This window comes from Rahnella laticis (genome assembly GCF_015644585.1).
Lineage (GTDB): Bacteria > Pseudomonadota > Gammaproteobacteria > Enterobacterales > Enterobacteriaceae > Rahnella > Rahnella laticis.
Genome location: NZ_JADOBI010000001.1, coordinates 230686 through 346028, shown reverse-complemented (window position 1 = coordinate 346028; position 115343 = coordinate 230686). Strand labels below are relative to the sequence as shown.

Sequence of the window (115343 nt, the reverse complement as noted above, 5' to 3'; positions counted from 1 at the left end):
TATTACTGAGCGGCCTGAGGATCTTTATCGTAGTCTGAACAAGACTGATAACCTTTATTCATGACATGACCGGTGTCGTTAAAGCTGACGAAGTAAGTCTGCGCTTTGCCGTCACGCGGGGCGACAGCGTAAGTCTGACAAGTCCCTTTCGCGTGTACCAGCGTCGCTTCCGTTGACGGTGGCCCTGCAATAGCACGAACCTGAGATTTGGTCATACCGACTTTAACGTCGCTGACGACAGGTTCTTTCACGTAACTCGCTGCACGATCGTAAGTCTGACACCCTGCCAGTACAGAAACTGCTGTAGCAACCATAATTAACATTTTCTTATTCATAACATCTCCTCCTGAGGTCTTTTTTGTATTGTTAAGACTAGAAGAGATAGCCGATATAGCCAGCCAATATGACTTATATTTGTTGATTGCTACAGTTTTTAAGTTTTTTCTGATAACTGTTGTTGCGAATTTAACCGGTTTCCGGCGGGCAAAAAAATGCCCGTTAAAAAGAGGCCAGCCCGCCATTTATGATCTATACATGAATGATGTAAGCCTTTGATTGCGCGACAAGGAGCTATTCCTGATGCATTTGGACCGACGCCGGTTTGTGACTTTGCTGGGTGTGATGGCCCTGTTGCCGATCCCCCGTTTGGGCTTTGCGGATCCCAGAGAGGTCGCGATGGACACTTTGCTGATTGATAAACCCGATGGCGGCGTACCCAATAACCTTTTACCGGTGCTGATTTACCACCGCGTGATCCCGCCCGATGCCGTCGATAACGCCGATTATCTCGAACACCTTTTCCGCTCCAACGGCTGGCCGCCGCAGTGGCGTTATCCGGTTTATACATTCACGCATTTCCACTCAAATACGCATGAAGCGCTGGGCGTTTTTTCCGGCACGGCCAAGCTGCAACTCGGCGGCGAACACGGCAAGATTATTGACGTGAAAGTCGGCGACGTCCTGTTACTGCCCGCCGGTATCGGCCATAAACAGATTTCCGCCGACGAGGATTTTATGCTGGTCGGCGCTTACCCGCCGGACATCAAAGCCGATTTGTGTCATGACGAACTGCCGCTGCTGGCCGCGCGCACTAAAGCGGTCAAAGCCGTGCCGCTGCCGGCGACCGATCCGGTCACCGGGCACAGCGAAGGCAGCATGCTGGTCTGGCATAAAAGCTAATCCTTAATCTTTACTTACGCCGCTGCCAGCCCGAAACGCGCCACCGCCCTTTCCAGCCGCTGTGACTGGTCGAGCAATTGCTGGGAAGATGCCGCCGCGTGATCGGCCAGTTTGCCGTTTTGCAGCGTCACATGGTTGAGCGCGGTGATCCGTTCGGAGACATCGTGAACACTTTGCCCCTGATACAACGTCGCTTCTGAAATTTCATTCACCAGCGCGCTCAGGCCGTTGAAGATGTTGATGATTTCCTCCAGGCTCTGGCTCAGCACGCTGACAGACGCCGATCCGCGTCCGATCTGCTCTACGGAATCGTCAATCAGCTGATGAATGCCGCGTGTGGAATGGCTGCTTTTTTGCGCCAGCAGGCCGATTTCTTTTGCCACCACCGCAAAGCCGCGCCCGTGCTGCCCGGCATGCGCCGCTTCGATGGCCGCATTCAGCGCCAGAATATTGGTCTGAAACGCCACGCTGTCGATCATCGACACGATGCTGCTCATTTCCGTCGACTGACTGACAATCTCTTTCATCGCCGTATCCACCTGCCCCATCACTTCGCCGCCGCGCGTCGCCACGCCTTTGGCCTGTTCGGCTCGTTTGCTGGCCTGCTGCGCGTGCAGGGCATTTTCTTTGACCCGCTCATTCAGATGGGTGATGTGTTCGGTCGCCGCTTTCAGTTCTTCGCTCTGAATGGCCGCCTGCGCGGAAAGCTCTTCGTTGCCTTTCGCCATCTGGTTGATGTTGAGCATGATATGCGAGGACGCATCGCGCACTTCGCTGACCAGCTTTTGCAGGCCGCGCTGCATGTTGCGCAGACTCACGCCCAGTTCACGCATTTCAATCACACGTGAATGATCGTCTTCGACGTCGCGGGATAAATCTCCTGCGGCCAGCACACTGATATGCCCGATCATCCGTTGCAGCGGGCGGATTATCCACGCCGTGACCCCGCGCCAGACCAGAACGGCGATCACCGCCAGAATCACCAGCGCGCCCATAAATAACGTTTTCGCCTGCGTCAGCGAGCTGAGCAAACGGTCGCTGAGCGACACCGCCGTGTGTTCGTTGACGTCCAGATAGGCGTAATACTTCTGGCTGAAATCATCCTGAAATGCCTGAACCGGTACTTCAAAGAAGGAATCAATGGTGTTGTTTTTTTGCAGTCCATCCGACTGTTCGCGCAGCCCGTCAAAGAACATCTGGTAGCTGGCTTTAAGCTCGGCGGTGGCTTTGTCGGCGTTCTTCGTCATGCCGTCGAAACGGGCAAACGCTTTTTGCGAGGCGGTCAGGGAATCCAGCGATTCCTGCATCAGGCTATGCCAGCTGCCGTCGGAACCGGTTTCTTTATCCTGCATGTAATAAATGCCTGCGCGGTTGAGTTTGTCGCTGGCCATCAGCAGTTCCATGCGGGCTTTATCCATCACCGCCTGTTGCTGACGCAGGTTTTCCGTCGCAATGACGTTGTTGCGCGCGTCCTGAAGAATATTAGTGAGCACAACGGTGGAGAAAATCTGTAAAGCAGAAAACAGGGCGATAACGCAAATTACCCCGAAAAGTATTCCCCGTGGACGCTTTGTGAAAACATATCGAAATAATCTGTTGAAAGGTATTTTACCAATACGTGAATGAGAAGTTAAAATCATGATTATTCTGCATTATTTGGATAAGAAGCAGAATTTTACGCGCAGGAAATGACAGAAATATTTCAGGAAACCGCAGGACGCGGTTCCCCTGAATGGAAGAGCATGAATAGCTTCAGCGGAGCGAACGCTGCATCACGGTGACCTGTTCATTATCGACTTCGCGGTTTTCCACTTCCTGCCAGCCAAGACGTCCGTACAGCCCCTGCTGATCCGGCGTGTACAGCCAGAGCGTTTCCAGCCCGGCATCGCGCGAGCGGCTGATACAGGCTTTGACCAGCGCCGTACCAATCCCTTTTCCGCGCAGATGACGCGGCGTAAAAACTTCGCCCAGCCAGTATTTGCGTTCCGCAAAATCGCTGAGTTCGTAACGCATCACACCCGCCGTGCCCACAACCTGCTCATCTTCATCAAGCGCAATCAGCACACACTGGCGTCCGCGGCTGTTCATCCGCTGTATAAGCCGCTGGCGGATATACTCTTTCTGGGCCCAGTGAGGAAAGTCAGACCATTCGCCGTGAAGGTATTCGGTCACGACGTCCAGATACTGAGGAACGTCGGCCAGGCTGACAATTTTTAAGGTGCTGTTAGCGGTGGAAGATGAAATCTGAGTCATGGAAAAACCGTTTTAAACAAACAAGGGGAACCAATCTGTCGATTCCCCTTGTTTGTGTCAAGCGCCCTGAGTGCTTCCCTGTTGTTTAGGGAAGATCCACACATGTTGCTCCGGCAAAGACAGATGACAATGCTGCGGATCGCGCACATCAGAGCCGTACGCACGGATCACAAAATCATCGCCGGACGTGCGGAACAGATATTCCCAGCGGTCGCCGAGATACATGCTGGTGAGCAGCGGTAATTCCAGCTGATTATCGCCCGGCCCGTCTGCCAGCACCACGCGCTCAACGCGGATCACCGCAGTGCCTTCCTGCCCGGCTTGCACGCCGTCGCCCGCCTGCCCCCACAGCGTCCAGCCGTTGCCTTCGATCCGCGCTTTGCCGTCGCGGACTTCGGTGATTTTCCCGTGCAGGCGGTTATTGCTGCCCATAAATTCCGCGGTAAACAAGGTTTTTGGCGAACCGTACATTTCCTGCGGCGTGCCCTGTTGCTCAATTTTGCCGTTATTGAGCAGCAGAATGCGGTCGGAAATCGCCATCGCTTCGTTCTGATCGTGCGTGACCATCAGCGCCGACAGCCCCAGTTTGATGATCAGCTCACGCAGGAACACGCGGGCTTCCTCACGCAGTTTGGCATCCAGGTTGGAGAGCGGCTCATCGAGCAAAATCACCGGCGGGTTGTAGACCAGCGCCCGGCCAATCGCCACGCGTTGCTGCTGTCCGCCGGAAAGCTGATGCGGATGGCGTTTACCCAGATGTCCCAGCCCGAGCTGATTCAGCACATCCTGCACGCGCTGAGTGATTTCACCCGCTGCGATTTTGCGCAGTTTCAGCGGATACGCCACGTTCTCGAACACGGTTTTATGCGGCCACAGCGCATAAGACTGGAACACCAGCCCGAGGTTGCGCTCTTCTGCCGGAATTTCGCTGCGCGGCGTGCCGTCGTAGACTTTGTTTTTGCCGATGATAATGGTGCCCTGCGTCGGTTTTTCCAGCCCGGCGACGGCGCGCAATAACGTGGTTTTGCCACTGCCGGAAGGCCCGAGCAACGACACCACTTCCCCGCGTTTGAGATCCATCGACACGCCTTTGAGCACCGGGTTGTCGCCGTAGGTTAAGTGCAGATTCTCGACCGATAATTCAATCATGTAATTTGACTCCAAAACGAAGGGCAATACCCAGACCTAACACCACCAGCAGGATGTTAATAAAGGAGAGCGCGGCAACGATGTCGATCGCACCCGCCGCCCACAGGGAAACCAGCATTGAGCCGATGGTTTCCGTCCCCGGCGATAACAGGTACACACCGGTGGAATATTCGCGCTCGAAAATCAGGAACATCAGCAACCACGAGCCAATCAGGCCGTAGCGCGATAACGGAATGGTGACGTGGCGGGTAATCTGCCCGCGCGTTGCGCCGGTGCTGCGCGCCGCTTCTTCCAGCTCAGGGCCGACCTGCAACAGCGTGGAGGAAATCAGCCGCAGACCGTACGCCATCCACACCACGGTGTACGCCAGCCAGACGCTGAAAATGGTACTGCGCAGGGAACGCAGCCAGACCACCAGGTTGTCACGTAACCATTGCGACCACGGCATCCCGGAAAGCCAGCCGGATTTGAGCGCGTTATCCAGCCACATCGGCAGGAACAGAAATACCCACAAAAATGCCAGACCGGCCAGCAAGCCCGGCACCGCACGCGGTACCAGTACGCTGTAATCGAGGAAACGCGTGACACCGTCCGGTTTGCGGTGCATCGCAATGCCGATAAACAGATAACAGGCCACCGCCAGCGCGCCACCGATGACACCAATTGCCATCGAGTTGACGATCGCGCGCAGCAGGTTCGGCTGTTCCCAGATCGTGCGGAAGGTGTTGAACGACAGCTCATCCCACAGGGAAACACCGACGCCCCAGTTAGAAATAAACGCGCGCAGCATTACGCCGAGCAGCGGCACGCCAATCGTGACGGTCAGCCAGAACGCCACCACCGCACCGGCCACCCAGCGCCATTTCCCGAGCGGCAACGCCCGTGCCTGCGAGGCTTTGCCTTTTACGGTCACGAAGCGGTTCGCCGTGCGCATCAGGCGGCGCTGCAACATCACCAGCGGAATGGTGATGCAAATCAGCACCACCGCAACGGCGGCCATCAGATGATAAGACGGCGTTCCGAGTTTGTTGGTCAGTTGATACAGGTAAGTTGCCAGCACCATGTTGCCTTCCGGGTCGCCGAGAACCAGCATCAGCCCGAAGACTTCCAGCCCGAGGAAAAACAGCAACACGGTGGCGTATAAAATGGAAGGACGCACCATCGGCAAACTGACGGCGGTCATGACCTGAAGCGGCGAGGCACCGGCGGTTCGCGCGGCTTCTTCCACATCCGAACCCACGCTGCGCAGCGCCGAGGAGATGTACAGATAAGCGTGCGGAACGTGCGTCAGCCCGGCAATCACCACGATGCTCGACATGTCGTAGATGTTCCACGGCACAAACCCGATCAGCGACTGCGCCCACAGCGAGAAGAACCCGACCGGCCCGGCGGCGACGACGTAACCGAAACCCAACACCATCGGCGAGACGAAAATCGGCACCAGGATCAGCGGTTCAATCACGCGGCGGCCCGGCAAATCGGTGCGCACCATCAGGAACGCCAGAATACCGCCCAGCGGAATGGCGATCACCACCAGCCCGAAGGCCAGAATGAAGCCGCTTCTCAGCGCCTTATAAAAATCCGGATCGGTGAAAATAAATCCGAAAGACTCGAGGCTCCACTCTTTTGACGGGGAGAAGAACGGAGCGGAGAGAAAACTTTGTATCACGATGAACGACAACGGAATGTAGATAACCAGCGCGGTTATCAGCACCACAATGCCACGCGGCAAGCTTTGCCACTTTCTGCGCAATGCATTCATGTTACTTCCCTTCGGTTAGGAACCCTGAACAACGAAATCAGGCAAGAGAACAGGAGGCGCGGACGCCTCCGTGAGTCTTATTTTTGTGCTGCGGCGCGCCACTCTTTGATGTAATCCAGACGCTTTTTCTGTTGCAGGTATTCGAGCAGGGTTTCATCGACCGGGATTGGCTTGAGCGCATTGCCTAGCAGTTTGGTCAGACCGTCAATGTCGTTTTTACCTTCGATATCGTTGCGGATTGACGGAATGTCGGCCTGATTTGCCAGAATGGTTTGCCCTTTTTCAGACAGCACGTAATCCAGCCACAGTTTGGCGGCGTTCCCGTGTTGGGCTTGCTGGCTGATGAAGGAAACGCGCGAAAGCACCAGGGTGTAATCCTTCGGATAGGAAATGCCGAGCGACGGATCGGTTTTTGCGCGGGCTTCGGCGTAGGAACCGAGAATGTTAAAACCAATCAGGTTTTCACCGGAAGACACCCTTTCCATCATGGTGCCGGTGGAAGACTGCACGGCTAAACCGCCTTTGGCGACGTCAGCCAGCGTTTTGAAATAGTTCGGATCGGCTTTGAAATCCTGCACGGAAAGCATGAAGCCGAGGCCGGATTTCTCGATATCGTAAGTGGTAACTTTTTTGTTGAATTTATCGGTCTGGCTGGCGATGAGTTTTGCCAGCGCGGCGTGGGAATCCGGTACATCACCGGCCGGGATCAGGCGTTTGTTATAAATAAACACCACCGGTTCGTAGGTCGTGCCGTAGGCTTTGTCTTTCCACACCGCCCATTTCGGCAACTGGCCTTGTTCAGGCGATTTGTATTCCTGCGCGTAATCGGTCGCCAGCTTCAGCGCGGTATCCATGGAAGAGCTCCAGACCACGTCGCCGCTGGTGCCGCCCGCCGCCTGTTCGCTGATATAACGGTTGTACAGCTCGGTGCTGTTCATGTCGTTATATTCCACTTTAATGCCCGGATAAGTGGCCTCAAACCCCTGGATCAGCGGGCCGGCGGCTTTGGTGTCGGTGGTGGAATACACGACCACTTTGCCTTCTTTGGTCGCGGCATCAACAACTTTTTGGTAATCCGCAGGATAGCCCTGCGGCAGGGCAGACATTGCGGAGGAAGAGATCAGTACAGAAGCAGCAATCAGAGACAGACGTAATTTTTTAGACATTATTGTTAACCTCTAGTTACATTTGGGAAACTAAAAATCAACATAACGCATAACGTCAGACTGGCAATGAGGGATTGTTTTTATCTTCCCGATTTGTGAGTCGGGGCGTTTTTTAGGCAATTAACACCATTAAAACCACGGCGAGAAGTTAAAATCAGGCCACAAACGCAGCCTGATTTTCGTGAGGAATTAATCAAAGTATCCGGCGGTATCGATATCCTTCAGTAAGCCCTGATGCCCGGGTTTCCAGCCCAAAACCTTGCGGGTCAGCTCGCTGGACGTCGGATTATTCAGCCCCGCGAAGTGGGTAAACCAGCCAAAATGCGTCGCGGCGGCTTCTGCCGTTTTGCTTTCAACCGGGATATTCAGGTGTCTGCCGATCATCTGCGCAATCTCGCGGAACGGCACGCCTTCCTCGGCATTCGCGTGATAAACCGCGTTATGCGCGCCCTTTTCCAGCGCCAGCCGGAACACTTTCGCCGCATCCAGCCGGTGAACCGCAGGCCAGAGATTTTCGCCTTCGCCAATGTACGCCGACACGCCTTTCTCCCGCGCCATCGCAATGATCATCGGCACGAAACCGTGGTCACCCGCGCCATGCACGGACGGCGGCAGGCGCACCAGCGAAACCCGCACGCCCTGTTCTGCCAGCGCGGCGACGGCCAGATCGGACGCCACGCGCGGATTTCCGCCCTGCGGATCCGGCAAATCCTTTTCCGTCACCCGCTGGCCGTTATTCACCAGCGCTGTGCCGGACGTCACGATCAGCGGTTTTTCCGTTCCCGCCAGCGCCTCGCCCAACGCGCCTATCGCCAGCCGGTCTTTTTCGCAGTTCTCCATAAATTTAGAAAAATCATGAATGAACGCGGTGTGGATCACGCCATCGGCCTGCGCCGCGCCTGCTTTCAGGCTATGCAGATCTTCAATACTGCCACGAAGCACACCGGCTCCGGCTGCTTTCAGCGCCTGCGCTGACGCATCGGAACGGGCCAGCCCGAGCACCTGATGGCCCGCGCGCAGCAATTCCTCCACGACCACAGAACCGACAAAACCTGTTGCTCCTGTTACAAATACACGCATGGCAATTTCCTCTGTGTTCTCTGAAAAAATGAAAGACTACGCCATGAAATATAGGGGCTGGAGAAAAGACGATCTATGCGCTAATGTCCGTAATATCTTTGCAATCGTCCGGAGTCGCTGATGGATCCTCTTTCTGATGTGTTGTCGCTGCTCAAACCGCGCAGCTATATGTCCAAAGGCTTTGAAGCTGGCGGAGACTGGTCCGTGCAATTTCCCTCTCATTATCAGTCGATTAAATGCAATGCGATTATTACCGGCGAATGCTGGCTGGCCGTCGAATCGGTGCCTGAACCGGTTCATCTCAAAGCCGGAGACTGTTTCGTGTTGCCCAGCGGCCGCCCTTTCCGGCTCGCCAGCGATCTGAGTATTTCACCGGTCGATGCCGGGCCGATTTTTGAACAGGCGCGCGGCGGTGGCACGGTGTCGTGTAATGGCGGCAAAGATTTCTTCCTGACCGGCAGCCGTTTTGCCGTCAGCGGAACCAACGCCCCTACCCTGCTGGCGATGCTGCCGCCAGTTGTGCATATCTCAAAAGAATCCGACAAAGACAGTTTGCGCTGGGCGGTGGAACAGATGATGCAGGAACTGCGCGACGAACGCCCCGGCGGTTTGCTTATCGCGCAGCATATGGCGCACATGATGCTGGTGCAGGCGCTGCGGATGCACGTCGATAACGCGCCGGATCGCGGGGCCAGCGGATGGTTTGCCGCACTGGCGGATAAGCAATTAGCGAAAGCGCTGAACGCGATGCATGAAAATCCCGCACACCGGTGGACGGTTCAGACGCTGGCGGAACGCGCAGGCATGTCGCGCTCGGTCTTCTCACTGAAATTCAAGCAGGCCGTCGGCAGCGCACCGCTGGAATATCTGACGCGCTGGCGTATGTTGCTGGCCGGAGACCGGCTGGCAAACGGTAACGAACCGGTTTCCAGCGTGGCATTGTCATTGGGTTATGAGTCTGAAAGTGCATTCAGCACGGCGTTTAAACGCACGCTCGGCTGTTCGCCACGGCAATACGGGCAGAAAGTAGAAACGGTTTTTGAAGAGGAATCACGTCCCTAAGGTTTTCTTAATCTTGGATGTGTCATAAAGCGGGGCTGAAAGATGATGAGATGTTTTTACATAATTAAATACGAATCAATTTCAGAATGGTTTGCAGTGTAACTTTTTGCATTTTCACGCTTTGCACATGTAGTGACGTCGTTATCTTCTTCTTTTTTCTTTCTAAAGGATTTTCTTATGAAGTTACGTTTTTCCTCACTCGGGCCAGTCGCTTTACTCGCTTCCTCACTGATGCTGGCTTTCACTGCCCGCGCCGCCGATGAAGGCATCGTCATTTACAACGCTCAGCACGAAAATCTGGTGCAATCCTGGGTCGACGGATTCACCAAAGACACCGGTATCAAAGTCACGCTGCGTAACGGCGGCGACAGCGAACTCGGCAACCAGTTGGTGCAGGAAGGCAGCGCCTCTCCGGCCGACGTGTTTCTGACCGAGAACTCACCGGCAATGGTACTGGTGGATAACGCCAAATTGTTCGCCCCGCTCGATTCCGCCACTCAGCAACAGGTGGACTCCGCTTACCGCCCGGCGCACGGCCGCTGGATTGGTATCGCCGCCCGCACTACCGTTTTTGTCTATAACCCGGAAAAAATCAGCGAAGCACAGTTACCAAAATCACTGATGGATCTGGCAAAACCGGAATGGAAAGGCCGCTGGGCGGCTTCACCTTCCGGCGCGGATTTCCAGGCTATCGTGAGCGCATTGCTGGAGCTGAAAGGCGAAAAAGCCACGCTGGAATGGCTGAAAGCGATGAAAACCAATTTCACCGCCTATAAAGGCAACAGCACCGTAATGAAAGCCGTGAACGCCGGGCAGATCGACGGCGGGATTATCTATCACTACTACCGCTTTGTGGATCAGGCCAAAACCGGTGAAAACAGCAAAAATACCCAACTGTATTACTTCAAACATAAAGATCCGGGCGCGTTTGTGAGCATCTCCGGCGGCGGCGTTCTGGCTTCCAGCAAGCATCAGAAAGAAGCGCAGGAATTTGTTAAGTGGATCACCGGCAAGCAAGGGCAGGAAATTCTGCGCACTAACGATGCGTTTGAATATGCCGTTGGCGTGAACGCCGCGTCTAACCCGAAACTGGTTCAGCTCAAAGATCTGGATGCGCCGAAAGTCGATGCGTCTAAGCTGAACAGCAAGAAAGTGGTCGATTTAATGACTGAAGCCGGTCTGCTGTAACAGCAGTAATTTTCACGAGCAGCGTGCCTTAATCATCATGTCGAATATGAGTCTCGAAGGTGTCCGCGCCAGATGGCGTATCCGCCGCAACGGTTCCTCCCGCCGGGCAGGAACCGGTATTGTGCTGGCGGCGGTGCTGCTGTCCCTGCTGTCTTTGCTGCCGCTGGGATTCGTGGTTGGTATTACCTTCGATACCGGCTGGCAAACGGTTAAGGCACTGGTTTTTCGCCCGCGGGTGGGCGAATTACTGACCAATACCGTGCTGCTCGTGGTCATCACGCTGCCGCTTTGCGCCGTCACCGGCATTGGGCTGGCGTGGCTGACTGAAAGAACCCGTCTGCCCGGCCGCCGGATCTGGTCTTTACTGGCTACCGCGCCGCTGGCCGTTCCGGCTTTTGTACAAAGCTACGCGTGGATTAGCCTGGTTCCGTCAATGCACGGCCTGGGCGCAGGCGTATTTATCTCCCTGATTGCTTATTTCCCCTTTATTTATTTACCCGCAGCGGCGGTTTTACGACGGCTCGATCCCGGGTTGGAAGATGCCGCAGCGTCATCCGGTTCACCACCCGTCGCGGTCTTTTTTCGTGTGTTCCTCCCGCAGCTGAAACTGGCCGTCTGGGGCGGTTCGCTGCTGATTGCCCTGCACCTGCTGGCGGAATACGGCCTTTACGCGATGATCCGCTTTGATACGTTTACAACCGCGATTTTCGATCAGTTTCAGTCCACCTTTAACGGCCCCGCCGCCAATATGCTGGCCGGTGTGCTGGCGCTGTGCTGCCTTGCCGTTTTGCTGGTGGAAACCGCCAGCCGCGGGAAAGCGCGCTACGCCCGCGTCGGCTCCGGCAGCGCCAGACGCCAGACTTTGCGCCCGATGAGCGCCGGTATGACTGCACTGAGTTTATGCCTGCCTGCCCTGCTGACCGGCCTTTCGCTCGGTGTTCCCTTTGTTACGCTGGCGCGCTGGCTTTATCTTGGCGGCACCGATGTCTGGCTTAACCCGCAACTGTGGCCCGCGCTAAAACAAACGCTGCTGTACGCGCTGGCCGGTGCGGCAATCACCACGGTCTGCGCGGTACCGATGGCCTGGATTTCGGTGCGTTATCCGGGGCGGTTATACCGCTTTCTGGAAAGCTGTAATTACATCACCAGTTCCCTGCCCGGTATTGTCGTTGCGCTGGCGCTGGTCACCATTACCATCCGCATCGCACGCCCGCTTTATCAGACGGAAATTACGATTTTGTTCGCCTATCTGCTGATGTTTATGCCGCGAGCATTAATCAATCTGCGGGCAGGGATCGCCCAGGCACCGGTTGAACTGGAAAACGCCGCCCGAAGTCTGGGGCGTTCCCCTTTTCAGGCATTGTGGAGCACGACGATGCGCCTTGCCGCGCCGGGTGCCGCCGCCGGTGCGGCGCTGGTTTTCCTTGCGGTCACCAATGAGCTGACCGCGACATTATTGCTGGCACCCAACGGCACGCGCACGCTGGCGACGGCGTTCTGGGCGCTGACCAGTGAAATTGATTATGTTGCGGCCTCACCTTATGCGCTGCTGATCGTTTTGCTGTCGCTGCCGCTGACCTGGATCCTTTATTCACAATCTCAACGTAAGGCCGGACTATGAGTACGCTCGAACTGCGTGGAATCAGCAAATCTTACACGGGCGTCAAAGTCCTGGAGAATATCGACCTGCGCGTCAGCCCGGGCAGCCGGACGGCGATTGTCGGCCCTTCTGGCTCAGGAAAAACCACATTACTGCGCATTATCGCCGGGTTTGAAAATCCCGATCACGGCAAAGTCTTTTTGCAGGGAAATCTGCTGCACGGCACCGGATTACACGTGCCGGCGCATAAAAGAGGTATCGGATTTGTTCCGCAGGATGGCGCGCTGTTTCCGCATTTCACGGTGGCCGGGAACATTGCGTACGGACTGACGGGGGGAAAACGTGAGAAACAAACCCGCATCGACGAGCTGATGGACATGGTGGCGCTGGACCGGCGTCTGGCTACACTCTGGCCGCACGAACTTTCCGGCGGTCAGCAACAACGCGTTGCGCTGGCACGAGCTCTGGCGCAAAAACCGGTGCTGATGTTACTCGATGAACCGTTCTCGGCACTCGACACCGCCCTGCGCGCATCAACGCGAAAAGTAGTGGCGGAATTGCTGGCGGAAACGCGGATCGCATCCGTTTTGGTGACGCACGATCAGACCGAAGCGCTGTCATTTGCCGATCAGGTTGCGGTCATGCGAAATGGCAAACTGGCGCATGTCGGTGCGCCGCAGGAAATATATCTGCGTCCGGCAGACGAGCTGACTGCCACATTTTTAGGGGAAACGTTACTGCTGGACGCACGCCTTGAACGCGGCCGGGCGCACTGCGCGCTGGGAAATATCGCGGTGGATAATGCTTTTCGTACAGGCAACACCCGCATCATGCTGCGCCCTGAGCAAATCCACGTTACGCCCGCAGAAAAACTGACCGGCGCGGCGCACTGTCTGGCAAAAGTGGTCAGCATTGATTTTGCCGGATTCATCTCGACGCTCAGCCTTGAGCTTACTGACAGCAAGCAGATACTCGATATCAGGATGGTCAGCCAGAGGGATATTTCAGTGGGATCCGCAGTAGATATCTGCGTGGAAGGTCATGCGCACGTTTTCTTACCGTAGTTTTTAGCCGTTTTATTCACCCACTGCGGGCGTTTCGTGCCCGCACAACAGCACGTCTTCGCGCAAACTCCCGAATTTGAGACACAAAAAAAGCCGCTAATTGCTTAGCAGCTTTAATGTGTTGTTTATGGCGGAGGAGGAGAGATTCGAACTCTCGAATGGTTTCCCATCGCCGGTTTTCAAGACCGGTGCCTTCAGCCGCTCGGCCACCCCTCCGTAAACAACAAGCACTTTGCGACATCAGTCGTTCAGTACGGGGCGTAGTATACAAGACCGGAAAAAAGATGCAAACATTATTTTCAGTCTATTTTGTTGATTTAATGAGCATTTAAATCAGCTTCACAAATTTCAGACACAAAAAAAGCCGCTAATTTCTTAGCAGCTTTCTTGTGTTGTATATGGCGGAGGAGAAGAGATTCGAACTCTTGAATGGTTTCCCATCGCCGGTTTTCAAGACCGGTGCCTTCAGCCGCTCGGCCACCCCTCCGCAACGAAGCGAACTATAAACATAGCCGATCGGGTTGTAAAGCCTGATTGCATTCAATTGCCTGAAAAACAGGCATTCGGTTCTCAAGCGGCGATTTAAGCATCATTACGGCGATTTTGGCATCAGGAAACCCCGTCTGGCGGCGCTTAGGGAGGTAAAGAAGGGTAAAACGTCTTTAATGACGTCACGCAACTACTTACACTCCAGTCTGACTGTATTTTCACCGACTCCAACGTTTTGTTAAAAGTGAGAATTTTATTATGGATCGTTACGCTGCCTCTACGTCATCACGCGCAGGCTCGTTGTTAAGCACACACCGGGTGTTGCGTAATACTTATTTCCTGTTAGCACTGACGCTCGGCGTTTCGGCGATCACTGCGACGGCGAGTACAGTTCTCCGCTTACCTGCACCAGGCTTCCTGCTGACTATCGTCGGTTTCTATGGCCTGATGTTCCTGACTTACCGCACGGCGAACAGCCCGGCGGGTATTTTGTCAGCCTTCGCGCTGACCGGTTTCATGGGCTATACGCTCGGACCGTTGCTGAGTTCCCTGCTTTCCGTGGGTGCCGGTGACATTATTATGCTGGCGCTTGGCGGTACGGCTCTGGTCTTCTTCTGTTGTTCTGCTTACGTGCTGACCACGCGAAAAGACATGTCGTTCCTGTCGGGCATGATGATGGCGGGCTTTGTCGTGCTGCTGGTCGCGGTTATCGCGAACCTGTTCCTGCAAATTCCGGCGCTGTCGCTGGCGATCAGTTGCCTGTTTATTCTATTCTCAGCGGGCGCGATCCTGTGGGAGACCAGTAATATTATTCACGGCGGCGAAACCAACTATATTCGCGCCACGGTCAGCCTGTATGTGTCGCTCTACAACGTGTTTGTCAGCCTGCTGAGCATTCTCGGGATGTCATCACGTAACTGATTACACAAGTAATTCGTTCCAGCCCCGCCACCGTGCGGGGCTTTTTATTTTGTCAGACGGGGCTTTTTGATAAACTGTCGGCTGCATTTTTACAGGTCAGAGGTTGTATGCTGGAGTTTGACGGTCAGGTAATAGAAACAGACGCTCAGGGTTACCTGAAAAACAGTAATGACTGGCAGGAAGGCATGGCGCCGCTGCTGGCAGAAGAAGAAGGCATTCTGCTTACCGATGCGCACTGGGAAGTGGTGCGTTTCGTGCGCGAGTTTTATCTCGAATTCAATACATCACCGGCCGTGCGCATGCTGGTGAAAGCGATGGCCCAGAAATACGGTGAAGAGAAAGGCAACAGCCGCTATCTGTTCAGGCTGTTCCCGAAAGGCCCGGCCAAACAGGCGACCAAAATCGCAGGCCTGCCAAAACCGGTAAAATGCCTGTAATGCTCAGTATTTGATTTTGAAATCGGTGTAATGACCGGGAGCGGCGGGCTCACTCAGCACACGATCAACCCGCGCATGTTTCGGGCCGCCCTGTTTCAGCCAGGCTAGCAGCTGATCCACTTTCTCCTGTTCGCCGCACGCCACCACTTCGACGCTGCCGTCATCAAGATTTTTTGCATAACCGGTCAGCCCTAATCCGGTAGCCTGATGTTGTGTCGCAAAACGAAAACCGACACCCTGCACCATGCCGTAGACATAGGCGGCTATACTGACTTTTGCCATAATTTTTCTCTCCGTTAGCGGTATGGTTCGTTGCAATTTCACCTGCATGACCGGACAATGTCGCTCTTTTTTGTCTCCGAACCGACAGAACCTAATTTTATGACTGCACGTTTAATTCTGGCCAAAGGCCGCGAAAAATCACTTTTACGCCGCCACCCGTGGGTGTTTTCCGGCGCTGTTCAGCGCGTCGAGGGTAAAGCCAATTCCGGCGATACTATTGATATTGTAGACAGTCAGGGGAAATGGCTGGCGCGCGGTGCTTATTCACCGTCATCCCAGATCCGTGCCCGTGTCTGGACTTTCAAGCAAGATGAAGATATCGATATTGATTTTTTCATCCGCCGTTTACAGCAGGCGCAAAGCTGGCGTGATTATATCGCCAAACGCGACGGGCTGGACGGTTACCGCCTGATTGCCGGTGAATCCGACTGTCTGCCGGGCATCACCATTGACCGTTTCCAGAATTTCCTTGTGCTGCAATTGCTGTCTGCCGGTGCTGAATACCAGCGCGCGCCGCTGATTGCCGCCTTACAACACTGCTATCCGGAATGCGCAATCTGGGATCGTTCCGACGTTGCGGTGCGTAAAAAAGAAGGCCTGGAACTGGTTCAGGGCCATGTTGTCGGTGAAGAACCGCCTGCCCTGCTGCCGATTCAGGAACACGGCATGAGCCTTCTGGTTGATATCAAAGAAGGCCATAAAACCGGTTTCTATCTTGATCAGCGTGACAGCCGCTTTGCCGCACGCAGCTATGCCGCAGACCGCAATGTGCTGAACTGTTTCTCCTACACCGGCGCGTTCGCCGTGTCTGCGCTGATGGGCGGCTGCACCAAAGTCACCAACGTGGATACTTCTCAGGCCGCGCTGGACGTTGCGCGTCAGAACGTTGAGCTGAACAAACTGGATCTGTCGAAAGCCGAATTCGTTCGCGAAGACGTTTTCCAGCTGCTGCGTAAATACCGCGCGGAAGGCCAGCAGTTCGACATGATTGTGATGGATCCGCCGAAATTTGTTGAGAACAAAAACCAGCTGGCGAGCGCCTGTCGTGGCTACAAAGATATCAATATGCTGGCGATTCAGCTGCTGCGTCCGGGCGGAATTCTGCTGAGCTTCTCCTGCTCCGGTCTGCTGCCAACCGATTTGTTCCAGAAAATCCTCGCTGACGCCGCACTGGATGCCGGTCGCGAAATTCAGTTCGTGGAACAATTCCGTCAGGCTGCCGATCACCCGGTGACCGGCGCGTATCCGGAAGGTTTATACCTGAAGGGCTTCGCCTGCCTGGTGATGAATTAATCCGATGATCTCGACGTGCTGTTCCGGCAGCGCGTCGCAGAATTTTTAGCAGATTAAGCGGTCAAAACTTGAAATAGCACATTTTATCTCCATATAGAGATTAATGATGATTTTGGGAGATGACTATGATTGCCAGCAAATACGGTATCGGCCAGCAAGTTCGCCACAGACTGTTAGGCTATTTAGGCGTGGTAATTGACGTCGACGCGGAATATTCACTCGAAAAACCCGGCGTCGATGACGTTGCCGCTGACGATTCAATGCGTGCCGCGCCCTGGTATCACGTGGTAATGGAAGATGAAGAAGGCCAGCCGGTTCACACGTATCTGGCAGAAATTCAGATTGACCATGAAGCTGCCCGCTCGCACCCGGAACAAACGTCTCTGGATGACCTGGCCGCTTCTATCCGCAGTCAGTTACAGGCACCGCGTCTGCGCAACTGATCGTGCCGCGCACGTATAATGAAAAACCGGCTATTTGGGCCGGTTTTTTTTCGTCTTACCACTACTTGAGACGGTTACTTTTCCATGCCCAGACGTGGGATTTCAATTTTCGGACAGCGATCCATCACCACTTTCAGCCCGCCATCTTTTGCTAGCACAGCGGCCTGTTCGTTGATCACGCCCAGTTGCAGCCACAGCACTTTTGCTTTAATTGCGATGGCTTCCTGCGCTACACCGTAAGCGGCTTCCGCATTACGGAAAACATCGACCATATCCACCGGTTCTGCGATTTCAGCCAGCGATCCCACCGCTTTTTGCCCCAGCAGTTCCTGCCCTGCCAGTTTTGGACTGACCGGAATGACCTTATATCCCTGAGAAAGCAGATAGGCCATGACGCCATAACTCGGGCGGCCAGGATTATCGCTGGCACCCACCAGAGCGATCGTTTTTACGTCCTCAAGAATTTTGCGAATATCATTGTCTTGCACGGGGTTATCTCCTTTTGACCAGTCTCCGCTAAGTGTAACGCAGCCTGACCGTTTCGACAGGGCCTGGCGCAAAAAGGATCGGTGTGCGGAATTGCCTTATGTGAAATTAAAACATTTTGTAAAACTTTGACACACAATCGCCGTTACTGAATAATGGAGGATGAGCAATGATGTGTCTGAGGAGAGAAGAATGAAAGTCTGTCGTGCGCTGGTCGCATTAGCGAGCTTCAGCCTGATGGCGTCAGCTTCTGCGACCTCACTCAAACTGTCTGCGGATGTGGATGTGCTGGTTATCGACGGCAAACAGATGTCTGGCGCGATCCTGAAAGGAGCAGACAGCCTTGAGCTGGATGGCGGGCAGCATCAGATTTTGTTTCAGGTCAGCAAAAATCTGCACCCTGCTGCCGCGCAAAACGCGCTGATTTATCACTCTCCGGCGCTGATTGTCACATTCAATGCCAAAGGAAGCCGCTCAGTTTCCTTCGTCCTGCCTTCACTGAGCAATGAAAAAGACACCGCCCAGTTCAGTCAGCAAATGAATTATCAGCTGGTGGATGATCAGGGAAAAACTCTGGTAACCCAACGCGATGTCCTGAGCCTCTTTAATCCGGGCAATACGGCTGCCGCTGAAAAGCTCATGATGACGTATAACTTATCCGGCGCACGGGCTGCTGTACCTTCTTTTGCCAGAGGGAATACCGACAGAAAATCGGCGCTGGCGAGTGATGTTCCTTCGCAAATTTCCATCGCTTATCTTCATCCGCTCTGGACGCGTCTGGCCGCCAATGCGGGTATCGAACAATTGTTGCTCTGGTTTAAACTGCCGGAAAAACAAGAACGCGCCTCGTAACTTAATCTGCATCACGCATTCTCTTTCTTAATGCCGAATTGTTCCCCCCGCGCTATGCAGTAAAACAGAGTTTCAGTATTCTGTGTTCCACTCTTACTTTCGCGTTGAAGGGAATTAGATGGAATACACGACCCGTACGATCGCCAAACAAAAACACATTGCCCTGGTCGCGCATGACCACTGCAAAAATACCCTGATGAAATGGGTGGATAAAAACGTTGCTGAACTGTCGCAACACGTTCTCTATGCCACCGGCACCACCGGGAATATGGTTCAGCGCAGCACCGGAATTACGGTAAAAAGTATGCTGAGTGGCCCGATGGGCGGTGACCAGCAGGTTGGTGCCCTGATTGCGGAAGGAAAAATTGATCTGCTGATTTTCCTGTGGGATCCGCTCAATGCCGTTCCTCACGACCCGGATGTGAAGGCCCTGCTGCGTCTGGCAACCGTGTGGAATATTCCGGTCGCCACCAATGTGGCGACGGCGGATTTCCTGATTGCCTCTCCACTGTTCCAGTCAGAAGTGGATATTACTATCCCTGATTATCAGCGTTATTTATGGGCACGCCTGAAAGAGTGATACGCGCAACTGCGTATTTGTCATGCTTTCATTAACAAAACGCCCGGCATTGACCGGGCGTTTTGTTATCAGGGTTTTCTTTGCACCGGAACGCCGATATCTTCCAGCTGCTCCACAAAAATGGAAGGACATGCTTTATCCTGCATTAACCAGACCTGATGCTTCGCGCGGGTCATCGCCACATACAGCAACCGCCGTTCCTCGGCACCCATGAAGTTTTCAGGTTCCGGTAATAAGACCTGCTCCAGCACCGATTCACGCGCCGGAGCCGGGAAGCCGTCGTTGCCTTCATGCAGCCCGACAATAATGACGTATTCCGCCTGCTGACCTTTACTGGCGTGGATCGTCATAAATTCAAGATTCAGCTTAGGCCAGCGGGTAACGGCCTTTTCCAGAATCTGTGGCCGTAAATGATGATAACGCGCCAGCACCAGAATTTTTTCATCGGCAGTGACATAACCACTGAGCTTATCCAGCAGCTTTTCCAGCTGTTCATCCGGCAAGATCACCACGTTTTTCTTGTTGCCCTTCGTCAGGCTGTTCAGCGGTTTTTTCAGCTGATAAGGATTCTGCTGAACAAATTTATTGGCGATTTCACCGATGCGGTCGTTGAAGCGGTAAGTGGTATCGAGCGCGCACTGGGCCCCTTCGCCAAAGTGTGTTGCAAAAGCGGTGGTCAGGGAAAGCTCTGCACCGCTGAAACGGTAAATCGCCTGCCAGTCATCGCCCACCGCAAACAGGCTGGTGCGCTTATTCAGCTTGCGCAATGCCGACAACAACAGCGCGCGCTGCGGGGAGATGTCCTGAAATTCATCGACGAGAATGTGTTTCCACGGGCTGACAAAGCGGCCTTTCTCCAGAATGTTCACGGCCTGATGAATAAGCCCGGAAAAATCCACCGCGCCCTCTTCTTTCAGCGCCGTTTTCCAGGCTTTCAGAAACGGAGCCATAAGGCGGATGCGCTTAGAAAACAGGTCTTTCACGTCTTCGTGTGCGCTCTCAATCATTTCGGCCTGGCTTCCGCCGTGCGTGCGCATCAGACTCAGCCAGCGTTCAAGACGGCTGCCCAGACGTTCGGCCAGCGATTTATTTTTCCAGTAATCCCCTTCCGGCACATCCCATTCAAGCTCATCGGTCATCCACTGCCGCCAGCCGCTGGCCTGCACTTTCTTGCCAGCGCATTGTTCCTGCCAGGTTTTGATAAGCAGGCTGCGGCGCGCTTTAGCATCAGTTTCCAGTTTGCTAATTTTTGGCGCTTTCTTGCTGCCTTCCTGAATAATCTGCAAAGCCAGCGCGTGGAACGTTTTGGCTTTGATCCCGTCGGTATGCAGACGTTCTTTTATACGCGTGTTCATTTCTTCCGCAGCCTGACGTCCAAACGCCAGCAACAGAATTTGCTCCGGTACCGCTTCCTGACGGCGCAGCAACCAGCCTGCGCGCGCCACCAGCACCGAGGTTTTGCCGCTGCCAGCACCGGCCAGCACCAGGACCGCGTCTTCGCCATTCACCACCGCGCGACACTGACTTTCGTTTAGCGGAGAAACTTCGACGGTATCAAAGAAGTCCTGATTTTGCGCAATCACCCGGTCAGTCCAGGCCAGATTGCGTTTATCGACGCTGCGTTTTCCCTGCTCAAGCCAGCGTAAGCAGGTGTGATAATCTTCGCGGCAATTATCGAAATCATTGAGACGCCCGACGGGGACAGGAATGGCGGAAAATGCCCCGGTGATGTCTTTCTGGACGTCAGCCAAATCGGCGCTTTTAAACCACTTATCCTGCTCTTCAATGTGCGTGATTTTTTCAATTTGCCCGTGCAGAACGCCTGCGCTGACGCCACTCATCTCCTCACTCCAGGCCTGCCAGATTTTGAGAAGGTGCTGATAAAAACGCTGCGTTTCCTGCCACTCAGTGCCGTGAAGGCGGACAACTTTTGCCTCGGGCAATTCAAATTCAAGCTCGCCCCAGACAATGCCGCGTTTACAGCGGATCTGGATAAGCTGATTAAAAGGGATCAGGTAGTGATGTTTGTCGCCGCTGACTTCTACGCCTGCATTAAGCAGACGCACCCGGTTATAGGGATGCTGCGCCAGATGTTTCCCGAAAGAGGTCGATTTCAATTCCATATCATCACACCGTTTTTTCTCTTTAATTCCTGACGGAAAAGTAATATTTCTTATTTTACATGCAAGTCGTTTTAAGAGTTTACCTTTGATTTGCAGAGGCGATCCACATTCCAAAACAGGGTAGAATAAGACGGTGTTTCTTTTTAGTTAACCTGAAATTTTTCAACTTATTAATATCTTCGGGAAGAGTCGATATGCGCACTGTACTCAATATTCTTAACTTCGTTTTAGGCGGTTTCTTCACCACTCTCGCCTGGTTATTCGCTACGCTGGTGAGCATTGTGCTGATATTCACCTTGCCGCTGACCCGCTCTTGCTGGGAAATCACCCGTCTTTCACTGATGCCTTTTGGCAACGAAGCGGTGCATGTTGACGAATTGTACCCGGAAAAACGCAGCGCGCTGATGTCCGGTGGCGGAACCCTGTTGAATATCTTCTGGTTTATTTTTTTCGGCTGGTGGTTATGCTTGTCACACATTTTGGCTGGCATCGCTCAATGTATCAGCATTATCGGTATTCCGGTGGGGATCGCGAACTTTAAAATCGCCGCCATCGCACTCTGGCCGGTAGGACGAAGAGTGGTCTCCGTCGAACTGGCAAAACAAGTTCGTGAAGCCAATGCCAGCCGTCAGCTAAAAAACGGACGCATTCGCTGATTTTTCATTTTTGAAGTTAACCGTGGGGTTTTTCCGTGCTTTCTATTGCACCGGGTTTGAGGCGTTATGCCTATAACAGCAATGTGCTTTACCACATCAGGATTTTCATTGCGCTGGCGGGTGCCGCCGCAATGCCCTGGTGGCTGGGTCAGATAACGCTGACCATTCCTCTGACGCTCGGCGTGGTGGCGGCTGCGCTGGCAGATCTGGACGATCGTCTGGCAGGGCGCTTACGCAATTTGCTCATCACTCTGGTCTGCTTTTTTATCGCTTCGGCGTCTATCGAACTGCTGTTTCCCTACCCCTGGTTATTCGCGCCCGGGCTGATGATTTCAACCTGCGGTTTTATCCTGCTGGGCGCGCTTGGACAACGTTACGCCACGATTGCGTTCGGTGCGTTGCTCATCGCAATCTATACGATGCTCGGCACCAGTATGTATCACATCTGGTATCAGCAGCCTCTGATCCTGCTCGCCGGCGCCATCTGGTATAACCTGCTGACGCTGGCCGGGCATATTATTTTCCCCATCCGGCCGCTTCAGGATCAGATTTCCCGCTGTTTCACGCAGCTCGCGGCTTATCTGGAAGCTAAAGCGACGCTTTTTGACCCTGATCAGGAAGACAATAATCAGCAACTGGTGGAACTGGCCATGGCTAACGGCCAGCTGGTTTCTACGCTGAATCAGACCAAAAACACATTGCAAACCCGCCTGAAAGGCGACCGCGGACAGAAAGGTACGCGCCGGACCCTGCACTATTATTTTGTGGTGCAGGATATTCATGAGCGCGCCAGTTCGTCACATGTGAAATACCTCAAACTCAGCGAGCAGTTTCATCACAGCGATATCCTTTTCCGTTTCCAGCGTCTGATGAGTATGCAGGCCCGCGCCTGTTTGCAGCTTTCCCAGTGCATCCTGTATCGCCAGCAATATACGCATAACAGCCAGTTCGAGCGGGCGTTTTCCCGCCTTGAAGAAGCGCTGAAACGACTGGAGTCTCAGGGCGAACATAGGGAAATGCTCCAGGCACTGCGCCACCTTCTGAGAAATTTGCACGCGATTGACGCGCAACTGGCAAATATCGAATCAGAGCAATCATTACCGGAAAATCAGACAGGAAAAAGTCCGTTCGTCGACGATAAGCTCACCGGGCTGGATGATATCTGGCTGCGCATTTCCCGGCATTTCACGCCACAGTCCGTCCTGTTTCGTCATGCGGTGCGCATGTCGGTGGTGCTGTTTATCGGCTACGTATTCATACAGGTCAGCGGCCTGAGCCACGGTTACTGGATTTTGCTGACCAGCCTGTTTGTCTGTCAGCCGAACTACAGCGCGACCCGCCGCAGGCTGGCGTTGAGGATCATCGGGACACTGGCCGGGATCGCGATCGGCATTCCGATTTTGTACTTCGTACCGTCGGTTGAAGGGCAAATGATCCTGATTGTGATCAGCGGATTATTGTTCTTTGCCTTCCGCACCGTGCAATACGCGCAGGCAACGATGTTCATCACCCTGCTGGTGTTGCTGTGCTTCAACTTGCTGGGCGAAGGTTTTGAGATTGCGATACCCCGAATCATCGATACGCTGATTGGCTGTGCTATTGCGTGGGCCGCCGTGACGTTCATCTGGCCGGACTGGAAATTCAGGCAGATTGATAAAGTCGTCAGCAAAACGTTCGACGCAAACTGCCGGTATCTAGATGCGATATTAGTGCAATACCATCAGGGCAAAGATAACAGTCTGGATTACCGTCTGGCTCGCCGTGACGCACACAACTGCGATGCTGAACTGGCGTCGGTGGTTTCGAACATGAGTTCGGAGAAGAATAACGATCCTGCCACGCTGGAAGCGGCGTTTCGCTTGTTGTGCCTGAATCACACCATGCTGAGCTATATTTCAGCGCTGGGGGCGCATCGCGAAAAACTCAGTGATACCGAAACACTGAGGCTGCTTGATGACGCGGTCTGCTGTGTTGACGGTGCATTGCACCATTTGCCTTCTGAAGCCGGGCGGATACAAAAAGCCCTGGATCAACTGACGGCAAAGATCCAGATGCGGACGACAGATTCAGACAGCAAGGAACAGCTTGTCTTGCAGCAAATCGGATTGCTGGTGGCCCATCTTCCAGAGCTCACCAGTCTTAACAGTAGAATTCTGCCCGTTCAGAGCCATGACTGACAGCCTGTCCGGATCCGGTGAAACTTAGTGCATTGTGTCGGATGGTTGTTCTTGCTGGTGGTTAAACCATTGAGTCAGTATTTCTCTGGAAGCCACCGGCAAAGCGGCCTCGTGATATCCCAAAATGGCGCCCTCCAGCGCCATTAACAAGTTAATACCCAGACTCTTCTTTTTCACCGCGCAGAGTTTCAGGTAGGTCTTACACGCGCCTTGTGTACGCAGATCGCCCGAATTTGCTATCCCCACCTGCCAGAGCAACCGCTCCAGAGCCAGAGAAAGATTCGGTAAATCTTTAAGCCGCCCGGCTTCATTATTTTTGCGTAATTCGATTTCACGAAGCATTCCTTTAAGTGAATATTTGCCCAGCTTTCGCACAACGTCTGAATCTTCCCACTGCGAAGGATTCACCTTAAAATAACGTAACCTCACATCCATCCCGCGCTTACGATAAATCAATCTCTCCATCTTCTTCCGGCAAAAATGTGCCTCAGTTTCAGCACTGGCTCGCAGATATAAATCGCCGTCTGAAACCAGTGCAAACATGGCTCCATTAGCAGATAAACTGAAGCCGCCAAACTGGGTTCGGGCACGCACATCCCCCAGAGAAGCAAAAATTTCCAGACACTCCAGCACTCTTTTTTTTGATTGATTTATCATTGCGTTATCCTTTTCATGTTCATTCCATATATCCCATGTAAGTTACCTGTACTGCTAAAAGCAAAATACGCAATGTAGAGATGGGCAACAAACATAAAATGCAGCCAGAGGATATTCCCTTCAAAATTTGCGAGATGTCTTGGAAAAATTGGGTTGATCTTTGCTCATCGCCAGAGTACTGTACATTCATACAGTAACCTACTGGGGTATATCACTATGCGCACTCAACATCTTACAAATCATCATTTTAGTCAGTCTGCTTTGCCCGTCAGTCACACACAGGTAAATTCGTCTGCGTCCTTGAATAATGGTCTGATCACGGAGTTCGTTTATAGTGCGAGCCAGCCAGCATTTGCGCAGTTGCTTCTGCCATTGCTTCAGCATTTGGGTATGCAATCCCGCTGGCTGTTGTGGCTCACGCCCCAGCAGAAACTGAGCCGTCACTGGTTATCCCAATCGGGTTTGCCGGTCGATAAAATGGTGCAGGTAAATCAGATCACCGCGATGTCGACAGTTGATGCAATGGAAAAAGCGTTGCTCACGGGGAATTACAGTGTTGTGCTTGGGTGGTTACCCGATTTGAATGATTCAGAAAGAGAAAGACTGCAAATTGCAGCACGTCAGGGAGGGTCCTACGGGTTCATTATGAAGCCAACAAATGAACAGAATTCAGCTAGTAGACATCACTCCACCGTAAAAATTCACTCTTCTGTATACCATTAGTTCAAAATAGGAATGTTCCTACGAAAATAGTACGGAACTTAGTGATTTGTGCTGAAACCGGCTTCAAACCCAGTAAAAATGGGTATTCCGGCCTCAGATTATCTCCAGTTTTTGTCAACAATTAGTCAAAGCCGTTAAGAAATGTGTACGTTTTTCCCTTTTTTTCCACGGTGTTAACACTTCAAGCTTGTAAGTTTCGCGCCACGTTGTAGACTTTACAACGCCAAGGTTGCTCTATAATGCCAACGTAAAGTGGCAAGTTCTTAATTGAAGCAAGAATCTTGGCGTAAGGATTTTAACCAAGGGCTTAAAGCTTAAAGCTCAATTGCCTATTTGGATGATAACGAGGCGCAAAATGAAAAAGACAGCTATCGCATTAGCAGTGGCACTGGCAGGTTTCGCTACCGTAGCGCAAGCCGCCCCTAAAGATAACACCTGGTATACCGGTGGTAAATTGGGCTGGTCCCAATACCATGACACTGGTTTCGCAAATGCTTACGAAGGTATCGGCAACGGCCCTACCCACGAAAGCCAACTGGGTGCAGGTGCGTTCTTGGGTTACCAAGCGAACCAATACCTGGGCTTTGAAATGGGATATGACTGGCTTGGCCGTATGCCTTCTAAAGGCAGCGTAAACAACGGCGCGTTCAAAGCACAAGGCGTTCAGCTGGCTGCTAAACTGAGCTACCCGCTGACTGACGATCTGGACCTGTACACCCGTCTGGGTGGTATGGTTTGGCGTGCAGATTCTAAAGGTGCATTCGACAACGGTGCTGCTGGCCGCGTAAGCGATCACGACACTGGTGTTTCTCCACTGGCAGCAGTTGGTGTTGAATACGCAGTGACCAAAAACTGGGCTACCCGTCTGGATTACCAGTGGGTTAACAACATCGGCGACGCGCAGACTGTTGGCGCACGTCCAGACAACGGCATGCTGTCTGTAGGTGTTTCTTACCGTTTCGGTCAGGATGATGTTGCAGCACCAGTTGTTGCACCAGCTCCAGCACCAGCTCCAGTTGTGGAAACTAAGAAATTCACTCTGAAGTCTGACGTTCTGTTCAACTTCAACAAAGCAACTCTGAAACCAGAAGGCCAACAGGCTCTGGATCAGCTGTACAGCCAGTTGAGTTCAATCGATCCTAAAGACGGTTCAGTTATCGTTCTGGGTTACACCGACCGTATCGGTTCAGAACAATACAACCAGAAACTGTCTGAGCAACGTGCACAGAGCGTAGTGGATTACCTGGTATCTAAAGGTATCCCTGCGAACAAAATCTCTGCACAAGGTCAAGGTAAATCTAACCCAGTTACTGGTTCTACCTGTGACTCCGTTAAAGGCCGTGCTGCTCTGATCGACTGCCTGGCACCAGACCGTCGTGTAGAAATCGAAGTTAAAGGCTACAAAGATACTGTTACTCAGCCACAGGCTTAATAACACTCTTTAGCTTTAACGACAGATACTAAAAACCCCGCTTCGGCGGGGTTTTTTTATGCTTTGCATTCAGCAATTCGAATACAACGGGAGAAGGCTTTCAACCAGAGATAGAAAAGGCTCAGAGATCTTGTTTACCAAGGATTTGCTGTAAGTCTTCTTTGAGCGAAGACATCTGGTTGGCATATTTCTCTTTTCGTTCTGCGTCTTCAAGCAGTTGAATGATGGTGTCAGATAACGTTGCACCACGACGCTGTGCAAGGCCTGCCAGCCGCTGCCAGACGAGGAATTCTAAATCGATGGATTTCTTACGGGTATGTTGATGCTCAGCATTAAAATGACGTTTTCTGCGCGCACGGATAGTTTGTTTAAGCCGGTTTTCCAGCGCCGGATTCATGTTATTCACAATCCAGTCCGTGACCTTCACTGGCTCATTTTCCAGACTGAGAAGTTGGTTCACGGATTCCTGTGCGGCACTGTTCTCTAAATGACGGGTGATCCGCTCACCTTCCCGGTGTTTCTTCACTAGGTACTTCCATTTCCAACCGCTTTCAAGATTTTCTAGTTGCTGATATTTCATCGTGAACTCTTCGGTGACCCCGTAACTTTACTAAGCATAACAGCTTTATTTCAATTTTCACCCCAAATAAACCTGCATATATCGACCATTTTTTGCGCACCTGGTCAGCAATGTGCACTAAGCCATGTTCAGTCGCGACTCTCATTGTATGCAGCCGGATTTATTCTTGTATAATCGCTCTTTCCCTTTTTATAGAAAACAGCTAACACATTGACCAATAACCGACTTGACTGGCAGCTTTTACTGCCTGACTCCGCGCCTTATGAGGCAATATTTGCAACGGCAGCCCAGTTAGCCCCTGTCGATTTCGCTGGAACACAGCCCCGGCTGGAAAATGGTTTAACGCTGTTTTGTCATCCCCGCTCCCGCCCTCGCTTTATGACGCTTAAGGCGCAGGAAAACCGTGAGTATCTGTCACGCATTGCTCAGGCGGTTAACGATCTGTTGCCTGAACCCACTGAAGTGACTGGCAACCGCTATCATATCGAAGGCAGTAAGGTCACCCTGCTCGCAGCAAAATCGGCGGAAGATGCCTTTGCCGCGAAGTTCACCTGCCAGTATCGCGAGTGGCTTGAGCCGGAGCAGCTGTTTGGCTGTGTTCGTGTGCATAAAGATCTCATCCAGCTCGAACCTGGTCTGGTTCATCAGGTTAATGGCGGTGTTCTGGTGCTGTCTATCCGCACACTCATCGCTCAACCGCTGATGTGGCTTCGCCTGAAACAGATGATCACCGAAGGCATGTATCACTGGGTTTCCCCGGATGAAACCAAACCTTTACCGGTTACCATTCCCCCCATGCCACTGGATCTCCGTCTGATTCTGGTTGGCGACCGCCTCTCTTTGGGCGATCTGAGTGACATGGAACCGGAGCTGATGGATTCTGCCATTTATGGCGAATTTGAAGCTGACCTGCCGCTGACAGAAGAAAGCGATATGGAAACCTGGTGCGGATATGTCAACACGCTGGCCGATGAGCTGGAAATTCCCCGCCTTGCTGCCGATGCATGGCCTGAATTCTTTAAGCTGGCAATCCGCCAGAGCACCGATCAGGGCAGTCTGACGCTCGATCCGGTCTGGCTGAACACGCAACTCAGCGAAGCTGCCCTCTATAATGAAGATGAGCTGCTGAGCGCCAAAGCACTGGAAGCCGCGTCCAGCGCACGTGCGTGGCGCGAGAGTTATCTTCAGGAACGCATGCAGGATGAAATTGAGCTGGGCCAGATCCGCATCGAAACCGAAGGTGAAGTGGTCGGGCAAATTAACGGGCTGTCGGTGCTGGAATACCCCGGCCACCCGCGCGCGTTGGGTGAACCTTCACGCATTAGTTGTGTCGTACACACCGGCGACGGCGAATTTACCGACGTTGAGCGCAAAGCAGAATTAGGCGGCAATCTTCATGCGAAAGGCATGATGATTATGCAGGCCTTCCTGATATCCGAGTTAGAACTCGACCAGCCTCTGCCCTTCTCCGCTTCGATTGTGTTTGAGCAGTCTTACGGTGAAGTGGACGGCGACAGCGCTTCCCTTGCTGAACTCTGTGCGCTGATCAGTGCGCTGTCGATGCAGCCGATTAACCAGCAAATTGCGGTGACCGGTTCTGTCGATCAGTTTGGGAATGTGCAACCTATTGGTGGCGTGAACGAAAAAATCGAAGGTTTCTTCGAGGTTTGTCAGCGTCGCGGTTTGACCGGTAAACAAGGGGTCATTCTGCCAACCAGCAACGTGCGTAATTTATGCCTGCATCCGCAGGTGATTGACGCCGTTCGTGAAGGCCAGTTTCACTTATGGGCAGTTGATAGCGCAGACGAAGCGCTGCCTATCCTGACCGGACTGATTTACTCCAACGAAGGAGAAGCTGAAGAAGAGCGTGCGAGTTTGCTGGGATTAATTCAGCAGCGTATTGCGCTGGTCACGTCTCAGGGCGGCCCGCGCTATCCGTGGCCTCTTCGCTGGTTGAACTGGTTCAACCACAGCTGATCGGAGTTGTTCAGCTTACAGCTGTAAGCTAAGCTCCGCCCTTCAATAAAATAAGGCTTACATAGAACATGGTAGATAAACGCGATTCCTATACGAAAGAAGACCTCGTAGCTTCTGGCCGCAGTGAACTGTTCGGCGCAGGCGGCCCTCCATTACCATCAGGCAACATGCTGATGATGGACCGCATCGTGAAGATGCAGGAAGATGGCGGCACCCATGGCAAAGGCTATGTTGAAGCTGAATTAGATATCAATCCTGATCTGTGGTTCTTTGGTTGCCACTTCATCGGCGATCCGGTCATGCCGGGTTGTCTGGGTCTGGATGCAATGTGGCAGCTGGTAGGTTTCTATCTGGGCTGGCTCGGTGGCGAAGGCAAAGGCCGCGCACTGGGTGTAGGTGAAGTGAAATTTACCGGTCAGGTATTGCCGACGGCTAAACTTGTCACTTACCGCCTGAACTTCAAACGCGTGATCAACCGTAAACTGATCATGGGCGTTGCAGATGGCGAAGTTCTGGTTGATGGCGTAGTTATCTACACGGCAACGGATCTGAAAGTCGGCCTATTCAAAGACGCTGCCGCGTTCTAAGAGCCTTTTCAGTTCGTGCCAGACAAACGGTGAGCCTGATGCTCGCCGTTTTTTATGGTTTTTTGAGCAACATTGAGAGAACCATAAACAAAAACCTCCGCGCGCAGCGGAGGTCGTTCCTTATTCTGACAGGGGAGCCGCTTAAGCGGTAACGGCCCTGTCCTCCATGGCTTGTCGCCAACCCCCGAGCCAGTGTGATCGGGCATCTAATGATTGGTACGGACAAATCTCCTTAGAGCGTCCGCCAATACCTGCTTGATATCCACGTGATTGTGCCCGTTCCAGGCGATCGCGTTTTTGTCTCTTCATGCCTTGTATCCCTCATTATTCAGGTCAGGTGGAAAGAAAACAGTGGTACGCTTCTGCGTCCACACCTAACAAATAGCTGTAATAGAGGGAGAGGTCAATGCGCAAAATTCACGCCAATGTCATATTAGTGAGCTATTTTATTCGATTGCCCGCGAACTAATCGCGCCATCAAAAAACTCATCTGGCTGATCGCCCTAAAAAAATCCCGGTGTCTGAAAAATCAGAAACCGGGATTTTTTGTCTTTAACTTAAAAAATATTAAGCTTAAAAAATTGTCATCTTATCTGCGATGCAATCTGGCCTGCTTCTTGCTGCCAGCCCGTGGCTAACGTTCTGACCAGCGCATCGTAACCGTCTTCGTTTTGTTTAAGGTTCAGCGCGAAATCACGCTGAACCGTCTGTCCGCCATGCGTCAGCGTCCAGCTTCCGCTAACCACGACGATACCGTCGTAGCGACCATGGAAACCGGTGACATTGACGTTCAGCACATCCTGATCGTCTGAGCCTCCCGCCTGCGAAGAAACCAGGAAGCCCGGCAAATCACGGCGCAGATAGGTCACCAGTGATTGCTGGAGCTGCTGATCCAGCGGGCTGGCCCAGAGGTTATTCTGAGTCAGTGTATATTGCACATCATTAGTCTGATAAACCAAACCAGTGCCCGCCAGATAATCAGCCACGCTGACCCGCTCAACCCACAAGTGACGCTGCGCGGTTGAACCGGATGTCATCGTACTGCCCGCCACTGGCGTGCTGCTAAGTACCGGCAACTGGTAATACGTTTTCTCGTTACTGCTGCTGCATGCAGACAGGAATAATGCTAAGACGACAGGTATCCATTTCATCATTATTTGGCCTTCTTCGGCTGAGGATCATCTTGCCCAGGGGCGGCGAAAATCAGTGCATTGCTTTTCTGATTCAGCGTTTTCAATACCGGCTGAAGCTCACGCAGCGTTTTATCCAGACTCTGCATATCGCCAACCAGATTGCCGTAAGCCGGTGAGCCGGGCTGGAAGCCTTTCAGGCTACGGTTAAGCTGAATGAGCGTCTGCTGCATATCCGCAGGCAGATTTTTCATCTCTTTACTCGAGACAATCGCGTTCAGAGACTCAATGGTTTTCTGCGTAGATTTCATCGTTCTCTGGCTTTCAGCCAGCGTGCTGGTCGCTTCACGCATCATTGGCTCAATCGGCAGATTGTTGATTTTATCCAGCGTCGTCATCAGTTTCTGCTGGATTTGCGCAAACCCGCCGCTCACGGTCGGCAGCAGTTTATGCCCGGCTATTTCAAGCGGTCCTTTCCACGGTTTCTCGTTCGGATAGAAATCCAGATCGATATACATCGCCCCGGTCAGCAGGTTGGCTGATTTCATGGAGGCGCGCAGACCATGTGCGATACCATCACGGATATGATCGTCAATATTGAAATTGCTGCCCAGCAACTGAGCGAAGCGGTCTGGTTCGATACGTATCAGGATCGGAATGCGGTAATCATCTGACATTTGCTGATTAAGCACATTCATCGGGAACGGCACTTCGGCCACGGTTCCGAGACGAATACCGCGGAATTCCACTGGTGCGCCTTTTTGCAGCCCGCGGATGGAATCCGAGAAGAACATCACGTAGTCCATATGACGCGTATACAGTGATTCCTGAATACTTTTCTGATCGTCAAACAGCTGATAGTTATCGCCATTTTTCGCTTCAGCGCCCTGCGCCCAGCCGTTCGGAATATCGAAGCTTACGCCTCCGCTGAACAGCGTCGTCAGTGACCCCATCTCCACACGCATACCGGCGGCGGACATGTCGAAATTCACTCCGCTGTCTTTCCAGAAGCGCACATTGTCGGTCACCAGCGTGTCGTATGGCGCACGGACAAAGAGCTGATATTTGATGTTGCGGGCTTTAGGATCAAAGTGGCTGGTTTCAACTGTCCCGACCTGATAACCACGGAACAGCACCGGATCGCCCGGATTCAGTTGCCCTGAACGCTCGCTTTCCAGAATAACACGTACGCCTTTCGCATCCGGTGACGCCAGCGGTGGTGAATCATCCAGCTTATATTCTTCTTTCTCGCCACCTTTACTACCGGGCTGTAGCTGAATATATGCGCCGGACAGCAGTGTACCAAGGCCGGAGACACCCTCGCGTCCGATCTGCGGTTTGACCACCCAAAATACGGAATCGCCACGCAGCATTTTTTCCATGCCGGTATTCAGACGGGCTTTAATGATGACCTGCTGAAGGTCGTCGCTGAGCGTGACAGTTTCTACTTTGCCGACGTCCACATTGCGGCTTTTGATCGTGGTCTTTCCACCTTCAATGCCTTCCGCGGTCGTGGTGATGAGCGTGACTTCCGGGCCCTGATGGCTGTAGTGATAAAACAGGATCCAGGCCCCGATCAGTGCAGTGACAATCGGCACAATCCACACCGGAGACCAGCGTTTAATTTTTTCGACTTTGGCAGTTCCGTCGTGTTCTGCCATGTTATTTCCTGCCATCTTGTGGCTCCTTTGCAGACTTCATTCCAGCGCGATCCCAAATGAGCCTTGGGTCAAACGTCATGGCGGCGAACATCGTAAGAATGACAACGCCTGCAAACAGCAGCGCGCCGATGTCCGGATATATACTCATCAGTTGCCCCATTCTGACCAGGGCTGACAGCACCGCAATGACAAATACGTCAATCATTGACCAGCGGCCAACAAACTCAACAACTTCATAAATGACATGCAACCTTTCCCTGTCAATTTGCTTATTGCTGTTGGCATCCCAGCAGAGCCAGGCAATGGCGATCATTTTTAATGTCGGCACCATAATACTGGCGATGAAAATCACCATTGCCACAGGGTACGAGCCGTCACTCCACAGCAGCACAACACCGGCCATGATCGTTGAAGGCATCGGATTCCCGAGAACCTGCGTGATCATAATCGGCAGCATATTGGCCGGCAGATATAACAAAATGGACGTCACCAGCAGGGCCATCGTCCATTGCAGACTGTTTTTACGTCGCGCGTGACCTTTGCTTTTACAGCGCCCGCACACTTCCTGCTCCGCAGGCAAAATCGCCATGCAGCAGTGGCAGGAGCGCAGCCCCTGGCGCAAACCGCTCTCGCCGACCCGTAACGGCTGAACCAGTTCAGGTGCAGGTTCGATGTGTTCCCACATCCAGAAGCGATCGGTGCATTGAAAAGCGCGCAGTTGCAGCAGGCAAAACAGAACGTAAGGGATAAAGCTGGTGCCAATCCCCACATCACCATACGCCATCAGTTTGACGAAACTCACCAGTACACCGGCAAGAAAAATCTCCACCATGCACCAGCTTTTCAGCCGAAACAGCGTACGCGCGATGCTCACTTTCCAGTGAACAGGAATTTTGTTGCCGTAGCAAAGAAGGATAATCGAGAGCATGCAAACTGCCGGAAGCAGCTGCACCACGATCATAAACAGAGACGCCATACTGGCGTAATCTTCAGAAACTAAAACCTGCGGGATCTGGACCAGTGTCACTTCACTGCTCAGCCCGGCAACGTTCATATTGACGAAAGGAAAAAGGTTGGCCAGCAACAGCATGAATAACGCGCTGATTGCATAACCGACAGGACGTCTGCGTGGCTCATTCCAGCGGGTTGTCAGCGTCGTATGGCAACGGGGACAAACGGCTTTTTGCCCTATTTTCAGACCAGGTATGGCCACCAGAATGTCGCATTGGGGGCACAGGATGTGCGGGTCATTGTCATGGGCGTCAGAACACACTATCGACTCCTCAACAGCGCAAAGACAAAGGATATTGGCAACCGGATTTCCATTGCGCCGGTTGCCAATCGTAATGCAGTGTTAGCCGTTTTTCTGCGCTTCCAGCGCTTCCCAACGTTCAAACGCCTGCTCTAATTCCAGCTCTGCAGCAGCAAAAGCGGTGAGCACTTTCTGAGTTTCTTCATGAGGAAGTGTGAAGAAATCAGCATCACTCATCTTCTGTTGCAGGGCTTCAATTTTTTCTTCCAGTGCGCTGATTTGCAGAGGCAATTGTTCCAGTTCACGCTGTTGATTATAGCTGAGCTTATTCGCCGTGCGTTTGGCCGGTTCTGCTTTCGGTTGCGCCACCGGTTTATTTTCCGTAACAGCAGCCTGACGAATTGGCTTCTGGTTACGACGCTGATGCTGTGCGTCAAAGTAACCGCCCACATAGCTGTTAATCACGCCGTTGCCTTCATAAATCCAGCATTCGGTGGCCGAATTATCAACAAATTCACGGTCATGGCTTACCAGCATTACGGTGCCCTGATAGCTGTCGATCATCTCTTCCAGCAGTTCCAGCGTTTCCACATCCAGGTCGTTGGTCGGTTCATCGAGAATCAACAGGTTACTTGGACGCAGGAACAGTTTTGCCAGCAGCAGACGGTTACGTTCGCCGCCAGACAACGCTTTCACCGGCGTCATCGCACGTTTCGGATGGAACAGGAAGTCTTGCAGATAGCCCAGCACGTGGCGTGCGCGGCCGTTCACCATCACTTCCTGCTTACCTTCGGCAAGGTTGTCCATCACAGTACGTTCCGGATCAAGCTCGGCGCGGTGCTGGTCGAAGTACGCCACTTCCAGCTTGGTGCCGCAGTGAACGCGACCGCTGTCGGCCTTAATTTGACTTAACATCAGTTTAAGCAAGGTGGTTTTACCACAGCCGTTCGGGCCAACCAGCGCAATTTTATCGCCGCGCATCACCTGCGCAGAGAAGTGGCTCACCAGTTGCTTACCGGCAATCGCGTAGCTGACATCTTCCATTTCGAAGACAATCTTGCCGGAAGTCGAAGCTTCAACGACCTGCATTTTGGCGGTGCCCATGACTTCACGACGTTCAGAACGCTCCTGACGTAAGGCTTTCAATGCGCGAACGCGGCCTTCGTTACGGGTACGGCGTGCCTTGATGCCCTGGCGGATCCACACTTCTTCCTGCGCCAGTTTTTTGTCGAATTCTGCGTTCTGCAATTCTTCAACGCGTAGCGCTTCTTCTTTCGCCAGCAGATATTCTTCGTAGTTACCCGGATAAGAAACCAGTTTGCCGCGATCGAGATCGACAATACGGGTCGCCATGTTACGGATGAAAGAACGGTCATGGGAAATGAAGATAATGCTGCCCTGGAACTCTTTCAAGAAATCTTCCAGCCAGGCAATACTTTCGATGTCCAGGTGGTTGGTCGGTTCGTCGAGCAGCAAAATGTGCGGCGCGCTGACCAGCGCACGGCCCAGCGCAGCTTTACGCAACCAGCCGCCGGACAGCGATTTAAGCTCGGTATCCGCGTCCAGACCCAGTTTCAGCAGCACTTCATTGATGCGGCTGTCGAGCTGCCACAGGCCCTGATGATCGAGGATCTCCATCACCTGCGCCAGTTTGTTCATGTTCTTTTCGCTCGGGTCGGTTTCAACCAGATGCGAAATCGCGTGATACGCTTTCAGGTGTTCCGCCTGCTCAAAAACGCCTTCAGAGACGAAATCAAACACTGTGCCTTCAACGTTGCGCGGGGGATCTTGTTGCAGACGCGCCACAATCAGGTCCTGCTCATAGACAATGCGTCCGTCATCCAGCGGCACTTCGCGGTTCAGGATTTTCATCAACGTCGATTTACCGGCGCCGTTACGGCCAACCAGACAGACGCGTTCGTTCGGCTCGATGTGTAATTCGGTGTTATCCAACAGCGGCGAGTCACTGAATGACAGCCAGGCACCTGACATACTAATTAACGACATAAACTTTATTTTTCCTCGCCGGCGTGGGACAGCAGCCAGCAGTTATGAATTTGACGATTACGGGCGAAATCCTGTGACAGGGTTTGGCTGGTGATTTCTTTGGCGGTCAGCCCCAGTTTGCTCAGTCCGTCGAGATCCATCTGGAAGCCGCGCTTGTTATTGGAGAACATGATGGTGCCGTTGCGACGTAAAATGCGTTTCAGATCTTTCATTAATGCCAGATGATCGCGCTGAACGTCAAAACTGTCGGCCATACGTTTCGAGTTGGAGAACGTCGGTGGATCGATAAAGATCACATCGAATTGTTCATCACACATGCCCAGATAAGACAGACAATCTGCCTGAATCAGGCGGTGCTGACGGCCGGTCAGGCCATTGGCACGCAGGTTTTTCTCTGCCCATTCCAGATAGGTGCGGGACATATCTACCGTGGTTGTGCTCCGCGCACCGCCCAGACCGGCGTGAACGCTGGCCGTGCCGGTGTACGCGAACAGGTTCAGGAAGTCTTTTCCTTTACTCATTTCGCCGAGCATTTTGCGGGCAATACGGTGATCCAGGAACAAACCGGTGTCGAGATAATCCGTCAGGTTAACCCACAGTTTAGCGTCGAATTCCTCAACCAGCAGGAACTCGCCCTTCTGTGCCAGTTTCTCATACTGGCTGGTGCCTTTCTGACGTTCACGGGTTTTCAGGATCAGCTGGCTGGATGAAATATCCAGTACCGACATTGTGGCGTTAATCACGTCGAACAAACGCTGACGGGCTTTCTGCGCATCAACCGTTTTCGGCGGCGCATATTCCTGAACCACAACTTTGCTGCCGTAGCGGTCAACCGCCACGTTGTAGTCTGGCAAATCGGCGTCATACAGGCGATAGCATTCGATGCCCTGCTGTTTGGCCCATTTCTCCAGTTTCTTAACATTTTTGCGCAAGCGGTTGGCGTAATCTTCTGCCATTTGCGCGCCTGCCGCGCCGGTCGGGTTTTCCGCCAGCTGGTAGTTTTTCTGCACACATTCCAGCGGACCGTTTTTCGCTTTGAACTGACGCTCAGCGCGCAGCTGGAGGCAACTTAACAGCTCAGGTGACGCACTGAACAAGGAGAGCTGCCAGCCGCCAAACTGTGTTTTCATAATGCGGCCAAGCATGTTGTGCAACGCAATCAGAGCCGGTTCGCTTTCCAGACGTTCGCCGTATGGCGGGTTGCTGATCACCGTCCCGGTCGGGCCTTCCGGCAGCGGATTCACCAGTTTGCCGACTTCGGCAGCTTCAAAGCTGATCAGTTCTGCCACACCCGCACGACGGGCGTTGGCACGTGCCATCTCGATAACACGACGTTCAATATCAGAGCCGAAGAAGCGCGATGTTGTTTCCTGAACGCCACGGCGGGTACGAACCTGCGCTTCGGCGGTCAGTTCACGCCACAGTTCAGCGTCAAATTTGCTCCAGCCGGTAAAGCCCCAGTGCTGGCGATGCAGGCCTGGTGCGCGATCGGCGGCGATCATGGCTGCTTCAATCAGCAACGTACCGGAACCACACATCGGATCGACCATCGGCGTACCCGCCTGCCAGCCTGAACGCATCACGATAGCCGCGGCCAGGTTTTCTTTCAGCGGAGCCTGACCGGTCAGATCACGGTAGCCGCGCTGATGCAGGCCTTCACCGCTGAGATCCAGCGCGACGCTGGCGGTATCACGTTGCAGGAACACGTTAACGCGGATGTCCGGCTGCTGTTTCGCCACATTCGGGCGCTCGTCCATTTTGCGGGTGAAGCTGTCAACGATGGCGTCTTTCACTTTCAGCGCGCCGTACTGGCTGTTACGGATTTCGTCGTTCAGGCCGCTGAAATGCACGGCAAACGTTTTTTCCACGCCAAACACGGACGGCCAGTCAATCGCCATCACGCCGAGGTAAAGATCCAGATCGCTGTGAACTTTGAATTCATTCAGCGGTAACAGGATGCGCGAAGCCAGACGGCTCCACAGTAAGCTCCGATACATCAGGCGATCGTCACCTTCAAAATGCACCCCTCCCTGCACAACTTTGCAGGCTTGCGCACCCAGCGTTTCCAGTTCGCTTTTTAACAGTTCTTCCAGTCCACGCGCCGTGCTGGCAAACAAAGAGTTCATATCGACATATCACCAAAAATAAAATTGTTGCGCATTATAGCTAATCCCCACCGCTTGTCATAAAGTCTCTGGTTATCTTTAAGACTTTATATACACAGAGGCGACGTTCAGTGCCCATTCTTTCACGTTTATTCGTACACCCGGTCAAATCCATGCGTGGTCTGCAAGTCTCACACGCACTGGTCACAGCAACAGGACTGACGTTCGACCGCCAGTTCATGATTACCGATACGCAAGGCACTTTTATTACGGCCCGCCAGTATCCCAACCTTGTCCTGTTCACCCCGGTGATCCTGCCCGATGGCCTGATGATCTCTGCGCCTGAAGGCGACAGCATCAGCGTTAAATTCCGTGAATTCGCCGGTGAAAACTCACCGACTGAAGTCTGGGGCAATCAGTTTACCTCACTCATCGCGCCGGAACCGGTAAATCGCTGGTTAAGTGCTTATTTAAAGCGTGACGTCCAGCTTCGCTGGGTAGGCGAAGAACCGACACGCCGTGTGAAAAAACATCCGGAAGTTCCGCTGTCGTTTGCCGACGGCTTTCCTTATCTGCTGATCAATGAAGCGTCGATGCAGGATTTACAGCGCCGCTGCCCGGGCGGAGTACGCGTTGAGCAATTCCGGCCCAACATTGTGGTCAGTGGTGCGCAAGCGTATGCCGAAGATACCTGGCAGACGATCCGTATCGGCGAAGTCATTTTCGATCTGGTCAAACCCTGCAGCCGCTGTATTTTCACCACTGTCAGCATTGAGCGCGGACGTAAACATCCGCGTGGCGAACCGTTGAAAACTTTGCAGGGCTACCGCACTGCGAGCGATGGCGACGTGGATTTCGGCCAGAATATGATTGCGCGAAATACCGGCGTGATCCGCGCGGGCGACAGCGTTGAGGTGCTGGCCACTAAACCAGCGCGGCCTTACGGCGCAGGTGAAGTGGTTGAAAACGTCGACGCGCCGAAAAGCACTGCGCAGGACGTGACCATCAATTATCAGGGCACGCAGTTCACCGGGAATAATCAGCAGATTCTGCTCGAACAACTGGAATTGCAGGGATTGCGGATCCCGTATTCGTGCCGTGCGGGAATATGTGGTGCCTGCAAAATGACATTACAAGAGGGAAAAGTTTCGCCGCTGAAAGAAAGTGCCGTGGGCAAAGACGGAATGATATTGTCGTGCAGCTGCATTCCGGCCTCAGATATTATTATCGGCTAGAAAGCGCAGTTAACGCAGGGTCAGGCAGTTTTAACCGGAATAAACAACTTAAACTGCCTGATCGTAGACATCGCTGTCTACCCGGAATGCCGCTGGCATCAGCCGGTCATGCATCACTTTAATCGCATCCCCTAACACCATCCCGCGCCCTGCCACTGTCAGACGTTCCTGCGCCAGCAGGCACAGACTGGCGTTATCACCGGACTCAACCACCAGTAATGTCGCCTGCTCACCACTTTCCATTACCTGCACCTGCGCAAGCTGACCGTTTGCTGGCTGGAATGGACGGTGTTGCTGACTGAAATGCCAGCTCTTCGGCATCAGTGGTTTTAAAAAGCGAAAAGCGACTAATGCATTTAATACTAATTCGGCGCGCTGTTCTGCGGCCAGACGAATATGTTTGCACTGTTCTTCGAAATCAAAATACAGCGCCGCATCATCGACACAAAATGACATATCGCCGAACGCATCCGGCGTTAACATTTTAGCGGGGAATCGGGAACGGAAAATCATGCCATTAGCGAGATCCAACATAAGCCGGTCATGTTCAGTATCAAAATACCAACGCCAATTATCATCTGGTTTGATTTTCATTTCGTCATCCTGTTTGCGCGATGCCCTCTGCCTGATTGTTCGTGATGTTCTATTGTTACCCGATCCGATAAGAATAGAATTTTTTATTACGAACGGATATCAGACAAATCCTGAGCCTGAATAATGGTCAGTGGACAAAATATAGACGAGCCGGGTTAATAAATAAACCCCTGACTCGCCTTAAGGATGAAAAATATCAGAGGTGGGTAACAATATCTTTGATCAAACCTGGCCCGCGGAAGATAAATCCGGAATAGATTTGAATTAATGATGCACCGGCTGCCATTTTTTCACGCGCTGCCGTCAGTGAATCAATGCCACCGACGCCAATAATAGGCAGACGACCTTGTAATTCATTTGACAGCATGCGGATAATTTCTGTGCTGCGCAATTGCAGCGGGCGACCGCTCAGTCCGCCAACCTGATCACAATGATTAAGGCCCTGGATCAGTTTACGATCGAGCGTCGTGTTAGTCGCAATCACGCCATCCATATTATGACGCACCAGACTGTCGGCTATTTGGATCAATTCTTCCTCAGAAAGATCCGGCGCGATCTTCACAGCAACTGGCACATATTTCTGATGACGTTGCTGAAGTTCAAGCTGCTTATTTTTAATCGCCGCCAGTAAATCATCCAGCGCTTCACCGTATTGCAGTGAACGTAATCCCGGCGTGTTTGGTGAAGAAATATTCACCGCGATATAACCCGCGTACGGATATACCTTTTCCATACAGGTCAGATAATCATCTTTACCCTGCTCGACCGGCGTATCTTTATTCTTGCCGATATTAATCCCCAGGATACCGCCAAAATGGGATTTTTTGACGTTATTCACCAGATTATCCACGCCGTGATTATTGAAACCCATGCGGTTAATCAGGCCTTCTGCTTCAACGATACGGAATAAACGTGGCTTATCATTACCCGCCTGCGCGCGCGGCGTCACGGTTCCCACTTCCACAAAACCAAATCCCATTGCGCCGAGTGCATCAATACATTCGCCGTCTTTATCCAGGCCAGCAGCCAGCCCCAGCGGGTTCTTAAAGGTTAATCCCATGCAGGTCACCGGTTTGGCCGGAACGGACTGACGAATTAAAAACTCAAGGGGGGTGCCGGAGATGCGGCTTAACTGACGGAAGGTTAACTCGTGGGCGCGTTCTGGATCGAGCTGAAACAGTGCTTTCCTGACAAAAGGATAATACATGGAGACTCCTGGATTCCCGGTGGCTAGACGGGGCGGTATTATCGACTAAGCGTCGGGCAATTGGAAACGATAACCGGCGGATTGGCACAATAATTGTTTCCGTACGCAAACGATTACTTTTTATTTACCTTAATTTTACTTTTATCCCTCCGCGCCCGCTTCATCCCTGCTTTATCCGTTTTCAAACTATTCATAGCCAAAATTGAGATTTCCGGTGCGCGGCGTCCCCCTGTTACGTTTACTTCACTTTGTTAAAGAAAATAATGGTTCTATTACTTTTTGTTATAAGGAAGAGAGATGCGCGTTATAACAATCGCAGGCAGCCCGCGACAACCTTCACGTTCTTCCTCCCTGCTGGCGCTCAGCCATCAGTGGCTGGCAAGCCGCGGCGTCGAGGTTTTCACCTATACGATTCAGGATTTTTCCGCTGACGACCTGCTGTTCGCAAATTTCGCCAGCCCGCAGCTCAAACAGCTGAATGCTGAACTGGCAAGCGCCGATGGATTGATCGTGGCAACGCCGGTCTATAAAGCCTCGTTTTCCGGTGCGCTGAAGACATTGCTGGATTTACTGCCGGAGCGCGCGCTCGACCATAAAGTCGTCCTGCCGCTGGCCACCGCCGGTTCGATCGGCCACATGCTCGCGGTAGATTACGCGCTCAAACCGGTGCTGGCGTCGCTCAAAGCGCAGGAAGTTTTGCAGGGCGTTTTCGCCGATGACAGCCTGATCACCGATTACCAGAGTTACCCGGCGAAGCTTGATCCCGCACTGGAAGAGCGTCTGACCGAATCCCTGGAAAACTTCTATCTGGCACTCAGCCGCCGCCGCCCGCTGGCGCCGTCTGTCGCGTCCCTTTCTGCCCAGGCATTGCGCGTTTAACTTTAAAAGGAATTAACCATGCCAGCATCCTTCTCTTTATTACGTCGCCTGCCGGTTATTGCCGGTCTGCTAACCAGCCTGACGCTGAGCGGAACGGCGCTTGCGCAGGAAAAAGATCCCGCGCAGTTACGCATCGCCTACCAGAAAGGATCCGTCGGTCTTGTGCTGGCGAAATCTCATCAGTTACTGGAAAAACGTTTCCCGGACACCAAAATCAGCTGGGTGGAATTTCCTGCCGGGCCGCAGATCCTTGAAGCACTGAACGTCGGCAGTATTGATCTGGGCGGAACCGGTGATTTGCCACCGCTGTTCGCGCAGGCCGCAGGCGCGGATCTGCTGTATATCGGTTCTGAACCGCCGAAGCCGAAAGCTGAAGTTATTCTGGTCGACAGCAACAGCCCGATTAAAACTGTCGCGGACCTGAAAGGCCATAAAGTTGCTTTCCAGAAAGGCTCCAGTTCGCACAATTTACTGCTTCGTGCGCTGCAACAGGCCGGGCTGAAATTCACCGATATCCAGCCGGTTTATCTGACACCCGCCGATGCCCGCGCGGCTTTCCAGCAACATGACGTCGATGCCTGGGCTATCTGGGATCCCTACTATTCTGCCGCACAGGTTCAGGGCGATGTTCGCGTGCTGACCGACGGTTCCACGCTGCACCAGACCGGTTCTTTCTATCTGGCACCGAAAAAATATACCGAAGCGAATCCGCAATTTATCAGCGCCGTTCTGGACGTGTTAACGCAGGCGAATGCGCTGACGAAAACCGACCGTGCGCAAAGCATCACGCTGCTTTCCCAGTCGATGGGGTTGCCGGATAAAGTCGTGGCGTCTTATCTCGATCACCTGCCGGACATGCCTATCACACCGGTCAGCGCGGAAACGGAAAAACGCCAGCAGCAAACCGCCGATTTGTTCTATGAAAACCACATTTTGCCAAAACCTATTGAGATTAAAGATCGCATCTGGAAGCCCGCTGTACAGGCTAACTGATCACTCATTGAGCTGCCCGCTGAGCGGCACCCGTGACGAATTGAGAGGAGTAACAACATGAGTCTGAACGTATTCTGGTTCTTACCTACCCACGGCGATGGCCGTTATTTAGGCACTGAAGAAGGCGCGCGCGTGGTCGATCACGGCTATCTTCAGCAGATCGCACAGGCTGCAGACCGCCTGGGTTTTGGCGGTGTATTATTGCCAACGGGCCGTTCATGTGAAGACTCATGGCTGGTGGCCGCCTCACTGATTTCGGTGACTCAGCGTCTGAAATTTCTGGTGGCGCTGCGTCCGGGGATTATTTCTCCGACGCTGGCTGCCCGCCAGGCCGCCACGCTGGACCGGCTTTCCGGCGGTCGCGCGCTGTTTAATCTGGTGACGGGCGGTGATCCCACCGAACTGGCTGCCGAAGGTTTGCACCTCAATCACAAGGAACGCTACGAAGCGTCCGCAGAATTTACCCGCATCTGGCGCCGCGTGCTGGAAGGGGAAACCGTGGATTACGAAGGCAAGCATATTCAGGTGAAAGGCGCGAGCCTGATGCACCCGCCGGTTCAGTACCCTCGCCCGCCGCTGTATTTTGGCGGTTCTTCTGACGAAGCGCAGGATCTGGCCGCTGAGCAGGTTGAACTGTATCTCACCTGGGGTGAACCGCCCGCGCTGGTGAAAGAAAAAATCGAGCAGGTCCGCGCGAAGGCTGCGGCGAAAGGCCGTACGGTTCGTTTCGGTATTCGTCTGCACGTGATTGTCCGCGAAACCAATGAAGAAGCCTGGCGCGCCGCCGACAAGCTGATCGCCAACGTGGATGACGAAACTATTCAGCGCGCACAGGCCGCGTTTGCGAAAACCGATTCCGTCGGTCAGCACCGCATGGCCGCCCTGCACGGCGGCGACCGCAATAAACTGGAAATCTACCCGAACCTGTGGGCTGGCATTGGTCTGGTGCGCACCGGAGCCGGCACGGCGCTGGTCGGAGACGGCCCGACCGTTGCGGCCCGCATGCAGGAATACGCCGATCTGGGCATCGATACCTTTATTTTCTCCGGTTATCCGCATCTGGAAGAAGCGTACCGCGTCAGTGAGCTGCTGTTCCCGCATCTGGATCTGGCAAAACCCGAAGACGATCAAACCGTGAAGAAAGCCATTTTGCCGCGCGGTGAACTGGTGGCGCACGATTTTGCGAATAAACGCGTCGCCAGCCAGCATTAAGGAGAATAAAGATGACGAGATCGCAACGCTGGCTGAACCGCGCCGCACCCTGGGTCGTTCCGGTTGTCCTGATCGGCGGCTGGCAACTGGCCGTTGAAGCGGGCTGGTTGTCTAACCGCATACTTCCGGCGCCGAGCGCGGTGATTGAAGCGTTCTGGACACTGGCGAAAAGCGGCGACCTCTGGCAGAACCTGAAGATCAGTACTTTCCGCGCGCTGACCGGTTTTGCCATCGGCGGCAGTCTGGGTTTACTGCTCGGCTTTATCACCGGGCTTTCACGCTGGGGCGAACGTCTGCTCGACAGCTCGCTCCAGATGCTGCGTAACATTCCGCATCTGGCGCTGATCCCGCTGGTGATTTTGTGGTTCGGCATCGATGAATCCGCCAAGATTTTCCTCGTGGCGCTGGGCACGCTGTTCCCGATTTATCTCAACACTTATCACGGTATTCGCAACATTGATCGCGGCCTGCTGGAGATGTCGCGCAGCTACGGTTTATCCGGTTTCCCGTTGTTTATTCAGGTGGTTTTACCGGGCGCGCTGCCTTCGATTATGGTCGGCGTTCGTTTTGCGCTGGGCTTTATGTGGCTGACGCTGATCGTCGCGGAAACCATTTCGGCTAATTCAGGCATCGGGTATCTGGCAATGAATGCCCGCGAGTTTTTACAAACTGACGTCGTGGTTGTGGCCATCGTGTTATACGCCATCCTCGGCAAACTGGCCGATGTGCTGGCCCGCCAGCTGGAAAGTGTCTGGTTACGCTGGCACCCGGCCTATCAGAAAAAACAAGGAGACGCCGCATGAGCGCACCTGCACGTATCGGGCAAGGCACGCCGGTCACCTTATCCTGCATCACAAAAAAATACGGCAACCGCGCCGTCCTCAACGACATTAATCTGCGTATTCCCCCCGGCCAGTTTGTGGCCGTCGTCGGCCGCAGCGGTTGCGGGAAAAGTACCCTGCTGCGCCTGCTCGCCGGGCTGGAAAAAACCACGCAAGGCGAGCTGCTCAGCGCCAGTGCGCCGCTGAGTCAGGTTCGCGAAGATACGCGGCTGATGTTTCAGGATGACCGCCTGCTGCCGTGGAAAAAAGTGATCGATAACGTCGGCCTGGGCCTGAAAGGTCAGTGGCGTGAAGCTGCGCGGGCAGCGCTGGAAGAAGTCGGGCTGGCCGACCGCGCCGACGAATGGCCTTCGGCGTTATCCGGCGGACAAAAACAACGCGTGGCCCTGGCACGGGCGCTGATCCACCGCCCCCGTCTGCTGTTGCTGGACGAACCGTTGGGCGCACTCGATGCGCTGACGCGGATTGAAATGCAAAGCCTGATAGAACGTTTATGGCAGCAGCATGATTTCACCGTTTTGCTGGTGACACATGATGTCAGCGAAGCGGTCACGGTCGCGGATCGCGTGATCCTTATCGACCAGGGGCAAATTGGCATGGATTTAACCATTGATTTGCCACGCCCGCGCCGTAAAGGATCTGCTCGTCTGGCTGAGCTGGAAGCGGAAGTGCTGGAGCGCGTGCTGACGCCACAGCCTGCGCAGAACGTTCCGCAGGAAGCGAAACGCGCGCAGAGTTAACGGAAAGTCCCGTCATCTCAACATGTAAAAAGGGCGATGTTTCCATCGCCCTTTTGTCTTACTGCATTTCTGCAATTAGTTACGCATCTAACGCTTTGGTGATTTTCTCGAACAAATCACCGGACAGATTTTCCAGCCCTTTCAGCTGTTCCAGTGCCTTACGCATCAATGCCTGACGGCCAGCATCATAACGTTTGAGACGGATCAGCGGCTCAATCATACGCGCGGCAACCTGCGGGTTACGCGTGTTCAGATCGGTCAGCATTTCGGTCAGGAACTGATAACCGCTGCCATCTGCGGCGTGGAATGCAGAAGGGTTAGCCGACGCGAACGCACCAATCAGTGAACGGACGCGGTTCGGGTTGCCCATGCTGAATGAACGATGGTTGAGCAGTGAACGGACTTTCTGCAACACATCGGCCGCCGGGCTGGTCGCCTGCTGGATAAACCATTTATCCATGACCAGGCCATCGTGATGCCAGCGCTCGTCGTAAGCGGCCAGCAGCGTTTCACGGCAAGGCAATTGAGCAGACACAGCGGCGGCCATTGCGGCCAGCGAGTCGGTCATGTTATCGGCCTGCTCAAACTGGGTTTTTACCAGCTGATCAGCCAGAGCAACATCCGCGAAAGCCAGATAATGCAGGCAGGTATTGCGCAGTGAACGTTTACCGATATCTTCGTGAACCACACGGTATGACGGCAGACGGTTAGCGTTGTAAACCGCCAGGAACTCATCCGACATTTCGGTTGCCAGACAACGGGTAATCGCGTCATGCACGGCGCTGATCGCTTCCGGATCGATGATATCGAACAGTTCAGCAATTTCGTTTTCTGACGGTAACGTCAGGATTTGCGCCGCCAGCGCCGGATCAATGTGCTCATCCAGCAGCACCGCACGGAAGGCATCGGCCACATGCAACGGCAGCGACAGTGGCTGTTTCTGCTGATGACGCGCAACGTTCAGTTTGATGTAGATTGCCAGCAGGCTCTGCGCGGCGTCCCAGCGGGCAAAATCGTTACGTGCGAATTTCATCAGGAAAGTCAGCTGATGATCGCCCCACTTGTAATCGAGTTTCACCGGCGCGGAGAATTCACGTAATAAAGAAGGCACCGGCGGGTATTCCACATCATCAAAGATGAAGGTCTGCGCGGCTTCGGTGACATTCAGCACATGGCTGACGGTCTGGCCATTTTGCTTCAGTGCAATTACGTTGCCCTGCGGATCGTAGAGTTCGATATCCAGCGGAATATGCAATGGCAGCTTTTCAGTCTGATCAGGCGTCGGCGGGGTTTTCTGGCTGACCGTCAGGGTGTATTGCTGTTTTTCCACGTCGTAGTCGTCGCGCACGGTCAGCACCGGCGTGCCGGACTGGCTGTACCAGCGGCGGAACAACGACAGGTCAACGTTTGAGGCATCTTCCATCGCCTGCACAAAATCGTCGCAGGTCGCAGCGCTGCCGTCGTGGCGCTCGAAATACAGCTGCATACCGGCCTGGAATTTCTCTTCGCCCAGCAAAGTGTGCAGCATGCGGATAACTTCAGAACCCTTCTCATACACAGTCAGCGTATAGAAGTTATTCATTTCGATAACTTTTTCAGGACGAATCGGATGCGCCATCGGGCTGGCATCTTCAGAGAACTGCGCGCCACGCATAACGCGGACGTTATCGATACGGTTGACGGAACGGGAGCCCAAATCAGAGCTGAATTCCTGATCGCGGAAAACAGTCAGACCTTCTTTCAGACTCAGCTGGAACCAGTCGCGGCAGGTCACGCGGTTACCGGTCCAGTTGTGGAAGTATTCGTGGCCGATCACCGCTTCGATACCGAGGTAATCTTTGTCGGTCGCGGTTTCGGCTTTTGCCAGCACGTATTTGGAGTTAAAGACGTTCAGGCCTTTGTTTTCCATCGCGCCCATGTTGAAGAAATCAACGGCAACAATCATGAAGATGTCGAGATCGTATTCGAGGTTGAAGCGGGTTTCGTCCCATTTCATCGACTGTTTCAGGGATTCCATTGCCCAACCCGCACGATCCAGATTGCCGCGGTCAACGAACAGCTCCAGCGCCACATCGCGGCCTGAACGGGTTTTGAAAGAATCACTCAGAACATCGAAATCACCGGCAACCAGCGCAAACAGGTAGCAAGGTTTCGGGAACGGATCCTGCCATTTGATCCAGTGCTTGCCGCCTTCCAGCTCGCCGGAATCGATACGGTTGCCGTTCGACAACAGGTACGGGTAACGGGCTTTGTCCGCCACGATGCGGGTGGTAAAACGCGCCAGCACATCAGGGCGATCAAGATAATAGGTAATATGACGGAAACCTTCCGCTTCACACTGCGTACACAGCGCTTCGCCGGACAGGTACAGCCCTTCCAGCGCGGTGTTTTTCGCCGGATGAATTTCGTTAACAATCGCCAGTTCAAACGCTTCCGGCAGACCAGTGATTTCCAGCGCGCCTTCTTTTAACTGATATTGCGGCCAGTCCTGACCATTAATCTTCAGGCTGATAAGCGTCAGATCTTCCCCGTTGAGCACCAGCGGAGCGCCTTCTGCACCCTGCCGTTTAATCTGGCTGACGGCGGTCACAAGGGTCTTCTGTGCATCAAGCTCGAAATTCAGGTCGATATCTGTGATGGTGTAGTCCGGCGCACGGTAGTCGTGGCGAAACTTGGCTTGTGGCAGTTGAGTCATAAAAAACCTTTTGGCGTTTTCATTGTTTAGGGTGATGACAATTTATGGAAGATGAAGCGGGCTCATGTCCCAGCGATTCGCTGTACAGCCCTGACAGCCTTCAATCTTTTTATCTCTAAACTCTAACACAGGCATCAGGAAATCCCAGATTGTTGCCAGTTTGTGAGTGCGTATGCGCACCTTTCAACCAAAACACAGAAATATCGCCAAAGGCCTCTGTTTTTCGCGGCAATCACAAATCAGACCGGGATCACATCCTGATGCGATAATACTGTACTTTCCGGAACGGTCTGTTTCGCAGTTTTTTATGCTCTATTTTCTTCTTCGTTACATAAATTCAATATTTAAATCCAATCAGGAGTCATTAGCATGATCATGAATACGATGAATCACTGAGGCTAATAATAAGATGAGTCACACCTGCGCCCCGGAACTGGGGATGGAAAAACAAAAACCATTACTTAACAATACATTATCAGCCAGAATTGACGCACTCCCCGCTTCCGCCGGGCTATGGCGTTTTATTATTTTGCTCTCGCTGGGTGGATTCTTCGAACTCTACGACCTTTTCCAGACGGGATACATTAGTTCTGGTTTGATCGCAGAAAACATATTTCATATTGGCAGCGCCGGTGTTTTCGGTATTTCCGATCAGGCCGCCTTCGCATCTTCCACATTTTTGGGCCTTTTTTTCGGCGCAAGCCTGCTGGCACCCAACGCTGACCGGTTTGGCCGCCGCATGACATTTATGTTTGCACTGGCGTGGTACGGCTGTTTTTCATTGTTGATGGCATTCCAGAACAGCGCTGAAGGGATCATTCTTTGCCGCTTTCTGGTCGGAATTGGCCTCGGTCTGGAACTGGTTACTATTGATACCTATCTGACCGAATGGGTTCCCAGTCATCTGCGAAGCCGCGCCTTTGCGTTCGCCTTCTTTATACAGTTCCTCTCGGTTCCGGCCGTCGCTCTGATGTCCTGGTGGCTGGTTCCGCAGACTTTCTTCGGCCTCACGGGCTGGCGTTACGTGGTAATCGCCGGGGCGCTGTGTTCATTGATTATCTGGTTTGTGCGTAAAAACCTGCCTGAATCTGCCAGGTGGCTGGCGCAACAGGGAAGGAATGAAGAGGCGCACAATGTTGTATCGGCGATGGAAAAGCGCTGCGGCGTGGCCGAAAGCCCGGCATATGTCGCGCCTGAACAGGCCAGCGCATTACCGCGAAAAGGCACGTTCAGGGAAATTTGGTCATCTCAATACCGCAAACGCACGCTGATGCTGACGGTAATGAACTTTTTCCAGGCCATCGGTTTCTTTGGTTTTGGCAACTGGTTGCCCGCCCTGCTTTCCGGCAAAGGTACAACGGTCACCCACAGTTTGCTGTACGCCTTCTTTATTACACTGGCGTATCCGCTGGGTTCTCTGATTTGCAGCCGTTATGCCGATAAGATCGAAAACAAATGGCAAATCGTCCTTTCTTCCCTGATGACGGTAATTTTCGGTACCCTCTTCGCGTTTCAGACCCAACCGGTCATGCTGGTCATTTGTGGCTTCCTGATCACCTATTCCAACGCGTGGCTGACATTCAGCTATCACGCGTATCAGACCGAGGTATTTCCGACACACATCCGCGCCCGTGCGGTAGGTTTCTGTTATTCCTTCAGCCGTTTATCTACCGTTTTCAGCAGCATCCTGATTGGTATGATCCTTCAGTACGCTGGCACGCAGGGCGTTATTGCCTTCATCGTGGTCAGTATGCTGATTGTCATGCTGGTGATCGGAATTTTTGGCCCTAAGACGCGCGGGATCAATCTGGAAAACATCTGATCGTTTATTATCATGAACAGTTTCTGTGAAAGAAACTGACCTGAACCGGGGCTAAATGCCCCGGTTTTGTCCTTAACGGGTGTCAGGTTAATTAAATTTGTGTAATCATTTTGTGCTGTATTTTTTTTGGAAAGTCCCATGTTCCCGCATGCGGCCTGCCTTTGAGCACATTTAAGCCTCGACCACCGGCAGACAATTATGGTGTGATGAGGGTTCTTTGACAGGATATTACGGTATACTTCACAGACTTTGCTGTTTTATCCAGAACGTTTTTTTTACGGAACGGTTGTTTGTGTTCAAACACTCAGTTTCTGACGAGGATGCTGTAAGCGCGCTATGACTCCATACGCCTCCCCGATTTTGACTTCGCTGTTAGATACCGATGCCTACAAGCTTCATATGCAGCAAGCGGTTTACCATCGCTATCGCACTATTAATGTCGTGGCCGAGTTCCGTTGCCGTGGTGATGAACTGCTGGGCGAATACGCCAGCGAAATTCGTCAGCAGATCCAGATGATGAGTCAGCTGGCGCTGACCGACGACGAATTCACCTACCTTTCCGGGTTGCCCTTCTTCACGAAGGATTATCTGAACTGGCTGAAAACGTTCCGCTACAATCCTGAACATGTCACCGTCTCCGATCGCAACGGGCATTTGCACGTCCGCATCGAAGGGCCGTGGCGTGAAGTGATTATGTGGGAAGTGCCGCTGCTGGCTGTCATCAGTGAAGTTGTCCACCGTCAGCGCTCGCCGGATATTACCGCGCAAATGGCGGTCGATCAGCTGCGTAAGAATCTCGTCAGTTTCAAAGAACAGGCTGCCGATATCGATCTTTCCGCTTTCCGCCTGATGGATTTCGGCACGCGTCGCCGTTTCTCCGGTGAAGTTCAGGAAGCGATTGTCACCACGCTGAAAAACGAATTCCCTTATCTGGTCGGCACCAGCAACTACGATTTAGCCCATAAATTGCAGCTGACGCCGGTTGGAACACAGGCGCACGAGTGGTTCCAGGCACATCAGCAAATCAGCCCGGTTCTGGCGAACAGCCAGCGCGCGGCCTTACAAGCCTGGCTGGACGAATATCCCGATCAGCTGGGTATTGCCCTCACGGACTGCATCACCATGGATGCTTTCCTGCGTGATTTCGGAACAAAATTCGCCAACGCGTATCAGGGCCTGCGTCATGATTCCGGGGATCCGGTTGAATGGGGTGAAAAAGCGATTGCACATTATCATGCGCTCGGAATTGACCCGATGACTAAAACATTGGTGTTTTCCGACAATCTTGACCTGGATAAAGCGCTGCATTTATACCGGCACTTCCATCAGCGGGTGAATCTGGTCTTTGGTATCGGCACGCGTCTGACCTGTAATATCCCGCACGTCAAACCGCTGAACATCGTGATCAAACTGGTTCAGTGCAATGGCAAACCGGTAGCGAAACTTTCTGATAGCCCGGGAAAAACGATCTGCCAGGATAAAGCGTTTGTAAAAGCGTTGCGTAAGGCATTCGATCTGCCACTGGTTAAGAAAGCATCTTAAGACATAAATACTGTGCCGGAAAATGAACGCCGGCACAGTGATGTATTTTTCCCTCGTAATAATGCCTCGCATTCTCTTCCTTTATATAGATACGATTTAATTCGCTCGGCTTTCATTCATTCGCTTAATAATTTCAGCCAATCCTTCCTTCTGCCTGAGAATTCTTGGCAGACGATGACGATTTCTGCTTGTGTCCTGAGAAAGGCTAAGTAACATAGCAAAATCCCTTTTTACAGGGTGTCCATTATTTCTTAGCCAACATCTGTATATAAAGAAAGAGAGAAATCTATGAGCGTTGTGCCTGTAGTCGACGTACTGCAAGGCCGTGCTGCGGTTGACAGTGAAGTCACCGTACGCGGTTGGGTACGTACCCGGAGAGATTCTAAAGCTGGTATCTCATTCGTCGCCGTTTATGACGGCTCCTGCTTTAATCCATTACAGGCCGTCGTCAATAATTCTCTGCCCAATTATCAGGAAGACGTTCTGCGCCTGACGACCGGTTGCTCAGTTGAAGTGACGGGTACCGTTGTGGCTTCTCCTGGCGAAGGCCAGAGTTTCGAGCTGCAGGCAACGGCTGTTAAAGTCGTGGGCTGGGTGGATGACCCTGATACTTATCCGATGGCGGCAAAACGCCACAGCATCGAATATTTACGCGAAGTAGCTCACCTGCGTCCGCGCACAAACCTGATTGGTGCAGTTGCCCGCGTGCGTAACACCCTGTCTCAGGCGATTCACCGTTTCTATCACGAAAACGGCTACTTCTGGGTATCAACCCCGCTGATCACTGCTTCTGATACTGAAGGCGCAGGCGAGATGTTCCGCGTTTCCACGCTGGATCTGCAAAACCTGCCGCGTACCGACAAAGGCGAAGTGGATTTCAGCGAAGACTTCTTCGGTAAAGAATCTTTCCTGACGGTTTCCGGCCAGCTTAACGGCGAAGCCTATGCCTGCGCACTGTCCAAGGTTTACACCTTCGGCCCGACATTCCGTGCAGAAAACTCCAACACCAGCCGCCACCTCGCTGAGTTCTGGATGGTTGAACCTGAAATCGCTTTTGCAACGCTGGACGATATCGCGTCACTGGCTGAAAACATGCTGAAGTATGTTTTCCAGGCCGTTCTTAACGAACGTTCAGACGATATGGCCTTTTTTGCAGAACGCGTAGACAAAGATGCTGTTGCGCGCCTGGAGCGTTTTGTAACCTCCGATTTCGCGCAGGTGGATTACACCGATGCAGTAGAAATCCTAATGAATTGCGGCCAGAAATTCGAAAACCCGGTTTCATGGGGTGTGGATCTTTCATCAGAACACGAACGCTATCTTGCTGAGCAGCATTTTAAAGCGCCGGTCGTTGTGAAAAATTATCCTAAAGATATCAAATCTTTCTATATGCGCCTGAACGACGACGGCAAGACGGTTGCCGCGATGGATGTTCTGGCACCGGGCATTGGTGAGATTATCGGGGGTTCTCAGCGTGAGGAACGTCTGGATGTATTGGACGCGCGTATGGCTGAGATGGGACTTAAACAAGAAGATTATTGGTGGTATCGCGATCTTCGTCGTTACGGCACCGTGCCACACTCTGGCTTCGGGTTAGGTTTTGAGCGTTTAGTTGCTTATGTGACCGGCGTCCAAAACGTACGTGATGTGATCCCGTTCCCGCGCACACCACGTAATGCAACCTTCTAATTAAGTAACGTATTTTTATTTTACAAAATTGCCACAATTCAAAGGCCAGCTTAGCTGGCCTTTGTGATTTTTAAAGATAGATCCCCGTCACAAAGTTCCGTAAAATTCACATTTTGAAATACAATTTTTCTCACTGAAACATATTTAGTAATTTAGTAGCATTTTCGCTATGGATTAAGCGAACCTCGGATGGAATAGTGCGTTCAGACACAGGAGACACCAAACTTTCATGAATAGTTCCGTAAAGAATTATTCACGGCAGTGGCAGGTGTCCGAATAAAACCAATGAGGGTAATAATAATGATGAAGCGCAACATTCTTGCAGTGGTAATCCCAGCTCTGTTAGTTGCTGGTGCAGCTAATGCAGCAGAAATCTATAACAAAGACGGCAACAAACTGGACCTGTACGGTAAAGTTGATGCACGCCACCAGTTCTCTGATGACACCGGCAGTGACGGTGACCAAACTTATGTTCGTTTCGGCTTCAAAGGCGAAACTCAAATTACTGACCAACTGACCGGGTACGGCCAGTGGGAATACAACGTTCAGGCTAACCATGCTGAAAGCGATGGCGACAAAGGTAACAAAACTCGTCTGGGCTTTGCAGGTCTGAAATTCGGTGATGCAGGTTCTTTCGACTATGGTCGTAACTACGGCGTAATTTACGACGTAATGTCCTACACTGACCAACTGCCAGTGTTCGGCGATGATACCATGTACCAGAATAACGACAACTTCATGGTTGGTCGTGCAAATGGTCTGGCTACTTACCGTAACAGCAACTTCTTCGGCCTGGTTGATGGCCTGAGCTTTGCTGTTCAGTATCAGGGTAAAAACGAGAACGATCGTAACGCTGAAACAACCGTTAATGGCATTACCTCTGTTCCACGTAGTTCTGCAATCAATCAGAACGGTGACGGCTGGGGTACTTCTGCCGCTTACGCAATCGGCAACTCCGGCGTGAGCATTACTGGCGCGTACTTCTCTTCAAACCGTACTAATACTCAGAAACTTGATGGTAATGGTGATAAAGCCTCTGCATACGCATTCGGTACTAAATACGATGCGAACAACCTTTACCTGGCAGCGTTCTACGGTGAATCTCTGAACACCACAGCTTATGCTGGTGATTCTTCACTCATCGCGAACAAAACTCAAAACTTCGAAGTTGTTGCGCAATACCAGTTCGACTTCGGCCTGCGTCCATCTATCGCATACTTGCAATCTAAAGGTAAGGACCTGACTGGTCTGTCTGGCAATGGCGCTACCTATGCTGGCGGCGATGCTGACCTGGTCAAATATATTGAAGTGGGTACCTACTACTACTTCAACAAAAACATGTCTACCTATGTTGACTATAAAATCAACCTGTTGGATGACACTGATTACACCAAAGCAGCTGGTGTGAGCACTGACAACGTTGTTGGTGTTGGTCTGCAATACCAGTTCTAATATCGCTTAACGATGCGCTTTCGGGCGCATCAAAGTGGATATCAAGGCAGGGCTTCGGCTCTGTCTTTTGCTTTTTTAGCATTTGCCTGAAAAGGGCTTTGCCACCCTATCTCATAAATTATTTTAATCTCGTACGCTTTCTCACAACTCTGCTTTCTTTTTCCCGCAAACGGTTGGCAAAAAGAGGCTCCGGCGTTACCCTGATGCCCTCTTTCGTAATATCAGGCTATGGAAATTTCCAACATGTTTGAAAAAATCACTGCAGCACCTGCCGACCCGATTCTGGGTCTTTCCGATCTTTTCCGCGCGGACGACCGCTCAAATAAAATCAATCTGGGGATTGGTGTTTATAAAGATGAAACCGGTAAAACGCCGGTTCTCGCCAGTGTGAAGAAAGCCGAACAATTCTTGTTGGAAAATGAAACGACAAAAACCTATCTGAGCATCGACGGGTTACCTGATTTCGCACGCTGCACGCAGGAATTGCTGTTTGGCAAAAACAGCGCTGTGATTGCCGACAAACGTGCCCGCACCGCACAAACCCCGGGCGGTACCGGCGCATTGCGTATTGCTGCCGATTTTATCGCCACTCAGACCAGCGCCAGACGCGTGTGGGTCAGTAATCCAAGCTGGCCAAACCATAAAGGCGTTTTCTCCGCTTCCGGTCTGGAAGTGGCAGAATACAATTATTACGACGCCGCCAATCACAGTCTCGACTTTGACGGCATGCTGAAAAGCCTGAGCGAAGCACAAGCTGGTGACGTGGTGTTATTCCATGGCTGCTGCCACAACCCGACGGGCATTGATCCGACGGCAGAACAGTGGGCTCAGCTGGCAGAATTGTCTGTCTCCAAAGGCTGGTTGCCGCTGTTTGATTTCGCTTATCAGGGCTTTGCTAAAGGTCTGGAAGAAGACGCCGCCGGGCTGCGTCTGTTTGTAGCGAATCACAAAGAATTGCTGGTCGCGAGTTCTTACTCGAAAAACTTCGGGTTATACAATGAGCGCGTGGGTGCCTGTACGCTGGTGACGGCTGATGCTGAAACCGCTGACCGCGCATTCAGCCAGGTGAAATCCGTTATCCGTGCAAACTACTCCAACCCGCCCGCACACGGCGCAGCCGTTGTTGCCACTATTCTGGGTAACGAAGCCCTCCGCACGCTGTGGGAGCAGGAGCTGAGCGATATGCGTCAGCGTATTCACCGCATGCGTCAGCTGTTTGTGAGCACGTTGCAGGAAAAAGGCGCGCAGCAGGATTTCAGCTTCATCATCAATCAGAACGGGATGTTCTCATTCAGCGGCCTGACCAAAGATCAGGTGCTGCGTCTTCGTGATGAATTCGGCGTTTACGCGGTGAACTCTGGCCGTATCAACGTGGCCGGTATTACGCTCGAAAATATGGCGCCGTTGTGTGAAGCCATTGTCGCCGTGCTGTAAGAATTCGACGTTCTGAATTCCATTAAAAAGCCCGTCCAGAAACTGACGGGCTTTTTGTATTCTGTTAGCCAAAAAACGTTTACCAGACCGGCATTTCATCCTGCAGGAAGGGGTTGGTTTTACGTTCATAGCCAAAATCAGACATAGGTCCGTGACCCGGAATAAAGACGATATCATCACCCAACGGCAATAATTTTGTTTTGATAGAGTGAATCAGCGCCTGATGATCCCCGCGCGGGAAATCACTGCGCCCTACTCCGCCTTTAAAAATCACATCACCGGAAACCGCCAGACGCGCTTTATCATTGATAAAAACAATGTGTCCCGGCGTATGTCCCGGGCAATGCAGCACAGAGAGTATTTCCCCGCCCACACTCACGGTATCCCCTTCTTCCAGCCAGGTGTCTGGCGTCAGCGGGTCACAATGTTCAAGGCCGAACATCTGGCTTTGCGTTGGCAACGCATCGAGCAGGAACTGATCTTCCTTTTGTGGCCCGATGATCGGCACCTGATAATGGGCAGCCAGTTCAGCTGCGGCGCCGACGTGATCAAGATGGCCGTGTGTCAGCAAAACTTGCGTAACCCGCACACCTTTGTCGGAAACTTCGCGGATAATTTTTGCTGCTTCTCCGCCCGGATCGACAAGCGCGGCCTGATTCGTTTTTGTACACCAAATCAGTGAGCAATTCTGGCTGAACGCCGTGACAGTAATAAGATGGAATTTCATAGGGCTCCACAAAATGGCCTGTCCGTTTGGGCAGGCCATTAATTACGCAGACTACCAGGTTCGTGCTGGCCCGGTATCAATGTGCACAAAGTTACTTCGTGGATAATATCCTACACCACCCATCCGCATTTTTAATGCTGCTTTGCGGATATTGCTCAGTTCGATGCCCTGAATATGGAAATCCATGGCCTGCCCGAGCGTGTGGTAACTGTGTTTTGCTACGCCGCTCCCCGGTTCACGCATACTGTTATTGGTCGCCAGAGAACGGTAGCCGGAAATTAACTGAACCGGTTTATTCGTTCCGCCGAGCATAACCTGCAAACGATAGAGGTGATCGAAAAGCGCGGGATCGATGCTTTTTACTTTTTCCGCACGATAGTCCCTGAACAGATGATTTAACCGGGCCAACTCATCCTTGTTATAACGCTTTCCATCAAAAAACTCAGTTTTGAGGGTTTCGCCGGTATTCAGATTGTTAACCACTAAAATACGCGGACGAGGTGTGGAAAGAGTGGCGAATGCACGACCCGGAAGCAATGCAACCCCCATAGCGGCACTGCCTAATGCCAGCCATTTACGTCGATGTTTGTCGATTTCATTCATGAACAGTTTACTATCCGGTAAGAGAGTCAAAAATAAGCCCCATTCGGAACCGTTTTGAACCTTAACCGCCAAATTTCTGCGAGTCAAGGGACCCTGCAAAGCAAAACGAGCGTGCCAGTGGCTCACGCTCGTTGTCGGGCCAAGTATTCAGACCCTTATCAGATTAGTTTTACTGCATTTATTGGAGCAATATTTCAGCCTGAGGCAAAATTTGTGCACCTGATCGCACAGTCGCATCGTAATTGTAAATATCTGTACGGAATTGCGGCTTACCATCATCAGCCACCCAGGCCGTCAGATAGAACAGTTTTACCGGTATGTGATGACGGATCGCTACATACGTCGTATTACCGCCCTGAAGCGCTGAAGAAATTCGGGTATCGTTCCAGCCCGCATCCTGTAACAACATATTGGCCAGTTCCGACGCTTTGTTTACGCGTACGCACCCTGAACTCAGCGCACGAATGTCTTTGCTGAACAGGTTGTGGTTAGGCGTATCATGCAGATAAATAGCATCTGAGCTCGGCATATTGAATTTATACCGGCCAAGGGAATTGCTCGCGCCCGGCGCCTGACGGATACGGTACGGGAAATGACCTGGCGAAACCATCGCCCAGTCAATCATCGCCGGATCAATCACTTCCGCATCATTACTCCAGCCGGATAACACCTGGTAACCGTGCTGCTGGAAGTACGATGGGTTATTCATGGCCTTAGGCACAATATCTTCACGCACTAAGGTCGTCGGCACGTTCCACGGCGGATTGACCACAACGTTATTCAGCGCACTGCTCATTAACGGTGTTTTGCGGCTCGGACGCCCGACAATGACCCGCGAGGATAAAACTTCACTACCGTTGAGATAATACGTGAGCTGGTAGTTGGGAATATTCACCATAATGCCCGTATTCACATTGCCCGGAAGAATACGTAAACGTTGAATGTTTAGCGCCAGCAATGTGGCACGCAATTGCGGAGATGCATTCAGCCACTGACGCGTACGTCCGCCAATAATGCCATCCGCCTCCAGCCCCTGCCATTTCTGAAAGCGCTTAACGGCTTCAACCAGATCCGGCGTGTACTGATTATTCGACACAACAACCGGCGCGGCCGGAGCAGGTGTATCACCGGCCTGAACCGTCGGCAACACATCCTGGACCGAAGTCGCAGAAGGACTGACCGCTGGTGTCGCTGGTTGCGCTTTGTCTGCGGCCTCATCGACAGACAAATCGTCATTCGCCGCACTTCCCGGTACGTTAGGCGCAATAGTTTCATCGGTCGGTTTCGGCGATTTAGCCTCTTCCGGGGACGCCACCATCATGCCCGTTCGGGTCAGGATTTCACGCAGCGCAGGCACATCGTCGCTGATTTGGTCGGGACGCAAACTTGCCGCGCCGTTCATCACCGGCCACGGACGATTGTCTGCCAACATCAGCTTCAGGGCATCGTGCATTTTGGCGTAATAAGGATGTTGCGGCGTCAGCGTTGACAGATACCGCGCCGTGTCGCCCTGACGTACAGCCAGTTGCCACTGGTTAATCACCGTCAGCGGCGGCGTAGTCATTTTGTAGGGCACGTTGCTGTAAAGCCATTTGTCACCATTGGCTTCGACGCTGCTGGTAAATTGCAAATACCCCAGCATTGCATCGGACAATACAACATCGCGCGCCATTCCCTTGACCTCAGGATCCGTCAGCCATTTAACCCATTGCGTAAACTGCGGCTGAATGCCTGAAATCGCCAGCTCAGCTAATTGCTGCTGGAAAATCTGGATGGATCCCCTGTCATTCCACATCGGCTCCATATGGTTGGCAGCGTAAAGTGAGGACAAAGATGATAGATACAGCGGACGAATGCCGCGCGGCGCCAGTTCTGCCTGCAACTGACTCATGCTCTGAACGCTGGATAGCGTGGTTTTTCCTACCGGCATAGTGGGTACTACGGCCCAGGCAGAAAACCATGGCGACAGACCGCTTGCCAGCAGACAGCTGGCGACTAAAAACCTGAGAGACCTTTGATTCATTAACATTTTCCCTTGCCTCCCGATAAATTGCCCAATTTGATCCCCAAAATTAAGCCAGCAGCTCTTGGATTAAGTATATAAAGAGAATTCTTTTTTTGCGTAGGAACTCAATGCAATAGAGTCCGTATCTCACGTAAAGACTCTAAGCCAGCCGTCACCCGAAATAAAGACTTCATTGTGTACTTTCCATTCTGCGGCAAAGCATTAGCTCACTATTCAGCCAGGTATTTGAAAATGTCTTAATTGTTATTTATGTCTAAGACATATTCTTAAGAAAGTATCAGAGAAATGAATAAGTAATATTCTGAGGGTAAATCAATATTTAAGGAAAGAAGTATGAAGAAAATAAGGAGCCGAAAACAATAAAAAACGCCCCGGTCAAATACCAGGGCGTCAGGACTTCAGAAACGGATCAGGAAACGTCGGCTTCTGTCGTTGCCAGTGCAGGAAGCTCCGGAGCAAACCCACGTAAACCCACTACATGCACATGTTCGTTATTGCCGAACACTTTACGCACCAGTTTGTAAGTCGTGCCTTTTTCCGGGCTGATATTTTCTGGCGCCGCGATAATAAGCTGCATTTCCAACCGGTCGCAAAGCTCAAACAGCGTAGCGATAGATTTGGCATCCAGACGGGCCGCTTCGTCGAGGAACAGAAGACGACAAGGCGAAATATCTTTACCACGCATGCGGCTCGATTCGTCTTCCCAGCTCTGAACCACCATCACCAGAATCGACATACCTGTACCGATCGCTTCACCGGTAGACAACGCGCCACTTTCTGCACGCAGCCAGCCATCAGAACCACGGTTAACTTCCACCTCCATTTCGAGGTAGTTACGGTAATCCAGCAGTTCTTCACCGATCGTTTGCGGCGTACGTTGCCCCATATCGATCTGCGGATTCAGGCGCTGATACAGTTTTGCCAGCGCTTCGGAGAAGGTCAGACGGTTGCTGCTGAACAAGTCCTGATGCTGTTCCTGTTGTTCAGAAAGTACATCCAGTAAACCGGCGTGGGCTTCACGCACATTGACGTTCAGACGCACACTTTTGACCTGACCAAACGCCACGGCCTGCAGACCCTGGTTGAGCTGACGGATACGGTTTTGCTCACGCTGAATCGTCTTGCGAATAATATTCGCCACACTCTTCGAACTGATGGCCAGCTGTTGTTCACGCGCTGTCAGCTCTTCAGTCAGGCGTCCCAGCTCGATTTCCATCTGCTCGATGGCTTCCACCGGATCGTCAGTGCGGATAATATCCTGACGGATACGCTCGCGCAGATGCTGATAGACCGCAATGTAGAACTGAATTTTGCGCTCAGGACGTTTTGGATCTTCAGAAAGACGCAGCACATCGCGCAGATGTTCGTTGTCAGACACCGCCAGACGCAGCGCCCCGAGCGATTTATCCGACATAGAACGCAGTTCGTCGCCATCCATATAGGCCAGCTCGCGGCGGTGAAGACGGCGCTCAACGCCATTATCTTTCACCAGACGCATCACGGCGCACCAGCCAGCTTTCGACGTCACCACCTGCTCACGGCTCTGATGGTAATCGCGTTCGAGCTTACGCAATTTCTTCTGCAAATTGTCCATCTCGGCTTCACAGAAAGTAATCTGTTTTTCGAGCTGGTTGCAGCGCGCACGGTTCGTACTGAGGGCGGTATGCAATTCATCGCGGCGCGTTTTGGCGCGCGCTTCGGCGTTCGGATCGGCCTGAACGCCAATATCCTGCAATTCCTGGCTCAGCTCTTTGAGCATGTCGCGTTTGGCATCAAACGAACTTTTCAGGGATGCCAGAACCTGACTGTATTGCGTCAGCTGGGTCTGATGCTGACGCATCTGCTCACGGGCGCGGGTACGTTCAGCTTCCGCATGCTCGAGGCGTTGACGCAGTTTGTCATTCAGGTCACTGTTTTCATTGAGCATACCGGCAGAATCGGTGTAGCCGAAGTGAGCGCGACGCTGAACGACTTCGGTCAGGGCAAACGCCTGCTGTTTCGCCAGACGCTGTGCATGCTGAGCCTGCGCATAATCTTCTTTCAGCTGCTCGTGCTGTTCCGGGTCACTTTGTAACACCGAGACCAGCGGTTCGAGTTTGCCCAGAGAAATGCCATGCTGCTGGATGAAACGGGCAGAATCCTGCGCTTCATCCATTTCTTCACGGATTTCTTCCACACGGTCGATCAGCGTTTCATCGCATAACAAACCAACACGCGGCTGCAATTTGTTCAGCATCGCGACGGCTTCTTTAGCCTGTTCGTATTGCTGACGTTGCTGCTGATTCTGGCTTTCGTGCGCATTCAGGGCACGCTCGAGCTCACCACGACGCCCGCTCAGTGTGCGGATTTCTGCTTCAGGATCGGCATCAAAAGCAACGGCCAGATGGCTGCCGATGAAACGGCTGAACGCCTGATGCGCGCGCTGGATTTTCTGGACGTCAAACGACAGTGTCGCGTAACGCTCGGATAACGTTTCACGCTCTTTATGCAGGGTTTCGAGGCGATTTTCACGCGCGGCACGACCAAACAGCGGCACCTGCGGGAAGTGGGAATAACGCCACTGGCGGTCGCCGGTTTTGACCAGCACCGCGCCCTGCATTTCTTCCACTTCAAAGACGTTATCGTCAAATGACTGCGGATCCCCTTCGATCAGATAGAGGTCTTCCGGACAATCGTCCAGCCCGTCGAGCTGATCGCGGATCAACGACAGACCAGGCACGACGATCGCGTGACGTGACGGGCCATACAACGCGGAGAAATACGGCGCGTCGTCGATTGTGACGTCGTCATAAATCTCGGAGAGCAGTACGCCACCGAAACGTTCGGCCAGCGCAATCATGCGGGAATCTTCCGCACCGCTTGGCTGGCTCAGACGGGTTATCTGGCCTTCGATGCGCCGCTTACGTGCAGCGACTTCATCGCGTTCAACCGTCGTTTCGCGTTCGGTTTCCAGCAACTGCTGCATGTATTCAGTCACCTGCTGGCTGTTTTCCAGCGGTTCCTTACTTTGCTCACTCAGCTGGCTCAGTGCTTCCTGAGCGGCCAGCCAGACCGGCGCACGGGCAGTCAGTTCACGGATACGCGACTGAACCTGCTCGAGCTCCTGACGCATTTCCATGCGGCGTTCACCAGCCTGTGAAACCACACCCTGCAACTCTTCAATCTGCACTTCCAGCTCGCGCTGCATTTCGTCCAGATCTTCCGGCTGCACATCCTGGCCGGTGCGTTTGCAGAATTCCTGCAACTGACGCTCAGCGTCCTGCTGCTCACGAAGACGATTTTCAAGCTCGGACAAACGCATCCGCAGCGGTTCGACGCGCTCTGCCTGATGCTGCTGAGAAGACCAGTCACGTAATAATTCACGCGCAGTTTGCCAGGCCTGACTGCGGCTGACTTCACCGGCGATTTTCACCACCAGCTGATACGCAGTTTCAAACTGATTGTGCGCCGCTGATGCCACGCTCATTTTTTGTTCCAGCTGGAGCAGGATTTCTGTGGCTTCCTGCTCTTTGCTCTGGAATGTTTCCAGCCACTCTTCGCTGTTTTGGGTGCTCAGATCCGGGATCTGGCACAGGTCGCGCGCACGTTCAATGGCCTGCAACGCCTGCTGGTATTGAATCGCACGGGTTTGCTGAACGTCCAGCGCCTGCTGGTAATCGGCAAGCTGGCTTTTCAGCTCATCGACTTCAAGCTCGGCGGCCTCGGCTCGCGCTTCATGTTCAGCATGCAGTTCGCTGGCTTCCGCCACGACTTCATTCTGTTCTTCCAGACGGTACGTCAGCTCTTCGAGATCACCTTCATAACGCTCGATTTTTTCCTGCTGACGCATCGCGGTCTGCACCAGACTGAGATGATCGCTGGCGGCCTGATAATCGGTTTCCAGATCACTTTGCGAACCGCTCTGCTCGGCCAGTTCACGCGCCATTTCGACATGACGGTATTGCTCACCGGACAACTGTTTCCGGCTGGTAAGCAAATCGTTACGCAATACCAGCGCGCCATCGAGGTGAATACGACGTTCATTGGCGTGGCGCATATAGTCAGCCGCCACGTAAGATGTCGCTTCAGAAATCAGATGCTTGAACAGGTCACGGTCGGATTGCGTTACGCGAATAGCTTCCAGCGTCATGCGGTTTTCACGCAGCGCGGCTTCCATATCCTGGAAAGCCTTACGCACACCGCTGTTTTCCGGCAACAGGTAGTCGCGCAGGGAACGTGTGATGGCGCTGGAAATCCCGCCGTACAGCGAGGCTTCAATCAGACGATAGAACTTGCTGCGGTCAGATGCCGAACGTAAACGACGCGGGATGACACCCAGATCGAACATCAGCGCATGATAATCGGTGATCGAGTTGAACTGCTTAAACTGGACACCTTCCATGGCTTCGACGCGATCTTTCAGCTCCTGCAAAGACAGCACGCGAGCCTGGCGCTCTCCCACCGTTTCCGTCAGCATTTCCGTCGGATTCACCGCAACCGGCAAGCCCTGAATAGTGAACGGTTTAATGTCAACTTTGCGGTCACGGCCTGCAACCTGTTGCAAACGTACGCCAACCACAATGCGCTGGTGGCGCGAGTTAACGACATCCAGCACCGAGTAACACACGCCCGCACGCAATTTGCCGTGCAGACCTTTATCGCGGGAACCTGAGGTTGCGCCGGCTTCCGTGGTATTACGGAAGTGCAGCAGTGTCAGATCGGGGATCAGCGCCGTAACAAACGCGGCCATGGTGGTGGATTTACCCGCACCGTTACCGCCGGAAAGCGTGGTGACCAGTGAATCGAGGTCAAAAGTCCGGGCAAAGAACCCGTTCCAGTTAACCAGCGTCAGTGAGCGAAATTTACCGCGTTCAATCATTCCTGTTCATCCTCTGCGCTATCAGGTCCCTGATGCCCTGCCTGCAATTCGCCCTCTTCGCTTTCGTCGTTCAGAGACAACGCACTGTCGACGGGCATCGCTTCGCCGTCGCGGATCATCCGTAGCTGTGCTTCACGGGCATCATCGCCGCTGCGAACATCCGCGCCAAAACGAAATACCGCTTCGGTGATACGGAATTTGCTGCTGTCGACACCCATGAAATACACCATGCCCAGACGGCGCAGACGGTTCAAAGAAGTACGGACTTTATCCTGTAATTTCTGGCGGTCTAAATCCGATCCGGTTGAGCGCTGATTGACATATTTCAACAGCTTGTTTTCATCGGCCAGACTCAGCAGCTCGTCATACAGTTCCTGCTGGGTAAAAATCCCTTCGTGCGCAAGGCGTTCCGGGCTGAGATACAGATAGCAGAGAATTTTCCCGACCATCATGTCCAGCTCGGAAAGCACCGAACGGGGGATCAGCGTCGTCGAGCGCGGGCGCAAATAGAAGAAACCTTCAGGTGCCCGGATTAGCTCTACGCTGTAGCGACTGTAAAACAACTCCATTTCTTCCTGATAATCCATCAGGAAAGCGTGGTTATCGAGTTCATCGATGCCGATATGGCGGCCAGAACGCAGCTGGCTGTCGAGAGCAGGAAACACTGAATTTGCCAGTGCCTGCGCCAGCTTAGCTGGCATTATGTGTTCAATATTTGTCGATGACATGGGCCTGCACCTTGGCTCCGTAATCATTGATTGCCTGCCATTCGGCATGCAACCCTGAAAAATCTGCTTCAGCCACACCAAGGCGAACTGCCTGGTCGACCACAATTCGCGCGACATCAAAGTGTCGGGCACGCGGATACTGTTTGAGATATTCGCGCATTACCATGCCCAGATTGAGCGGCGTTTTCTGTTGTTGATAGACCTGTAATGCCTGTTCAATCAATGCCGCAAGCTGTTCGCGGATTTCGTTAAATTCTTCAAATTCCAGATCCGGCGGTAATTCGCCGGTGACTTCCTCGCTGCGTAAAGCCAGTTCTTCATCACGCATATCCAGCAAGCGATCCGCATTGGCAAACGTCAGCGTCCAGGGCTGGTCAAAATAGTTTTGAACCGACTGGCGCAGACGTTGCGCAAATACGCGGTTTTTATCCATGTCGATAGCCGTACGGATAAATTTATGCACGTGGCGGTCGTAGCCAATCCACAGGTCAATCGCCTGCTGGCCCCAGCTGGTGATGCGGTCGAGTTTGTTCTGTAAATCGAAGACCAGTTTGTCGACGAAGCTTAGATCCATTTCCACCATCGTGGCATCCTGAATACGCAACAGGTGCGCCTGCAACAGGTCGCCCGCGGCTTCCAGCGTATCCTGCAATTCACGCAGCGTGCCCGAGGTTTCTGACAGGAGGATTTCACAGCTGGAAATGGCCGCACGCCAGTCTTTGTTGAGCAGCCCGGCGATATCATCTTTCACGCCCTGTTGCTGCTCATCCATAATCCGCTGGGTCATGTCGATGCTGTCAAAAATTTCAGCGACGGAATATTTCAGCGGTGCATAAACGTTGCGATGCCAGTGGAAATCATCGCCACCCTCTTCGGCGGCATCGGCCGCACGTTTAAGCTCCTGTGCAACAATCGACAATTGCATAGACAATCGCAGGGTAGAAAATTCGCGCTGACGGATATAATAATCTGAAATACCGATGGCCAGCGGCGTCAGGCGATAAATGGCATTGCCATCCGCCAGTTCGCTGACAAAACGGTTGAGCAGACGCTGACGCACCATATCATTGATGGCGTTATTGGCACGCACGGTGACCGTTTCGTTTGTCTGCTCGAAACCTTTACTGACGTGACGAAACGCGTCGACCAGCTCACCTTCACTCATTTCCCCATCAAGGCGCTCGCTGTTTAACGTGGCAATTGCCAGAAGAAAAGCCAGCCGCTCCGTTGGCAGCGAAATTGAGAAATCATTTTTCCGTGCCCAGGCGACCAGTTCGGGTACAGTCTGGGAAAATTCACTCATAATTCGTCCTTCAGAATGGGTTTGTGCGCCATCACATGGATGTAACGTCCCAAACTAACAAAAGGTTCCTGGCGGCAATAACGCTGTTCCAGCGCCAGAAGCTCGTCAAAATCCTGCTTATGTTGTTGTCTGTTTCGCAAATAATCGTGGAATACTCTAACACCGGTTTTGCCGCTTATCTGCATCCCAAGCTCTTCCAGCCACTGATAGACCTGCGCAGGTTCCAGCGGATGATCGGGCAACAGGGAGCTTTTTTTGATTTTTGGCACGCCGGCTTCAACATGACCGAAATTTCCCAGGATCATGTGGCGCATGACCAGACCGTGGATATTGTAAAACATCAGCGAGATTGCGCCACCCGGCACCAGACAATCGGTCAGTGCGGCCAGTGCCTGTTGGGGTTCCGCGAGCCATTCAATGACCGCGTGAAACAATATCAGATCAACCGGCGCTTCCAAATGTTCTGCGATGTGCTGAGCGGGACAATGTACAAATTGCATGTTGTCGCTCACACCTTTTTCAATCGCCGCAGCCTGCGCGCGACGGATCATCTCACCGGAGAGATCGCACAACAAGACCTGATGTCCTAAAGCGGCCAGTTCGCAGGCCATTTGCCCTTCACCGCCGCCCGCATCAAGAATACGCAACGGCCGCTGCGGCAAAGTTTTCATCAACTCCTGCAGATCCTGACCCAGCACGGCCTGACGGATACGTCCTTTCGTTGTGCCGTAGATATTGCGCGAAAACTTTTCGGCCATATCGTCAAAATTACGATCCTGCATGAATTGAACCTTGTTCCTGAAAACGTTTTGCCGGGTTATCTCTGTGCGGTATCGCCGCGTGAGGTGCTATTTTGGCACAGGCTGGCATAGAATAAATCATCCTGACACTGATTCACGCCCGGATGTCGTTTTTTCACCCAAAAGGACCGGTTTCTGATGCTATTTATCCTAAAAAAAACTGTTGGCGGCCTGTTATTGCCACTGCCTTTTATCCTGCTGATGATGGCGATCGCGCTGGTGTTGTTGTGGATGACCCGCTGGCAAAAAACCGGAAAAGTGTTTTTTTCACTGAGTTGGCTGCTGTTGCTCCTGCTGAGCCTCCAGCCGATGGCTGACAATTTACTTCGCCCGGTGGAATCTGGCTATCCGACCTATCAGCCTCAGGCGCATCCGCCGGTAAAATACGTTGTCGTTCTCGGTGGCGGCTATACCTATAACCCGGACTGGGCACCCAGCTCCAACTTGATCAGCAACAGCCTGCCCCGCGTCGCAGAAGGTATCCGAATTTATCGTGCAAATCCGGGATCAAAAATCGTGTTTACCGGCGCGCAGGCCATGACGAATCCGGTGAGCAGTGCGGCGGTTGCGGGGAAAGTCGCCGAGAGTTTAGGTGTGCCGGGGAGCGATATCATTTTGCTCGATAAGCCACGGGATACGCATCAGGAAGCTCAGCAGGTCAAAATTCTGGCCGGGGATCAGCCTTTCGTGTTGGTAACTTCCGCCAATCATCTGCCCCGCGCACTGGTTTTCTTCAGGCAGGCAGGACTGAACCCAATCCCGGCTCCGGCCAATCAGCTGGCAATTGATTCCCCGCTAAACCCGTGGGAAAGAGCCCTTCCGCAGGCACTTTTTTTATCTCACAGTGAACGGGCGTGGTACGAAACGCTGGGGCGTATCTGGCAATGGATGACGTTGCCGTCATCCGAAACAAAGCCCGTCAGTTAAGCCACGGCAACAGTTGCTGTCGCGCATAGTCAAACTGGCGGCGATCGAGCTTACCGGTATGGATAAGGTGCGCGACGGATTCCCACAATAAATAGAACCAACGACGCTCAAGGAAGGTGTCTGAGACGGGTGCTTTTTGCAAATAGCTGAACAGCAGTTGCTCGCTCATGCCCTTTTCCCAAAGACGGAATAAATCAAATTCACGCGGCGCCCATAATACGGTGCCCGGATTAATCATCGCCAGAAGCTGATCGCTGCGCGGGTCTTTCAGCATACTGCGCAGGGAAAGATTGCCGTGAACCAGAACCGGCGTGTCATCGAATTCCCGGAACAAGGTCGGAATACTGGATCGGGAACGGAAAAGCACCGTGCGATCTTCCGGCGTGAGTTCCGGAGCCTGTAAATTTGATAAGGTTGACCACAGCACTTCAACCCGTTGCGGATACCAGTTTTCCCAGCGGTTTTCCTGGGTGCTGTCGACTGAACCGACGCAACCGTGGCTGTCAATACGGTGCCATGCCAGCATCGCTTCAACAATTTGCTCCTGCAATATTTTCCAGCGTTCCGGCGTGCGGGTGGGTGCTTCTGCTGAGACGCCGCGCAGACGTTCAATCAGTAAAATTTCCTGATAGGGTTTTTGATGCGTCGTGACCATGCCGTAAACCGTCGGCACGCGCACTACGCCTTCTCTGGCCAGCATCGAGAGTTTGTAAGCTTCCTGCCCCGCGATGCCTTCGCAGACAAAACTTTTCGCCATCAGCGGCATTGCATAGCCCTGCTCATCATAAAGAGAGAAAAGATGGGCATAAGGTTGTTCACTGACGCATTCAAGGCGGGATAACCGCTCGCCCAAAACAATACTTAACTCGGCTTTTAGCTGTTCCATAACGTATTCGTAGTGACGAAAAGATTAACGTTTATGATGAAAGCTTCGACAGATGAATACCCCGTTTCAGATCAAACAAAAACCGGATAATTGCTTCAGGAGAGAGAGGATATTTCGGAAACTGGAAGGAACGTCAGATAAGAATGGACGGAATATGGCGCATTCCGTCCGCTAACCGTGGCTCAGGAATGCGAGTGGCCCAGAATCTTACGTACGCGTTCCAGATCTTCCGGAGTATCAACCCCTACTGAAGGAATGGCTTTCGCGACATCAACGTGGATTTTTTCACCATACCACAGCACCCGGAGTTGTTCGAGCAACTCAATGTGCTCCAGTTTGCTCGGTTCCCACTGAACGTACTGACGGATAAAACCGGCACGATAGGCATAAATACCGATATGGCGCAGGAAGACGTCGCCAATCGTGTCTTTAGAAATAGCGAAACGCTCACGTTCCCACGGTATGGCCGCGCGGGAGAAATACATGGCGTAACCATTGGCATCGCGAACCACTTTTACCGCATTCGGGTTGAAGGCTTCTTCGGCAGATTCAATCGGTACCGCCAGCGTTGCCATACCCGCAACGCTGTTGGCCAGATTTTCAGCGACCTGACGGACAATCACCGGCGGGATCAGCGGCTCATCACCCTGCACATTAACGATGATTTCATCATCTGCAAACTGACAAATTTGGATAACTTCCGCCAGACGTTCGGTACCAGACTGATGATCAGGGCTGGTCAGGCAAACTTCACCACCGGCGGCTTTCACTGCGGCCACAACTTCCGGATGGTCGGTCGCTACAATCACGCGTTTCGCACCGGATTCCAGCGCACGTTCCATGACGTGCACAACCATCGGTTTACCGTTAATGTCGGCCAAAGGCTTACCGGGCAGGCGGCTGGACCCAAAACGGGCCGGGATAATTGCAATAAAACTCATGGATGTGTCTCATCAACAGAAAGCGGGCGGGCTTCGTTTTCTAATAATACTGGGATGCCGTCCCGAACCGGATAAGCCAGACTGTCGGCTTTACACACTAATTCCTGCGCTTCTTTATTGAAGTACAGTTTCCCGTTACACACAGGGCACGCAACGATTTCAAGTAAACGATGGTCCATTAATTCCTCCCGGAGGCGAATACACCGCTTTTCAGCAGGGTGTCACGCAAAAATGCATTGGAAAACACAATACAACGGCTCCAGAGAATAGCATAACGCCCCCTCTCCGTTAATCCTCACGTCACCTTCTGTTACGGCCCAGAAAGTTAAATTAATGTGATAGAAAAATATCACTCATGAAGGATTGCGTTGCAGATTCCGTGGGAGTACAATTTTTTTGTGATGCACATCACATTATAAACTTCAGATATGAGCACAAAATGAAAACCATTAACAAAATCATCGCAATGTTCGCTAACTTCAGCAACTAATGCTGAGTAACACCTGCAATCATCGTGAATAAACGGCTGCCTGATGCAGCCGTTTTACTTTCTAAATCAGACCCGCCAGCCCGAATTCCATAACATCGTTAACGCTTCTGGCCCTTTCGAAAACAATACGTCTTCTGCTCCCTGCCATGAAGCAAAGCGCGTAATTGCTCCGTGAATGTCCTGCGCACGCCGGGATGTCATCTTGACTTCAGGCTCGAGGTGCAGACTTTTCACCTCCAGAACCTTTTCCTTGCGGTGCATTTTGGCATCTATGCGCCCGACTAACTCGCCGCGCTGAAGGATCGGTAACGTGAAATACCCGTACTGACGCTTTGCTTCCGGCGTGTAGCATTCAATCCGGTAATCAAAATTAAAAAGAATCGAGACGCGCTTGCGATCCCACACAACCGGATCGAACGGTGAAAGCAGTGTCGTCACCGTTGAGCTGATTCGTGACTCACGCGCTTTTTGCAACAGGGGAAATTGTTGCTGGTGGACATAATAATTTCCCTCCAGCCCGCTGACTTCAACAGGCGTGATTTCTCCATTTTCCAGGAGTGTTTTAATCACTTTCCGGGTATCAACACGTTTAAGGCGATAATAATCTGTCAGCCATTCCGCTTTGAATATGCCCAGATACTGCGCCGAACGACACATCATTTGATATTCCGCCGCTTCCTGGCTAAGTGCCTGCGTCGCATCATCCCAGCCGGGCATGACGCGCTCTGCAAGATCGTACACGCGGTGAAAATTGCGCCGCTCGGACACCATCAGCTTTCCGGAAGTAAACAGCGTTTCCAGATGTTTTTTGTGCGGTTTCCAGTCCCACCAGCCGCTGTTTGATTTTTTCTCCGCACTGAAATCCGCAGAACGCACCGGACCTTTTTCTGCAATATGACTCAGCAGATCATGAATATCAGCGCGATGTTCATCAAACCAGTCCTGAGAAAATTTCCATCCCATGCCCTGCGGGTTCAGCATCTTGTGCCGCAATAACCCATAATCCTCGCGAGGGATAAAACAGGCTTCGTGCGCCCAGTATTCAAAAATTTCCCCCTCAGATAACGCATCTTCCAGCCATTGTGGGGAATAATTTCCGAGGCGGCTGAACAATACGAGGTAAGGGCTTCTGGCAACCACGCTGATCGTATCGATTTGCAGCAATCCCATATTCTGAATGGAATCGACAACATCACCGGCAGACGGTTTTCGGGTCAAAGGTTTAAGAAGATTTTGTGCAGATAAATGCAGGATGCGGGCCGAACTGAGAGATATAACCGGGTGAGACATATCGGTATCCGTGGCAGCGATAAACTGTGGATACCGATAACATATTTTTACCGGAGCGTAAAATTCAGCTCAACGGCGCATTACAAAAACCAGACTTAGAACGCGATAACATCAGCCGCTGAAGGACCATGTGCTACGCTGCGGTAAGTGGTGAACTCTACGCGCTGACCGGCACTCAGTGATTTATTACCGGTATTGGCAATGGAGGTACGCTGAACATAAATCTCAGAAGAACCATCCAGAGGGCAAATAAAACCGTAGCCTTTAGCCTGGTTGTACCATTTAACTAAACCCATTTTTAACATCATAATTTCTATCCTTTCTTTTGGGCATCCATGAACACACTTTTTTATTATTGTTCGGATGCGTTTGCCCATATCTAAGTTATTTTTTTATAAAAAACCTCTAATGAGCGAATTTGTTTAACGATTATTTTTACTGCGAACTTCTTTAAAACTAATTTCTTTTCGGGCACTAAAAACCCGCCGTTGGGCGGGTTTTACTCTGCTGATATGAAAGACAATTCAAGTTGTTTCATATCATCACGTTATTCTCTGATTACAGAGCGATAACGTTAGCAGCAGCCGGACCACGCGGGCTGTCCTGAATGGTGTATTCTACACGCTGGCCTTCAGCCAGAGTTTTGAAACCATCCGTTGCGATTGCGGAGAAATGTACAAAGACATCTTTGCCGCCATCAGCTTGCTCAATAAAACCAAAACCTTTGCTTTCATTGAACCACTTAACCTGACCCATTTTCTTAGACATATTTAAAACCTTTTAACTTTAACTCAATAAGATCCTGCCATTCGGCAATGTTGGCCAATAGTTCAGACAATTACTTATGGGAGGGACTTAGAAGGTTCGTCTTGGAAGCGGAATCATCGGGAAAGAGATAACGTCTGGGAGGAACTGCTTTACTCTACACTCATACATAAATAGCGCTGTAACACAGGCTGCAAGCATTTACTCATAACCTGCAAACAATAGCAAGTCACGGTACACAATAATTTTAAGGGGAAATAACATTTACGCAAATAAGTCTTTAAAATCAGTCGTATTAAAATTATAAATTTACGTAAATTTCGAATATTTGAAGTGGATTTCGAAGATTCAGCCAGATTAAAGATGGGTTTTCAAAATAAGATCAGCTATTTTTTGCAATAATTTCTCAGCCTGTAAACCCTGAATTTTTGCTTCGACGGGCAAATACCACCAGTCCGGCTGAGCAAAAGAGCGGCATTTTACGGCATCTTTTTCCGTCATCAGAAGCTGCTGACCGAGTTGTACCGAAGCGGAAATCTGTTCAGGGGAGTACGCCTGATGATCGGCGAAAGCAATTTCCTTTTGCAGATCGACACCCAGTTGTTTGAGTGTCGCAAAAAAGCGCGGCGGATGACCAATTCCGGCCATCGCCACCACATTCTTCAGCATCGCTGCATCGCGCTGTTCACCCGTCACCAGATTCACAGCTTTGCCCGGCTGTAAAACCATAGACAGCTCACCGGCAAGCGCGGTGCCACCGTTGGTAATCACCGCATCAACAGAACGCAGACGCGCCTGACGTTCGCGCATCGGTCCGGCAGGCAACCAGTGGCCGTTGCCAAAGCGCCTTACACCATCAACTACCACAATTTCAACATCACGCTGAAGCGCGTAATGCTGAAGGCCATCATCCGTGATAATGACGTCCAGCTCATGCGCGGCCAGCAATGCTTTAACGGCATCAGAACGAACCGGGGACACCGCAACGGGCGCTCCGGTTCTCTGGAAGATCAATACGGGCTCATCACCCGCCTGAGCAGCCTTTGTATCTGCTGTTAATACCAGCGGATAGCTTTCGGCCTTACCGCCGTAACCGCGAGAAACTACGCCCACGCGCAAACCATGCTGCTGTAGCGTTTCGACCAGCCAGATAACCACCGGCGTTTTACCATTGCCCCCGGCAGTGAGGTTACCCACTACCACGACGGGCACAGGCGCCCGCCAGCTTTTTTTAAGCCCTGATTTATAGCTGTAACGGATTAAATTCGAGATTAACCCGTACAGCCAGGACAAAGGCAACAGCAACAGATAGAGCGGTGATTTACCTGACCAGATACGCTCAATCATTGGCCAAACTGCATCCGGTAAAGCTGCGAATAAACACCGCGTTCTTCCAGCAATGCGGTGTGTGAGCCGCGTTCCACAATACAACCATCTTCAATCACCAGAATCTCATCGGCTTTTTCGATGGTCGACAGACGGTGTGCAATCACCAGAGAGGTACGGTTTTTCTGCAATTCATCCAGAGCAGCCTGAATTGCACGTTCTGACTCGGTATCCAGCGCAGAAGTCGCTTCATCGAGGATCAGAATCGGCGAATCACGTAACAAAGCACGCGCAATCGCGATGCGCTGGCGCTGACCACCAGAAAGCAGGACACCATTCTCGCCAATCACCGTGTCCAGACCTTTATCCATCTTACCGATGAAATCCATCGCATAAGCCATTGTTGCGGCTTTCTCGATTTCTTCACGGGAATACAGATCAGTGCGGGCATACGCGATGTTGTTGGCAATCGTGTCGTTAAACAAATGAACATTCTGCGATACGAGTGCAACCTGATCGCGCAATGATGACAGGGTATACTCACGCAGGTCATGACCGTCCATCAGGATTTTACCTTCCTGGATGTCATAGAAACGTGTCAGCAGGTTGGCAATCGTCGATTTACCGGACCCGGAACGCCCCACCAGCGCAACAGTTTTACCTTCTGGCAGAGCGAAAGAAATATCGCGCAGCGCAGGGACATCGCGGCCAGGGTATGTGAAGGTGACATTCTTGAATTCAACTTCGCCTTTAACGCGCTTAACTTCCAGTTTACCTTCGTCTTTTTCCTGCTCCATATCCAGAATAGAGAACAGCGTCTGGCAAGCTGCCATACCGCGCTGGAACTGGGAGTTGACGTTCGTCAGGGACTTCAGCGGGCGCATCAGCGCAATCATCGAGGAGAAGACCACGGTTATAGTACCGGCGCTGAGTGTTTCCATCACAGACGGGAAGCTTGCCGCATACAGCACGAAAGCCAGTGCCAGAGAGGCGATCAGCTGAATAATCGGGTCAGAAATCGATGAAGCAGAAACCATACGCATACCTTGCTGACGCATACGGTTACTGACTTTATCAAAACGCTCAGTTTCAACTTTCTGGCCACCAAAGATCAGAACTTCTTTGTGCCCTTTCAGCATCTGCTCTGCGCTGGTCGTCACTTGTCCCATCGTATTTTGCATCGATTTACTGATGTTACGGAAACGTTTAGACACTACGCGGATAACAACTGAAACGATCGGAGCTATGACCAGCAAGATCACCGAAAGCTGCCAGCTGTAGTAAAACATCATGATAAACAGGCCAATGATTGAGGCCCCTTCGCGCACCACGGTGACCAGAGCGCTGGAAGACGATGAAGCCACCTGCTCAGAGTCATAGGTAATACGGGAAAGCAAGGTGCCAGTGGATTGCTGGTCAAAGAATGCGACCGGCATTCTCATCATGTGACCAAACAGGCGGCGGCGCATATGCATAACCACTTTGCCCGATACCCAGGAAATGCAGTAGCTCGAAATGTACCCGCTCACGCCGCGAACAATCATCAGACCGATAACGACCAGTGGCATCCAGAGTAAAATTGAGCGGTCTGCTTTTCCGAATCCGTCATCTAAAAGCGGTTTCAGCAAAGACAGCATGAAGGTATCACTGGCGGCGTTGGCTACCAGCGCAATAGCCGCAGCAATCAGCCCGGCTTTAAAAGGTGTGATCATCGGCCATAGGCGACGGAATGTCTGCCACGTGGAGAGATCTTTATCGTTCATCATGCAATATCAACCAGCATCGAAAGAAATAGCGGCCTATTCTACTCATTATCTACTGATACTCCAAACCGCCGGTGGTACCAACGTGGGTTTAATTGCTCACGTAAGCCTTTAATTGTCCAATAATCACCATAAATGAACAGGCTCAGTTGACCGGAATCCGAAGTGGAGTGCCAGTCATAGCGGGCCTTGTTGTATCTGCTAACAACTTTATGCGCAGGCAGATGCCATTTATTGAAACGTGCGGCCGATGCCAGTGCCAATTCCGGCGAAACAGCGCGCAAAAAAGGCGGTGAAGACGACGTATTACTGCCGTGATGAGGAACCTGAAGCACGGTAGAGTGCAACTCACCCCGCCATTTCCTGATCAAGGCCTTTTCCGTACCGGCTTCAATATCACCGGTCAGCAGAAAGCTGAATGAGCCATCATCAATGCGGATGACGCAACTGTCATCATTTCGGGCATCAGCAACTTTTGCCTCCGGCCATAAAACGTTGAAATTCAGCCCCTGCCATTGCCAGTGTTCACCGGCCACACACGCCAGATGTCCCTCTGACATGGAACTCTCCCGTAAACTTGCCTGAGGATATCGCGATTGCAGAAATGGCAGGCCACCACGATGATCCATATCGTTGTGACTGATAATTATCTGTTCTAATTCGATATTGCGCCAATTTAAAAACGGTAAAATATTCTGTTCAGCCGCTGACCCACCTTCCCATTTATTCCCCGTATCATAGAGAATGCCTTTCCCATTCCGGCTGATGAGTACCGATAAACCATGCCCGACATCCAGCATATCAACACGCCAGCGCTCAGCGGGGATCCGCGCGTACCAAACTACTGATAGCATGCAAAACGAGACCAGTATTGAAAACCATTGTTTCACGTGCCCTATACGGCAAAAAATAATAGCCAGCCAGCCCAACAGACTAATAAAAAGACAGTTTTCCCCGAGCGCAAACCAGCTGCCAGTGAAAGGTCTTACGCCCCACATTGCCAGACTCAATGTGTAATCTGCGCCTTGCCAGAGTAAAGTCTGGACCTCCGTCAGCAAGCCGGCCGGGAAGATGTTCAGAAGAAGGACGACCAGAACACAGGGAACCGTGAGTAGTGATACCACCGGTACAGCCCACATATTTGCCAGGAATGAGGCGACATTGATCCCATGGAAAATGCTTGTTTGCAGGGGCAACAAAAGCAGGGTCACTCCGGCCTGTAAATGCCCCCAACGAATGACACACCAGTACCAGTGCTTCTGAAACTTCGCTGGTAACGGCATCCATTGATACCAGAAAACCAGAGAAGCGACGGCAAAACACGACAACCAAAAACTGTCCGACAATAAATTCATCGGATCCGTTATCAGCAAAAGCGCCACGCCCCATAACCAGACCTGCCAGGGATGGCAGCGAACCCGAAAGTAACGCAGCAGGATCCATAATGAAAATGCCATCGCTGTCCGCAGAGCAGGCGCATTACAACCCGCAAGCCACGTGTAAATCAGCAGGAAAATCTCACTGATTACCAGCGGAAAACGATAATCGATTAATCTGACAGGCATAAACCACTGACAGATCCGCGCCAGCCACCCACCAAACAATGCGGCAATCCCGATGTGCAGGCCGGAAATGGCAACCAGATGCGCAATCCCGGTACGCTGTAACACCAACATTTCTGGTTTTTGAATCAGCCCTTTCTCACCAAATGCCAATGCAATCAGCACCGGCGCATTCGTAAGTTCTGGCATCTTTTGCATGACACGTTGGATAAATTGCTGACGCCAGCCAGCCTCCGTATCCAGAGGCTCTCCGCTGTAGATTGTGCCGGTCAGCGGCGCATGTTGCGACAACGCCCAGCGCTGTGCATCAAAGCCACCTTCATTGAGCAGGCTATGAACCGGACGCAGGCTGACAAGCATTTTCCATCGTTGCCCGGCCAACAGAGTCACGCGCCCCCCTTCCCATTTAGCCCGGAATAAGACGGGAGGAAAAACGCGTTTACCATCCTCTCTTTCTATCTTAAAGAAGACGGAAGCCCCTTTCGTTCCGAGATTCACCGTTTGCACCTCGGTAATCACTTCACGCTTAACGCCCTGAAGGGATGAAATCTGTTGCAGCTGAATTTGCCCCTGATACGCAGCCCAACAGAAACTCAGTAATGTGATGGCAATCAGTCTGAACAGTTTTCGTTCACTCACGAACAGCAGACAAACTATCAGAAATAAGGAAAAAAGCTGGGCAGCCGTGGGAATTATAGCGAGAAAAATCAACGGCACCATGCCGGTGATAATGGCAACTGCGACCTCATCCATTGAGATTTTGATGTTTTTACCCTCAGCGTTAAACGGCCTTAAAGTGAGATCAACGTCCGGGGTGGAGTATGGTTTTTGAGCGGAAAAGGGACAAGTATCAGAAGAAATCGATGCGAGGCATTACGCAAATAATCAGCAGAATTGAGAAAACGAAAACAGTCTTCAGGTCGAAAATTGCAAAAAAAAACGGCACCTTAAAGGTACCGTTTTGCATTCGCTATAGGCAGTCATTTATGTTTCAGGAATAAACCTTAGCCATAAATGTTCGCGCGATCACGCAACTCTTTACCTGGCTTAAAGTGAGGAACGTACTTGCCGTCCAGCTCAACTTTATCGCCCGTTTTAGGGTTACGCCCCACACGCGGAGCACGGTAGTGAAGAGAAAAACTGCCAAACCCACGGATTTCGATGCGTTCACCATCAGCCAAGGTTGCAGCCATATGCTCAAGCATCTCTTTCACTGCATCCTCAACAGCTTTCGCCGGGATATGAGAGTGCTGGCCAGCAAGTCTTTCAATAAGTTCAGACTTGGTCATAGTACCTCCAAGCTTTGCAGCTAAACTACCGTTTCGGGGCGACAGAGCCGCCCCCCGTCATTACTCGCCTTTTGCCGCTTTGAATGCTTCAGCCATAGCGTTAGAGAAGTTGCTTTCTTCTGCTGGTTTGTTGTTAACAACAGCGATTGCATCTTTCTCGTCTGCTTCGTCCTTAGCACGGACGGACAGGCTTACTACACGGTTCTTACGGTCAACACCGGTGAATTTAGCTTCAACTTCATCACCAACGCTCAGAACCAGAGTTGCATCTTCAATACGGTCGCGAGAAGCTTCTGAAGCGCGCAGGTAACCTTCTACGCCGCCAGCTAATTCAACTGTAGCACCTTTGGCGTCAACTGCTGTGACTTTACCAGTAACAATAGTACCTTTCTTGTTAACAGACAGGTAGTTATTGAATGGATCTTCAGCCAGTTGTTTTACGCCCAGGGAGATGCGTTCACGTTCTGCGTCAACTTGCAGGACCACAGCTGCGATTTCGTCGCCTTTCTTATATTCACGAACTGCTTCTTCGCCTGCAACGTTCCAGGAGATGTCAGACAGGTGAACCAGGCCGTCGATGCCGCCGTCCAGACCAATGAAGATACCGAAGTCAGTGATTGACTTGATTTTACCTTCAACACGGTCGTTCTTGTTGTGGGTTTCTGCAAATTGCTGCCATGGGTTGTTTTTGCATTGTTTCAGGCCCAGGGAGATACGACGACGTTCTTCGTCGATATCCAGAACCATAACTTCAACAACATCGCCCACGTTAACAACTTTAGATGGGTGGATGTTTTTGTTAGTCCAATCCATTTCAGAAACGTGAACCAGACCTTCAACGCCTTCTTCGATTTCTACGAAGCAGCCGTAATCAGTCAGGTTGGTAACGCGACCAGTCAGTTTAGTACCTTCTGGGTAACGTTTAGCGATAGCGACCCAAGGATCTTCGCCCAGTTGTTTCAGACCCAGTGACACACGGGTACGTTCACGGTCAAATTTAAGAACTTTAACAGTGATTTCATCGCCAACATTGACGATTTCGCTTGGGTGTTTAACACGTTTCCAAGCCATGTCAGTGATGTGCAGCAGGCCGTCAACGCCACCCAGATCAACGAATGCACCGTAGTCAGTGAGGTTCTTAACGATACCTTTAACTTCCATGCCTTCCTGCAGGTTTTCCAGCAGCTGATCGCGCTCTGCGCTGTTCTCAGACTCAATTACTGCACGACGGGAAACAACAACGTTGTTGCGTTTCTGGTCCAGTTTGATGACTTTGAACTCAAGATCTTTGCCTTCGAGATGCAGCGTGTCGCGAACAGGACGAACGTCTACCAGTGAACCTGGCAGGAACGCACGAATACCGTTCAGCTCAACGGTGAAGCCGCCTTTAACTTTACCGTTGATAACACCGGTAACAGTTGCAGATTCTTCGTAAGCTTTTTCCAGCGTGATCCAAGCTTCATGACGTTTAGCTTTTTCACGGGACAGCAGAGTTTCACCGAAGCCGTCTTCAACAGCGTCCAGCGCAACATCAACTTCGTCGCCAACCTGGATTTCCAGTTCGCCCTGTGCGTTTTTGAATTGTTCTGCCGGGATTGCAGACTCAGATTTCAGACCGGCGTCAACCAGTACGATATCTTTGTCGATAGACACAACAACACCACGAACGATGGAACCAGGACGGGTTTCGATTGTTTTTAAGGATTCTTCAAAGAGTTGAGCAAAAGATTCAGTCATGTTGATAATCTTTAGGTTCTTAAGTTTAACGTCCATCTGGCTTCCTGCTGGATGGGGTTGTTTCAAATGCCCCGCTACAGATCCTTGCGGCGAGGTTAAAAAAAACTATAGCCAAAACTGGCACTGAATATTCTTCAGCACCAGATTACGGCTCGATTACCGGGTTTGTTTTTGCGGCAATCCTAGAATTTCTGTGGCATAAGCCAGTGCTTTTTCGATGACTTCCTCGATAGACATGCTGGTTGAATCCAGCAATAACGCATCGGGAGCAGCCACTAAGGGCGCGATAGGCCTGTTACGATCACGGTCATCTCGTTCTTTGATCTCGGCTAAAAGCCGTTCAAAGTTAACACTAAAGCCTTTTTCCTGCAACTGTAGCATTCTTCTGTTTGCACGTTCCTCTGAACTCGCGTCCAGAAAGATCTTCACAGGCGCGTCAGGGAAAACCACGGTGCCCATATCACGACCGTCGGCAATCAGGCCCGGCGTTTCACGGAATGCACGCTGACGACGCAACAATGCTTCACGAACACGGGGGAAAGCCGCAGCCTGTGAGGCCGTATTCCCGACCGTCTCGGTGCGGATTTCATTGCTGACATCCTCACCTTCTAAAATCACTTGTAACTGCCCATCCTGAGCGACAAAACGAACGTCGAGATGTGCGGCCAGCGGAACTAACGCCTCTTCTGAGACAATATCAACCTGGTGATGTAAAGCCGCCAGCGCTAAAACGCGGTAAATGGCGCCGGAATCCAGTAAGTGCCAGTTAAAGGCTTCGGCCAAAGCTTTACACAAAGTACCTTTACCTGCACCACTTGGCCCATCAACGGTGATTACCGGGGCTAAAGCCGTCATTTTTGTCTCCTTTCGGTGGGGAATACCCGCTTCATTAGCCTCAGACGACTAATTCAGGAGCGACATTATACGCTGCCTTTGTGGCAACTGTTACCCCGCATTTTTCAGTTGCCTAAAAAGCGGACGTTTCTGACACCTTCAAAGCAAAAAGCGGACATCAAAGATGTCCGCCGTCTTCACACATACCGGAAGAGTTTAAGCCAGAGTGCTGATCGCAGCCAGTTGATCAAAATAGTCCGGGAAGGTTTTCGCCGTACATTTTGGATCAAGGATGGTCACTGGCGTATCCGACAGCGCCACCAGCGAGAAACACATCGCCATACGGTGGTCGTTATACGTACCGATTTCTGCGAATTTAAGTGCTTTTGGCGGCTCAACGCGGATGTAGTCCTCGCCCTCTTCAACTGTCGCGCCGGCTTTACGCAACTCGGTGGCCATTGCTGCCAGACGGTCGGTTTCTTTAACGCGCCAGTTATAAATGTTACGCAGCGTGGTCGGGCCTTCTGCAAACAGCGCCGCCGTGGCGATAGTCATAGCCGCATCCGGGATATGGTTCATGTCCATATCGATGCCTTTCAGCTCACCGCGAGTACATTCAATATAATCGTCAGCCCAGTGAATGGTCGCACCCATTTTTTCCAGCACGTCAGCAAAACGAATATCGCCCTGCATGCTGTTTTTACCGATGCCGGTCACACGCACAGTGCCGCCTTTGATGGCTGCCGCCGCGAGGAAATAAGATGCGGATGACGCATCACCTTCCACCAGATAAGCGCCCGGTGAAACGTATTGCTGCTTCCCTTTGATATGGAACTGTTGATATTGGTTGTTCTCAACTTCAATACCAAAGGTTTTCATCAGGTTAAGGGTGATGTCTATATACGGCTTAGACACCAGATCACCTTTAATCTGAATCGTGGTGTCGTTTTCAGCCAGCGGTGCGGTCATTAACAACGCCGTCAGGAACTGGCTCGAGACGCTGCCATCCACGCTGACATCGCCGCCGCGGAAACCACCGCGCAGGCGCAGAGGCGGATAATTTTCCTGCTCGAGATAATCAATCTGTGCGCCGCCCTGACGCAGGGCATCAACCAGATGGCCAATCGGACGTTCTTTCATCCGCGGTTCACCCGTCAGCACAACATTCTGTTCACCCAGACACAGTGCCGCCGCCAGCGGGCGCATGGCCGTTCCGGCATTACCAAGAAACAGTTCAGTCCCTTTAGCATTGGAAAAAGCGTGGCCCAGCCCGTCAATTTCGCACTCTGTGCGGGACGCCGATAAACGATGCGTAACACCGAGTTCAGTTAGCGCATTCAGCATGTGACGCACATCGTCACTGTCTAGCAGGTTAGTCAGGCGGGTAGTGCCCTGTGCAAAAGCAGCCAGTAGAAGTGCACGGTTAGAAACACTTTTTGAGCCGGGTAAGTTGATGCTGCCGTTAACCAATGCAACGGGTTGTAATGTCAGGGATTCCACTCTTTCTCCAATTCTTCATTTCATAAAATGACCCCGGACAGCGAACCGGGGTCATTTTTAAGGCTTCTTACTAAAGCATTGTACCGGCCCGAAAGCCAGCGCGCTTAGCCATGGCGTTTTTCGAATTCCGCCATAAAGTCGGTCAGCGCTTTGACACCTTCAATCGGCATTGCATTATAAATGGATGCACGCATCCCACCGGCTACGCGGTGGCCTTTCAACGCATGCAGGCCGGCTTCCTGCGCCTGATCCAGGAACAATTTATCCAGTGACGCATCGGCCATCTGGAACGGAACGTTCATCCACGAACGGTTCGCGGCCGCAACCGGGTTACGGTAGAAACCGGTGCGATCGATGGAACCGTACAGCAGTTCAGCTTTGGCCTGATTGCGTTTTTCCATTTCGCGCAGACCGCCCTGTTCTTTCAGCCATTTAAAGACCATGCCTGACAGATACCAGGCGAAGGTTGGCGGGGTATTGAACATGGAATCGTTCTCAGCCAGCACGGTGTAATCGAGGATAGATGGCAGCTCAGAGCGTGCTTTACCTAATAAATCTTCGCGTACGATGACCAGCGTCAGGCCAGCCGGGCCGATATTTTTCTGCGCGCCGGCATAAATTACGCCAAAGCGGCTGACATCAATAGGACGCGAAAGGATGCAGGATGAGTAGTCAGCAACAACGATTTTATCCCCGAAATCAGGCATTTCATCGATAGCAATACCGTCAATGGTTTCGTTCGGGCAGTAATGAACGTAAGCAGAATCCGCATTCAGCTTCCACTCGCTCATTGGCAGAATGCCGCGTTTGCCATCAAAGGTCGTGGTGACGTCAATGACGTTAGGTGTGCAGTATTTTTGCGCTTCTTTAACGGCGCTGTGTGCCCAGTAGCCGCCATCGATATAATCAGCAGACGCTTTATCGCCCAGCAGATTCATCGGCACTGCGGCGAATTGCGCACGCGCGCCACCGTGGCAGAACAGCACTTTGTAGTTCGGGGGAATATTCAGCAGGTCACGAATATCCTTTTCGGATTCTTCAGCTACCTGGATAAACTCCTTACTACGGTGACTTATTTCCATCACCGAGGTACCCAGTCCGTGCCAGTTGCACAATTCCTGTTCTGCACGACGCAATACTTCAGCCGGGATCATTGCCGGACCTGCACTAAAATTATAAACCTGAGTCATTTCCCCTCACCACTTCTCTTAAGACAGCCACAAAGTAACAACTAATTTACCGGTTTTATCATCCCAGACAAGCAGTCTGCAACGGTTATTCATCACGACCTGATAAACAGCGATGAGAGGCTGAACGCAAGGTTCTTTCTTCCTTTTAATACTGATTTTGCGGGATTATGTTTGCATGAACAGAGAACGCACAAATCGTGACTTTTCCCTGGCATCGCGGCGGCGCTTACACCCGTTTTACCTACAAGCCTTTGAGTTCACAACACGATTACATTGTTAACACGAATACATGGAGGTAATGCGCAAAACCCCGTATCATTGCGCGTTTTTAGCACGCTCAAAAGTGAACTCAATGACGCAAACTTTTATTCCTGGTAAAGACGCGGCGCTGGAAGATTCCATTTCCCGCTTCCAACAAAAACTCACCGATCTCGGCTTTAATATCGAAGAAGCTTCTTGGCTGAATCCGGTTCCCCACGTCTGGTCAGTGCACATTCGCGACCGCGACTGCCCGCTGTGCTTCACCAACGGTAAAGGCGCCAGCAAAAAAGCCGCTCTGGCTTCTGCTTTAGGTGAGTATTTTGAGCGTCTGTCGACCAACTATTTCTTCGCCGACTTCTATCTGGGCAAAGAAATTGCCAACAGCGACTTCGTGCATTATCCAAACGAGAAATGGTTCCCGCTGCCGGAAGATAACCTTCTGCCTGAAGGTATTCTGGATGAGCGTCTGCACGCATTTTACGATGCAGATAAAGAACTGGTCGCCAGCGATCTGATTGATCTGCAATCCGGCAACCCGGATCGCGGGATTTGCGCATTGCCGTTCACCCGTCAGTCTGACCTGGAAACCGTATATATTCCGATGAACATCATCGGTAACCTGTATGTGTCTAACGGCATGTCTGCCGGGAATACCGCGAACGAAGCCCGCGTTCAGGGTCTGTCTGAAGTCTTCGAGCGCTATGTCAAAAACCGTATCATCGCGGAATCTATCAGCCTGCCAGAGATCCCTGCTGACGTACTGGCGCGCTATCCGGGTGTGGTTGAAGCCATCGCCAAACTCGAAGAAGAAGGTTTCCCTATCCTGTCTTACGATGCCTCGCTGGGCGGCAACTATCCGGTCATTTGCGTGGTGTTGTTCAACCCGGCAAACGGGACTTGTTTCGCTTCCTTCGGCGCACACCCGGACTTCGGAGTTGCACTGGAGCGCACGGTCACTGAATTACTGCAAGGCCGCAGCCTGAAAGATCTGGACGTCTTCACCGCCCCGACCTTCGATGACGAAGAAGTGGCTGAACATGCCAATCTGGAAACTCACTTCATCGATTCCAGCGGTCTGATTTCGTGGGATATGTTTAAACAGGATGCCGACTATCCGTTCGCAGACTGGAGTTTCAGCGGCACGACGGAAGAAGAGTTCGCCACGTTGATGGCAATCTTTGATAAAGAAGACGCTGAAGTTTACATTGCGGATTACGAGCATCTTGACGTGTACGCCTGCCGCATCATCGTTCCGGGTATGTCTGACATTTATCCGGCTGAAGATTTGCTGCTGGCCAACAACAGCATGGGCGCTCATTTGCGCGATCAGTTGCTGGCTCTGCCCGACAGCGATCTGCCAAAAGAAGCTTATCTGGAAATGATCACACAACTGGATGATGAAGGTCTGGATGACTTTACCCGCGTTCGTGAACTTCTGGGCATCGCCAGCGGCAAAGACAACGGCTGGTACACCCTGCGCGTTGGCGAGCTGAAATCTATGCTGGCACTGGCGGGCGGCGATTTGGATCAGGCGCTGACCTGGGCTGAATGGGCGCATGAATTCAACGCGTCGGTTTACAGCGATGAGCGCAACAACTATTACCGTTGTCTGCAAACACTTCTTCAGCTGTCCCTGGAAGAAGATCGTGATCCGGCTCAGTACTACACGGCATTCGTGAAAATGTACGGTCAGAAAGCAGTTGATGATGCTTCAGCAGCCATCAGCGGCGAAGAACGTTTCCACGGTCTGTTTGCCGTAGACGCTGACCTCAAAGCATTGCCTGCTCATCAGGCTCTGCTGGGCGCTTACGAAAAACTCCAGGTTGCAAAACGCCGCTACTGGTCAAAAATCTGATTTTCCGGCGTTTAAAAAATCGACGAACCGGTGGAATTTTCTGCCGGTTTTTTTATTTCACTTCGTAATGGCTTTGGGGGTTTATTTACCGCCAAATGTTTGACTCAGCCAAAAAAATGACGTGTAATTCGCCGCGAAATAAAGGACGGATGTCATTTTTCTGACATAAGTCACACGGACTTTTTAATAAGTTACTCATCTGTAAAAAGCACAAAGTAAAATTGACGACAACCATTAACAATAGCTTATTTTCATTTACGCATAAATAAAAATAAATTTAGCATCCATCAACTTTATTTGTAAAAATTAAAATGTTTTTATTCGTTTATTATCATTGAGTTAATCAAAAAACCACCCCTTCAGTAGTACATCAGAAAGCACCAAAAACCGCCTCGTATGATCCACGTCAATTTTTACGTTATACTGCTTTGCTAGTATCTCGTTGCGCAGTGCATAGCCCTGAATAAGAGAGTTAATGTGAAAGCTGACAACCCCTTCGATCTAATATTACCCGCCGCTACAGCGAAAGTTGCTGAAGATGCCGGCGTTTATAAAGCCACCAAACAGCCGTTAAAAACATTCTTTTTAGCCATTACTGCTGGCGTCTTTATTTCTATCGCCTTTGCTTTTTATATCACTGCCACCACAGGCACCGGCACCGTTCCTTACGGCCTCGCAAAACTCGTTGGGGGCATCTGCTTCTCACTGGGTTTGATGCTGGTCGTCGTTTGCGGCGCTGACCTGTTTACTTCCACTGTGCTTATCGTGATTGCGAAAGCCAGCGGGCGTATCACCTGGGGGCAATTGGCCCGTAACTGGGTCAATGTCTATATTGGTAACCTTATCGGCTGTCTGTTCTTTGTCGCACTGATTTGGTTCTCAGGTGAGTATATGGTCGATAATGGTTTGTGGGGACTGAACGTTCTGCAAACTGCTGACCATAAAATGCATCACACGTTTATTGAAGCCGTTTGTCTGGGGATTCTGGCTAACCTGATGGTTTGCCTGGCGGTATGGATGAGTTACTCCGGCCGCAGTCTGATGGACAAAATGTTCGCAATGATCCTCCCCGTCGGCATGTTCGTCGCCAGCGGTTTCGAGCACAGCATTGCCAACATGTTCATGATCCCTTTAGGCATCGTAGTGAAGAACTTTGCGACACCAGAATTCTGGCAGGCTGTCGGCGCAACTCCGGCACAATTCGCAGAACTGAACATCACTAACTTTATCATCGACAATCTCATTCCTGTGACCATCGGTAACATCATCGGGGGCGGTTTGCTGGTAGGGTTAACGTATTGGGTCATATATCTTCGCGATGAGAAGCACCACTGATACAACGTGGCACTCTTGTTACGACAGTTTTACACGCGATTTTTAAGAAATCCAAATTAGAAGGTAGGTGCAAAATGTCCAAGCTCAATGAAAAATTGACCAACGCATGGGAAGGTTTTAGTGCTGGTGAATGGCAGAACGGCGTAAACGTCCGCGACTTCATTCAGAAAAACTACACACCGTATGAAGGTGATGAATCCTTCCTGGCTGGCGCGACTCAAGCGACAACCACCCTGTGGGATAAAGTAATGGAAGGTATCAAACTGGAGAACCGCACTAAGGCTCCTGTTGATTTTGATACTGACGTTGCGGCTACCATCACTTCTCATGACGCTGGCTACATCAATAAATCTCTGGAAACTATCGTTGGTCTGCAAACTGACGCGCCATTGAAACGTGCTCTGATCCCATTCGGCGGCATTAAAATGGTTGAAGGTTCATGTAAAGTTTATGGCCGTGAACTGGATCCAGCGCTGAAAAAAGTTTTCACCGACTACCGTAAAACTCATAACCAGGGTGTTTTCGACGTTTACACCAAAGACATTCTGAACTGCCGTAAATCTGGCGTTCTGACCGGTCTGCCAGATGCCTATGGCCGTGGCCGTATCATCGGTGACTACCGTCGCGTTGCGCTGTACGGTATTGATTTCCTGATGGCTGATAAATACGCACAATTCCAGTCTCTGCAAAATGATCTGGAAAACGGCGTGAATCTGGAAATGACCATCCAGCTGCGTGAAGAAATTTCTGAACAACACCGTGCTCTGGGTCAGATTAAAGAAATGGCTGCCAAATACGGTTGCGACATTTCTGGTCCTGCTACCAACGCACAAGAAGCTGTTCAATGGACTTACTTCGGCTACCTGGCTGCGGTGAAATCTCAGAACGGTGCTGCAATGTCCTTCGGCCGCGTATCTACCTTCCTTGACGTGTTCATCGATCGTGATATCAAAGCAGGCAAACTGAACGAAGAACAAGCTCAGGAACTGATTGACCACCTGGTTATGAAACTGCGTATGGTTCGTTTCCTGCGTACACCTGAGTATGATGAACTGTTCTCCGGTGACCCAATCTGGGCGACTGAATCCCTGGCAGGTATGGGTGTTGATGGTCGTACTCTGGTAACCAAAAACAGCTTCCGCTTCCTGAATACCCTGTACACCATGGGGCCTTCACCAGAGCCGAACATGACTATCCTGTGGTCTGAAAAGCTGCCAATGAACTTCAAAAAGTACGCAGCAAAAGTGTCTATCGATACCTCATCTGTACAGTATGAGAACGATGACCTGATGCGTCCTGACTTCAACAACGATGACTACGCTATCGCTTGTTGTGTGAGCCCAATGGTTGTGGGTAAACAGATGCAGTTCTTCGGTGCTCGTGCAAACTTGGCGAAAACCATGCTGTATGCAATCAACGGCGGCGTTGATGAAAAAATGAAAATCCAGGTTGGCCCTAAAGAAGCGCCAATGATGGATGAAGTGCTGGACTATGACAAAGTTATGGACCGCATGGATCACTTCATGGACTGGCTGGCTAAACAGTACGTCACAGCACTGAACATCATTCACTACATGCACGACAAATACAGCTACGAAGCTGCGTTGATGGCGCTGCATGACCGTGATGTTTATCGCACAATGGCATGTGGTATCGCAGGTCTGTCAGTTGCTGCTGACTCCCTGTCTGCTATCAAATATGCAAAAGTTAGCACCATCCGTGACGAAGACGGCCTGGCTGTAGACTTCAAAATTGAAGGCGAATATCCACAGTTCGGTAACAACGATTCTCGCGTAGATGACATCGCTTGTGACCTGGTAGAACGTTTCATGAAGAAAATTCAGAAACTGCGTACCTACCGTGGCGCTGTAGCAACTCAGTCTGTTCTGACCATCACCTCTAACGTGGTTTATGGTAAGAAAACAGGTAACACCCCAGACGGTCGTCGTGCTGGTGCTCCATTCGGTCCAGGCGCTAACCCAATGCACGGTCGTGACCAGAAAGGTGCTGTTGCCTCTCTGACTTCTGTTGCTAAACTGCCGTTTGCTTACGCAAAAGATGGTATTTCTTATACCTTCTCTATCGTTCCAAATGCGCTGGGTAAAGATGATGATGTTCGTAAAGCGAACCTCGCGGGCCTGATGGATGGTTACTTCCACCACGAAGCGTCCATCGAAGGTGGTCAACACCTGAACGTGAACGTCATGAACCGCGAAATGCTGTTAGACGCGATGGAACATCCTGAAAACTATCCTCAGCTGACCATCCGTGTATCTGGTTATGCTGTACGTTTCAACTCACTGACTAAAGAACAGCAACAAGACGTTATTACCCGTACTTTCACCAAGTCCCTGTAATAATCTGCTGATACTTTAGCGTGATATAAAAAGGCTCCACAACGTGGAGCCTTTGTTTCATCCTCCCTGCCCGCACTGTCTTCGAGACAGTCTGTTTTGCCAGAGCGCTATACGTTGTGGACCTCTGGCAAAGCAGTACCGCCATTGCTGACAATCAACCTTATTGATTGTCTGGTATCATAAACATGTGGTTTCCAGTTTATCTCTGCCAGGCCAGCATCCGCACATTTAGACTGCTATTCATTGGTCAATATGGAGAATAACCCGCAATGTCAGTTCAAGGTCGCATCCACTCATATGAATCCTGTGGCACCGTTGACGGCCCAGGTATCCGTTTCATTGTATTTTTCCAGGGTTGCCTGATGCGTTGCATGTATTGCCACAATCGCGATACCTGGGACACACATGGCGGGAAAGAGATCAATGTCGATGACTTAATGAAAGAAGTGGTGACCTATCGCCACTTTATGAATGCCTCTGGCGGCGGCGTAACGGCTTCTGGTGGCGAAGCAATCCTTCAGGCTGAATTCGTGCGTGACTGGTTCCGCGCATGTCAGAAAGAAGGCATTAACACCTGTCTGGACACCAACGGTTTTGTCCGCCGTTATGATCCGGTGATCGACGAATTACTGGATGTCTCAGATCTGGTAATGCTCGATCTGAAACAGATGAACGACGATATCCACCAGAATCTGGTCGGCGTCTCTAACCACCGTACCCTGGATTTTGCCCGCTATCTGGCTAAACGTAATCAGCGTACCTGGATCCGTTATGTTGTTGTGCCGGGCTGGTCGGATGATGATGATTCCGCGCACAAACTCGGTGAGTTCACCAAAGATATGACGAACATCGAGAAGATTGAACTGTTGCCATATCATGAACTGGGCAAACACAAATGGACTGCGATGGGTGAGAAATATGGTCTGGATGGCGTGAACCCACCGACCAAAGAAATTATGGAACGCGTGAAAAATATTCTTGCCAGCTACGGACACAAAGTCATTTATTAATGAGCTGCTTGTTTCCTGTAAAATTGTTGCCCATAAAAAAGACGCCTTCAGGCGTCTTTTTTGTGTTGAAGGCATTCATTCTGAAAGGTTCAGATCAGGCCGTTGCCACCGGATTATGATGATGGTCGGCTTTGCGCATCAGCATCACCAGATAAACCAGTGAAACTACAGCAATCATCACAAACAACAACCGGTCAGAATAACTCTGCATCAGTATCGCGGTCATCGTCGGGCCCGCCAGGCTGCCGATGGTGTAACTCATCAGTAATGCCTGATTCATCGCGACCAGCTCTTCAGAATTGACTTTCTCGCAAGCCCATGACATCGCAACCGGATACAACGTGAAACCCGCGCATCCGAGAATGAACAACGTCGGCGCCATCGCATAACCGCTCAGCATGGCGATACTGCCGAGGATCACGGCGAAAATCTGGATACGCAGTACCATCAGACGCCCGTACCGATCGGCCAGACGCCCCACCGGCCATTGCCCGATAATCCCGGCGCTGACCAGAAGCGCCATCCAGTATCCGACATCCGCATCGCTCATCCCCTGATGCGCAAGGAATAGCGGCATCAGGCCATACAAGGAACCCAGCACAATGCCGGAAATGATGCAGCCGTTGATCCCGAGACGGGCGTTGCGGCGTCTGAACATCGGCATCACCGCATGCCGAGGTTGGTCGCTGTCCTGATTCTCAATATGTGTCATCAAGATCGGCAGAATGGCAATAACGATTAGCGCGGTAACCCACGGCAACACGCTCAGCAACGCCGTTGGAACCGTGCCGACCAGCAGCTGCCCGACCACGGTACCGATGTAATACATGATCATATAGGCCGCCAGCAGCTGACCACGGTTCTTCACCGTACCGCTGCGCAGCAAGGCACTTTCCACGACAACCCAGATCAGCGCGCAGCCAACACCGGCAACAAAGCGTGCAGTAACCCAGCTCCAGAAGTCCATGGAAAGCGCCAGACCCGCAGTTGCGACAGCAAACATGATGCAGGAAAGATAATAGCTGCGGTTAAAACCAATACGTTTGATCAGGCTGCCAGCAATCAGCGTACCCAGCAAATTGCCGGTGAAATACGATGAACTGACAAGCCCGACCTGCCAGGTTGGCAGTTGTTCGTGACTGAGCCACAACGGCACCAGCGTGTTTAAAGCGGCGATAGAAATCGTCAGCAGGAGAAGTCCGCACAACAGCAGAGAGACGGGACGGGAATAGGCGGACATAGGTTGTTGACGACCACAAAATCGGGGAAATTGCGCGCATCATGCCACCGGCCAACAAAATGTCAATCTGGCAAAAAGAGGCCTGCGCACAAACTGCGGGGTGATGATTGAAATCGCTAATCAAGCAAAGAGATCAGGAATCATGACGCTTCAATGACAACTGAATATCACCATGATAACAAACAAGTTTGCATTTCCCGCAGCCGTCACACTTCTGATTATCTACGGAAGGTTGATTCTGTTGATTAAAAAATATTGCCGTGCGCGGACACGCAATTTCGCACATCCTGCACAAATCATCCATGCGCCCCAAACACTGCGGCAGAATCGCCGGACGCAAGCCCGTATCCGACACAATGCTCAGGTCCAGCGCACCGCTGTCACAGGCCTTTGTACAGGCACCACAAAAATCACACTCCGCGTAATCAATACTGAGTACGGCTTTCCCGGATTCAACACTGAGTAATCCCACCGGACAGACATCCGTGCAATGCTCGCAGCCGTTGCATTGTTTGAGGAAAAGCGGTTCTGCCAGCGCCTGCGGTGGACGCGGTGCAGCCCGCTGGCGCAAATCTCCGGCGACCGTATTTTCTTCTTCAGGCCGCTTTGCGGATGACAATAATCCACGGAATAACCCCCGGCGGCTGACAACCCGGCTGCTCATCCAGGCGTGATAATAGCGGCTATCCCGTGGGTCACTCATCAGAAATACAATTCCTTCGCCGGAGTATCTTTCAACACCAAAGCCTCTCGCCATCCGTTAAGCGTTGATTTCGCCAGAACGGCCACGCCCTCATACCACGGATGTTCTGCTTTCATTCCCAGCAATTCGAAATAACGCCCTGCCCATGGCATCAAATGCACAGTCAGGAATTCACCAAGCAGTTGCGGCGAATTTTCGGCCAGCCAGGCAGACATCATCAGCATCAAACCGATGTGATCTTCCGGTTCAGCCTGCGTCAGATTCGGTTCAATGTGGTTTACACGCATCCACTGGCGTAGTGCCAGAGTGGAATCTCCAAAAATGACGGATTCTTTATCGAGATAGACCGAGCCCCACGGCGGGGCCGGTAAGGCGTAAGGTCCGACAAACAGGCGCTGCCATGCATCAATTAACTCTTCTGCCGAAGCATCGGCCCCGGCAAACAATTCAGCGGCACGGGCTTTCGCCTCAGGCGTTGCGCAGGGCCACATCGCCGCCCAGTCACTGTCTTTCAGCAATACAATCAGAGGCTGAACTTGTTCTGAATCCGGGGGATAAAACAGCATCGCGCCCAATACCTTCGCGGTTAAACTTATTGATTCTGCGGACATAGTTAACTCTTTCTTTCGGGGCACACCGCTTCCGCCGGCGTGTCCTCTTGATGAACTGAAATCAGCCGCTGACGGCCATACCCACAGTCATATGCAAACCATAGAAAATCGCACGTCCAATCAGCTCACCGGCAAAGACCAGCACGAAAGCTAAAACCATCGAAGCGAACGCAGAACGCTTGCGCAGTATCAGCGGGCAAATCCAGCAACCTAGCCCTAAAGCAATCAGCACCAGCCGTGAAACTGACAACATGCCGTATTGCGGGATCAGTGCAGAAGCCGCCTGAACAGCGCTGTTGATCGAGGCAAGGCTGGCACTTTGCATTACCACCACACACATACTGACGACCAGCGCCGTGACACTGATAACCGGCAGCAGGCGAAGAGCGCAGCCGTTAATATCAGCGCCGCGCAGCAGCAGATACCCCAGAACCGGGCCGCCAATCAGCACCGTCAGCCCGAAGTGGAACGCGGTGTAAGCATTATCCCAGGTCGGCACAGTATTGATTTCGTAAACACGGCACATGGCATAAACGAAACCCACACCGGCCACCATGGTCACGATCAGCCAGACTTTTCCCAATGCGCGGGGCATTTTGTTGAGAACAGCCAGCAACCAGTAAATCCCGCCTAAGGCAAAGAAAAGTGAGCCACTGCCGATCTCATTACTGAGCGGCGAAGCGCCCAGACGATTGAGAGAATTGAAAGCTCGCAGCGGTGAGCCAAGGTGCAGAACCGAGGCGATAAAAGCCACCGCCATCAGCACCCAGAGGAAAAACATCGACAGGTGGATCCGGCGATATTCTTCTTCGCTACGCCGGGTCAGCAATGCAACCGCCAGCACAATAAATGCGCCAACTACGCATTGCCCGAGAACCGTAAAGACCATTAAAGGCCATTCATGCCATCCGTTTCCCATCTCAAACCTCCTTCGGGTTAGCCAGATAACCCGTGGTATCGCCTACAGGACGGCAATTCGCATTGGGTTTGATGACGATATTAGGGTGAGTAAAATGTGCAGCGGGCAAAGGCGCGACTTCAGCCAGTTCGCCGTATTTGGCACGCAGCTCTTCGATCGGTGCCATATCCAGCGCGCGCAGCGGGCAGGATTCAACGCAAATAGGCTTCTTGCCTTCCGCGATCCGCTCGTAACAGCCGTCGCATTTCGTCATATGACCTTTGGCTTCGTTGTACTGCGGCGCACCGTACGGACACGCCATATGGCAGTAACGGCAACCGATGCACACGTCTTCATTGACCACCACAAAACCGTCTTCCCGTTTATGCATGGCGCCGCTCGGGCAAACTTTCGTGCAGGCCGGATCCGCGCAGTGGTTGCAGGAAATCGACAGGTAATAAGCGAAGACGTTCTGATGCCAGCCATCGCCATCCTGTTGCCAGTCGCCACCGGCATATTCGTATACCCGGCGGAAACTGACGTCAGGCGTCAGATTTTTGAAATCCTTACAGGCCAGCTCGCAGGTTTTGCAGCCTGTGCAGCGGCTTGAATCAATATAAAATCCATATTGAGTTGTCATGTTTTGCTCCATTAAACCTTAGCCACTTGCACAAGGTTGGTGTGAGAGGGGTTACCTTTCGCCAGCGGTGAAGGCCTTTGAGACGTCAGTACGTTGATGCTGCCCGCGCGGTCGATCTTTTTACTGTCGGGGGAATACCAGGCACCTTCGCTGAGCGCGACAACACCCGGCATCATGCGTGGCGTCACTTTGGCGGCAATACGCACTTCACCGCGGTCGTTGTAAATACGGATCATGTCGCCGTTCGCGATACCCCGCAGTGAAGCATCCATCGGGTTGATCCACATTTCCTGACGACAGGCTGCTTTGAGTACGTCGACGTTGCCGTAGGTTGAATGGGTGCGTGCTTTGTAATGGAAACCGGTAAGTTGCAGGGGATATTTGCTGGCCAGGGGGTCGTCATAGTTCTCAAAACCGGCGGCATAAACCGGCAGCGGGTCAATCACATCTTCTTTGGCGAGTTCCCATTCGGCGGCAATTTTTGCCAGCTCTGCCGAGTAGATTTCGATTTTGCCGGAAGGCGTATCCAGCGGATTGGCAACCGGATCTTCGCGGAACGCTTTATACGCCACGTGATGCTGTTCAGGATCGCGTTTCTTGAACATGCCCTGTTTACGGAATGTGTCGAAATCCGGCAGTTCCGGCAGTGCTTCGCGGGATTGCTGATACAGATGACGCATCCACTCTTCCTGTGTGCGCCCTTCCGTAAACTTCTGCTCAACGCCCATACGGCGCGCCAGTTCAGAGGTCATTTCATAAATATTTTTGCACTGGAAACGTGGCTTGATCGCCTGGTCGGCAAAAATGATGTAGTCCATGCTGCCGCAGGAAGCATCCAGGCAAAAATCCATCTGCTCCGACGCCGTACAGTCCGGCAAAATAATGTCGGCATATTTCGCTGACGACGTCATGTGATTATCAATCACCACGATCATTTCGCATTGCGTATCGTCCTGCAGAATGTCATGCGTACGGTTGATATCAGAATGCTGATTGATCAGACAGTTACCGGCGTAGTTCCAGATAAACTTGATCGGCATATCCAGTTTGGCCTTACCACGAACACCGTCTTTGGTGGCCGTCATTTCCGGGCCTCGGACGATAGCGTCGGTCCAGAGGAACATGGAAATGCTGGTCTGAATTGGATTTTCAAACGTCGGCATGCGTACAAACGGGATTTCGTACGAACCTTCGCGCGCACCGGAATTACCGCCGTGAACGCCCACGTTGCCGGTCAGAATCGCCAGCATCGCAATGGCACGGGTTGCAATTTCGCCGTTTGCATGGCGCTGCGGCCCCCAGCCCTGAGTGATAAAGGCCGGTTTTGCCTGACCAATTTCACGTCCCAGCTTCACGATTTTATCGACAGAAATGCCGGTGATTTTTGCTGCCCACGCAGGCGTTTTCGCAATACCATCCGGACCATCGCCGAGAATATAGGCTTTATAATGCGCATTCTGCGGGACACCAGCCGGTAAGGTTTTCTCATCGTAACCGACGCAATATTTATCGAGGAACGGCTGATCGACCAGATTTTCGGTAATCATCACGTGAGCCAGCGCAGCCGCCAGCGCCCCGTCGGTACCCGGGCGAATTGGCACCCATTCATCTTCACGACCCGCACCGGTATCGGTATAACGTGGATCGACAATAATCATGCGGGCGTTGGACTTCTGGCGAGCCTGCTCAAGGTAATACGTAACGCCACCGCCACTCATGCGGGTTTCGCCCGGATTATTCCCGAACAGCACCACCAGCTTACTGTTTTCAATATCTGAAGGGCTGTTGCCGTCCGCCCAGCCGCCGTAGGTATAATTCAGACCGGCGGCAATCTGTGCGGAGCTGTAATCGCCGTAATGATTGAGATAACCGCCGCAGCAGTTCATCAGGCGCGCAATCAGGGTTTTACCCGGCGGCCATGAACGCGTCATGGTGCCGCCCAGCGTGCCGGTGCCGTAGTTCAGATAAATCGCTTCATTGCCAAAACGCTGAATAATGTCTTTCAGGCTGCCGGCCAGCGTGTCGAACGCTTCATCCCAGCTGATTGGCTTAAATTTGCCTTCACCGCGTTTGCCGACGCGCTTCATCGGGTATTTCAGGCGGTCAGGATTGTAAACACGACGGCGCATTGAACGCCCGCGCAAACAGGCCCGTACCTGATGCAGCGCCTCATAATCATCGTCGCCGGTATTGTCGGTTTCGACGTATCGAATTTCGTCGTCCACCACGTGCATTCTGAGCGGACAACGGCTGCCGCAGTTGACCGTGCACGCACTCCAGACGATTTTCTCTTCGGCCGTTTTTGTCGTCGCGGGGACTGAATCTGCCCGCACAGATTTGAACGGCAGCGATATTCCCCCTACTGCGGCGGCCATCCCGGCCAGCGTAGTTCCTTTGACCAGTTCGCGGCGGCTGATCCCGCTACCTGAACCGGATTTAGTTCTGTTTTGTTCCGACATTACATACTCCGCTTACGCCCCGTTTTAAGGGGCGAAAATTTAACAACCGTGTCACTGAGCCTGGCTCTTTGTCCGTCGCTTCTTTAGACTTTTTCTATTTGAATCAGATTGGTATGTTGAGGATTCCCCTTCGCGAGAGGCGAAGGCCGCTGAGTTGTCAGCGTGTTCATGCAGGCACCATGGTCAATACGATCACCGCTCATATTGGCCTGATGCCATGCGCCCTGTCCCATAGCCACAACGCCGGGCATGATGCGGGGCGTGACTTTTGCGGCCACGCGGACTTCGCCACGGTCATTGAAAACTTTCACTTTGTCGCCGTTTTGGATGCCACGGGTTTGCGCATCCATCGGGTTGATCCAGACTTCCTGACGGCACGCGGACTGCAAGACATCAATATTGCCGTACGTTGAATGGGTACGTGCTTTGTAATGGAAACCGAACATCTGTAGTGGAAACTGGCTGCGTTTCGGGTCATCCCAGCCTTCGAAAGTTGAGGCATAAACCGGTAACGGGCTGATGGTTTCGTCTTTTTGCAGCTCCCATTCACCGGCAATTTTTGCCAGCGCAGAAGAGTAAATTTCGATTTTTCCGGAGGGGGTTTTCAGCGGATTAGCCTGAGGATCCTGGCGGAATTTTTTGTAGGCAACGAAATGCCCGGCCGGATCCTTACGCTTATAAATTCCCATTTCACGCAGTTCTTCATAGGCCGGTAATGCCGGATCTTTTACCAGCATTTTCGCGTAGAGCGCCTGCAACCACTGCCGTTGAGTACGGCCTTCCGTGAATTTCTGATAAACATCCGGGCCAAGCCGCCGCGCGACTTCGCTCATCATTTCGTAGATACCTTTTCGTTCAAACTTAGCGGATGTCGCAGGTTGAATGAAAATCAGATACCCCATATTCCCCGCATAATCGTTAGGAATGATGTCTTCCTGCTCTACGGTCATTAGGTCCGGAAGCAGGATATCGGCGTATCTGGCCGAGGAGGTCATGAAGTTTTCGAGCACGACGATCATTTCGCACTGTGAATCGTCCTGCAAAATATCGTGGGTTTTATTGATGTCTGAATGCTGATTGGTAATGGTATTACCGGCATAGTTCCAGATGAACTTGATCGGCACGTCCAGCTTATCTTTACCGCGAACGCCGTCTGCTTTCGCCGTCATTTCCGGGCCACGCGCAATCGCATCGGTCCAGCTGAAACAGGAAATCTGCGTCTGAACCGGATTGTCCAGCACCGGCATACGTTCAATGGTGATGGTATACGTGGATTCCCGCGCCCCGCTGTTACCGCCATTAATCCCAACGTTACCGGTCAGAATCGGCAGCATGGCGATCGCGCGTGACGTCAGTTCGCCGTTGGCCTGACGTTGCGGACCCCAGCCCTGAGAAATATAGGCCGGTTTAGCCTGACCAATTTCCCTCGCCAGTTTCACGATTTTGTCTGCCGGTATGCCAGTGATGTGTGAAGCCCATTCCGGCGTTTTAGCCGTGCCGTCCGCGCCCTGCCCGAGAATATAAGCTTTGTAATGGCTGTTGGCGGGGGCGTCTGCCGGCAAGGTTTTTTCGTCGTAACCTACGCAATACGAATCAAGGAAAGCCTGATCCACCATATTTTCGGTGATCAGCACATACGCAAGACCGGCGACCAGAGCAGCGTCGGTTCCGGGACGGATCGGGATCCATTCATCTTCACGCCCTGCTGCGGTGTCGGTATAACGCGGGTCGATCACGATCATTCTGGCGTTTGAGCGCTGACGCGCCTGCTCGAGATAATAGGTAATCCCGCCGCCGCTCATGCGTGTTTCTGCCGGATTATTGCCGAACAGTACCACCAGTTTGCTGTTTTCGATGTCGGACGTGCTGTTACCGTCGTTACTGCCATAGGTGTAAGGCATGGCGCAGGCAATTTGCGCGGTGCTGTAAGTCCCGTAATGGCTGAGGAAACCGCCGTAGCAATTCATCAGACGGGCGACCAACGAGGCGTAAGGTGATGAGCGGGTAATGTTGCCGCCCACAACGCCGGACGTGTAATTGATATACACCGCTTCATTGCCGTATTTGGCGACAATTCGCTTCAGGTTATTGGCAATTTCGTCGAAGGCTTCTTCCCAGCTGATGCGTTTAAATTTCCCTTCACCGCGCTTACCGACGCGTTTCATCGGATAATTCAGGCGTTCAGGATGATTCATACGGCGGCGGATCGAACGCCCGCGCAGACAGGCCCGAACCTGATGGTCACCGTAAATATCGTTGCCGGTATTGTCAGTTTCGACCCAGTAAACTTCGTCATCGCGGACATGAAGACGCAGCGCACACCGGCTGCCGCAGTTAACTGAGCACGCGCCCCATACCACTTTATCTTCGGGTGCTGAAACAGCTTTACCACCGGTCACGTCGGCTAAGACCTTGCGGCTGAAAGGAAGTGAAACGCCCCCCGCCGCGATGGCTAATCCGGCCAGCGTAGATGTTTTCATCAGCGTACGGCGGCTGATACCGTTCTTTTCCGTGATCTTATCTGATTTGATTACCGACATTTTCGCGCTCCGCTAAGTTGCCTCGCCCTAGCGCACCGGGTATAAAATCCGGCGTCTAAAATCCTGGCAAGAAAATGAGCGGGTCGTGAAGTTTATATTCTCAGATTAGAAAAGTACCCACTCAGATGGCGGGGATATTACTTATTAAGGGTTAGCAAACTTTGTCTGCTATCAAAAAACGTCGGGTTGGCTCAGGCAAATTGCCGGATATTTAACGTAACGCACTATTTTCGGCATAAAAAAAGCGCCCGGAGGCGCTTTTTCGCTATATTATTCATAACATAACGGGGTTAGCCGATATATTCTAAACCGCCCATGTAAGGACGTAATACTTCCGGTACTTCAATGCGGCCATCGGCTTGCTGATAGTTTTCCAGCACAGCCACCAGCGTACGACCGACTGCCAGACCTGAGCCGTTCAGGGTGTGAACGAGACGTGGTTTTTTGTCGGTTTTATTGCGGAAGCGAGCCTGCATACGACGCGCCTGGAAATCCCACATGTTTGAACATGAGGAGATTTCGCGGTAAGTGTCCTGCGCTGGCAGCCACACTTCCAGATCGTAAGTTTTGCTTGAACCGAAGCCCATGTCGCCGGTACACAGCAACATTTTACGGTATGGGAGATTCAGTAACTGAAGCACTTTTTCCGCATGACCGGTCAGTTCTTCCAGCGCCTGCATGGAATCTTCCGGACGAACAATCTGAACCATTTCGACTTTATCGAACTGGTGCATACGAATCAGGCCACGGGTATCACGACCATAAGAACCGGCTTCAGAACGGAAGCAAGGTGTATGGGCGGTCATTTTCAGTGGCAGAGATTCTTCTTCCAGAATTTCGTCACGAACCAGGTTCGTCAGCGGCACTTCTGCGGTTGGGATCAGCGCATAGTTGCTGCTGCCGGCTTCTTCATCCAAAGGCTTAGTATGGAACAGGTCTTCGCCAAACTTAGGCAACTGGCCTGTACCGTACAGCGTCTCGTGGTTAACAAGATACGGCACGTAGGCTTCCAGATAACCGTGTTGCTCGGTGTGCAGGTCCAGCATGAACTGGGACAGCGCGCGGTGCATGCGGGCGATTTGCCCTTTCATGACCACAAAACGAGCGCCAGTCAGTTTCACTGCGGCAGCGAAATCCAGACCGCCTGCCATTTCACCCAGCGATACGTGATCGCGGACGGCGAAATCGTACTGGCGCGGCGTGCCCCAGCGGCTGACTTCCTGGTTATCGTTCTCGTCTTTACCGGCAGGTACGGAATCATCTGGCAGGTTTGGAATAGCGGAAGCGATATCGCGGATATCGTTCTGCAATGCATCCAGCTCAGCTTTCGCAGCGTCCAGCTTCTCACCCAGCGTATTCACTTCCAGACGCAGGGGTTCGATGTCTTCGCCACGGGCTTTTGCCTGACCGATAGATTTCGATCGTGCGTTACGTTCAGCCTGGAGAGTTTCCGTTTCTACCTGCAAGACTTTGCGGCGTTCTTCCTGAGAACGCAGCTTTTCCACATCGAGTTTAAAACCTCTGCGAGCGAGTTTTTCTGCAACTGCGTCTAGCTCATTACGCAGCAGATTGGGATCCAGCATGCTAATCCTGTACGTGTCGTTATTGAATGTTAATTTGACGATGCACGCTGCCTGAAATAGCAGCGTGTCAAAGAGTTATCACTGGTAACCTTACCGCAACGATAAAATTAGCGGTAGCGTTTTGTCGGGCTATTTTGATCTTGTTCAGCGAGCCATGCCAGCTTTTCGCCGATCTTGCCTTCGAGCCCCCGTGAAGTCGGGTAATAATACTGCGTGCGGGCCATTTCTGGCGGGAAATAATCTTCACCGGCGGCGTAGGCATTAGGCTCATCATGCGCGTAACGGTATTCCGCGCCCAACCCCATTTCTTTCATCAGTTTGGTCGGTGCATTACGCAGATGTTCCGGTACATCGTAATCAGCCATTTCGCGCGCATCGCGCATTGCCGATTTAAAAGCGGTATAAACCGCATTACTTTTCGGCGCACACGCCAGATAGACAATGGCCTGCGCAATGGCGCGTTCGCCTTCCGCCGGACCGACGCGCGTAAAGCAGTCCCAGGCCGAAATCGCCACCTGCATACCACGTGGATCGGCGTTGCCGACGTCCTCAGACGCAATCGCCAGTAAACGCCGTGCGACATAAAGCGGATCGCCACCAGCGGTGATAATGCGTGCGTACCAGTACAGCGCCGCATCCGGCGAGGATCCGCGCACGGATTTATGCAAGGCAGAAATCAGATCGTAGAAACGGTCACCCTTGTTATCGAAACGCGCGCTGCGCTCACCGGCAATCTCGGTCAGCAGTTCCGGCGTTAGCGTGCGATAGCCTTTGGCGTCAATCTCCGCCATATCAGCCATCATTTCGATACTGTTCAGCGCACGACGTGCATCGCCATTGACCAGTTCGGATAACATGCGCCGCGTTTCCGGCGGGACACGAATTTTTTCATTGGCGTAGCCACGCTCAGAGTTTGTCAGCGCCTGATCGATGACTTTTTCGATATCTTCAGCTGTCAGCGATTTGAGGAGATAAACTCGGGCGCGGGATAACAAGGCGGAATTGAGTTCGAATGACGGGTTTTCTGTTGTAGCACCAATAAACGTAATCGTACCGTCTTCGATATGCGGCAGAAATGCATCCTGCTGACTTTTGTTGAAGCGGTGAACTTCATCAACAAACAGAATGGTACGACGCCCGGCATCACGATTTTGCCGGGCGCGCTCGATAGCCTCGCGGATATCTTTCACCCCTGAGGTGACCGCTGAAATGCGCTCAACATCGGCATTTGCATAGCGGCCAATGAGTTCTGCCAGCGTGGTTTTTCCGGTTCCCGGCGGCCCCCACAAAATCATCGAGTGCAGCTGACCCGCCTCGATAGCACGCGGCAAAGGCTTGCCCGGCGCGAGAAGGTGCTGCTGACCAATGTATTCTGCAAGTGTTACTGGCCGCATTCTGGCGGCCAGTGGCTGGAATTCATTCTGGGAAAAATCGAGTGACAGATTACTCAAGCTTACCTCACTGACGCTGGTCGTCCACCGTCACACCTTTCGGCGGAGTAAATTTAAACTTCGCGTCATCAACCGACGCATTTTGCTCACCCTTCAGGGTATAAGCGCTCTTTTGACCATCCTGCTCAACCGCAGTAAAGCTTTTGATAGTGCCTGTTGGCGTAACGGTGATAGCAAATTCTTTCAGATTTCCGGTGGACGTTTTCGGCGTCAGCTGGAAGTCATCGCCCTGCTGTTTCACGTTATATTTCGACCAGTCGCTGCTGTCGTTGCGGGTAATCAGCATGAACGGCGTGTTGCCGGTAGCATTTTTCAGCCAGGTTGCAGTGACCTGCTCAACAAACGGGTTGTAGAACCACAGTGTTTTGCCATCAGAAACCAGAATGCTTTCGTCCGGTGTCGTCATATGCCAGTTAAACAGATTTGGACGTTTGACCCACAGTTCACCTTCACCCTGCTGAACGGCAGAACCGTCATCACTGGTGACAGTCTGGGTGAAGCTGGCATGGAAAGTATTCAGTTTACCCAGGCGGGATTTGAGATCACTGCTGGCATCCGCCAAAACGGAAGCGGAGGTAAATGCAGTTAGTAAACACCCTACTAATAACAATTTTTTCATTCTTATAATTACCTCAAAAAACCTTAAACTTCAGACGATGCCTTTCACAAAGACAAAAGACGTATGGTGCGAACTCTATCCGAGGCAACGCCCCGGTGGTAGCTCAATCATCTGAAAAGCAGTCATTTTACGCATCTTTGCATAAGGGCCGCATTCGCGACCCTTCTTAACAAAACCCGGCAAAACCCAATAATTTATTCGTGTGATGGCGGAGCCAGCACTTCGCGGTTACCGTTATGACCCGGCGCACTGACAATACCCTGCGCTTCCATCTGTTCTACGATTCGCGCCGCACGGTTGTACCCGATACGGAACTGACGCTGAACCCCTGAAATAGACGCACGACGCTTATCGACGACGAACGCAACGGCCTGATCAAACAGGGCATCGAGTTCTTCATCACCGTCCAGCCCCAGACCACCGCCTTCGCCATCGTCGCCACCGGAAACGATGCTTTCGATGTACTTAGGACGACCGCGGGCTTTCCAGTCCTGAACCACCGCGTGCACTTCCTGATCACGAACAAACGCGCCGTGAACACGAACCGGAATCGACGAGTTTGGTGCCATGTACAACATGTCCCCCATACCCAGTAACGATTCTGCGCCGCCCTGATCGAGGATGGTGCGGGAGTCAATTTTGCTCGAAACCGTGAAGGCAATACGCGTCGGGATGTTTGCCTTAATCAGGCCGGTAATGACGTCGACGGAAGGACGCTGCGTTGCCAGCACCAGGTGGATACCGGCCGCACGGGCTTTCTGTGCCAGACGCGCAATCAGCTCTTCGACTTTTTTACCGACGGTCATCATCAGGTCAGCAAATTCGTCGACCATCACCACAATAAACGGCTCTTTTTGCAGATATGGCGGTTCTGCGGCCATACCGTCGCCCGGTTTCCAGAATGGATCCGGAATCGGTCTGCCCATGGCTTCGGCTTCAAGAATACGTTCGTTATAACCCGCCAGATTACGCACACCCAGCGCGGACATCAGCTTATAGCGACGTTCCATTTCACCGACACACCAGCGCAGCGCATTGGCCGCATCTTTCATGTCGGTAACCACTTCGGTCAGCAGGTGCGGGATCCCTTCATACACAGACAACTCGAGCATTTTCGGGTCAATCATGATGAAGCGCACATCTTCCGGCTTGGATTTATACAACATGCTGAGGATCATGGCGTTAACGCCCACAGATTTACCGGAACCGGTTGTACCGGCCACCAGCAAGTGCGGCATTTTCGCCAGATCGGCAATAACAGGCTCGCCTGAAATGTCTTTACCCAGCACGATCGTCAGCGGAGACGTACTTTCTTTGAATTTCGCGCAGTCCAGCACTTCTCGCAGATACACTGTCTGGCGCTTTTTATTCGGCAATTCCAGGCCAACGTACGGCTTGCCGGGGATCACTTCCACGACACGCACGGCGACGGCGGATAATGAACGGGCAAGGTCACGCGACAGGTTAGAAATTCGCGCGGCTTTCACGCCCGGTGCAAGATCCAGCTCAAAACGGGTAATGACCGGTCCCGGCAACTTCCCGACGACATCCGCTTTAATGCGGTAATCGTTCAGGCGCGCTTCAATCAGATTGCCCATCTGCTCAAGAGCGAACTCGTCAACAGGTTCTGCTTCCGCCGGTGGCGAGGTCAGCAGATCCAGAGATGGCAGCGGCGTTGTCGGTTTGACCAGCGGCTGCTCATTACGCATCAGGAACGGGTGGATCAGGCTGTCCATATCAGGCTGTGCCGACGGCGATGACTGACGTGGCGCTTCATATTCCTGCGCATGCTGCACCGGTTCTGAAGTGGTCTGACGCTGATAAGGCGGTTGTTGTGCAAACGTCGCAGGCTGCGGTTCTTCTTCTGCCTGAGCTGGCAACGTGAATAACGGTTCTGACGGTGTATCATCAACCAGATCAGCCATTGGCGAGAAGCTGAAAGCATCGTGCTGACTCAGTTTCATCGCAGCCGCAGCGAAATCATCAGCAGCAGTGTTTGTCACTTCCTGAGGCAGACTCTGCGAGTGATGATGCTGAACCAGACCACTTTGCGGTTCGACGTCCTGCTGATAACGGGCATTTTCACGCGCCGCAAACGCGTTGCGTAATTCCGCTTCCTGCAACGCTGCTTCTTCATCAGGCTCATCTTCGGTGACAGATTCACCGTAGCGTTCCTGCTGCTGAGCCGCAAAAGCTTCCTGCAACGCCGCTTCCTGTCGGGCTTCCTCATCAGCCTGCGCCAGAGGATCGTTATGCCAGTCAGCGTGTTCTGCCTCTTTTTGCGCGGCAGCCTGTGCATTTTCCTGCTGTTCGGCGATGCGCTGAGACGGCAATTTAATCCCGTAGGAAGCCAGTTCGCGACGCGTTGGAATACGCACCGGATTTGGACGCGGCAATTCCGGCCCGAAGCCTTTCTTCACCTGAGGATTTTCATCACTCACGGCGCTGAACGCTGGCATAAATGTATTGCCGGCAGAAGTTGCCGCCGACTGGCCAGCCTGCGCAAGGCCGGTTGCCAATGCTGCGGTGGCCGCAACGCTCGCAATTTGCGCCGCATCAGGTGCCGCAGAGCTGAAATCAAACGGAGAACGTGAATGCTCAACCGCCGTCTGCCAGTTACCCATACTCGGGCCATCGTCATCGCTGCGCTGAACCGGTGCCGGAGAAGGTGATTGCTGTACCGGCTGCGGGTGACGCGGCACAGGTGTCTCTTCCGGAATTTCGAAGTTGTATAACGGCGGAGCAGCAGGTTGCGGTGCTTGCGGAGACGGAGCAATTTCTGCCACCGGTGGTTCAGCCGCATACGGATTCACTGTTTCTGCCGCCATAGCCGGAGCCGGTTCGGCCGCAATTACTGGCGTAACCGGAGGCGCTTGCACCGCAGGTTCTGTTACGGAAGGCGCAGAGAAAAGAACGTCGTCTTCGTCAGCATCTGAAGCCGTGACAGCCTCTGGCACAGCGGCGGCCGCAGTAGCAGTAACCGCGGCAGGAGCCACTTTCGCTGCCGGTTTTTCGTCGTCTTCTTCCAGTAACGGATCGTCCTGCTCGTCGTATTCGTAATCTTCATCCCGGCGCGAACGGTTGGTCACGATATTAGTGACGCCAAGCACTGCTCCGCCGATTTTTTCAGCGATCGTCAGCCATGACCAGCCGGTGAACAGCGTCAGCCCGGCCGCCCAGACGCACAGCAGAACCAGCGTTGCCCCGACGTTGTTGAAGTACGGCGTCATCGCTGTGCTCAGCAAACTGCCGATCACACCGCCCGACGCGAAGTAGTAAAGGTCATCGACGTTGACGGATGCCAGACCGCAGGACGTGACAATAAGCGCCAGCGTCCCGATGAGGCGCAGCGACAGTGCAAAATAATCGACAAAATCCTGGTTATCCCGCTGACGGAAAGCCGCCCAGCAAAGACACAGGATAATAGGGGGAATAGCGTAACCAAATACGCCAAAAATGAAGAACAGCGTGTCGGCCATCCAGGCACCCACACCACCGCCCCAGTTATGAATAGGCCCATGCCACGCGGTCTGCGACCAGCTTGGATCAGAGGGGTTAAAACTCACCAGTGCTGCCATTAAATAAGCAGCAAAAATCGCTACCACGACCAGCAAAGCCTCCAGAATACGGCGACCATTGCTCAGTCTTTTCAGGGTAACTTCTTTATCTTCTGTGTATTCCTGGCTCAAGAAAGGCTCTCCAGGTTCCTGTGAACTGAGAAAAAGCAACAGCGCCGAGAGTTGCCCCCGGCGCCATAGCTGTATAGATACACAGGAGTGTAGCTAAAAATGCAAGGTTTTGCACCTGACAATTACCGGGTCTTAATGACCAGGCGATTCGTCTGTTTCACTTCTTCCATTACCACATAGGTACGGGTGTCGTTAACGCCCGGCAGACGAAGCAAAGTCTCACCTAACAACTTACGGTAAGCCGACATATCAGGTACGCGGGTTTTCAACAGGTAGTCGAAATCCCCAGAAACCAAATGACACTCCTGAATATCTTCGAGTTTTTGTACTGCCGCATTGAACTGCTCAAACACATCTGGCGCGCCACGGTTGAGAGTGATCTCAACAAATACCAGCAACGAAGCATCCAGATAATGCGGGTTGAGCAATGCGGTATAACCATTGATGAAGCCCTGACGTTCCAGACGACGAACGCGCTCCAGACATGGAGTTGGAGATAATCCCACACGTTTGGAAAGCTCGACGTTTGAAATCCGGCCATCCTTTTGCAATTCGTTGAGGATGTTACGGTCAATACGGTCGAGATCTTTTCCCGGACGTTTTTTGTTGTCTACCATTATTATTGTCTCTCTGCTGTCCTTCCCTGCACCTGCCATACCCCAGCCAACTTCAATGTCTAAGGGTTGTCCCAAGCGAAGACCCGATTATTAAGGTTTACGCATCCAAAAGCCGTGTTGATCCCCTGTCAAAAGGAACACGGCCGTATAAGCGGATACTCAAAAGAAATAACCTTGCGAAATTAATAGGTTGTAAACAGCCAACCTGATTCACTAAACCCTGCTGTAACTAAAAAGCCAAAAAGCAAGACCAGAACGGGTCCGGTAGCAGCCAATTGCATAAATTCAAGTCACAGACAGGCAGTTAATTTCTTCTTCCCCTGATGTTTTCGCAAATGCACAGCGGATTGTCAAAGTAAAAGAAGCAAAATCAGAAGAACGTGCCAGATTGAAAAGCCAGCGCCCCCTTTTTAGCTATCTTTTATCTTTGAACAATAACAATTCCGTTCACGCCTTATTTCAGCCAAATCCACACAAACTGCCGTGATTTGTCATCAAAAGTCCGCATACGGGCAAACAACCTGCCAGCGCATTCATGTCTTTGCGCTGTTTTTTTACCCTAGCCTTCAAACAGTTACCTGCGGCGAAATCCTTTCTACGCGGGTTCGGCAGTAAAAACTATCAGACAAATCGTTAACAACATCTGAGTTTGCTTTTTTTAACGCGCTATTTTCCCTACAATCGGTCTATCGCTAGTCGCCATCGCGGAGATGAATTACGCATGAGTACGGTTAAACACAGTAAAATATTGATTCTGGGCTCAGGCCCGGCGGGTTATACCGCAGCAGTTTATGCAGCACGCGCTAACCTCAACCCGGTTTTAATCACCGGTGTGGAAAAAGGCGGTCAGCTGACCACCACGACGGAAGTGGAAAACTGGCCGGGCGATCCGGAAGGTCTGACCGGTCCGGGCTTAATGGAACGCATGCACGAGCACGCGACGAAATTTAATACCGAAATCATTTTCGACCATATTAACAAAGTTGATTTGCAGAACCGACCGTTCCGCCTGACCGGTGACAGCGGCGAATATACCTGTGACGCGCTGATTATCGCCACCGGTGCTTCGGCACGTTATATCGGTCTGCCTTCTGAAGAAGCGTTTAAAGGCCGCGGTGTGTCTGCCTGTGCAACCTGTGACGGTTTCTTCTACCGCAATCAGAAAGTTGCGGTAGTCGGCGGCGGCAACACAGCTGTAGAAGAAGCGCTTTATCTGGCGAATATCGCCTCTGAGGTGCACCTCATTCACCGTCGTGACAGTTTCCGTGCGGAAAAAATCCTGGTTGACCGCCTGAACGATAAAGTCGCCAGCGGCAACATCGTTCTGCACACGCACAAAACGCTGAACGAAGTGGTCGGCGATCAGATGGGCGTCACCGGCGCAAGCCTGCTTGATGTCCGTACTGACGATAAATCGCAGGTTGATGTGGCTGGCGTGTTCATCGCTATCGGCCACAGCCCGAACACCGGCATTTTCGAAGGTCAGCTGGAACTGAAAGATGGCTACATCAAAGTGCAGTCCGGCTCGCATGGCAACGCAACACAGACCAGCATTCCAGGCGTTTTCGCCGCAGGCGACGTGATGGACCACATCTATCGTCAGGCAATTACCTCTGCGGGAACCGGTTGTATGGCGGCACTCGACGCCGAGCGTTATCTGGACGGTTTATCGCAAGCGCCGGATTTATAATTACTCTCCGGGGTAATTACCGGACCCAGAGTCCACATAAAGAGTAACGAATTGGGCGGCTTAATTGCCGCCTTCTTGTTTTCAGTGCTAACTCAAGCATGTAACATGAGCGGCCTCCCACCCGGATTGCTGCGCAGACTGATGCCTGATGAATAAAACACGACAACAAGAACTTATCCGCTGGTTAAAACAACAAAGCTCACGCGCCAAAGGCTGGATCCGTCTGTCCATGATGCTGGGTTTGCTCTCTGGTTTACTGATCCTCGCACAGGCCTGGCTGATGGCCGGACTGTTACACGGTCTGATCATCGAACATGCGCCGCGTGAAACCCTCTTACAAAGCTTCCTGCTGATGGCCCTGACGTTTATTCTGCGCGCCGTCGTGACCTGGTTACGCGAACAGGTTGGCTTTATCTGCGGGCGGGTTATTCGTCAGGAAATGCGTAAACTGGTTCTGGACCGCCTCGAAAAACTGGGGCCCGCGTGGATTCAGGGTAAACCGGCCGGTAGCTGGGCCAGCATCATTCTTGAACAAATCGAAGATATGCAGGATTACTATGCCCGCTACCTTCCGCAAATTGCCTTGGCCGGGATTATCCCTCTGCTGATTCTGGTCAGCGTGTTCCCGATTAACTGGGCTGCCGGATTAATTCTGCTCGTGACTGCTCCGTTAATCCCGCTGTTTATGGCGCTGGTTGGCATGGGCGCAGCGGATGCAAACCGTCGTAACTTTGTCGCCCTCGCACGTCTGAGCGGTAATTTCCTCGACAGCCTGCGGGGTCTGGATACCTTACGCCTCTTCAACCGCGGCACCGCCGAAGTGGAGAAAATTAAACGCTCCACCGAAAACTTCCGTGCGCGCACCATGGACGTCTTACGTCTGGCATTTTTGTCCTCTGCAGTTCTGGAGTTTTTCGCTTCGATTTCCATCGCCGTCGTCGCCGTTTATTTTGGTTTCTCCTATCTGGGTGAGCTTAATTTTGGCAGCTACGGCACGCCGGTTACTCTCTTTGCCGGTTTCCTTGTGCTCATCCTCGCACCTGAGTTCTTCCAGCCGCTGCGCGATTTAGGTGCGTTTTATCACGCTAAAGCACAGGCGGTCGGCGCGGCTGAAAGCCTGCTGACCTTCCTGAGCACCGAAGAAGCTGAAATGGGTGATGGTGATAAAAGCTGGCCGCTAGACCAGGACGTTACACTTGAGGCGCGTGACCTGTTTGTTCGATCGCCGCAGGGGAAAACGCTGGCAGGCCCGCTGACCTTTACCGTTCCGGCAGGACAGCGCATTGCGATTGTCGGGCTGAGCGGTGCGGGCAAAAGCTCCCTGCTCAATGCGCTCCTCGGTTTTCTGCCGTATCAGGGTTCCCTGAGCGCCAGCGGCATTGAGCTGAAATCGTTGCGCAATGATGAATGGCGTAAACAACTTAGCTGGGTCGGCCAGAATCCACATCTGCCGGAACAGACGCTGCGTTCGAATATTCTGCTGAATCAGCCGGATATCAGCGAAGCACAACTCCAAAGTGCTATTGACCGTGCGTATGTGAATGAATTCCTGCCGCTGCTGCCTGAGGGGCTGGAAACTGAACTGGGCGACAGCGCGGCGCGATTGTCGGTGGGTCAGGCACAACGTGTTGCTGTCGCGCGCGCCCTGCTTTCTCCCTGCCGGCTATTGCTGCTCGATGAACCCACTGCCAGCCTTGACGCACACAGCGAAAAACGCGTGATGAGTGCTTTAAACGAGGCGTCCCGATCGCAGACCACGCTGCTGGTAACGCATCAGCTGGAAGATACTCGCGACTACGACGAAATCTGGGTCATGGATAAAGGGCAAATCGCTGAACGCGGCACATTCGCGCAGCTGGTTGCTCAGGGTGGATTGTTCGCCAGTCTGTTATCACAGCGCAGTAAGGAGCTGTAATCATGAGAATTCTTCTGCCTTATCTCGCGTTATATCGCCGTCACTGGTTCCGCCTGTCGCTGGGCGTCATTCTGGCTATCGTCACGCTGATGGCCAGCATCGGGCTGCTCACGCTTTCCGGCTGGTTCCTGGCGGCCTCTGCCGTTGCCGGGCTGGCGGGGCTCTATACGTTTAACTACATGTTGCCTGCGGCAGGCGTGCGCGGTGGGGCGATTACCCGAACCGCAGGACGTTACGCCGAGCGGCTGGTCAGCCATGATGCGACTTTCCGCGTCCTGGCTCATCTTCGCGTGTTCACATTCACCAAAATCATGCCACTGACGCCGGGAGGTATTGCGCGTTTTCGTCAGGCAGATTTGCTCAACCGCCTCGTTGCGGACGTCGATACGCTGGATCACCTTTATCTGCGCGTAATATCGCCACTTATCAGTGCGCTGGTGGTGATTATTCTGGTGACCTTCGGCCTGAGTTTTATCGATGTCACGCTGGCCCTGACGCTGGGTGCCATCATGCTGGCGCTGATGGTACTTCTGCCGGTGATTTTCTACCGCGCAGGAAAACCTGCGGGCCGCGAACTCACGGCGCTGCGCAGCGATTACCGTACGCAGCTAACTGCATGGCTGCAGGGGCAAGGCGAGCTGGTGGTTTTTGGCGCTCAGCCGCAATTCCGTCAGCAACTGGACGATATTGAACGCCGCTGGATGTTGCGCCAGCAACAGCAGGCGAAACTCACCGGTCTGTCGCAGGCAATGATTATTGCCGCTGCAGGGCTGACAGTAACGCTGATGTTGTGGCTGGCAGCGGGTGGTCTGAGTGCCTTCCCGCAACCCGGCGCGCTGATTGCGTTGTTTGTCTTCACGCCGTTAGCAGCGTTTGAAGCGCTCGGGCCGGTTGCTGCGGCCTTCCAGCATCTCGGGCAGGTTATCGCCTCGGCGCAGCGCGTAAGCCAGATCATCAGCCAGCCTGCCAGCGTGGTGTTTCCGCCACAAGGTCCGGCAGCCGGTGAACAGGTCAGCCTTACGCTTAAAGACGTTAATTTCACCTATCCGGGCCAGCCGTTGCCGGTGCTTAAAAATATCACGCTGGATGTCCGCGCGGGTGAACATATCGCCCTGCTCGGCCAGACCGGTTGTGGCAAATCTACGCTGTTGCAGTTGCTGACGCGCGGCTGGAACATCAGCAGTGGTTCGCTGATGCTCAACGGCCATGACATCACGGAATACGATGAAGCGACGCTGCGCCGGACGATCACCGTCGTCAGCCAGCGCGTACACGTTTTCAATACCACGCTGCGTGAAAACCTGCGGATGGCGTCGCCAAAATGTTCCGATGAACAGATTACCGACGTTCTGAAACAGGTTGATTTGCACGTTCTTCTGGAAAACGAAGGGCTGAACGCGTGGCTGGGCGAAGGTGGTCGTCAGCTTTCCGGCGGCGAACAACGTCGTTTAGGCCTTGCCCGTGCCCTTCTGCACGATGCGCCGCTGTGGTTGCTCGATGAACCCACTGAAGGGCTGGACGCCGAAACGGAACAACATATTTTGGCACTGCTGCACAAGCATTGTCAGAATAAGACGCTACTCTTAGTGACGCACCGCCTTCACGGTCTTGAAGCTCTCGACAAAATTTGTGTCATGGAAGAAGGTCAGATTGTGGAACAAGGTGATCACCAGACACTGGCCGCCGCACAGGGGCGTTACGCACGCTTTCTGTCACGAGGTTGATGTTGTTCCAGTTTTTAGCGGCGGCCTTCAGGTCGCCGGATAAGGAGATCTATGCGGTTAGTTAAGCTTGAGGCCAATTCAGTTCTTTTTCCGGATCCGGACACTGCATTACTGGAGCCGAATGGCCTGCTGGCCATGGGTGGGGATCTTACCGCGCCGCGCCTGCTTTCAGCTTATCAAAATGGGATTTTCCCCTGGTTTGAACCTGGCGAGATGATCCTCTGGTGGACGCCCGATCCGCGCGCCATTCTGGTTCCCGAAGAACGTCACGCCAGCCGCAGCCTGCAACGTTTCATGCGTAAAAAGCCTTACCGTTACACAATCAACCAGCGCTTTGAGCAGGTCATCCGCGCGTGTGCTATGCAGCGTGAAGACGGTACGTGGATTGGCCCTCTGGTGCAGCGCGGCTATCAGGAATTGCATGAAGCAGGCCGCGCGCATTCCGTTGAGGTTTGGGAAGATGATGAGTTGGTCGGCGGTTTATACGGCGTATCCGTCGGCGGATTATTTTGCGGTGAGTCGATGTTTAGCCGCCGGGAAAATGCCTCCAAGTGTGCGCTGATGGTATTTTGCCAACATTTTTCCCGCAATGGAGGAGAACTGATTGACTGTCAGGTGCTCAACCCTCACACTGCGTCGCTGGGTGCGAGAGAGATCCCCCGCCGCCAATTTTTGCAGCAGTTATCCGAACTTTCGCAACGCGCGTTAGCACCGGATTGCTGGTTGCCACAAGACTTATCCCCACATGACGAAGACCTGCCGGTGTTCCCGAAGGATAGGGAATAGGTGCGGTCATGGACCATACTTCTTTACATAATGTGGGTTTTTCGGCATTATCTTGCCGGTTAAAAACTATGGTAGTTAGACCTAGAGGATTCGATGGCCAAAGAAGACAACATTGAAATGCAAGGCACCGTACTTGATACGCTGCCAAACACTATGTTCCGCGTAGAATTAGAAAACGGACACGTAGTTACCGCTCACATCTCCGGTAAAATGCGTAAGAACTACATCCGCATCCTGACGGGCGACAAAGTCACTGTAGAGCTGACCCCGTACGACCTGAGCAAAGGCCGCATTGTCTTCCGTAGCCGTTAATAAGCGGCTCACTCATCGCTGATTTTCCGGCGATCCCTGAGGATACCCTCTTCGCCCTTCCTGCTTTTGCAAGGGCGTTTTGTGGTATCCGCAATTCGGCATTTGTTTCAGTATCCTTTCTGAAATCCCTCACTAATTCCTGTAATTAAATAAAGAATCTCAGAAAGAAAAAAGGCGATGTTTTCACATCGCCTTTTGTTTTTTCGTCACGGATAAAAGATCAGTGCACCGCGCCTTCCGGTTTTTTCTTCTGTGCACTCATGAAGTGATAAGTCAGCTTGTCGGCCTCTTTATCCAGTGCCACAGAGACGGAACCGCCATCCACCAGAGAACCAAACAGCAGCTCGTTGGCGAGTGGTTTTTTCAGGTTTTCCTGAACGGTACGGGTCATCGGACGCGCGCCCATTGCACGGTCATAGCCTTTCACCGTCAGCCAGTCGCGGGCTTCATCACTGACTTCCAGTGAAACGCCTTTGGCATCCAGCTGCGCCTGCAACTCAACGATAAACTTATCAACAACCTGCTGGATAACATCCGTAGACAGATGGTTGAACCAGATTACGTTGTCCAGACGGTTACGGAATTCCGGCGTAAAGGTACGTTTGATCTCTTCCATGGCATCCGGGCTGTTATCCTGATGAACCAGACCAATCGACTTACGTTCCGTTTCACGCACACCGGCGTTGGTGGTCATCACCAGAATGACGTTACGGAAGTCCGCTTTACGGCCGTTGTTGTCGGTCAGCGTCCCGTTATCCATCACCTGCAGCAGCAGGTTGAAGACGTCAGGGTGGGCTTTCTCGATTTCATCGAG

At 52.2% G+C, this 115343-nt stretch carries 93 protein-coding genes and 2 tRNA genes (1 of these 95 running past the window's edge); 38 read left to right on the top strand and 57 right to left on the bottom strand.

The features are described from left to right. Positions 1 to 2 precede the first annotated feature (2 nt). Positions 3 to 335 (bottom strand): osmotically-inducible lipoprotein OsmE, encoded by a 333-nt coding sequence (gene osmE, locus IV433_RS01365; RefSeq protein ID WP_195812751.1) that lies wholly within the window; start codon positions 333 to 335, stop codon positions 3 to 5. Positions 336 to 579: 244 nt separating this feature from the next. On the opposite strand from osmE, the gene IV433_RS01360 reads away from it, so the two are divergent. After that, complete coding sequence (locus IV433_RS01360) at positions 580 to 1179, top strand: cupin (RefSeq protein ID WP_195812752.1); 600 nt, start codon at positions 580 to 582, stop codon at positions 1177 to 1179. Between the two features lie 14 nt (positions 1180 to 1193). Here the strand turns inward: IV433_RS01360 and IV433_RS01355 are convergent, their stop codons facing one another. The 6 genes from IV433_RS01355 to IV433_RS01330 all read right to left on the bottom strand — a co-directional run bounded on the left by IV433_RS01355 (position 1194) and on the right by IV433_RS01330 (position 8589). Further along, the gene (locus IV433_RS01355) at positions 1194 to 2819 is read right to left on the bottom strand and encodes a methyl-accepting chemotaxis protein (RefSeq protein ID WP_195812753.1); all 1626 of its coding nucleotides are present in this window, start codon (positions 2817 to 2819) and stop codon (positions 1194 to 1196) included. A gap of 112 nt (positions 2820 to 2931) precedes the next feature. Then, positions 2932 to 3432, bottom strand: a complete 501-nt coding sequence (locus tag IV433_RS01350; protein ID WP_195812754.1) for a GNAT family N-acetyltransferase — start codon at positions 3430 to 3432, stop codon at positions 2932 to 2934. A gap of 57 nt (positions 3433 to 3489) precedes the next feature. Then, positions 3490 to 4581 (bottom strand): ABC transporter ATP-binding protein, encoded by a 1092-nt coding sequence (locus tag IV433_RS01345; protein ID WP_195812755.1) that lies wholly within the window; start codon positions 4579 to 4581, stop codon positions 3490 to 3492. Beyond that, entirely contained in the window at positions 4574 to 6343 is a 1770-nt protein-coding gene (locus IV433_RS01340; RefSeq protein ID WP_101075872.1) for an ABC transporter permease, read from the bottom strand. The genes IV433_RS01345 and IV433_RS01340 overlap by 8 nt, the downstream gene beginning before the upstream one ends. A gap of 77 nt (positions 6344 to 6420) precedes the next feature. Then, a complete protein-coding gene (locus tag IV433_RS01335; protein ID WP_195812756.1) occupies positions 6421 to 7509 on the bottom strand; it encodes an ABC transporter substrate-binding protein in 1089 nt (362 codons plus the stop codon). Between the two features lie 189 nt (positions 7510 to 7698). Next, positions 7699 to 8589, bottom strand: coding sequence for an SDR family oxidoreductase (locus IV433_RS01330; RefSeq protein WP_195812757.1), 891 nt, complete (start codon positions 8587 to 8589; stop codon positions 7699 to 7701). Between the two features lie 120 nt (positions 8590 to 8709). Between IV433_RS01330 and IV433_RS01325 the strand changes: the two genes are divergently transcribed. From IV433_RS01325 to IV433_RS01310, 4 genes are all read left to right on the top strand, one after another. Then, positions 8710 to 9651, top strand: coding sequence for an AraC family transcriptional regulator (locus IV433_RS01325; RefSeq protein WP_195812758.1), 942 nt, complete (start codon positions 8710 to 8712; stop codon positions 9649 to 9651). A gap of 177 nt (positions 9652 to 9828) precedes the next feature. Further along, a complete protein-coding gene (locus IV433_RS01320) occupies positions 9829 to 10839 on the top strand; it encodes an iron ABC transporter substrate-binding protein (RefSeq protein WP_195812759.1) in 1011 nt (336 codons plus the stop codon). Positions 10840 to 10876: 37 nt separating this feature from the next. After that, entirely contained in the window at positions 10877 to 12460 is a 1584-nt protein-coding gene (locus IV433_RS01315) for an ABC transporter permease (RefSeq protein WP_195812760.1), read from the top strand. After that, on the top strand, positions 12457 to 13503 hold the full coding sequence (locus IV433_RS01310) for an ABC transporter ATP-binding protein (protein ID WP_195812761.1): 1047 nt from the start codon (positions 12457 to 12459) through the stop codon (positions 13501 to 13503). The genes IV433_RS01315 and IV433_RS01310 overlap by 4 nt, the downstream gene beginning before the upstream one ends. Before the next feature lie 128 nt (positions 13504 to 13631). Here the strand turns inward: IV433_RS01310 and IV433_RS01305 are convergent. Continuing rightward, positions 13632 to 13719, bottom strand: a tRNA-Ser gene (locus IV433_RS01305). A gap of 183 nt (positions 13720 to 13902) precedes the next feature. Beyond that, a tRNA-Ser gene (locus IV433_RS01300) sits at positions 13903 to 13990 on the bottom strand. A gap of 260 nt (positions 13991 to 14250) precedes the next feature. Between IV433_RS01300 and yccA the strand changes: the two genes are divergently transcribed. Together yccA and tusE are read left to right on the top strand one after the other, a co-directional pair. After that, on the top strand, positions 14251 to 14913 hold the full coding sequence (gene yccA / locus IV433_RS01295; RefSeq protein WP_152324118.1) for an FtsH protease modulator YccA: 663 nt from the start codon (positions 14251 to 14253) through the stop codon (positions 14911 to 14913). A 107-nt stretch (positions 14914 to 15020) separates the two neighbouring features. Continuing rightward, a complete protein-coding gene (gene tusE, locus IV433_RS01290; protein WP_195812762.1) occupies positions 15021 to 15350 on the top strand; it encodes a sulfurtransferase TusE in 330 nt (109 codons plus the stop codon). A gap of 3 nt (positions 15351 to 15353) precedes the next feature. On the opposite strand, the gene yccX is transcribed toward tusE, so the two are convergent. Continuing rightward, on the bottom strand, positions 15354 to 15632 hold the full coding sequence (yccX, locus tag IV433_RS01285; protein WP_101075882.1) for an acylphosphatase: 279 nt from the start codon (positions 15630 to 15632) through the stop codon (positions 15354 to 15356). Between the two features lie 99 nt (positions 15633 to 15731). Here yccX and rlmI point away from each other — a divergent pair, with 99 nt between their 5' ends. Next, complete coding sequence (rlmI, locus tag IV433_RS01280) at positions 15732 to 16925, top strand: 23S rRNA (cytosine(1962)-C(5))-methyltransferase RlmI (RefSeq protein WP_195812763.1); 1194 nt, start codon at positions 15732 to 15734, stop codon at positions 16923 to 16925. Positions 16926 to 17050: 125 nt separating this feature from the next. After that, positions 17051 to 17368 carry a heat shock protein HspQ gene (gene hspQ, locus IV433_RS01275; RefSeq protein WP_104921500.1) on the top strand — a complete coding sequence of 106 codons (318 nt, stop codon included), beginning with the start codon at positions 17051 to 17053 and terminating at the stop codon, positions 17366 to 17368. Between the two features lie 74 nt (positions 17369 to 17442). On the opposite strand, the gene IV433_RS01270 is transcribed toward hspQ, so the two are convergent. Next, complete coding sequence (locus IV433_RS01270) at positions 17443 to 17856, bottom strand: CoA-binding protein (protein ID WP_152324122.1); 414 nt, start codon at positions 17854 to 17856, stop codon at positions 17443 to 17445. A 190-nt stretch (positions 17857 to 18046) separates the two neighbouring features. On the opposite strand from IV433_RS01270, the gene IV433_RS01265 reads away from it, so the two are divergent. Both IV433_RS01265 and IV433_RS01260 read left to right on the top strand, forming a co-directional pair. Next, positions 18047 to 18706 (top strand): YccT family protein, encoded by a 660-nt coding sequence (locus IV433_RS01265; RefSeq protein ID WP_195812764.1) that lies wholly within the window; start codon positions 18047 to 18049, stop codon positions 18704 to 18706. Positions 18707 to 18824: 118 nt separating this feature from the next. Continuing rightward, the gene (locus IV433_RS01260; RefSeq protein ID WP_152324124.1) at positions 18825 to 19286 is read left to right on the top strand and encodes a methylglyoxal synthase; all 462 of its coding nucleotides are present in this window, start codon (positions 18825 to 18827) and stop codon (positions 19284 to 19286) included. Between the two features lie 68 nt (positions 19287 to 19354). Here IV433_RS01260 and helD read toward each other — a convergent pair whose 3' ends face one another. Continuing rightward, entirely contained in the window at positions 19355 to 21409 is a 2055-nt protein-coding gene (gene helD, locus IV433_RS01255) for a DNA helicase IV (RefSeq protein ID WP_195812765.1), read from the bottom strand. A gap of 194 nt (positions 21410 to 21603) precedes the next feature. Between helD and IV433_RS01250 the strand changes: the two genes are divergently transcribed. Both IV433_RS01250 and yccS read left to right on the top strand, forming a co-directional pair. After that, complete coding sequence (locus IV433_RS01250) at positions 21604 to 22065, top strand: YccF domain-containing protein (RefSeq protein WP_165058060.1); 462 nt, start codon at positions 21604 to 21606, stop codon at positions 22063 to 22065. Between the two features lie 35 nt (positions 22066 to 22100). Continuing rightward, positions 22101 to 24242: a YccS family putative transporter gene (yccS, locus tag IV433_RS01245; protein WP_195812766.1), complete on the top strand. Its 2142-nt coding sequence runs from the start codon at positions 22101 to 22103 to the stop codon at positions 24240 to 24242. A gap of 24 nt (positions 24243 to 24266) precedes the next feature. Here yccS and IV433_RS01240 read toward each other — a convergent pair whose 3' ends face one another. Next, on the bottom strand, positions 24267 to 24899 hold the full coding sequence (locus IV433_RS01240; protein WP_195812767.1) for a TfoX/Sxy family DNA transformation protein: 633 nt from the start codon (positions 24897 to 24899) through the stop codon (positions 24267 to 24269). A 216-nt stretch (positions 24900 to 25115) separates the two neighbouring features. On the opposite strand from IV433_RS01240, the gene sulA reads away from it, so the two are divergent. After that, the gene (gene sulA, locus IV433_RS01235; protein ID WP_195812768.1) at positions 25116 to 25622 is read left to right on the top strand and encodes an SOS-induced cell division inhibitor SulA; all 507 of its coding nucleotides are present in this window, start codon (positions 25116 to 25118) and stop codon (positions 25620 to 25622) included. 355 nt (positions 25623 to 25977) lie between these two features. Further along, the gene (gene ompA / locus IV433_RS01230) at positions 25978 to 27054 is read left to right on the top strand and encodes a porin OmpA (protein ID WP_195812769.1); all 1077 of its coding nucleotides are present in this window, start codon (positions 25978 to 25980) and stop codon (positions 27052 to 27054) included. Positions 27055 to 27175: 121 nt separating this feature from the next. Here the strand turns inward: ompA and matP are convergent, their stop codons facing one another. After that, the gene (gene matP / locus IV433_RS01225) at positions 27176 to 27634 is read right to left on the bottom strand and encodes a macrodomain Ter protein MatP (RefSeq protein ID WP_195812770.1); all 459 of its coding nucleotides are present in this window, start codon (positions 27632 to 27634) and stop codon (positions 27176 to 27178) included. Between the two features lie 210 nt (positions 27635 to 27844). Between matP and IV433_RS01220 the strand changes: the two genes are divergently transcribed. Continuing rightward, the gene (locus IV433_RS01220) at positions 27845 to 29611 is read left to right on the top strand and encodes an AAA family ATPase (RefSeq protein WP_195812771.1); all 1767 of its coding nucleotides are present in this window, start codon (positions 27845 to 27847) and stop codon (positions 29609 to 29611) included. 68 nt (positions 29612 to 29679) lie between these two features. Continuing rightward, a complete protein-coding gene (gene fabA, locus IV433_RS01215; RefSeq protein ID WP_013574872.1) occupies positions 29680 to 30198 on the top strand; it encodes a bifunctional 3-hydroxydecanoyl-ACP dehydratase/trans-2-decenoyl-ACP isomerase in 519 nt (172 codons plus the stop codon). Between the two features lie 141 nt (positions 30199 to 30339). Here the strand turns inward: fabA and rmf are convergent, their stop codons facing one another. The 6 genes from rmf to rlmKL all read right to left on the bottom strand — a co-directional run bounded on the left by rmf (position 30340) and on the right by rlmKL (position 38374). Further along, positions 30340 to 30507: a ribosome modulation factor gene (gene rmf / locus IV433_RS01210; RefSeq protein ID WP_013574871.1), complete on the bottom strand. Its 168-nt coding sequence runs from the start codon at positions 30505 to 30507 to the stop codon at positions 30340 to 30342. A gap of 275 nt (positions 30508 to 30782) precedes the next feature. Beyond that, complete coding sequence (pqiC, locus tag IV433_RS01205) at positions 30783 to 31352, bottom strand: membrane integrity-associated transporter subunit PqiC (protein ID WP_195812772.1); 570 nt, start codon at positions 31350 to 31352, stop codon at positions 30783 to 30785. Further along, positions 31352 to 33004 carry an intermembrane transport protein PqiB gene (gene pqiB, locus IV433_RS01200; RefSeq protein WP_370530231.1) on the bottom strand — a complete coding sequence of 551 codons (1653 nt, stop codon included), beginning with the start codon at positions 33002 to 33004 and terminating at the stop codon, positions 31352 to 31354. Before pqiB ends, pqiC begins: the two co-directional genes overlap by 1 nt. Next, positions 32991 to 34265, bottom strand: a complete 1275-nt coding sequence (gene pqiA / locus IV433_RS01195; protein ID WP_370530235.1) for a membrane integrity-associated transporter subunit PqiA — start codon at positions 34263 to 34265, stop codon at positions 32991 to 32993. The genes pqiB and pqiA overlap by 14 nt, the downstream gene beginning before the upstream one ends. Positions 34266 to 34343: 78 nt before the next feature. Beyond that, positions 34344 to 36248 carry an ABC transporter ATP-binding protein gene (locus IV433_RS01190; protein WP_195812773.1) on the bottom strand — a complete coding sequence of 635 codons (1905 nt, stop codon included), beginning with the start codon at positions 36246 to 36248 and terminating at the stop codon, positions 34344 to 34346. Positions 36249 to 36253: 5 nt separating this feature from the next. Further along, complete coding sequence (rlmKL, locus tag IV433_RS01185; RefSeq protein ID WP_195812774.1) at positions 36254 to 38374, bottom strand: bifunctional 23S rRNA (guanine(2069)-N(7))-methyltransferase RlmK/23S rRNA (guanine(2445)-N(2))-methyltransferase RlmL; 2121 nt, start codon at positions 38372 to 38374, stop codon at positions 36254 to 36256. A gap of 110 nt (positions 38375 to 38484) precedes the next feature. Between rlmKL and IV433_RS01180 the strand changes: the two genes are divergently transcribed. Beyond that, positions 38485 to 39588 (top strand): YcbX family protein, encoded by a 1104-nt coding sequence (locus IV433_RS01180; protein WP_195812775.1) that lies wholly within the window; start codon positions 38485 to 38487, stop codon positions 39586 to 39588. A gap of 48 nt (positions 39589 to 39636) precedes the next feature. Here the strand turns inward: IV433_RS01180 and IV433_RS01175 are convergent, their stop codons facing one another. Beyond that, positions 39637 to 40182, bottom strand: coding sequence for a cell division protein ZapC (locus IV433_RS01175; protein WP_152324138.1), 546 nt, complete (start codon positions 40180 to 40182; stop codon positions 39637 to 39639). 196 nt (positions 40183 to 40378) lie between these two features. Further along, complete coding sequence (gene pyrD / locus IV433_RS01170) at positions 40379 to 41389, bottom strand: quinone-dependent dihydroorotate dehydrogenase (RefSeq protein WP_195812776.1); 1011 nt, start codon at positions 41387 to 41389, stop codon at positions 40379 to 40381. 297 nt (positions 41390 to 41686) lie between these two features. On the opposite strand from pyrD, the gene ssuE reads away from it, so the two are divergent. From ssuE to ssuB, 5 genes are read left to right on the top strand one after another with little or no spacing between them, the layout of a single operon-like run. Then, the gene (gene ssuE / locus IV433_RS01165) at positions 41687 to 42268 is read left to right on the top strand and encodes an NADPH-dependent FMN reductase (RefSeq protein ID WP_195812777.1); all 582 of its coding nucleotides are present in this window, start codon (positions 41687 to 41689) and stop codon (positions 42266 to 42268) included. 18 nt (positions 42269 to 42286) lie between these two features. Next, positions 42287 to 43261 (top strand): sulfonate ABC transporter substrate-binding protein, encoded by a 975-nt coding sequence (locus tag IV433_RS01160; RefSeq protein ID WP_195812778.1) that lies wholly within the window; start codon positions 42287 to 42289, stop codon positions 43259 to 43261. Positions 43262 to 43318: 57 nt separating this feature from the next. Further along, positions 43319 to 44473, top strand: a complete 1155-nt coding sequence (ssuD, locus tag IV433_RS01155; RefSeq protein ID WP_101075904.1) for an FMNH2-dependent alkanesulfonate monooxygenase — start codon at positions 43319 to 43321, stop codon at positions 44471 to 44473. An 11-nt stretch (positions 44474 to 44484) separates the two neighbouring features. Next, positions 44485 to 45276, top strand: coding sequence for an aliphatic sulfonate ABC transporter permease SsuC (gene ssuC, locus IV433_RS01150; RefSeq protein ID WP_101075905.1), 792 nt, complete (start codon positions 44485 to 44487; stop codon positions 45274 to 45276). Then, the gene (ssuB, locus tag IV433_RS01145) at positions 45273 to 46055 is read left to right on the top strand and encodes an aliphatic sulfonates ABC transporter ATP-binding protein (protein ID WP_195812779.1); all 783 of its coding nucleotides are present in this window, start codon (positions 45273 to 45275) and stop codon (positions 46053 to 46055) included. Before ssuC ends, ssuB begins: the two co-directional genes overlap by 4 nt. A 79-nt stretch (positions 46056 to 46134) precedes the next feature. On the opposite strand, the gene pepN is transcribed toward ssuB, so the two are convergent. Next, positions 46135 to 48750, bottom strand: coding sequence for an aminopeptidase N (gene pepN / locus IV433_RS01140; RefSeq protein WP_195812780.1), 2616 nt, complete (start codon positions 48748 to 48750; stop codon positions 46135 to 46137). A gap of 439 nt (positions 48751 to 49189) precedes the next feature. Between pepN and IV433_RS01135 the strand changes: the two genes are divergently transcribed. The 5 genes from IV433_RS01135 to IV433_RS01115 all read left to right on the top strand — a co-directional run bounded on the left by IV433_RS01135 (position 49190) and on the right by IV433_RS01115 (position 56689). Next, on the top strand, positions 49190 to 50572 hold the full coding sequence (locus IV433_RS01135) for an MFS transporter (protein ID WP_195812781.1): 1383 nt from the start codon (positions 49190 to 49192) through the stop codon (positions 50570 to 50572). 336 nt (positions 50573 to 50908) lie between these two features. Then, a complete protein-coding gene (gene pncB, locus IV433_RS01130; protein ID WP_195812782.1) occupies positions 50909 to 52114 on the top strand; it encodes a nicotinate phosphoribosyltransferase in 1206 nt (401 codons plus the stop codon). Positions 52115 to 52402: 288 nt separating this feature from the next. Further along, positions 52403 to 53803, top strand: coding sequence for an asparagine--tRNA ligase (asnS, locus tag IV433_RS01125; protein ID WP_195812783.1), 1401 nt, complete (start codon positions 52403 to 52405; stop codon positions 53801 to 53803). A 300-nt stretch (positions 53804 to 54103) separates the two neighbouring features. Beyond that, positions 54104 to 55255, top strand: a complete 1152-nt coding sequence (gene ompC / locus IV433_RS01120; protein ID WP_305079890.1) for a porin OmpC — start codon at positions 54104 to 54106, stop codon at positions 55253 to 55255. Between the two features lie 243 nt (positions 55256 to 55498). Beyond that, entirely contained in the window at positions 55499 to 56689 is a 1191-nt protein-coding gene (locus IV433_RS01115; protein ID WP_195812784.1) for an amino acid aminotransferase, read from the top strand. 79 nt (positions 56690 to 56768) lie between these two features. On the opposite strand, the gene IV433_RS01110 is transcribed toward IV433_RS01115, so the two are convergent. The 7 genes from IV433_RS01110 to cmoM all read right to left on the bottom strand — a co-directional run bounded on the left by IV433_RS01110 (position 56769) and on the right by cmoM (position 67716). Then, on the bottom strand, positions 56769 to 57416 hold the full coding sequence (locus tag IV433_RS01110) for an MBL fold metallo-hydrolase (RefSeq protein ID WP_195812785.1): 648 nt from the start codon (positions 57414 to 57416) through the stop codon (positions 56769 to 56771). A gap of 51 nt (positions 57417 to 57467) precedes the next feature. Next, a complete protein-coding gene (locus tag IV433_RS01105; RefSeq protein WP_195812968.1) occupies positions 57468 to 58019 on the bottom strand; it encodes a YcbK family protein in 552 nt (183 codons plus the stop codon). 178 nt (positions 58020 to 58197) lie between these two features. Continuing rightward, entirely contained in the window at positions 58198 to 60048 is a 1851-nt protein-coding gene (gene ldtD / locus IV433_RS01100) for a L,D-transpeptidase (protein ID WP_195812786.1), read from the bottom strand. A gap of 406 nt (positions 60049 to 60454) precedes the next feature. Further along, on the bottom strand, positions 60455 to 64903 hold the full coding sequence (mukB, locus tag IV433_RS01095; RefSeq protein ID WP_195812787.1) for a chromosome partition protein MukB: 4449 nt from the start codon (positions 64901 to 64903) through the stop codon (positions 60455 to 60457). Further along, on the bottom strand, positions 64900 to 65631 hold the full coding sequence (mukE, locus tag IV433_RS01090) for a chromosome partition protein MukE (protein WP_195812788.1): 732 nt from the start codon (positions 65629 to 65631) through the stop codon (positions 64900 to 64902). The genes mukB and mukE overlap by 4 nt, the downstream gene beginning before the upstream one ends. Continuing rightward, positions 65612 to 66934, bottom strand: coding sequence for a chromosome partition protein MukF (gene mukF, locus IV433_RS01085; RefSeq protein WP_152324155.1), 1323 nt, complete (start codon positions 66932 to 66934; stop codon positions 65612 to 65614). The genes mukE and mukF overlap by 20 nt, the downstream gene beginning before the upstream one ends. After that, on the bottom strand, positions 66931 to 67716 hold the full coding sequence (gene cmoM / locus IV433_RS01080) for a tRNA uridine 5-oxyacetic acid(34) methyltransferase CmoM (protein ID WP_152324156.1): 786 nt from the start codon (positions 67714 to 67716) through the stop codon (positions 66931 to 66933). Before cmoM ends, mukF begins: the two co-directional genes overlap by 4 nt. Before the next feature lie 156 nt (positions 67717 to 67872). On the opposite strand from cmoM, the gene elyC reads away from it, so the two are divergent. Further along, positions 67873 to 68661, top strand: a complete 789-nt coding sequence (gene elyC / locus IV433_RS01075; RefSeq protein WP_195812789.1) for an envelope biogenesis factor ElyC — start codon at positions 67873 to 67875, stop codon at positions 68659 to 68661. On the opposite strand, the gene IV433_RS01070 is transcribed toward elyC, so the two are convergent. The 14 genes from IV433_RS01070 to serC all read right to left on the bottom strand — a co-directional run bounded on the left by IV433_RS01070 (position 68654) and on the right by serC (position 84234). Then, entirely contained in the window at positions 68654 to 69547 is an 894-nt protein-coding gene (locus tag IV433_RS01070; protein ID WP_195812790.1) for a YcbJ family phosphotransferase, read from the bottom strand. The genes elyC and IV433_RS01070 overlap by 8 nt on opposite strands. Positions 69548 to 69729: 182 nt before the next feature. After that, positions 69730 to 70488 (bottom strand): 3-deoxy-manno-octulosonate cytidylyltransferase, encoded by a 759-nt coding sequence (gene kdsB, locus IV433_RS01065; protein ID WP_195812791.1) that lies wholly within the window; start codon positions 70486 to 70488, stop codon positions 69730 to 69732. Further along, on the bottom strand, positions 70485 to 70667 hold the full coding sequence (locus IV433_RS01060; protein WP_104921460.1) for a Trm112 family protein: 183 nt from the start codon (positions 70665 to 70667) through the stop codon (positions 70485 to 70487). The genes kdsB and IV433_RS01060 overlap by 4 nt, the downstream gene beginning before the upstream one ends. Before the next feature lie 377 nt (positions 70668 to 71044). Beyond that, entirely contained in the window at positions 71045 to 72268 is a 1224-nt protein-coding gene (locus IV433_RS01055) for a winged helix-turn-helix domain-containing protein (protein WP_195812792.1), read from the bottom strand. Between the two features lie 95 nt (positions 72269 to 72363). Next, entirely contained in the window at positions 72364 to 72576 is a 213-nt protein-coding gene (locus IV433_RS01050) for a cold-shock protein (protein ID WP_104921458.1), read from the bottom strand. A 250-nt stretch (positions 72577 to 72826) separates the two neighbouring features. Beyond that, positions 72827 to 73036: a transcription antiterminator/RNA stability regulator CspE gene (cspE, locus tag IV433_RS01045; RefSeq protein WP_104921457.1), complete on the bottom strand. Its 210-nt coding sequence runs from the start codon at positions 73034 to 73036 to the stop codon at positions 72827 to 72829. A 354-nt stretch (positions 73037 to 73390) separates the two neighbouring features. Beyond that, positions 73391 to 74380 carry a tetraacyldisaccharide 4'-kinase gene (gene lpxK, locus IV433_RS01040; protein WP_195812793.1) on the bottom strand — a complete coding sequence of 330 codons (990 nt, stop codon included), beginning with the start codon at positions 74378 to 74380 and terminating at the stop codon, positions 73391 to 73393. Further along, complete coding sequence (msbA, locus tag IV433_RS01035) at positions 74377 to 76125, bottom strand: lipid A ABC transporter ATP-binding protein/permease MsbA (protein ID WP_195812794.1); 1749 nt, start codon at positions 76123 to 76125, stop codon at positions 74377 to 74379. Before msbA ends, lpxK begins: the two co-directional genes overlap by 4 nt. 38 nt (positions 76126 to 76163) lie before the next feature. Next, on the bottom strand, positions 76164 to 78437 hold the full coding sequence (locus IV433_RS01030; protein WP_195812795.1) for a DNA internalization-related competence protein ComEC/Rec2: 2274 nt from the start codon (positions 78435 to 78437) through the stop codon (positions 76164 to 76166). A gap of 251 nt (positions 78438 to 78688) precedes the next feature. Next, the gene (ihfB, locus tag IV433_RS01025; RefSeq protein ID WP_013574835.1) at positions 78689 to 78973 is read right to left on the bottom strand and encodes an integration host factor subunit beta; all 285 of its coding nucleotides are present in this window, start codon (positions 78971 to 78973) and stop codon (positions 78689 to 78691) included. Between the two features lie 60 nt (positions 78974 to 79033). Further along, a complete protein-coding gene (rpsA, locus tag IV433_RS01020) occupies positions 79034 to 80710 on the bottom strand; it encodes a 30S ribosomal protein S1 (protein ID WP_101076455.1) in 1677 nt (558 codons plus the stop codon). A 156-nt stretch (positions 80711 to 80866) separates the two neighbouring features. Continuing rightward, positions 80867 to 81565, bottom strand: coding sequence for a (d)CMP kinase (gene cmk, locus IV433_RS01015; RefSeq protein ID WP_195812796.1), 699 nt, complete (start codon positions 81563 to 81565; stop codon positions 80867 to 80869). Between the two features lie 195 nt (positions 81566 to 81760). Continuing rightward, positions 81761 to 83044, bottom strand: a complete 1284-nt coding sequence (gene aroA / locus IV433_RS01010; RefSeq protein ID WP_195812797.1) for a 3-phosphoshikimate 1-carboxyvinyltransferase — start codon at positions 83042 to 83044, stop codon at positions 81761 to 81763. Positions 83045 to 83148: 104 nt separating this feature from the next. Continuing rightward, positions 83149 to 84234 carry a 3-phosphoserine/phosphohydroxythreonine transaminase gene (gene serC, locus IV433_RS01005; RefSeq protein ID WP_195812798.1) on the bottom strand — a complete coding sequence of 362 codons (1086 nt, stop codon included), beginning with the start codon at positions 84232 to 84234 and terminating at the stop codon, positions 83149 to 83151. A gap of 352 nt (positions 84235 to 84586) precedes the next feature. Here serC and ycaO point away from each other — a divergent pair, with 352 nt between their 5' ends. From ycaO to pflA, 4 genes are all read left to right on the top strand, one after another. After that, positions 84587 to 86350 carry a 30S ribosomal protein S12 methylthiotransferase accessory factor YcaO gene (gene ycaO, locus IV433_RS01000; protein ID WP_195812799.1) on the top strand — a complete coding sequence of 588 codons (1764 nt, stop codon included), beginning with the start codon at positions 84587 to 84589 and terminating at the stop codon, positions 86348 to 86350. 477 nt (positions 86351 to 86827) lie between these two features. Continuing rightward, complete coding sequence (focA, locus tag IV433_RS00995) at positions 86828 to 87685, top strand: formate transporter FocA (protein WP_095922616.1); 858 nt, start codon at positions 86828 to 86830, stop codon at positions 87683 to 87685. Between the two features lie 74 nt (positions 87686 to 87759). Beyond that, positions 87760 to 90042 (top strand): formate C-acetyltransferase, encoded by a 2283-nt coding sequence (pflB, locus tag IV433_RS00990; RefSeq protein ID WP_195812800.1) that lies wholly within the window; start codon positions 87760 to 87762, stop codon positions 90040 to 90042. A gap of 269 nt (positions 90043 to 90311) precedes the next feature. Next, positions 90312 to 91052: a pyruvate formate lyase 1-activating protein gene (gene pflA, locus IV433_RS00985; protein WP_015689580.1), complete on the top strand. Its 741-nt coding sequence runs from the start codon at positions 90312 to 90314 to the stop codon at positions 91050 to 91052. Between the two features lie 94 nt (positions 91053 to 91146). On the opposite strand, the gene IV433_RS00980 is transcribed toward pflA, so the two are convergent. From IV433_RS00980 to lrp, 12 genes are all read right to left on the bottom strand, one after another. Further along, positions 91147 to 92292: an MFS transporter gene (locus IV433_RS00980; RefSeq protein WP_195812801.1), complete on the bottom strand. Its 1146-nt coding sequence runs from the start codon at positions 92290 to 92292 to the stop codon at positions 91147 to 91149. 133 nt (positions 92293 to 92425) lie between these two features. Next, positions 92426 to 92995, bottom strand: coding sequence for a ferredoxin-type protein NapF (gene napF, locus IV433_RS00975; protein ID WP_195812802.1), 570 nt, complete (start codon positions 92993 to 92995; stop codon positions 92426 to 92428). After that, positions 92995 to 93606: a Tat proofreading chaperone DmsD gene (gene dmsD, locus IV433_RS00970; protein WP_195812803.1), complete on the bottom strand. Its 612-nt coding sequence runs from the start codon at positions 93604 to 93606 to the stop codon at positions 92995 to 92997. Before dmsD ends, napF begins: the two co-directional genes overlap by 1 nt. A 61-nt stretch (positions 93607 to 93667) precedes the next feature. Then, positions 93668 to 94525, bottom strand: a complete 858-nt coding sequence (locus IV433_RS00965) for a dimethyl sulfoxide reductase anchor subunit family protein (protein WP_195812804.1) — start codon at positions 94523 to 94525, stop codon at positions 93668 to 93670. A 1-nt stretch (position 94526) separates the two neighbouring features. Next, positions 94527 to 95144, bottom strand: a complete 618-nt coding sequence (locus tag IV433_RS00960; RefSeq protein WP_104921445.1) for a DMSO/selenate family reductase complex B subunit — start codon at positions 95142 to 95144, stop codon at positions 94527 to 94529. An 11-nt stretch (positions 95145 to 95155) separates the two neighbouring features. Continuing rightward, positions 95156 to 97603 carry a dimethylsulfoxide reductase subunit A gene (dmsA, locus tag IV433_RS00955; protein ID WP_195812805.1) on the bottom strand — a complete coding sequence of 816 codons (2448 nt, stop codon included), beginning with the start codon at positions 97601 to 97603 and terminating at the stop codon, positions 95156 to 95158. An 83-nt stretch (positions 97604 to 97686) separates the two neighbouring features. Beyond that, the gene (gene ynfE, locus IV433_RS00950) at positions 97687 to 100143 is read right to left on the bottom strand and encodes a selenate/tellurate reductase subunit YnfE (RefSeq protein ID WP_195812806.1); all 2457 of its coding nucleotides are present in this window, start codon (positions 100141 to 100143) and stop codon (positions 97687 to 97689) included. 290 nt (positions 100144 to 100433) lie between these two features. After that, positions 100434 to 101726 carry a serine--tRNA ligase gene (serS, locus tag IV433_RS00945; protein ID WP_195812807.1) on the bottom strand — a complete coding sequence of 431 codons (1293 nt, stop codon included), beginning with the start codon at positions 101724 to 101726 and terminating at the stop codon, positions 100434 to 100436. Between the two features lie 107 nt (positions 101727 to 101833). Then, positions 101834 to 103177: a replication-associated recombination protein A gene (locus IV433_RS00940; RefSeq protein WP_195812808.1), complete on the bottom strand. Its 1344-nt coding sequence runs from the start codon at positions 103175 to 103177 to the stop codon at positions 101834 to 101836. A 7-nt stretch (positions 103178 to 103184) separates the two neighbouring features. After that, on the bottom strand, positions 103185 to 103796 hold the full coding sequence (lolA, locus tag IV433_RS00935; RefSeq protein ID WP_195812809.1) for an outer membrane lipoprotein chaperone LolA: 612 nt from the start codon (positions 103794 to 103796) through the stop codon (positions 103185 to 103187). Positions 103797 to 103990: 194 nt separating this feature from the next. Then, complete coding sequence (locus IV433_RS00930) at positions 103991 to 107485, bottom strand: DNA translocase FtsK 4TM domain-containing protein (protein ID WP_195812810.1); 3495 nt, start codon at positions 107483 to 107485, stop codon at positions 103991 to 103993. A gap of 122 nt (positions 107486 to 107607) precedes the next feature. After that, the gene (gene lrp, locus IV433_RS00925) at positions 107608 to 108102 is read right to left on the bottom strand and encodes a leucine-responsive transcriptional regulator Lrp (RefSeq protein ID WP_013574775.1); all 495 of its coding nucleotides are present in this window, start codon (positions 108100 to 108102) and stop codon (positions 107608 to 107610) included. A 721-nt stretch (positions 108103 to 108823) separates the two neighbouring features. Between lrp and trxB the strand changes: the two genes are divergently transcribed. From trxB to infA, 5 genes are all read left to right on the top strand, one after another. Further along, on the top strand, positions 108824 to 109792 hold the full coding sequence (trxB, locus tag IV433_RS00920; protein ID WP_195812811.1) for a thioredoxin-disulfide reductase: 969 nt from the start codon (positions 108824 to 108826) through the stop codon (positions 109790 to 109792). Positions 109793 to 109940: 148 nt separating this feature from the next. Further along, positions 109941 to 111707, top strand: a complete 1767-nt coding sequence (gene cydD / locus IV433_RS00915; RefSeq protein ID WP_195812812.1) for a heme ABC transporter permease/ATP-binding protein CydD — start codon at positions 109941 to 109943, stop codon at positions 111705 to 111707. A 2-nt stretch (positions 111708 to 111709) separates the two neighbouring features. Next, positions 111710 to 113431 (top strand): heme ABC transporter ATP-binding protein/permease CydC, encoded by a 1722-nt coding sequence (gene cydC / locus IV433_RS00910; RefSeq protein ID WP_195812813.1) that lies wholly within the window; start codon positions 111710 to 111712, stop codon positions 113429 to 113431. Positions 113432 to 113482: 51 nt separating this feature from the next. After that, positions 113483 to 114217, top strand: a complete 735-nt coding sequence (aat, locus tag IV433_RS00905; protein WP_195812814.1) for a leucyl/phenylalanyl-tRNA--protein transferase — start codon at positions 113483 to 113485, stop codon at positions 114215 to 114217. 93 nt (positions 114218 to 114310) lie between these two features. Then, positions 114311 to 114529 carry a translation initiation factor IF-1 gene (infA, locus tag IV433_RS00900; RefSeq protein ID WP_002211347.1) on the top strand — a complete coding sequence of 73 codons (219 nt, stop codon included), beginning with the start codon at positions 114311 to 114313 and terminating at the stop codon, positions 114527 to 114529. A gap of 220 nt (positions 114530 to 114749) precedes the next feature. Here the strand turns inward: infA and clpA are convergent, their stop codons facing one another. Beyond that, positions 114750 to 115343, bottom strand: the end of a protein-coding gene (gene clpA, locus IV433_RS00895) for an ATP-dependent Clp protease ATP-binding subunit ClpA (protein WP_152324209.1). The gene runs 1689 nt beyond the window's last position; only the last 594 of its 2283 coding nucleotides appear in the window; the start codon falls outside the window, past its right edge — the gene reads right to left on this strand; its stop codon occupies positions 114750 to 114752.

Excerpts from the sequence above, each read along its gene's own strand:
- IV433_RS01175 (WP_152324138.1), bottom strand. The coding sequence starts at position 40,182 with ATGAAAATCAAACCAGATGATAATTGGCGTTGGTATTTTGATACTGAA.
- ssuB (WP_195812779.1), top strand. The coding sequence starts at position 45,273 with ATGAGCGCACCTGCACGTATCGGGCAAGGCACGCCGGTCACCTTATCC.
- elyC (WP_195812789.1), top strand. The coding sequence starts at position 67,873 with ATGCTATTTATCCTAAAAAAAACTGTTGGCGGCCTGTTATTGCCACTG.
- pncB (WP_195812782.1), top strand. The coding sequence starts at position 50,909 with ATGACTCCATACGCCTCCCCGATTTTGACTTCGCTGTTAGATACCGAT.
- cmk (WP_195812796.1), bottom strand. The coding sequence starts at position 81,565 with ATGACGGCTTTAGCCCCGGTAATCACCGTTGATGGGCCAAGTGGTGCA.
- pflA (WP_015689580.1), top strand. The coding sequence starts at position 90,312 with ATGTCAGTTCAAGGTCGCATCCACTCATATGAATCCTGTGGCACCGTT.
- IV433_RS01350 (WP_195812754.1), bottom strand. The coding sequence starts at position 3,432 with ATGACTCAGATTTCATCTTCCACCGCTAACAGCACCTTAAAAATTGTC.
- IV433_RS01240 (WP_195812767.1), bottom strand. The coding sequence starts at position 24,899 with ATGATAAATCAATCAAAAAAAAGAGTGCTGGAGTGTCTGGAAATTTTT.
- napF (WP_195812802.1), bottom strand. The coding sequence starts at position 92,995 with ATGAGTGACCCACGGGATAGCCGCTATTATCACGCCTGGATGAGCAGC.
- pflB (WP_195812800.1), top strand. The coding sequence starts at position 87,760 with ATGTCCAAGCTCAATGAAAAATTGACCAACGCATGGGAAGGTTTTAGT.
- IV433_RS01110 (WP_195812785.1), bottom strand. The coding sequence starts at position 57,416 with ATGAAATTCCATCTTATTACTGTCACGGCGTTCAGCCAGAATTGCTCA.
- kdsB (WP_195812791.1), bottom strand. The coding sequence starts at position 70,488 with ATGAGTTTTATTGCAATTATCCCGGCCCGTTTTGGGTCCAGCCGCCTG.
- IV433_RS01135 (WP_195812781.1), top strand. The coding sequence starts at position 49,190 with ATGGAAAAACAAAAACCATTACTTAACAATACATTATCAGCCAGAATT.
- IV433_RS01325 (WP_195812758.1), top strand. The coding sequence starts at position 8,710 with ATGGATCCTCTTTCTGATGTGTTGTCGCTGCTCAAACCGCGCAGCTAT.
- IV433_RS01355 (WP_195812753.1), bottom strand. The coding sequence starts at position 2,819 with ATGATTTTAACTTCTCATTCACGTATTGGTAAAATACCTTTCAACAGA.
- mukE (WP_195812788.1), bottom strand. The coding sequence starts at position 65,631 with ATGTCATCGACAAATATTGAACACATAATGCCAGCTAAGCTGGCGCAG.
- yccX (WP_101075882.1), bottom strand. The coding sequence starts at position 15,632 with ATGGCAAAAGTCAGTATAGCCGCCTATGTCTACGGCATGGTGCAGGGT.
- IV433_RS01310 (WP_195812761.1), top strand. The coding sequence starts at position 12,457 with ATGAGTACGCTCGAACTGCGTGGAATCAGCAAATCTTACACGGGCGTC.
- dmsA (WP_195812805.1), bottom strand. The coding sequence starts at position 97,603 with ATGTCGGAACAAAACAGAACTAAATCCGGTTCAGGTAGCGGGATCAGC.
- IV433_RS01060 (WP_104921460.1), bottom strand. The coding sequence starts at position 70,667 with ATGGACCATCGTTTACTTGAAATCGTTGCGTGCCCTGTGTGTAACGGG.
- IV433_RS01105 (WP_195812968.1), bottom strand. The coding sequence starts at position 58,019 with ATGAATGAAATCGACAAACATCGACGTAAATGGCTGGCATTAGGCAGT.
- IV433_RS01115 (WP_195812784.1), top strand. The coding sequence starts at position 55,499 with ATGTTTGAAAAAATCACTGCAGCACCTGCCGACCCGATTCTGGGTCTT.
- ssuD (WP_101075904.1), top strand. The coding sequence starts at position 43,319 with ATGAGTCTGAACGTATTCTGGTTCTTACCTACCCACGGCGATGGCCGT.
- IV433_RS01260 (WP_152324124.1), top strand. The coding sequence starts at position 18,825 with ATGGAATACACGACCCGTACGATCGCCAAACAAAAACACATTGCCCTG.
- infA (WP_002211347.1), top strand. The coding sequence starts at position 114,311 with ATGGCCAAAGAAGACAACATTGAAATGCAAGGCACCGTACTTGATACG.
- matP (WP_195812770.1), bottom strand. The coding sequence starts at position 27,634 with ATGAAATATCAGCAACTAGAAAATCTTGAAAGCGGTTGGAAATGGAAG.
- IV433_RS00965 (WP_195812804.1), bottom strand. The coding sequence starts at position 94,525 with ATGGGAAACGGATGGCATGAATGGCCTTTAATGGTCTTTACGGTTCTC.
- serC (WP_195812798.1), bottom strand. The coding sequence starts at position 84,234 with ATGACTCAGGTTTATAATTTTAGTGCAGGTCCGGCAATGATCCCGGCT.
- dmsD (WP_195812803.1), bottom strand. The coding sequence starts at position 93,606 with ATGTCCGCAGAATCAATAAGTTTAACCGCGAAGGTATTGGGCGCGATG.
- ycaO (WP_195812799.1), top strand. The coding sequence starts at position 84,587 with ATGACGCAAACTTTTATTCCTGGTAAAGACGCGGCGCTGGAAGATTCC.
- osmE (WP_195812751.1), bottom strand. The coding sequence starts at position 335 with ATGAATAAGAAAATGTTAATTATGGTTGCTACAGCAGTTTCTGTACTG.
- IV433_RS01320 (WP_195812759.1), top strand. The coding sequence starts at position 9,829 with ATGAAGTTACGTTTTTCCTCACTCGGGCCAGTCGCTTTACTCGCTTCC.
- cspE (WP_104921457.1), bottom strand. The coding sequence starts at position 73,036 with ATGTCTAAGAAAATGGGTCAGGTTAAGTGGTTCAATGAAAGCAAAGGT.
- cydD (WP_195812812.1), top strand. The coding sequence starts at position 109,941 with ATGAATAAAACACGACAACAAGAACTTATCCGCTGGTTAAAACAACAA.
- hspQ (WP_104921500.1), top strand. The coding sequence starts at position 17,051 with ATGATTGCCAGCAAATACGGTATCGGCCAGCAAGTTCGCCACAGACTG.
- IV433_RS01050 (WP_104921458.1), bottom strand. The coding sequence starts at position 72,576 with ATGATGTTAAAAATGGGTTTAGTTAAATGGTACAACCAGGCTAAAGGC.
- IV433_RS01190 (WP_195812773.1), bottom strand. The coding sequence starts at position 36,248 with ATGTCGTTAATTAGTATGTCAGGTGCCTGGCTGTCATTCAGTGACTCG.
- pqiB (WP_370530231.1), bottom strand. The coding sequence starts at position 33,004 with ATGGCAGGAAATAACATGGCAGAACACGACGGAACTGCCAAAGTCGAA.
- IV433_RS01360 (WP_195812752.1), top strand. The coding sequence starts at position 580 with ATGCATTTGGACCGACGCCGGTTTGTGACTTTGCTGGGTGTGATGGCC.
- IV433_RS01030 (WP_195812795.1), bottom strand. The coding sequence starts at position 78,437 with ATGGATGAGGTCGCAGTTGCCATTATCACCGGCATGGTGCCGTTGATT.
- IV433_RS01070 (WP_195812790.1), bottom strand. The coding sequence starts at position 69,547 with ATGGAACAGCTAAAAGCCGAGTTAAGTATTGTTTTGGGCGAGCGGTTA.
- cydC (WP_195812813.1), top strand. The coding sequence starts at position 111,710 with ATGAGAATTCTTCTGCCTTATCTCGCGTTATATCGCCGTCACTGGTTC.
- ssuE (WP_195812777.1), top strand. The coding sequence starts at position 41,687 with ATGCGCGTTATAACAATCGCAGGCAGCCCGCGACAACCTTCACGTTCT.
- IV433_RS00980 (WP_195812801.1), bottom strand. The coding sequence starts at position 92,292 with ATGTCCGCCTATTCCCGTCCCGTCTCTCTGCTGTTGTGCGGACTTCTC.
- pqiC (WP_195812772.1), bottom strand. The coding sequence starts at position 31,352 with ATGATGAAATGGATACCTGTCGTCTTAGCATTATTCCTGTCTGCATGC.
- rmf (WP_013574871.1), bottom strand. The coding sequence starts at position 30,507 with ATGAAGAGACAAAAACGCGATCGCCTGGAACGGGCACAATCACGTGGA.
- ompA (WP_195812769.1), top strand. The coding sequence starts at position 25,978 with ATGAAAAAGACAGCTATCGCATTAGCAGTGGCACTGGCAGGTTTCGCT.
- pepN (WP_195812780.1), bottom strand. The coding sequence starts at position 48,750 with ATGACTCAACTGCCACAAGCCAAGTTTCGCCACGACTACCGTGCGCCG.
- IV433_RS01330 (WP_195812757.1), bottom strand. The coding sequence starts at position 8,589 with ATGCGTGTATTTGTAACAGGAGCAACAGGTTTTGTCGGTTCTGTGGTC.
- ynfE (WP_195812806.1), bottom strand. The coding sequence starts at position 100,143 with ATGTCGGTAATCAAATCAGATAAGATCACGGAAAAGAACGGTATCAGC.
- fabA (WP_013574872.1), top strand. The coding sequence starts at position 29,680 with ATGGTAGATAAACGCGATTCCTATACGAAAGAAGACCTCGTAGCTTCT.
- lrp (WP_013574775.1), bottom strand. The coding sequence starts at position 108,102 with ATGGTAGACAACAAAAAACGTCCGGGAAAAGATCTCGACCGTATTGAC.
- ompC (WP_305079890.1), top strand. The coding sequence starts at position 54,104 with ATGATGAAGCGCAACATTCTTGCAGTGGTAATCCCAGCTCTGTTAGTT.
- asnS (WP_195812783.1), top strand. The coding sequence starts at position 52,403 with ATGAGCGTTGTGCCTGTAGTCGACGTACTGCAAGGCCGTGCTGCGGTT.
- mukB (WP_195812787.1), bottom strand. The coding sequence starts at position 64,903 with ATGATTGAACGCGGTAAATTTCGCTCACTGACGCTGGTTAACTGGAAC.
- tusE (WP_195812762.1), top strand. The coding sequence starts at position 15,021 with ATGCTGGAGTTTGACGGTCAGGTAATAGAAACAGACGCTCAGGGTTAC.
- trxB (WP_195812811.1), top strand. The coding sequence starts at position 108,824 with ATGAGTACGGTTAAACACAGTAAAATATTGATTCTGGGCTCAGGCCCG.
- helD (WP_195812765.1), bottom strand. The coding sequence starts at position 21,409 with ATGGAATTGAAATCGACCTCTTTCGGGAAACATCTGGCGCAGCATCCC.
- msbA (WP_195812794.1), bottom strand. The coding sequence starts at position 76,125 with ATGATGAACGATAAAGATCTCTCCACGTGGCAGACATTCCGTCGCCTA.
- ldtD (WP_195812786.1), bottom strand. The coding sequence starts at position 60,048 with ATGTTAATGAATCAAAGGTCTCTCAGGTTTTTAGTCGCCAGCTGTCTG.
- IV433_RS01265 (WP_195812764.1), top strand. The coding sequence starts at position 18,047 with ATGAAAGTCTGTCGTGCGCTGGTCGCATTAGCGAGCTTCAGCCTGATG.
- aat (WP_195812814.1), top strand. The coding sequence starts at position 113,483 with ATGCGGTTAGTTAAGCTTGAGGCCAATTCAGTTCTTTTTCCGGATCCG.
- IV433_RS01315 (WP_195812760.1), top strand. The coding sequence starts at position 10,877 with ATGTCGAATATGAGTCTCGAAGGTGTCCGCGCCAGATGGCGTATCCGC.
- serS (WP_195812807.1), bottom strand. The coding sequence starts at position 101,726 with ATGCTGGATCCCAATCTGCTGCGTAATGAGCTAGACGCAGTTGCAGAA.
- pyrD (WP_195812776.1), bottom strand. The coding sequence starts at position 41,389 with ATGTATTATCCTTTTGTCAGGAAAGCACTGTTTCAGCTCGATCCAGAA.
- rlmKL (WP_195812774.1), bottom strand. The coding sequence starts at position 38,374 with ATGAACTCTTTGTTTGCCAGCACGGCGCGTGGACTGGAAGAACTGTTA.
- rpsA (WP_101076455.1), bottom strand. The coding sequence starts at position 80,710 with ATGACTGAATCTTTTGCTCAACTCTTTGAAGAATCCTTAAAAACAATC.
- IV433_RS01345 (WP_195812755.1), bottom strand. The coding sequence starts at position 4,581 with ATGATTGAATTATCGGTCGAGAATCTGCACTTAACCTACGGCGACAAC.
- IV433_RS00960 (WP_104921445.1), bottom strand. The coding sequence starts at position 95,144 with ATGACAACTCAATATGGATTTTATATTGATTCAAGCCGCTGCACAGGC.
- IV433_RS01055 (WP_195812792.1), bottom strand. The coding sequence starts at position 72,268 with ATGTCTCACCCGGTTATATCTCTCAGTTCGGCCCGCATCCTGCATTTA.
- sulA (WP_195812768.1), top strand. The coding sequence starts at position 25,116 with ATGCGCACTCAACATCTTACAAATCATCATTTTAGTCAGTCTGCTTTG.
- cmoM (WP_152324156.1), bottom strand. The coding sequence starts at position 67,716 with ATGCAGGATCGTAATTTTGACGATATGGCCGAAAAGTTTTCGCGCAAT.
- IV433_RS01160 (WP_195812778.1), top strand. The coding sequence starts at position 42,287 with ATGCCAGCATCCTTCTCTTTATTACGTCGCCTGCCGGTTATTGCCGGT.
- mukF (WP_152324155.1), bottom strand. The coding sequence starts at position 66,934 with ATGAGTGAATTTTCCCAGACTGTACCCGAACTGGTCGCCTGGGCACGG.
- lolA (WP_195812809.1), bottom strand. The coding sequence starts at position 103,796 with ATGAAAAAATTGTTATTAGTAGGGTGTTTACTAACTGCATTTACCTCC.
- lpxK (WP_195812793.1), bottom strand. The coding sequence starts at position 74,380 with ATGATTGAGCGTATCTGGTCAGGTAAATCACCGCTCTATCTGTTGCTG.
- yccA (WP_152324118.1), top strand. The coding sequence starts at position 14,251 with ATGGATCGTTACGCTGCCTCTACGTCATCACGCGCAGGCTCGTTGTTA.
- rlmI (WP_195812763.1), top strand. The coding sequence starts at position 15,732 with ATGACTGCACGTTTAATTCTGGCCAAAGGCCGCGAAAAATCACTTTTA.
- IV433_RS01335 (WP_195812756.1), bottom strand. The coding sequence starts at position 7,509 with ATGTCTAAAAAATTACGTCTGTCTCTGATTGCTGCTTCTGTACTGATC.
- IV433_RS01340 (WP_101075872.1), bottom strand. The coding sequence starts at position 6,343 with ATGAATGCATTGCGCAGAAAGTGGCAAAGCTTGCCGCGTGGCATTGTG.
- IV433_RS01250 (WP_165058060.1), top strand. The coding sequence starts at position 21,604 with ATGCGCACTGTACTCAATATTCTTAACTTCGTTTTAGGCGGTTTCTTC.
- ssuC (WP_101075905.1), top strand. The coding sequence starts at position 44,485 with ATGACGAGATCGCAACGCTGGCTGAACCGCGCCGCACCCTGGGTCGTT.
- ihfB (WP_013574835.1), bottom strand. The coding sequence starts at position 78,973 with ATGACCAAGTCTGAACTTATTGAAAGACTTGCTGGCCAGCACTCTCAT.